Annotated in this window: 106 protein-coding genes, 4 tRNA genes and 2 pseudogenes (2 of these 112 only partly in view); 65 read left to right on the top strand and 47 right to left on the bottom strand. The window is 70.6% G+C overall.

Annotation, left to right across the window (positions count from 1 at the left end; genetic code table 11):
- Positions 1–936, top strand: partial view of a YibE/F family protein gene (locus ACFQ79_RS00795; RefSeq protein WP_383578463.1) — the 3' portion only. Its footprint begins 579 nt before the window's first position; only the last 936 of its 1,515 coding nucleotides appear in the window; its start codon lies beyond the left edge, outside the window; it ends in the stop codon at positions 934–936.
- Between the two features lie 138 nt (positions 937–1,074).
- Here the strand turns inward: ACFQ79_RS00795 and ACFQ79_RS00790 are convergent, their stop codons facing one another.
- The 4 genes from ACFQ79_RS00790 to ACFQ79_RS00775 form a co-directional block, all read right to left on the bottom strand.
- Positions 1,075–1,518: an SsgA family sporulation/cell division regulator gene (locus tag ACFQ79_RS00790; protein ID WP_055599121.1), complete on the bottom strand. Its 444-nt coding sequence runs from the start codon at positions 1,516–1,518 to the stop codon at positions 1,075–1,077.
- 138 nt (positions 1,519–1,656) lie between these two features.
- A complete protein-coding gene (locus ACFQ79_RS00785) occupies positions 1,657–2,427 on the bottom strand; it encodes an IclR family transcriptional regulator (protein WP_383578461.1) in 771 nt (256 codons plus the stop codon).
- 237 nt (positions 2,428–2,664) lie between these two features.
- Positions 2,665–2,883, bottom strand: a complete 219-nt coding sequence (locus tag ACFQ79_RS00780; protein ID WP_073908814.1) for a DUF5326 family protein — start codon at positions 2,881–2,883, stop codon at positions 2,665–2,667.
- 163 nt (positions 2,884–3,046) lie between these two features.
- Positions 3,047–3,364, bottom strand: coding sequence for a cupin domain-containing protein (locus ACFQ79_RS00775; RefSeq protein ID WP_209495886.1), 318 nt, complete (start codon positions 3,362–3,364; stop codon positions 3,047–3,049).
- Between the two features lie 51 nt (positions 3,365–3,415).
- Here ACFQ79_RS00775 and ACFQ79_RS00770 point away from each other — a divergent pair, with 51 nt between their 5' ends.
- From ACFQ79_RS00770 to ACFQ79_RS00750, 5 genes are all read left to right on the top strand, one after another.
- Positions 3,416–3,793 carry a phage holin family protein gene (locus tag ACFQ79_RS00770; protein ID WP_383578458.1) on the top strand — a complete coding sequence of 126 codons (378 nt, stop codon included), beginning with the start codon at positions 3,416–3,418 and terminating at the stop codon, positions 3,791–3,793.
- A gap of 9 nt (positions 3,794–3,802) precedes the next feature.
- Complete coding sequence (locus tag ACFQ79_RS00765; protein WP_383578456.1) at positions 3,803–4,294, top strand: low molecular weight protein-tyrosine-phosphatase; 492 nt, start codon at positions 3,803–3,805, stop codon at positions 4,292–4,294.
- The gene (locus tag ACFQ79_RS00760) at positions 4,291–5,424 is read left to right on the top strand and encodes a cystathionine gamma-lyase (RefSeq protein WP_383578454.1); all 1,134 of its coding nucleotides are present in this window, start codon (positions 4,291–4,293) and stop codon (positions 5,422–5,424) included. Before ACFQ79_RS00765 ends, ACFQ79_RS00760 begins: the two co-directional genes overlap by 4 nt.
- 286 nt (positions 5,425–5,710) lie before the next feature.
- Positions 5,711–6,607 carry a LysR family transcriptional regulator gene (locus ACFQ79_RS00755; RefSeq protein ID WP_030317981.1) on the top strand — a complete coding sequence of 299 codons (897 nt, stop codon included), beginning with the start codon at positions 5,711–5,713 and terminating at the stop codon, positions 6,605–6,607.
- A gap of 111 nt (positions 6,608–6,718) precedes the next feature.
- Positions 6,719–7,198, top strand: a complete 480-nt coding sequence (locus ACFQ79_RS00750) for an NUDIX domain-containing protein (RefSeq protein WP_383578746.1) — start codon at positions 6,719–6,721, stop codon at positions 7,196–7,198.
- Here the strand turns inward: ACFQ79_RS00750 and ACFQ79_RS00745 are convergent.
- Both ACFQ79_RS00745 and ACFQ79_RS00740 read right to left on the bottom strand, forming a co-directional pair.
- Positions 7,141–8,433, bottom strand: a complete 1,293-nt coding sequence (locus tag ACFQ79_RS00745; protein ID WP_383578452.1) for a globin domain-containing protein — start codon at positions 8,431–8,433, stop codon at positions 7,141–7,143. The genes ACFQ79_RS00750 and ACFQ79_RS00745 overlap by 58 nt on opposite strands.
- Before the next feature lie 106 nt (positions 8,434–8,539).
- Positions 8,540–9,196, bottom strand: a complete 657-nt coding sequence (locus tag ACFQ79_RS00740) for an HAD family hydrolase (protein ID WP_383578450.1) — start codon at positions 9,194–9,196, stop codon at positions 8,540–8,542.
- Between the two features lie 150 nt (positions 9,197–9,346).
- On the opposite strand from ACFQ79_RS00740, the gene ACFQ79_RS00735 reads away from it, so the two are divergent.
- The 3 genes from ACFQ79_RS00735 to ACFQ79_RS00725 all read left to right on the top strand — a co-directional run bounded on the left by ACFQ79_RS00735 (position 9,347) and on the right by ACFQ79_RS00725 (position 11,386).
- A complete protein-coding gene (locus tag ACFQ79_RS00735; protein WP_383578448.1) occupies positions 9,347–10,210 on the top strand; it encodes a GNAT family N-acetyltransferase in 864 nt (287 codons plus the stop codon).
- Positions 10,211–10,356: 146 nt separating this feature from the next.
- Positions 10,357–10,815 (top strand): MarR family winged helix-turn-helix transcriptional regulator, encoded by a 459-nt coding sequence (locus ACFQ79_RS00730; RefSeq protein WP_055599091.1) that lies wholly within the window; start codon positions 10,357–10,359, stop codon positions 10,813–10,815.
- A gap of 118 nt (positions 10,816–10,933) precedes the next feature.
- Positions 10,934–11,386, top strand: coding sequence for a GNAT family N-acetyltransferase (locus ACFQ79_RS00725; protein WP_383578446.1), 453 nt, complete (start codon positions 10,934–10,936; stop codon positions 11,384–11,386).
- A 124-nt stretch (positions 11,387–11,510) separates the two neighbouring features.
- On the opposite strand, the gene ACFQ79_RS00720 is transcribed toward ACFQ79_RS00725, so the two are convergent.
- Together ACFQ79_RS00720 and ACFQ79_RS00715 are read right to left on the bottom strand one after the other, a co-directional pair.
- Entirely contained in the window at positions 11,511–12,893 is a 1,383-nt protein-coding gene (locus tag ACFQ79_RS00720) for a serine hydrolase domain-containing protein (RefSeq protein ID WP_383578443.1), read from the bottom strand.
- Positions 12,894–12,935: 42 nt separating this feature from the next.
- On the bottom strand, positions 12,936–13,391 hold the full coding sequence (locus ACFQ79_RS00715; protein WP_383578440.1) for a MarR family winged helix-turn-helix transcriptional regulator: 456 nt from the start codon (positions 13,389–13,391) through the stop codon (positions 12,936–12,938).
- Between the two features lie 93 nt (positions 13,392–13,484).
- On the opposite strand from ACFQ79_RS00715, the gene ACFQ79_RS00710 reads away from it, so the two are divergent.
- Positions 13,485–14,351, top strand: coding sequence for an alpha/beta fold hydrolase (locus tag ACFQ79_RS00710; RefSeq protein WP_383578437.1), 867 nt, complete (start codon positions 13,485–13,487; stop codon positions 14,349–14,351).
- On the opposite strand, the gene dnaB is transcribed toward ACFQ79_RS00710, so the two are convergent.
- A complete protein-coding gene (gene dnaB, locus ACFQ79_RS00705; protein WP_079041843.1) occupies positions 14,342–15,826 on the bottom strand; it encodes a replicative DNA helicase in 1,485 nt (494 codons plus the stop codon). The two genes, ACFQ79_RS00710 and dnaB, sit on opposite strands and share 10 nt — an antisense overlap.
- Positions 15,827–16,249: 423 nt before the next feature.
- Between dnaB and ACFQ79_RS00700 the strand changes: the two genes are divergently transcribed.
- Positions 16,250–17,587, top strand: coding sequence for an MATE family efflux transporter (locus ACFQ79_RS00700; RefSeq protein WP_383578435.1), 1,338 nt, complete (start codon positions 16,250–16,252; stop codon positions 17,585–17,587).
- A 104-nt stretch (positions 17,588–17,691) separates the two neighbouring features.
- Here the strand turns inward: ACFQ79_RS00700 and rplI are convergent, their stop codons facing one another.
- The 4 genes from rplI to rpsF form a co-directional block, all read right to left on the bottom strand.
- Complete coding sequence (gene rplI, locus ACFQ79_RS00695; protein ID WP_030317964.1) at positions 17,692–18,138, bottom strand: 50S ribosomal protein L9; 447 nt, start codon at positions 18,136–18,138, stop codon at positions 17,692–17,694.
- A gap of 18 nt (positions 18,139–18,156) precedes the next feature.
- On the bottom strand, positions 18,157–18,393 hold the full coding sequence (gene rpsR / locus ACFQ79_RS00690; RefSeq protein WP_003967857.1) for a 30S ribosomal protein S18: 237 nt from the start codon (positions 18,391–18,393) through the stop codon (positions 18,157–18,159).
- Between the two features lie 56 nt (positions 18,394–18,449).
- A complete protein-coding gene (locus tag ACFQ79_RS00685; RefSeq protein ID WP_209495876.1) occupies positions 18,450–19,049 on the bottom strand; it encodes a single-stranded DNA-binding protein in 600 nt (199 codons plus the stop codon).
- Between the two features lie 74 nt (positions 19,050–19,123).
- Positions 19,124–19,414 carry a 30S ribosomal protein S6 gene (gene rpsF / locus ACFQ79_RS00680; protein WP_015034882.1) on the bottom strand — a complete coding sequence of 97 codons (291 nt, stop codon included), beginning with the start codon at positions 19,412–19,414 and terminating at the stop codon, positions 19,124–19,126.
- A gap of 283 nt (positions 19,415–19,697) precedes the next feature.
- Here rpsF and ACFQ79_RS00675 point away from each other — a divergent pair, with 283 nt between their 5' ends.
- The 3 genes from ACFQ79_RS00675 to ACFQ79_RS00665 all read left to right on the top strand — a co-directional run bounded on the left by ACFQ79_RS00675 (position 19,698) and on the right by ACFQ79_RS00665 (position 22,385).
- The gene (locus tag ACFQ79_RS00675) at positions 19,698–20,012 is read left to right on the top strand and encodes a hypothetical protein (RefSeq protein WP_383578432.1); all 315 of its coding nucleotides are present in this window, start codon (positions 19,698–19,700) and stop codon (positions 20,010–20,012) included.
- Between the two features lie 119 nt (positions 20,013–20,131).
- Complete coding sequence (locus ACFQ79_RS00670) at positions 20,132–21,250, top strand: peptidoglycan bridge formation glycyltransferase FemA/FemB family protein (RefSeq protein WP_209495874.1); 1,119 nt, start codon at positions 20,132–20,134, stop codon at positions 21,248–21,250.
- Between the two features lie 103 nt (positions 21,251–21,353).
- Entirely contained in the window at positions 21,354–22,385 is a 1,032-nt protein-coding gene (locus tag ACFQ79_RS00665; protein ID WP_383578430.1) for an alanine racemase, read from the top strand.
- A 30-nt stretch (positions 22,386–22,415) separates the two neighbouring features.
- Here ACFQ79_RS00665 and ACFQ79_RS00660 read toward each other — a convergent pair whose 3' ends face one another.
- Together ACFQ79_RS00660 and ACFQ79_RS00655 are read right to left on the bottom strand one after the other, a co-directional pair.
- Entirely contained in the window at positions 22,416–23,915 is a 1,500-nt protein-coding gene (locus ACFQ79_RS00660; RefSeq protein WP_383578428.1) for a glycosyltransferase family 87 protein, read from the bottom strand.
- A 137-nt stretch (positions 23,916–24,052) separates the two neighbouring features.
- Entirely contained in the window at positions 24,053–26,821 is a 2,769-nt protein-coding gene (locus ACFQ79_RS00655) for a transglycosylase domain-containing protein (protein ID WP_383578426.1), read from the bottom strand.
- Positions 26,822–27,193: 372 nt separating this feature from the next.
- Here ACFQ79_RS00655 and ACFQ79_RS00650 point away from each other — a divergent pair, with 372 nt between their 5' ends.
- From ACFQ79_RS00650 to ACFQ79_RS00640, 3 genes are all read left to right on the top strand, one after another.
- A complete protein-coding gene (locus tag ACFQ79_RS00650) occupies positions 27,194–27,874 on the top strand; it encodes a PadR family transcriptional regulator (protein ID WP_189833684.1) in 681 nt (226 codons plus the stop codon).
- Between the two features lie 48 nt (positions 27,875–27,922).
- On the top strand, positions 27,923–29,005 hold the full coding sequence (locus tag ACFQ79_RS00645) for an inositol-3-phosphate synthase (RefSeq protein WP_383578424.1): 1,083 nt from the start codon (positions 27,923–27,925) through the stop codon (positions 29,003–29,005).
- Positions 29,006–29,080: 75 nt separating this feature from the next.
- Positions 29,081–30,340 carry an MFS transporter gene (locus ACFQ79_RS00640; RefSeq protein WP_383578421.1) on the top strand — a complete coding sequence of 420 codons (1,260 nt, stop codon included), beginning with the start codon at positions 29,081–29,083 and terminating at the stop codon, positions 30,338–30,340.
- Between the two features lie 81 nt (positions 30,341–30,421).
- Here ACFQ79_RS00640 and ACFQ79_RS00635 read toward each other — a convergent pair whose 3' ends face one another.
- Positions 30,422–31,888, bottom strand: a complete 1,467-nt coding sequence (locus ACFQ79_RS00635; protein ID WP_383578418.1) for a CCA tRNA nucleotidyltransferase — start codon at positions 31,886–31,888, stop codon at positions 30,422–30,424.
- A 211-nt stretch (positions 31,889–32,099) separates the two neighbouring features.
- On the opposite strand from ACFQ79_RS00635, the gene ACFQ79_RS00630 reads away from it, so the two are divergent.
- The 7 genes from ACFQ79_RS00630 to trxA all read left to right on the top strand — a co-directional run bounded on the left by ACFQ79_RS00630 (position 32,100) and on the right by trxA (position 41,855).
- Positions 32,100–34,484 carry a DUF6049 family protein gene (locus tag ACFQ79_RS00630; RefSeq protein ID WP_383578416.1) on the top strand — a complete coding sequence of 795 codons (2,385 nt, stop codon included), beginning with the start codon at positions 32,100–32,102 and terminating at the stop codon, positions 34,482–34,484.
- Positions 34,485–34,529: 45 nt separating this feature from the next.
- Entirely contained in the window at positions 34,530–36,773 is a 2,244-nt protein-coding gene (gene murJ / locus ACFQ79_RS00625; protein WP_383578413.1) for a murein biosynthesis integral membrane protein MurJ, read from the top strand.
- 118 nt (positions 36,774–36,891) lie between these two features.
- Complete coding sequence (locus tag ACFQ79_RS00620; protein WP_383578411.1) at positions 36,892–38,616, top strand: protein kinase family protein; 1,725 nt, start codon at positions 36,892–36,894, stop codon at positions 38,614–38,616.
- A 109-nt stretch (positions 38,617–38,725) separates the two neighbouring features.
- Positions 38,726–39,436, top strand: a complete 711-nt coding sequence (gene sigM / locus ACFQ79_RS00615) for an RNA polymerase sigma factor SigM (RefSeq protein WP_383578409.1) — start codon at positions 38,726–38,728, stop codon at positions 39,434–39,436.
- Positions 39,433–40,371, top strand: coding sequence for a zf-HC2 domain-containing protein (locus ACFQ79_RS00610; protein ID WP_383578406.1), 939 nt, complete (start codon positions 39,433–39,435; stop codon positions 40,369–40,371). The genes sigM and ACFQ79_RS00610 overlap by 4 nt, the downstream gene beginning before the upstream one ends.
- 139 nt (positions 40,372–40,510) lie before the next feature.
- Positions 40,511–41,476 carry a thioredoxin-disulfide reductase gene (gene trxB, locus ACFQ79_RS00605; RefSeq protein ID WP_383578404.1) on the top strand — a complete coding sequence of 322 codons (966 nt, stop codon included), beginning with the start codon at positions 40,511–40,513 and terminating at the stop codon, positions 41,474–41,476.
- A gap of 46 nt (positions 41,477–41,522) precedes the next feature.
- Positions 41,523–41,855 carry a thioredoxin gene (trxA, locus tag ACFQ79_RS00600; protein ID WP_030321223.1) on the top strand — a complete coding sequence of 111 codons (333 nt, stop codon included), beginning with the start codon at positions 41,523–41,525 and terminating at the stop codon, positions 41,853–41,855.
- Between the two features lie 112 nt (positions 41,856–41,967).
- Here trxA and ACFQ79_RS00595 read toward each other — a convergent pair whose 3' ends face one another.
- From ACFQ79_RS00595 to rpmH, 9 genes are all read right to left on the bottom strand, one after another.
- Entirely contained in the window at positions 41,968–42,585 is a 618-nt protein-coding gene (locus ACFQ79_RS00595; RefSeq protein WP_383578402.1) for a GNAT family N-acetyltransferase, read from the bottom strand.
- Positions 42,586–42,744: 159 nt separating this feature from the next.
- A complete protein-coding gene (locus ACFQ79_RS00590) occupies positions 42,745–43,833 on the bottom strand; it encodes a ParB/RepB/Spo0J family partition protein (protein ID WP_383578400.1) in 1,089 nt (362 codons plus the stop codon).
- Positions 43,830–44,906, bottom strand: coding sequence for a ParA family protein (locus ACFQ79_RS00585; RefSeq protein WP_078944828.1), 1,077 nt, complete (start codon positions 44,904–44,906; stop codon positions 43,830–43,832). The genes ACFQ79_RS00590 and ACFQ79_RS00585 overlap by 4 nt, the downstream gene beginning before the upstream one ends.
- A gap of 236 nt (positions 44,907–45,142) precedes the next feature.
- Positions 45,143–45,859: a 16S rRNA (guanine(527)-N(7))-methyltransferase RsmG gene (rsmG, locus tag ACFQ79_RS00580; protein WP_383578398.1), complete on the bottom strand. Its 717-nt coding sequence runs from the start codon at positions 45,857–45,859 to the stop codon at positions 45,143–45,145.
- A 118-nt stretch (positions 45,860–45,977) separates the two neighbouring features.
- The gene (locus ACFQ79_RS00575; RefSeq protein ID WP_030321234.1) at positions 45,978–46,487 is read right to left on the bottom strand and encodes a R3H domain-containing nucleic acid-binding protein; all 510 of its coding nucleotides are present in this window, start codon (positions 46,485–46,487) and stop codon (positions 45,978–45,980) included.
- A gap of 29 nt (positions 46,488–46,516) precedes the next feature.
- Positions 46,517–47,857 carry a membrane protein insertase YidC gene (gene yidC / locus ACFQ79_RS00570; protein ID WP_383578396.1) on the bottom strand — a complete coding sequence of 447 codons (1,341 nt, stop codon included), beginning with the start codon at positions 47,855–47,857 and terminating at the stop codon, positions 46,517–46,519.
- Positions 47,858–47,860: 3 nt separating this feature from the next.
- Complete coding sequence (gene yidD, locus ACFQ79_RS00565; RefSeq protein WP_015034858.1) at positions 47,861–48,187, bottom strand: membrane protein insertion efficiency factor YidD; 327 nt, start codon at positions 48,185–48,187, stop codon at positions 47,861–47,863.
- Positions 48,184–48,555 carry a ribonuclease P protein component gene (rnpA, locus tag ACFQ79_RS00560; RefSeq protein WP_148003355.1) on the bottom strand — a complete coding sequence of 124 codons (372 nt, stop codon included), beginning with the start codon at positions 48,553–48,555 and terminating at the stop codon, positions 48,184–48,186. The genes yidD and rnpA overlap by 4 nt, the downstream gene beginning before the upstream one ends.
- Positions 48,556–48,575: 20 nt before the next feature.
- Positions 48,576–48,713 carry a 50S ribosomal protein L34 gene (gene rpmH, locus ACFQ79_RS00555; RefSeq protein ID WP_030205020.1) on the bottom strand — a complete coding sequence of 46 codons (138 nt, stop codon included), beginning with the start codon at positions 48,711–48,713 and terminating at the stop codon, positions 48,576–48,578.
- A 396-nt stretch (positions 48,714–49,109) separates the two neighbouring features.
- Here rpmH and dnaA point away from each other — a divergent pair, with 396 nt between their 5' ends.
- The 11 genes from dnaA to ACFQ79_RS00500 all read left to right on the top strand — a co-directional run bounded on the left by dnaA (position 49,110) and on the right by ACFQ79_RS00500 (position 63,354).
- On the top strand, positions 49,110–50,873 hold the full coding sequence (gene dnaA / locus ACFQ79_RS00550; protein WP_383578394.1) for a chromosomal replication initiator protein DnaA: 1,764 nt from the start codon (positions 49,110–49,112) through the stop codon (positions 50,871–50,873).
- Positions 50,874–51,812: 939 nt separating this feature from the next.
- Entirely contained in the window at positions 51,813–52,943 is a 1,131-nt protein-coding gene (dnaN, locus tag ACFQ79_RS00545) for a DNA polymerase III subunit beta (protein WP_030205035.1), read from the top strand.
- Positions 52,944–53,063: 120 nt separating this feature from the next.
- A complete protein-coding gene (gene gnd / locus ACFQ79_RS00540; protein WP_026058396.1) occupies positions 53,064–53,942 on the top strand; it encodes a phosphogluconate dehydrogenase (NAD(+)-dependent, decarboxylating) in 879 nt (292 codons plus the stop codon).
- 60 nt (positions 53,943–54,002) lie between these two features.
- A complete protein-coding gene (recF, locus tag ACFQ79_RS00535) occupies positions 54,003–55,124 on the top strand; it encodes a DNA replication/repair protein RecF (RefSeq protein WP_383578392.1) in 1,122 nt (373 codons plus the stop codon).
- Positions 55,121–55,684, top strand: coding sequence for a DUF721 domain-containing protein (locus ACFQ79_RS00530; protein ID WP_383578390.1), 564 nt, complete (start codon positions 55,121–55,123; stop codon positions 55,682–55,684). Before recF ends, ACFQ79_RS00530 begins: the two co-directional genes overlap by 4 nt.
- A 358-nt stretch (positions 55,685–56,042) precedes the next feature.
- A complete protein-coding gene (gyrB, locus tag ACFQ79_RS00525; protein WP_383578388.1) occupies positions 56,043–58,073 on the top strand; it encodes a DNA topoisomerase (ATP-hydrolyzing) subunit B in 2,031 nt (676 codons plus the stop codon).
- A 41-nt stretch (positions 58,074–58,114) separates the two neighbouring features.
- Positions 58,115–60,736, top strand: coding sequence for a DNA gyrase subunit A (gene gyrA / locus ACFQ79_RS00520; RefSeq protein WP_383578385.1), 2,622 nt, complete (start codon positions 58,115–58,117; stop codon positions 60,734–60,736).
- A 106-nt stretch (positions 60,737–60,842) separates the two neighbouring features.
- The gene (locus ACFQ79_RS00515; RefSeq protein WP_209495854.1) at positions 60,843–61,409 is read left to right on the top strand and encodes a DUF3566 domain-containing protein; all 567 of its coding nucleotides are present in this window, start codon (positions 60,843–60,845) and stop codon (positions 61,407–61,409) included.
- Positions 61,410–61,518: 109 nt separating this feature from the next.
- Positions 61,519–61,592: transfer RNA gene (locus ACFQ79_RS00510), tRNA-Ile, on the top strand.
- Between the two features lie 158 nt (positions 61,593–61,750).
- Positions 61,751–61,885, top strand: a complete 135-nt coding sequence (locus ACFQ79_RS00505) for a DLW-39 family protein (RefSeq protein WP_003958712.1) — start codon at positions 61,751–61,753, stop codon at positions 61,883–61,885.
- 104 nt (positions 61,886–61,989) lie between these two features.
- Positions 61,990–63,354: a hypothetical protein gene (locus ACFQ79_RS00500; RefSeq protein WP_383578382.1), complete on the top strand. Its 1,365-nt coding sequence runs from the start codon at positions 61,990–61,992 to the stop codon at positions 63,352–63,354.
- Positions 63,355–63,484: 130 nt separating this feature from the next.
- Here ACFQ79_RS00500 and ACFQ79_RS00495 read toward each other — a convergent pair whose 3' ends face one another.
- Positions 63,485–64,915, bottom strand: coding sequence for a serine/threonine-protein kinase (locus ACFQ79_RS00495; RefSeq protein WP_383578380.1), 1,431 nt, complete (start codon positions 64,913–64,915; stop codon positions 63,485–63,487).
- A 61-nt stretch (positions 64,916–64,976) separates the two neighbouring features.
- Entirely contained in the window at positions 64,977–65,525 is a 549-nt protein-coding gene (locus tag ACFQ79_RS00490; protein ID WP_383578378.1) for a helix-turn-helix domain-containing protein, read from the bottom strand.
- 128 nt (positions 65,526–65,653) lie between these two features.
- On the opposite strand from ACFQ79_RS00490, the gene ACFQ79_RS00485 reads away from it, so the two are divergent.
- Both ACFQ79_RS00485 and ACFQ79_RS00480 read left to right on the top strand, forming a co-directional pair.
- A tRNA-Ala gene (locus tag ACFQ79_RS00485) sits at positions 65,654–65,726 on the top strand.
- A 398-nt stretch (positions 65,727–66,124) separates the two neighbouring features.
- Positions 66,125–66,511: a DUF6344 domain-containing protein gene (locus tag ACFQ79_RS00480; protein ID WP_383578376.1), complete on the top strand. Its 387-nt coding sequence runs from the start codon at positions 66,125–66,127 to the stop codon at positions 66,509–66,511.
- 388 nt (positions 66,512–66,899) lie between these two features.
- On the opposite strand, the gene ACFQ79_RS00475 is transcribed toward ACFQ79_RS00480, so the two are convergent.
- Entirely contained in the window at positions 66,900–67,610 is a 711-nt protein-coding gene (locus tag ACFQ79_RS00475; RefSeq protein ID WP_383578374.1) for a DUF5324 family protein, read from the bottom strand.
- Between the two features lie 176 nt (positions 67,611–67,786).
- On the opposite strand from ACFQ79_RS00475, the gene ACFQ79_RS00470 reads away from it, so the two are divergent.
- The gene (locus tag ACFQ79_RS00470; RefSeq protein WP_383578372.1) at positions 67,787–68,314 is read left to right on the top strand and encodes a peptidylprolyl isomerase; all 528 of its coding nucleotides are present in this window, start codon (positions 67,787–67,789) and stop codon (positions 68,312–68,314) included.
- Positions 68,315–68,336: 22 nt separating this feature from the next.
- Positions 68,337–69,221 (top strand): rhomboid family intramembrane serine protease, encoded by an 885-nt coding sequence (locus ACFQ79_RS00465; RefSeq protein ID WP_383578370.1) that lies wholly within the window; start codon positions 68,337–68,339, stop codon positions 69,219–69,221.
- 315 nt (positions 69,222–69,536) lie between these two features.
- On the opposite strand, the gene crgA is transcribed toward ACFQ79_RS00465, so the two are convergent.
- The gene (crgA, locus tag ACFQ79_RS00460) at positions 69,537–69,791 is read right to left on the bottom strand and encodes a cell division protein CrgA (RefSeq protein WP_030321260.1); all 255 of its coding nucleotides are present in this window, start codon (positions 69,789–69,791) and stop codon (positions 69,537–69,539) included.
- A gap of 140 nt (positions 69,792–69,931) precedes the next feature.
- On the opposite strand from crgA, the gene ACFQ79_RS00455 reads away from it, so the two are divergent.
- From ACFQ79_RS00455 to ACFQ79_RS00430, 6 genes are all read left to right on the top strand, one after another.
- On the top strand, positions 69,932–70,699 hold the full coding sequence (locus ACFQ79_RS00455) for a DUF881 domain-containing protein (RefSeq protein WP_383578368.1): 768 nt from the start codon (positions 69,932–69,934) through the stop codon (positions 70,697–70,699).
- Positions 70,700–70,753: 54 nt separating this feature from the next.
- The gene (locus tag ACFQ79_RS00450; protein ID WP_383578366.1) at positions 70,754–71,422 is read left to right on the top strand and encodes a class E sortase; all 669 of its coding nucleotides are present in this window, start codon (positions 70,754–70,756) and stop codon (positions 71,420–71,422) included.
- Positions 71,423–71,486: 64 nt separating this feature from the next.
- A complete protein-coding gene (locus ACFQ79_RS00445) occupies positions 71,487–71,648 on the top strand; it encodes a hypothetical protein (RefSeq protein WP_024760376.1) in 162 nt (53 codons plus the stop codon).
- Positions 71,645–72,283, top strand: a complete 639-nt coding sequence (locus ACFQ79_RS00440) for an aminodeoxychorismate/anthranilate synthase component II (RefSeq protein ID WP_017240376.1) — start codon at positions 71,645–71,647, stop codon at positions 72,281–72,283. Before ACFQ79_RS00445 ends, ACFQ79_RS00440 begins: the two co-directional genes overlap by 4 nt.
- Positions 72,280–73,608, top strand: coding sequence for a class E sortase (locus ACFQ79_RS00435; protein WP_383578364.1), 1,329 nt, complete (start codon positions 72,280–72,282; stop codon positions 73,606–73,608). Before ACFQ79_RS00440 ends, ACFQ79_RS00435 begins: the two co-directional genes overlap by 4 nt.
- A gap of 37 nt (positions 73,609–73,645) precedes the next feature.
- Positions 73,646–74,320, top strand: coding sequence for a class E sortase (locus ACFQ79_RS00430; protein ID WP_383578362.1), 675 nt, complete (start codon positions 73,646–73,648; stop codon positions 74,318–74,320).
- A 144-nt stretch (positions 74,321–74,464) separates the two neighbouring features.
- Here ACFQ79_RS00430 and pknB read toward each other — a convergent pair whose 3' ends face one another.
- The 6 genes from pknB to ACFQ79_RS00400 all read right to left on the bottom strand — a co-directional run bounded on the left by pknB (position 74,465) and on the right by ACFQ79_RS00400 (position 82,657).
- Positions 74,465–76,489, bottom strand: a complete 2,025-nt coding sequence (pknB, locus tag ACFQ79_RS00425; RefSeq protein WP_383578360.1) for a Stk1 family PASTA domain-containing Ser/Thr kinase — start codon at positions 76,487–76,489, stop codon at positions 74,465–74,467.
- A gap of 155 nt (positions 76,490–76,644) precedes the next feature.
- Positions 76,645–78,111 carry a peptidoglycan D,D-transpeptidase FtsI family protein gene (locus ACFQ79_RS00420; RefSeq protein ID WP_383578358.1) on the bottom strand — a complete coding sequence of 489 codons (1,467 nt, stop codon included), beginning with the start codon at positions 78,109–78,111 and terminating at the stop codon, positions 76,645–76,647.
- Positions 78,108–79,550, bottom strand: a complete 1,443-nt coding sequence (locus ACFQ79_RS00415) for an FtsW/RodA/SpoVE family cell cycle protein (RefSeq protein WP_319315426.1) — start codon at positions 79,548–79,550, stop codon at positions 78,108–78,110. The genes ACFQ79_RS00420 and ACFQ79_RS00415 overlap by 4 nt, the downstream gene beginning before the upstream one ends.
- A gap of 26 nt (positions 79,551–79,576) precedes the next feature.
- Positions 79,577–81,070 (bottom strand): Stp1/IreP family PP2C-type Ser/Thr phosphatase, encoded by a 1,494-nt coding sequence (locus ACFQ79_RS00410; protein WP_383578356.1) that lies wholly within the window; start codon positions 81,068–81,070, stop codon positions 79,577–79,579.
- Between the two features lie 179 nt (positions 81,071–81,249).
- On the bottom strand, positions 81,250–81,777 hold the full coding sequence (locus tag ACFQ79_RS00405) for an FHA domain-containing protein (protein WP_073908637.1): 528 nt from the start codon (positions 81,775–81,777) through the stop codon (positions 81,250–81,252).
- A gap of 10 nt (positions 81,778–81,787) precedes the next feature.
- The gene (locus ACFQ79_RS00400) at positions 81,788–82,657 is read right to left on the bottom strand and encodes an FhaA domain-containing protein (RefSeq protein ID WP_383578353.1); all 870 of its coding nucleotides are present in this window, start codon (positions 82,655–82,657) and stop codon (positions 81,788–81,790) included.
- 618 nt (positions 82,658–83,275) lie between these two features.
- Between ACFQ79_RS00400 and ACFQ79_RS00395 the strand changes: the two genes are divergently transcribed.
- Positions 83,276–83,359 (top strand) — tRNA-Leu (locus tag ACFQ79_RS00395).
- A gap of 198 nt (positions 83,360–83,557) precedes the next feature.
- On the opposite strand, the gene ACFQ79_RS00390 is transcribed toward ACFQ79_RS00395, so the two are convergent.
- The 3 genes from ACFQ79_RS00390 to ACFQ79_RS00380 form a co-directional block, all read right to left on the bottom strand.
- Positions 83,558–83,631, bottom strand: a tRNA-Met gene (locus tag ACFQ79_RS00390).
- Between the two features lie 88 nt (positions 83,632–83,719).
- Positions 83,720–84,367 carry an MBL fold metallo-hydrolase gene (locus ACFQ79_RS00385; protein WP_383578351.1) on the bottom strand — a complete coding sequence of 216 codons (648 nt, stop codon included), beginning with the start codon at positions 84,365–84,367 and terminating at the stop codon, positions 83,720–83,722.
- Positions 84,368–84,386: 19 nt separating this feature from the next.
- Entirely contained in the window at positions 84,387–85,343 is a 957-nt protein-coding gene (locus ACFQ79_RS00380; protein WP_383578349.1) for an aldo/keto reductase, read from the bottom strand.
- 243 nt (positions 85,344–85,586) lie between these two features.
- On the opposite strand from ACFQ79_RS00380, the gene ACFQ79_RS00375 reads away from it, so the two are divergent.
- The 6 genes from ACFQ79_RS00375 to ACFQ79_RS00350 all read left to right on the top strand — a co-directional run bounded on the left by ACFQ79_RS00375 (position 85,587) and on the right by ACFQ79_RS00350 (position 92,122).
- Positions 85,587–86,036 (top strand): MarR family winged helix-turn-helix transcriptional regulator, encoded by a 450-nt coding sequence (locus ACFQ79_RS00375; protein ID WP_187621933.1) that lies wholly within the window; start codon positions 85,587–85,589, stop codon positions 86,034–86,036.
- A 205-nt stretch (positions 86,037–86,241) separates the two neighbouring features.
- Entirely contained in the window at positions 86,242–88,020 is a 1,779-nt protein-coding gene (locus tag ACFQ79_RS00370) for a sensor histidine kinase (protein WP_383578744.1), read from the top strand.
- 37 nt (positions 88,021–88,057) lie between these two features.
- Positions 88,058–88,717, top strand: coding sequence for a response regulator transcription factor (locus ACFQ79_RS00365; RefSeq protein WP_266967032.1), 660 nt, complete (start codon positions 88,058–88,060; stop codon positions 88,715–88,717).
- 321 nt (positions 88,718–89,038) lie between these two features.
- The gene (locus tag ACFQ79_RS00360; protein ID WP_383578346.1) at positions 89,039–90,538 is read left to right on the top strand and encodes a DUF2252 domain-containing protein; all 1,500 of its coding nucleotides are present in this window, start codon (positions 89,039–89,041) and stop codon (positions 90,536–90,538) included.
- Positions 90,539–90,745: 207 nt separating this feature from the next.
- Positions 90,746–91,720, top strand: coding sequence for a hypothetical protein (locus ACFQ79_RS00355; RefSeq protein WP_383578344.1), 975 nt, complete (start codon positions 90,746–90,748; stop codon positions 91,718–91,720).
- A 57-nt stretch (positions 91,721–91,777) separates the two neighbouring features.
- Positions 91,778–92,122 carry a rhodanese-like domain-containing protein gene (locus tag ACFQ79_RS00350; RefSeq protein WP_030321294.1) on the top strand — a complete coding sequence of 115 codons (345 nt, stop codon included), beginning with the start codon at positions 91,778–91,780 and terminating at the stop codon, positions 92,120–92,122.
- A gap of 36 nt (positions 92,123–92,158) precedes the next feature.
- Here ACFQ79_RS00350 and ACFQ79_RS00345 read toward each other — a convergent pair whose 3' ends face one another.
- The 6 genes from ACFQ79_RS00345 to paaA all read right to left on the bottom strand — a co-directional run bounded on the left by ACFQ79_RS00345 (position 92,159) and on the right by paaA (position 97,085).
- The gene (locus ACFQ79_RS00345) at positions 92,159–93,292 is read right to left on the bottom strand and encodes an acyl-CoA dehydrogenase family protein (RefSeq protein WP_383578342.1); all 1,134 of its coding nucleotides are present in this window, start codon (positions 93,290–93,292) and stop codon (positions 92,159–92,161) included.
- A 124-nt stretch (positions 93,293–93,416) separates the two neighbouring features.
- Positions 93,417–94,520, bottom strand: a complete 1,104-nt coding sequence (locus ACFQ79_RS00340) for a 2Fe-2S iron-sulfur cluster-binding protein (protein WP_383578340.1) — start codon at positions 94,518–94,520, stop codon at positions 93,417–93,419.
- The gene (gene paaD / locus ACFQ79_RS00335; RefSeq protein ID WP_383578338.1) at positions 94,521–95,018 is read right to left on the bottom strand and encodes a 1,2-phenylacetyl-CoA epoxidase subunit PaaD; all 498 of its coding nucleotides are present in this window, start codon (positions 95,016–95,018) and stop codon (positions 94,521–94,523) included. It lies immediately after the preceding gene.
- On the bottom strand, positions 95,012–95,752 hold the full coding sequence (gene paaC, locus ACFQ79_RS00330; protein ID WP_383578336.1) for a 1,2-phenylacetyl-CoA epoxidase subunit PaaC: 741 nt from the start codon (positions 95,750–95,752) through the stop codon (positions 95,012–95,014). The genes paaD and paaC overlap by 7 nt, the downstream gene beginning before the upstream one ends.
- On the bottom strand, positions 95,749–96,036 hold the full coding sequence (paaB, locus tag ACFQ79_RS00325) for a 1,2-phenylacetyl-CoA epoxidase subunit PaaB (RefSeq protein WP_148003385.1): 288 nt from the start codon (positions 96,034–96,036) through the stop codon (positions 95,749–95,751). The genes paaC and paaB overlap by 4 nt, the downstream gene beginning before the upstream one ends.
- Entirely contained in the window at positions 96,033–97,085 is a 1,053-nt protein-coding gene (gene paaA / locus ACFQ79_RS00320; RefSeq protein ID WP_383578333.1) for a 1,2-phenylacetyl-CoA epoxidase subunit PaaA, read from the bottom strand. Before paaA ends, paaB begins: the two co-directional genes overlap by 4 nt.
- Before the next feature lie 112 nt (positions 97,086–97,197).
- On the opposite strand from paaA, the gene ACFQ79_RS00315 reads away from it, so the two are divergent.
- The 3 genes from ACFQ79_RS00315 to ACFQ79_RS00305 are packed head-to-tail and all read left to right on the top strand — an operon-like array spanning position 97,198 to position 100,006.
- On the top strand, positions 97,198–98,010 hold the full coding sequence (locus tag ACFQ79_RS00315; protein WP_383578331.1) for a DUF5819 family protein: 813 nt from the start codon (positions 97,198–97,200) through the stop codon (positions 98,008–98,010).
- Positions 98,007–99,332, top strand: coding sequence for an HTTM domain-containing protein (locus ACFQ79_RS00310; RefSeq protein ID WP_383578329.1), 1,326 nt, complete (start codon positions 98,007–98,009; stop codon positions 99,330–99,332). The genes ACFQ79_RS00315 and ACFQ79_RS00310 overlap by 4 nt, the downstream gene beginning before the upstream one ends.
- A complete protein-coding gene (locus ACFQ79_RS00305; RefSeq protein WP_383578327.1) occupies positions 99,329–100,006 on the top strand; it encodes a TrmH family RNA methyltransferase in 678 nt (225 codons plus the stop codon). Before ACFQ79_RS00310 ends, ACFQ79_RS00305 begins: the two co-directional genes overlap by 4 nt.
- Positions 100,007–100,064: 58 nt before the next feature.
- On the opposite strand, the gene paaN is transcribed toward ACFQ79_RS00305, so the two are convergent.
- Positions 100,065–101,762 carry a phenylacetic acid degradation protein PaaN gene (gene paaN, locus ACFQ79_RS00300; protein WP_383578325.1) on the bottom strand — a complete coding sequence of 566 codons (1,698 nt, stop codon included), beginning with the start codon at positions 101,760–101,762 and terminating at the stop codon, positions 100,065–100,067.
- Between the two features lie 124 nt (positions 101,763–101,886).
- Here paaN and ACFQ79_RS00295 point away from each other — a divergent pair, with 124 nt between their 5' ends.
- A complete protein-coding gene (locus tag ACFQ79_RS00295) occupies positions 101,887–103,497 on the top strand; it encodes a 3-hydroxyacyl-CoA dehydrogenase (protein ID WP_383578323.1) in 1,611 nt (536 codons plus the stop codon).
- Positions 103,494–104,087, top strand: a complete 594-nt coding sequence (locus ACFQ79_RS00290) for a TetR/AcrR family transcriptional regulator (protein ID WP_383578321.1) — start codon at positions 103,494–103,496, stop codon at positions 104,085–104,087. Before ACFQ79_RS00295 ends, ACFQ79_RS00290 begins: the two co-directional genes overlap by 4 nt.
- 127 nt (positions 104,088–104,214) lie before the next feature.
- Here ACFQ79_RS00290 and ACFQ79_RS00285 read toward each other — a convergent pair whose 3' ends face one another.
- Positions 104,215–104,817, bottom strand: a complete 603-nt coding sequence (locus ACFQ79_RS00285; RefSeq protein WP_107097497.1) for an Lrp/AsnC family transcriptional regulator — start codon at positions 104,815–104,817, stop codon at positions 104,215–104,217.
- Positions 104,818–104,994: 177 nt separating this feature from the next.
- Here ACFQ79_RS00285 and pdhA point away from each other — a divergent pair, with 177 nt between their 5' ends.
- The 5 genes and pseudogenes from pdhA to ACFQ79_RS00260 all read left to right on the top strand — a co-directional run.
- Positions 104,995–106,155: a pyruvate dehydrogenase (acetyl-transferring) E1 component subunit alpha gene (gene pdhA, locus ACFQ79_RS00280; protein ID WP_383578319.1), complete on the top strand. Its 1,161-nt coding sequence runs from the start codon at positions 104,995–104,997 to the stop codon at positions 106,153–106,155.
- Positions 106,155–107,219, top strand: coding sequence for an alpha-ketoacid dehydrogenase subunit beta (locus ACFQ79_RS00275; RefSeq protein ID WP_383578317.1), 1,065 nt, complete (start codon positions 106,155–106,157; stop codon positions 107,217–107,219). The genes pdhA and ACFQ79_RS00275 overlap by 1 nt, the downstream gene beginning before the upstream one ends.
- Complete coding sequence (locus ACFQ79_RS00270; protein ID WP_383578315.1) at positions 107,219–108,631, top strand: dihydrolipoamide acetyltransferase family protein; 1,413 nt, start codon at positions 107,219–107,221, stop codon at positions 108,629–108,631. Before ACFQ79_RS00275 ends, ACFQ79_RS00270 begins: the two co-directional genes overlap by 1 nt.
- A gap of 428 nt (positions 108,632–109,059) precedes the next feature.
- Positions 109,060–109,947 (top strand): DUF6457 domain-containing protein, encoded by an 888-nt coding sequence (locus ACFQ79_RS00265; protein WP_383578313.1) that lies wholly within the window; start codon positions 109,060–109,062, stop codon positions 109,945–109,947.
- Positions 109,944–111,014, top strand: a pseudogene (locus ACFQ79_RS00260) (molybdopterin-binding protein); the annotation flags it as partial. The gene ACFQ79_RS00265 and the pseudogene ACFQ79_RS00260, both read left to right, overlap by 4 nt.
- On the opposite strand, the pseudogene ACFQ79_RS00255 reads toward ACFQ79_RS00260, so the two are convergent.
- Positions 110,935–111,111, bottom strand: a pseudogene (locus ACFQ79_RS00255) (hypothetical protein); the annotation flags it as partial. The pseudogenes ACFQ79_RS00260 and ACFQ79_RS00255 sit on opposite strands and share 80 nt — an antisense overlap.
- Positions 111,112–111,134: 23 nt before the next feature.
- Between ACFQ79_RS00255 and ACFQ79_RS00250 the strand changes: the two are divergent.
- The 3 genes in view from ACFQ79_RS00250 to ACFQ79_RS00240 are tightly spaced (at most 48 nt apart) and all read left to right on the top strand, a layout consistent with a single transcriptional unit that may run on beyond the window.
- The gene (locus ACFQ79_RS00250; protein WP_383578742.1) at positions 111,135–111,365 is read left to right on the top strand and encodes a hypothetical protein; all 231 of its coding nucleotides are present in this window, start codon (positions 111,135–111,137) and stop codon (positions 111,363–111,365) included.
- A complete protein-coding gene (locus tag ACFQ79_RS00245; RefSeq protein WP_383578311.1) occupies positions 111,362–112,447 on the top strand; it encodes a potassium channel family protein in 1,086 nt (361 codons plus the stop codon). Before ACFQ79_RS00250 ends, ACFQ79_RS00245 begins: the two co-directional genes overlap by 4 nt.
- A 48-nt stretch (positions 112,448–112,495) precedes the next feature.
- A protein-coding gene (locus ACFQ79_RS00240) for an NAD(P)H-quinone oxidoreductase (RefSeq protein WP_383578309.1) crosses the window boundary here: on the top strand, positions 112,496–112,699 show its beginning. The gene runs 783 nt beyond the window's last position; the window shows 204 of its 987 coding nt (coding positions 1–204); it begins with the start codon at positions 112,496–112,498; the stop codon falls past the right edge of the window.

Genomic DNA, 112,699 nt, shown 5'->3' with positions numbered 1-112,699 from the left:
GTGCAGCCGGACGCGCCGCGCCAACTGCACGAGGGTCAGGGAGTGGTGGTGGCGTACGCCCCCGACGCCCCGCGCGATCTGCAGTACTCCGTCACCGATGTGAACCGGAAGGTCCCGCTGGCGGTGCTCGCCGCGATCTTCGCCGTCGCGGTCGTGGCCGTCGGCCGGATGAAGGGGGTCATGGCCCTCATCGCGCTGGTCGTGAGCTTCCTGATCCTGACGTTCTTCATCCTGCCGGCCATCCTGCAGGGGTCGAATCCGCTGGTCGTGGCGGTGGTCGGATCGAGCGCCATCATGCTGATCGCGCTCTACATGTGCCATGGACTCTCGGCCCGCACCTCGGTCGCGGTGCTCGGGACGCTGATCTCCCTGCTGCTGACCGGTCTGTTCGGCTCGGTGTTCATCGGCTGGGCCTCACTCAGCGGCAACACCGACGACAACACCGGTCTGATCCACGGCCTGTACCCGGAGATCGACATGTCCGGCCTGCTCCTGGCCGGTGTGATCATCGGTTCGCTCGGTGTGCTCGACGACGTCACGGTCACCCAGACGTCGGCGGTCTGGGAGCTGAACCAGGCCGACCCGGGCATGGGGCCGCGCGCGCTGTACCGGGCAGGGATCCGGATCGGCCGCGACCACATCGCCTCGGTCGTGAACACTCTGATGCTCGCCTACGCGGGTGCCGCCCTCCCCCTGCTGCTGCTCTTCTCCATCGCGCAGAGCAGCATGGGGACGGTGGCCAACAGCGAGCTGGTCGCCGAGGAGATCGTCCGGACGCTCGTCGGGTCGATCGGTCTGGTCGCCGCCGTGCCGCTCACCACCGTGCTGGCGGCCCTGGTGGTCTCCGCCGACCGCAAGGACGACGGGGGCCGGCCGGGCACCGACGTCCGGAAGCCCGCGGCGGTACGAGGCGGACGGCGCCGCCGCGCGAAGTGAGGTGTGCGCCGGGCCGGTACGCGCGGATGCACGCCGAGCCGGTACGCGCGGATGCGCGCCGAGCCGATACGCGCGGAGGCGCACCGAAGCGGTACGCGCGGATGCACGCCGAGCCGGTACGCGCGGAGGCGCGTCCGCTCAGGCGGCCGGGCCCGCGTTCTCCTCGGCCAGAATCCGGCCCAGTGCGGCTTCCAGGTTGTCCTCGAAGTCGCCGAGTGTCCGCTCCTGACCGAGTGGAACCAGCTTGTCCGTCCGGTCGAGGAAGGCGACCAACGGCGGCGCGCTCGCCCGGAACAGGGCACGATCGCCGCCGACCTGGAGCCGGATGGAGACGTCCGAGAGACCCTCGGGCTCCGTCGGGGCGATGTGCACATCGCCGTCCCCGCTCGGTCGGTTGATCCCGTCGAGCAGCAGCTCCCTACCGAACGCCCAGGTCACAGGTGCGTCCCCGGGGAGGTGGAAGGTCATCCGCACCGCATAGGGATCGCGGGTCTCATATCGGAGTTCGACAGGGATCTTGAAGGAGAGCTCCTCGGAGACGAGGAAGCTCATCAGGACCTCGGCCTGAACCGACTCTCGCATCATGTACCCCGCAGTAGATGAAGCAGTTGTGTAAACACAGCTGCTGAAAGCTGTGACCGAAACGGCCAGGAATGATCCCCCGTGGCCCTCTTGACGCAATCGTGCTGTAAGCACTAGCAGATCACAAGGAGTGATTTTTCAGATACTGATAGAGAACGCGAGCGAACTGAAGAGCCTCCCGATCTCCGTGCGTAGTTGCTCGACTGCTGGGAGCAACCGTTCTTCCTGGTGAAGGGGGAGGGAAATGGCCATTGCGGCCGCCGTGGAGCCCGCGGTGATGGGGATTGCGGCACAGACCGTGCCGAGCGCATATTCCTGACGCTCTACCAGGGGCTCCATTCGCCCCAAACCGCCCAAACGCTCCAAAAGGGCACGACGGTTACGCACCGTGTACGGAGTGATGGCTTCCACCGGGTGGCGGTCGAGGTGGTCTTGACGAGATTTCAGATCGAGTTGACTCAACAGGCACTGCCCGATCGCATGGGCATGCCCGGTCTCGCGAAAGTCGGCCCATTCCTCGACCGCGGGAGCGGAAGGAGTGTCGGCGACAGCGACGAGCTCGATCTCCCCCTCGCGGTAGAGGGCGAAGTAGACCGGCACACCGATCACGTCCCGCCAGCGGGCAAGGGAGTCTTCGATCTTGATGCGACGATTCTGCACAGCTCCGCCGCCGGCCAGTCGGACCGCGGCGTCGCCCAGGACGAACACACCCTTCTCGCGGACCAGATAGCCCTCGTGCGTCAGGGTGCGGAGCAGGTGGTACGTGGTGGGCAGCGGAAGGCCCGTCTCACGGGCGAGTTGCTTGGCCGGGGCGCCTTCCGCATGGGAGGACACGGCCTCCAGAAGTCTCAGTGCGCGCTGCACCGAGCCGATCAGGGTAGGCGCTGCCGTCTGCGTAGCCGTGGCCAAAGGTCACCCCCAGGCGTGACGACGGATGCAGTGCACCCGCCCGCGGGGGCCGCCCCCGCGCGCCCGCCGGGCCTGGGAAACCGCTGGTCAGTACGGAGGTCTACGCCTGTAGTCCCCAACGCGGCGGAGGGATTCCACTCTAGTGGCAGCTCCTGGGCCCGCGCCCTGATTCGACCAGCGCGTTCCCCCGGCCGGGCTAATACCCTCCGTCGCCTTCATACCGATCGGTAGCGTGTGCTACCACTCCTCGCGCGAACGGTCGGAGGAGCTGAACTTCCGTACGACGTAGATCAGTCCGGCGACGAGGGCCACGAAGAGCAGCACCTTGAAGAGCAGTCCGACCACGAAGGCCAGGACGCTGGTGATCAGTCCGCCGAAGACAAGCAGTGCGAGCACGGGTATGGCGACCCACTTGACCCACCACGGCAGCCCCGCGAGAACCTCCTGTACGGCCATCGTCCTCTCCCTCGCTCTCGAAGATCTGTTCCGCACACTCCGCGCCGAACACCCTCAAGGCTAGGGTCCGGATGAGGCGTACGGGGGCCCTGCGGCCCCCGCTCTCCCCTGATCCGCCCCCTAGGGGCTCCCCAGGTCCGACCCTCAGGTCGCCATCGGACGATCAGGCCTCCGGCGGGGAGAAGACCACCATCACCCGCAGGTCCTCGCTGATGTGGTGGAACCTGTGCTCCACTCCGGCCGGCACATAGACCACGCTGCCGCGCGCCACCTGGGTCGTCTCCGTCCCCACCGTGATCGCCGCCCGGCCGCTCACCACGAAGTACACCTCGTCCTGGCGGTGCGGCTGCTGCGGGTCGAGCTCCCCCGCGTCCAGCGCGTACAGGCCCACCGACATGTTCCGCTCCCGCAGGAACTGGAGGTACGCGCCCTTGTTCGCGGCACGCTCCGCCTCCAGTTCATCCAGTCGGAATGCCTTCATCGCCTGTCAGCCCCTGCCCTCGGCCCGATCGTGTCTGCCACGATCAGACACATGATGAATTTCGTAGTCAAGACGCTCGCCAACGCGGGAGCCCTGGGAGTGGCCATCTGGCTGGTCCAGGACATCACCCTCACCGGTGAGAGCACCGGCAAGAAGGCCCTGACCCTTATCCTCGTCGCCCTTGTCTTCGGGCTCGTGAACTTCTTGGTCAAGCCGATCGTCCAACTGCTGACGCTCCCGCTCTTCATTCTGACGCTCGGCCTGATCACCCTCGTGGTCAACGCCCTGATGCTGCTCCTCACCTCCTGGCTGGCCGAGCAGTTCGACCTCAGCTTCCACGTGGAGGGCTTCTGGACCGCCGTCCTCGGCGGCCTGATCATCTCCGTCGTCTCGTGGGCGCTGAACATCGTGCTCCCCGACGGCGACTGAGGGGAGACCATGACCTACCGCGTCTGCTTCGTCTGCACCGGCAACATCTGCCGCTCGCCGATGGCCGAGCACGTCTTCCGCCGACACGTGGAGGACGCCGGCCTCGACACATGGGTGGAGGTCGACAGTGCCGGCACCGGAGGCTGGCACGAGGGCGACGGCGCCGACCCGCGCACGGTCGCCGTTCTCGAGGAGAACGGCTACACCTCGGCGCACACGGCCCGCCAGTTCCGCGCCTCCTGGTTCCCCGCCCTCGACCTGGTGATCGCGCTGGACGAAGGACATCTGCGAGAGCTCCGCGAGCTCGCCCGGACGCCCGAAGAGGCGGCGCGGATACGACTGCTGCGCTCCTACGACCCGGCCGCCGGGGACGGACTCGACGTCCCCGACCCGTACTACGGGGGCCGCGAGGGCTTCGAGGAGTGCCTGGAGATGGTGGAGGCCGCGAGCGAGGGACTGCTCGCGGCCGTACGCCGTGAACTGGAGGAACGGACACCGTGACCGACAAGCACTACGGCGACGGCACACGCGCGGTCCGGGCAGGACTGCCCGACCCCGTGAAGTACGAACCGACCCTGCCGGGGCCGGTCTTCGCCGCACACTTCCATCTGCCGGGCGAGCCGACCGGCGGATACGCGTACGGCCGCGACGAGAACCCGACGTGGACCCATCTGGAGCGGGCGATCGGCGAGCTGGAGGCGCCGGGGGAGGAGGGCGTCGAGACGCTGGTCTTCGCCTCGGGCATGGCCGCGATCTCCGCCGTCCTCCTCTCGCAGCTGAGGACGGGCGACGTCGTGGTGGTGCCGAGCGACGGCTACCAGGCGCTGCCCCTGCTGCACGAGCAGCTGAGGGCGTACGGCATCGAGGTCCGCACCGCGCCCACCGGCGGCGACGGCCAGCTCGCCGTCCTCGAAGGGGCCCGGCTGCTGTGGATCGAGACCCCCTCCAACCCCGGGCTCGACGTCTGCGACATCCGGCGGCTGGTGCGCGAGGCGCATGCCGCAGGGGCGCTCGTGGCCGTCGACAACACGCTCGCCACCCCGCTCGGCCAGCGCCCGCTCGAACTGGGCGCGGACTTCTCCGTCGCCAGCGACACCAAGGGCCTGACCGGGCACGGCGACATCCTGCTCGGTCATGTCAGCTGCCGTGATCCCGAGCGGGCGGCGGAGGTGCGGCGCTGGCGCAAGGTCGTCGGCGCCATCCCCGGCCCCATGGAGGCCTGGCTCGCCCACCGTTCGCTCGCCACGCTGCAGCTGCGGATCGACCGCCAGTGCTCCACCGCGCTCGCGCTCGCGCAGACGCTCGCGGGGCGCGCGGACGTGACCGGACTGCGCTACCCGGGGCTGCCCGACGACCCCTCGCACACGGTGGCCGCCCGGCAGATGCGGCGCTTCGGGTCCGTGGTCTCCTTCGAGCTGGCGGACCGCAAGCGGGCCGATCGGTTCCTCGAGGAGCTGAGGATCGTGGACGACGCGACCAGTTTCGGCGGCGTGCGCTCCACGGCGGAGCGGCGCGGGCGCTGGGGCGGGGACGCGGTCGCGGAGGGCTTCATCCGGTTCTCGGTCGGCGCCGAGGACCCGGAGGACCTGATCGCCGATGTGCTGCGGGCTCTCGACGAGGCCGGGGCGTAGACCCCCGGTGGGCCGCGCCCCCGCCGAACCGCCGGGGGCGGGGGCCGGCGGCCGGTCCCGGACATGGTCCTCGCACGGAACGAGGCGCTCCGAGCCTCCCCCCTCGTGGCTCGGAACGCCTCGGTTCCACGCGCGGAGACCGCCTGAACAAGGCTAGTTGACTGTGCGTCAGTGTCCAATCACGGTAGCGACAGAGACCTATCGACTTATTTATAGTTGGACGGTCCTGAGGCGCAGTCAGCCGACCGCCTGAGTCGAACGGCCGCACGGCCGGGAGGGGGCGGACATGGATCTGGCCCTGCTGCGCACGTTCGTCACGGTGCACCGGGCCGGCTCCTTCACCCGCGCCGCCGCGCTCCTCGGGCTCTCCCAGCCGGCCGTCACCAGCCAGATCCGGACACTCGAACGACAGCTCGGACGCCCCCTCTTCCTCAGACAGGCCCGCGGCGTCACGCCGACCACCATCGGCGACGAGCTCGCCCACCGCGCCGCTCCCCATCTGGACGCCCTCGTCGAGATCGCGGAGACCGGCCTCGACGAGGAGAGCGGCGTCCGCACCCTCCATGTCGCCGGTCCCCCGGAGTTCACCGCGCTCCGGGTCCTGCCGGCCCTCACCCCGCTGGTCGGCCAGGGCCTCGCCGTACGGGCGTCGTTCCTGGGCAACACCGAGGAGATCCTCGACGGGCTCGCCGCGGGCCACCACGATCTGGCCGTCGCCACCGCGCGCCCGCGGGGCGGCCTGATCGTCTCCACCCCGCTCTGCGACGAGGAGTACGTGCTGGTCGCGGCCCCGCGCTGGGCGGCCAGGCTCTCCCCCGACGTCCTTCTCCGCAAGGGCGCGGTGGTCCTGGAGCAGCTGCCGGTCGTCGAGGTCCACGAGTCGCTGCCGTTCGTGGCCCGCTACTGGGCGAGCGTCTTCGAGACCAAACCGGCGGTCGCCGCCACCGTGATCGCCCCCGACCTGCGCGCCGTCCGGGAGTCCGCGGCCTCCGGCGCCGGGCTCGCGGTCCTGCCCCGCTATCTGTGCGAGGAGGCCCTGGAGCAGGGCCGGCTCGTGGCGCTGCTCGATCCTCCGGTCCCTCCGCTGCGGACCTACTTCCTGGTCGTGCGGACGGGCACGCTCGCGCTGTCGCCCATCGCCCGCGCGCACGAGGAGCTGCTGCGGGCCGCGGGGGACTGGTGAGTCTCCGTGGGGGAGCCTCGACCCTTCGCGAGGACTGATGGGTTTCCGCCGGGGACGGCGAGTTTCAGGACACCCCGGACGGGCCATTTTCTTCCCATGAACGAACGGCCCATGAACGAACGGCCCGTGATCAAGCGCACCGCACGCGCCATCCTGCTCGACGGGGGCGACCTCGTCCTCATCAAGCGCACCAAGCCGGGGATGGACCCCTACTGGGTCACGCCCGGTGGCGGCGTGGAACCCACCGACGCCACCGTCGTCGAGGCCCTCCACCGCGAGGTCCACGAGGAGCTCGGCGCCAAGATCGTCGATGTGGTGCCCTGCTTCGTCGACACCGTCGAGCACATCGTCGACGGCGGGGTCTCCGGGGTGAAGGTCCAGCACTTCTTCGTGTGCCGCCTCGACTCCATGGACACCGCGCTGCGGCACGGCCCCGAGATGGACGAACCCGTCGGCGAGTACGAGATCGTCAGGGTGCCCTTCAGCCGGGTCGGCATCGCCGCCGTGCACCTCGTCCCGCTCTCGCTGCGCCACTACCTCGACGGCAACATCGAGGGCGTCCGCGCGATGCACGCCCCCGACCTGGGCTGATCTTCGGCCGTCGGGGCCAGTTCGGCGAGGAAGTCGTGCCGGATGCGCTCCGCGGGGACCCCCGCTCCCCGCAGCGCGTCCACCCCGCAACGGACCATGCCGAGCGGCCCCGAGAGATAGGCGTCGCGTTCGCTCCAGGAGCCGTAGCGGCAGACGGCCTCCGGGAGCCGTCCCTGCTCCTCGGTGACCGCGTGGACGGAGAGCCAGGGGAACGTCCTCTGGAGCCGCAGCATCGTGTCGATGTCATAGAGGTCGTGGCCCCTGCGGGCCCCGTAGAAGACATCGACCGGACGCCGGTCCCCATGCTCGGCGACGTCCTCCACCAGGGCCTTGATGGGCGCTATCCCGGTGCCGCCGCCCACACAGAGCAGGCCCGTGTCCGTGTCGTGGTCGACGGTCATGGAACCGGCCGGCGGGCCGATGCGCAGGACGTCCCCGGGGCGCGCCCGGTGGACCAGCGCGTTGGACACCCAGCCCGCCGGGACCGCCTTCACGTGCAGGGAGAGCAGTCCATCGGGCCGGGGCGCCGAGGCGAACGAGTAGTGACGCCATATCCGCGGCCACCACGGGGTCTCCAACGTCGTGTACTGCCCCGCGAGGAACGGGTACGGCTGGTCGGGCCGGAGGGTGACGACGGCGATGTCCGGGGTCCGCAGGTCGTGGGAGACCACCTCGGCCTGCCACCAGGCGGGCGCAGTGCGCTCGTCCTCCGCCGCCGCGTCGATCATGATCTGGGAGATCGTCGTGTACGTACGGACCCAGGCCGCCTGGGTCTCCTCGTCCCAGGTCGTCGTCGCGTACCGCGTGAGCGCGCCGATGAGGGCCTCGCCGACCGCGGGGTAGTGGGCGGAGTGGGTGCCGTACTTGCGGTGGCCCCTGCCGAGGTTCTGCAGATACGCGGTGAGCACCGGGGCGTTGTCCATGTGCTCCGCCGCGGTGAGCAGGGCCTTCAGGAGCCGGTCCCGCTGGGTGTCCATGGCCGCGGGGAACATCTCGCGCAGCCCCGGGTTCCCGATGAACAGCAGGGCGTAGAAGTACGAGGTCACCCGGTCGGCGACCGGCGCGATCTCCGCGAGGGTGCGACGGACGAGTACCGCGTCGGCGGAGGCTTCCGCGGGTATTCGGGGCTCGTTCCCGTCATCCACCGGGCGGCGGGGCTCGTTGCCGCCCCCCGCCGGGCGCTCCGGCCCGTCCCCGTCCTCCGCTGCCCTCGTGGTGGTCGGAGCATCCATCATGTGCCTCGCCCTATCGCTGGCCGGCTTCCGTGGACGCAGCATGACCCCGTGGAACAACGCTTCGGAGGGAAAGCGGCGTTCTCGGGCCAAAGGGCAGGGTTTCTGACTAAGCTGCGCTGTTTCGGACGAGGGCGTAGGCCTCGCGCAGATCCCCTCCGGTGTAGCTGTGGCGGGCGAGCCCGGCGAGATGGTGGTCCGCGTTCACCGCCACGGTGTGCGGCACGACCGCGAAGAGCTCCGCGTCGGACATCGAGTCTCCGTAGGCGACACAGTGGGCGGGGTCCACCCCGTACTCCTCGCAGAGTTCCCGTGCGATCCGCACCTTCGCCCGCGCGTCGAGGATGCCGGGCCGATGGATCGGCTCCGTGAAGGGGACGGTCGGCCAGTGGGACCCGTGCACCGCGTCGACACCCCAGTCGAGAAGCCGCTCGACGAAGAAGTCAGGAGAGAGCGAGATGACCGCACAGCGGTCGCCCCGGTCCCGGATGTCGGCCCAGACCTCGCGAATGCCCAGCAGCCAGGGCGCCCCTTCGAAGGCCGCCGCGACCTGGTCCACGGTGAGCGCGGACCACAGCTCGCGGGCCCGGACGGCGAACTCGTCCGGGGTGAGCCCCTGGAGAAGGAAGCTCTTCTCCAGAGCGGCGATCTCCTCGTCCACGCCCAGCTGCCGGGAGATCTCCACCGCCGCGGCCGAACCCCGGATCAGGGTGCCGTCGAGGTCGAAGAAGTGCAGGCGCCGCTGTCGTGGTTTCACGTGAAACATCGTCTCTGTCCCACGACGTGGAATCAACGCCCCCTTCCGGCCGCGCGCCGACCCGGCACCGACTCCCTCCTGCCCCGCGCCGCGCACACGTATCGGCCAGATCCGCTAAAGCGGTGGACGGAAGATCACCGCGTGGGCCAGCCTGACACCATGCCGATCAGCCCCTCCTCGCTCGCACAGCTCCCCATCCGGCGCCTCACCGTGGACGACCTCCTCGCCTGCGCCGACCTCTCCGAGAACCGGGGCTGGCCGCGTGAGGAGCACAAGTGGGGCCTGCTGCTCGCCGCGGGCACCGGCTACGGCATCGACGACCCGTCCGGAGCCGGGCTGATCACCTGCTCCGTGGTCACCTCGTACGGCCCGGGGCTCGCCGCGATCGGCATGGTGCTCGTCGCCGAGCGGTACGCACGCCAAGGCGTGGGACGCCGGCTCATGGAGCACGTCCTGGCGGAAGCCGGGGACACCCCGCTCACCCTGCACGCCACACCGTACGGACAGCCCCTCTACGAGCAGCTGGGCTTCACGGAGACGGGCCGCGCGGAGATGGTGCGCGGGCGCTTCACGTTCACGGCACCCGCCCCGGCCGTTCCGGTCCGCCCGGCGACGGCGGAGGACCTCCAGGCGATCCTGCGCCTGGACCACGAGGTCTTCGGTCTCGACCGCACCCATCTGATCACCCGGCTGCCGGCCTTCGCCGACCATCTCCGGGTGGCGGAGGAGAACGGCGAGATCACCGGCTTCGCGGCGGCCTGGCCCAACATGGACACCCATGTCGTCGGACCGCTGATCGCCCGGGACCCCGGCACGGCCCAGGCCCTGATCGCCTCGCTCGCGGCCGCCACCGACCGACCGCTGCGCACGGACATCGACGTGCGGCACTCGGCCCTGCTGAGCTGGGTGAAGGAGAACGGCCTCGACGCGATCGCCTCCAACGCGGTGATGGTCCGCTCCCTCCCCGACCTCCCCGGCGACTGGCGCCGCCGCTTCGCTCCCCTGACCGTCGCGGCCGGCTAGGCGGGCAGGGCGGCCCGCTCGCCGCGAGGCGGGGTGAGGCGGGGGGTCCCCCCCTCAGATTTACTTGCACACGCGCATTATTGCGGCGCATCGTCTACCCTGGGTCGAGAACCACCGTGGTGCCGAGGAGAGACCGAGGAGAGACCATGACCGCGACGGACCCCGCACTCACCGCGCTCTCCCAGCGCTGGTGCGCCCTCTCCCTGCTGCACGGCAGGATCGAGTCGCACATCGAGCGCGCCCTGGAGTCGCGACACGGCCTGAGCGTGCGGGAGTACTCGCTCCTCGACGTCCTCAGCCGCCAGCACAGCGGACCGGGCGGGCACCTCCAGATGAAGCAGGTCGCCGACGCGGTCGTCCTCAGCCAGAGCGCCACCACCCGGCTGGTCACCCGGCTCGAGGACCGGGGTCTGCTCACCCGGTACCTCTGCGCCACCGACCGGCGCGGCATCTACACCGATGTCACCGAGGCCGGCCAGAAGCTCCTTGCAGAGGCCCGCCCCACCAACGACAGCGCTCTGCGCGAGGCGCTCGACGAGGCCGCCAAGAACCCGGAGCTGGCCCCGCTGGTCCAGGTCGTCGAAGGCGTGGGCGTTCCCGCCTGAGGACCGGCCCGACCCGCGCGGCACTCCGTCCGAGACGTCCGCGCAGCACGCCGTCAGAGACGCCCGCGCGGCACGCCGTCAGAGGTGTGGTGACACTCCCCGGCGTACCCTGCGGGGCATGAGCGATCTTGAGATACGTCCCGCCACCGCGGAGGACCTCGAAGCCATCGTCGCGATGCTCGCCGACGACCCGCTGGGCGCGCAGCGCGAATCCCCGGACGACCTCGCCCCGTACCTGGTGGCCTTCGAGCGCCTGGCGAACGACCCCCAGCAGCACCTCGTCGTGGCCGTCCGCGAGAACAGGGTCGTCGGCACCCTCCAGCTGACGATCATCCCCGGCCTCTCCCGCCGGGGCGCCACCCGCTCGATCATCGAGGGCGTCCGCATCCACGCCGAGGAGCGCGGCAGCGGCCTGGGCACCCTGCTCATCGAGTGGGCCGTCGAGGAGTCGGGACGCCAGGGCTGCCGACTCGTCCAGCTGACCTCCGACGTCACCCGCACCGATGCCCACCGCTTCTACGAGCGGCTCGGCTTCGAGGCCTCCCACCTGGGCTTCAAGAAGAGCCTCTGAGGCGAGGGGCACTCGATCGGCATGACGGGACACCTCTCGGGCCACCTCCCTCGCACGTCGATCGGCTTGTTCCACGTGAAGCAAGCGGATCGGGCTTGTTTCACGTGAAACATCGCAGAACGGCTCAGAGGCCGCGCCAGCCCGCCTCGTCCACGCCGCCCGGCACCACGTCCGCCGGCGCGTACGGCTCCCGCGTGAAGACGAAGGAGCCGAGGTCGAGATGGCTCACGCTGCCGTCGGCGCGCCGCACCGCCCGGAGCGTCTCCCCCTCGTAGTAGCCGTTCAGCCCGACCCAGCCGCCCTCGGGGAGCGCCCGGAATCGGGCCCGCCGCCCGGCTCCCCGCAGGGGCTCGAGCACCACGCTCCGCTCGGGGCCGATCCGGAGCCCGTAGGCGTAGGTGCCCCAGTACCAGGGCCCCGTCAGGGCCAGCAGCTCCTCGTCGGCCTCGGCCTCCGGAAGGGGGCGCCAGGGCTCCGGGAACCTCGGCTCCGCCTCCGCCACGATCCGTACGAGATCGGCGGCCACGGCCCCCGCCAGCGGCCCCGAGGTGGCATTGGAGAGGGCGATCGCCGCCAGCCCGTCCTCGACGCTCACCCAGAGGGCGGCGACGAACCCGGGGAGCGACCCGGTGTGGCCGATCAGGGTCCGGCCGCCGTTGCGGACCAGCTGGAGACCGAGTCCGTACCCTCCTTCCCACTCCCCCTCACCGACCGGGGCGGCAGGGGCCCGCATCTCCGCCACGGAGGAGGCGACGAGCACCCGCTCGTCGCCTGCCGCGAGGAAGGCGGCGAAGCGGGCGAGGTCCGCCGCCGTCGACCAGAGCTGCCCGGCCGGCGCCATCAGCCCGAGGTCCTCCGACGGTTCCGGCAGCATCACATCGGCCCAGGGGTGCACCGCCCAGCCGCCCGCGTGCGGGGCGACCGGACCGAGCGTCGTACGGCCCATCCCGAGCGGCTCCAGGATCTCGCGCCGCAGCGCCGCCTCCCAGGTCACTCCCCGCACGGCCTCGACCAGTGAACCGAGCAGCGTGTAACCGGGGTTGGAGTAGTGGTGACGGCGGCCGGGCGCCTGGAGGAAGGGCTCCTCCCCCAGGACGTCGGAGAGCTCGGGCCGCAGCCCCGCGGCCGAGCGCTCCCACCACTGACCGGGAGTCTCGGCCGCGAGACCGCCGCTGTGCCCGAGGAGCTGAGCGATCGTCACCTCTCCGACGCCCGTGCCCTTGAGGTGCCGCTCCAGCGGATCGTCGAGGCCCAGGAGCCCCTCCTCCCGCAGTCGCATCACCAGCACGGCGGTGAACACCTTGGTGATCGACCCGATCCTGAACTGGGTGTCGGCGTCCGGCGCGTGCCCGTCCACGCAACTGCGCGAACCGCTCCACACCAGCGCCCCGTCGCGCACCACGGCCCCCACGAAGGAAGGCGTCCGACCCTCGGACTGGGCCACCGCGACGCGATGCAGCAGAGCCCGTTCGGTACCGGGCAGAAGGGCTTCGAAAGTTGTCGTCATGGGCCCCATCCAACGTGATCTCCCGAACGACAGCCTCCGGATTTAGCGGTGCGCCGCGACGGCCTCCTCGATGCCGGTCAGGACGGCGAGCTGCTCCCGGGAGAGCCGCGCGGCGAAGTGCCTCTGGACGGAGGCCTGATAGACCGGCGCCGCCTCGTCGTACGCAGATCGCCCGGCCGGGGTCAGGAGGACATCGTCGCCGCGCCCGTCCCGCTCGCACGGTTCGCGGGCGACGAGCCCACGCCGCTCCATGCGCCCGAGATGGCGCGACAACCGGCTGTGGGCCCAGCGCAGATGGGCCGCGAGACCGCTGACACGGATGCAGGTGTCGTCGGACGTCAGCGCCGCCACCGCGGCCAGCACGTCGTAGTCGGCCATGGACAGGCCCGTGTCCTGCTCCAGGTCGCGGGCGACCTCCGCGTCGATGAGCAGGGGCAGTGCGCGATACGCGTGCCAGGCGGCCAGCGCGGCGGCGTCAGGCCGGTGATGGGGGGACATGAGCCCAGTCTACAAAAAGGTCCGTGACATGTAACGAATGATTGGCTAGCATCTTCGTTACAGGTAACGAAAAAGACGGGAAGGCGGCACCCCATGCGAGGCACCGAGCACGTCATTCGGACCAACGGCGTCGAACTGAGCGCGGAGTCCTTCGGCGACCCCGCCGACACGCCCCTGCTCCTCATCCACGGCGCGGGCCACTCGATGCTCGCGTGGGACGAGGAGTTCGTCCGCCGCCTCGTCGCCGGCGGCAGGTACGTGATCCGCTACGACAGCCGGGACGCGGGCCGCTCCACCGGGTACCCCGCGGGCGAGCCGCCGTACGACCTGCGCGACCTGGTCACCGATGCCGCCGGGCTGCTCGACGCGCTCCACCTGCCGTCCGCGGAGATCGTCGGCATGTCCCAGGGCGCGGCCGTCGCCCAGCTGCTCGCCCTCGACCACCCGGACCGGGTGGCCACCCTCGCCCTCGCGTCCTCGACCCCCGGAGGACCGGGCCACGACCAGTCCGATCTGCCGCCGATGTCCGAGGACCTGCTGGCGGTCTTCGCCGAGGACGCCCCGGCGCCCGACTGGAAGGACCGGGACGCCGTCGTCGACTGGCTCGTCGAGGGCGAGCGCCCCTTCGCCGCCCCGTCCCGCCCGTTCGACACCGACGCCATGCGCGCCTGGGCGGCACGGGTCGTCGACCGTGCGCGCGACATCGCCGCACAGGTCACCAACCCGTTCATGATCGACGCCGGAGCACCCTGGCGGGACCGCCTCGGTGCGATCACGGCTCCGACGGTCGTCCTGCACGGCACCGAGGACCCGCTGTTCCCCCTGGAGCACGGTCGCGCCCTCGCCGCCGAGATCCCCGGCGCCCGCTTCCTGGCCATGGAGCGGACCGGCCACGAGGTGTTCCCCCGCGAGGTCTGGGACGAGGTCGTGCCCGCGCTCCTCGGCCGGGATCAGGTCTGAGCCATGTCCACGAAGCGGGAGTAGTGGCCCTGGAAGGCCACGGTGATCGTGGCCGTCGGGCCGTTACGGTGCTTGCCGACGATGATGTCGGCCTCGCCCGCTCGCGGTGACTCCTTCTCGTACGCGTCCTCGCGGTGCAGCAGGATGACCATGTCCGCGTCCTGCTCGATCGAGCCGGATTCACGCAGGTCGGAGACCATCGGCTTCTTGTCGGTGCGCTGCTCGGGGCCACGGTTCAGCTGGGAGAGCGCGATCACCGGCAGCTCCAGCTCCTTGGCGAGGAGCTTCAGGTTTCGCGACATGTCGGAGACCTCTTGCTGACGGCTCTCCTGCCGCTTCGAACCACCGGACTGCATCAGCTGCAGGTAGTCGATGATGACCAGCTTGAGCCCGTTGCGCTGCTTGAGCCGGCGGCATTTCGCCCGGATCTCCATCATCGACAGGTTCGGGGAGTCGTCGATGTAGAGCGGGGCCTGGGAGACGTCCGGCATCCGGCGGGCGAGCCGGGTCCAGTCCTCGTCGGTCATCGTGCCGGAGCGCATGTGGTGCAGCGCGACCCGGGCCTCCGCCGAGAGCAGACGCATCGCGATCTCGTTGCGGCCCATTTCGAGGGAGAAGATGACGCTGGGCAGGTTGTGCTTGATGGACGCCGCCCGCGCGAAGTCCAGCGCGAGGGTCGACTTACCCATGGCGGGACGCGCCGCGATGATGATCATCTGACCGGGGTGCAGACCGTTGGTGAGCGAGTCCAGGTCGGTGAAGCCGGTGGGGACACCGGTCATCTCACCGCTGCGGGAGCCGATCGCCTCGATCTCGTCGAGCGCCCCCTCCATGATGTCGCCGAGCGGCAGATAGTCCTCGGTGGTCCGCTGCTCGGTGACGGCGTAGATCTCGGCCTGGGCCGAGTTCACGATCTCGTCGACGTCTCCGTCGGCCGCGTAGCCCATCTGCGTGATCTTGGTGCCGGCCTCGACGAGGCGGCGCAGGACGGCCCGCTCGTGGACGATCTCCGCGTAGTACGAGGCGTTGGCCGCCGTCGGGACCGACTGGACGAGGGTGTGCAGATAGGAGGCGCCGCCGACGCGGGTGATCTCGCCGCGTTTCGTGAGCTCGGCGCCGACCGTGATCGGGTCGGCGGGCTCGCCCTTGGCATAGAGGTCGAGGATCGCGGCATAGACGGTCTCGTGGGCGGGCTTGTAGAAGTCGTTGCCCTTGATGATCTCCACGACGTCCGCGATGGCGTCCTTGGAGAGCAGCATGCCGCCGAGGACGGACTGCTCGGCGTCGAGGTCCTGCGGGGGCACCCGCTCGAAGCCGGAGAGCCCGCCGTCCCAGGGCCCGCCTTCACCGCCCCGCTCGTGCTGGTCGTCCCGCCCGCGGCCGCGGCCGCGGCCCTCGCCTCGGGTACGGGTGGGCAGTCGGTCGCTCGGTCCGCTGTCGGCCCAAGGGTCGTCCATGGGCTCGGGAATGCTCACCAAGCACCTCCTCCCGTCCGCTCAGCGGACCTCGCCATGCCACTCTTTCTTACGCCACGGGCTTGATCAACGAGTGGCTTTGCGACCGCTTCTGGCGCGTCGGGCGCCGGACCACGGTAGGCCCGCGAGAGGCGTCAGCCAATCTGGTTATCCACAGGCCCTGTGGGTGAAGGGCCTCAGCCTGTGGAGAACTCGCCGGAACCTGTGCACGGACCGGGGGACAGTCATGTGGACAAACTCATAGGCACCCCAGCTCCACGGGCCTGACCTGCAGTTTTCCCATCCACGGGCTGTGGGGGAGAAAAACTTTTCCCCCTGGACCAAGATCAGAACAAACGACCCACACCCGAAGCACCTTGCCCCCAGCAAGTAAGGACCGGTGATGCATTGCATCTCTTACCTGTGGAAGATTAGATTGACCCCATGACCCAGGCCCCCGCGACGCCCAAAGCCGTCCGCCGACAGCACGACCGCGAGATCGTCTCCCTCGCCCTGCCGGCCTTCGGCGCGCTTGTCGCCGAGCCGCTCTTCCTCATGGTCGACAGCGCCATCGTCGGCCATCTCGGCACCCCCCAGCTCGCGGGGCTCGCGATCGCCGCCGCCCTGCTGTCCACCGCCGTCAGCGTCTTCGTCTTCCTCGCCTACGCCACCACGGCCGCCGTCTCCCGCCGCGTAGGCGCCGGGGACCTTCAGGCCGCGATCCGGCAGGGCATGGACGGCATCTGGCTCGCCCTCCTCCTCGGAGCAGCCGTCGTCGTGCTGACCCTGCCCGCGGCGCCCTGGCTCATCGGCCTCTTCGGGGCCTCCGACACCGCCGCACCCTACGCCGTCACGTACCTCAGGATCTCCAGCCTCGGCATCCCAGCCATGCTGGTGGTCCTGGCCGCCACCGGCGTCCTGCGCGGCCTCCAGGACACCCGTACACCGCTCTACGTGGCCATCGGCGGCTTCGCGGCCAACGGTGCGCTCAACATCGGCCTGGTCTACGGCGCCGGACTGGGAATCGCCGGCTCGGCCTGGGGCACCGTGATCGCCCAGTGCGGCATGGCCGTGGCCTACCTCGTCGTGGTCGTACGGGGTGCCCGGCGCCACGGAGCCTCCCTCCGCCCCGACGCGGCCGGCATACGCGCCTCCGCGCAGGCCGGAGTACCGCTCCTGGTCCGTACGCTCTCGCTCCGCGCGGTCCTGATGATCGCCACGGCCGTCGCGGCCCGGATGGGCGACGCGGAGGTCGCGGCCCACCAGATCATCCTGTCCCTCTGGAGCCTCATGGCCTTCGCCCTCGACGCGATCGCGATCGCGGGCCAGGCCATCATCGGCCGCTATCTCGGCGCGGACGACGCCGAGGGCGCCCGTCAGGTCTGCCGCCGCATGGTCCAGTGGGGCGTGCTCTCCGGCGTGGTGCTCGGCGCGCTGCTCATCGTCGCCCGTCCCCTGTTCATCCCGCTCTTCACCGGCGACACGGTCGTCCAGGACACCCTGCTCCCGGCCCTGCTGGTGGTCGCGATCTCACAGCCGATCTCCGGGGTCGTCTTCGTTCTCGACGGCGTTCTGATGGGCGCGGGGGACGGCCCCTACCTGGCCTGGGCCATGCTGCTGACGCTCGCCGTCTTCGCCCCGGTGGCCCTGCTGGTCCCTGCGCTCGGCGGCGGTCTGACGGCCCTCTGGTGGGCGATGACGCTGATGATGTCCGTCCGGATGGCGACGCTCTGGTTCCGCTCACGCTCGGGCCGCTGGCTCGTCACCGGCGCCACACGGTGAATGTTTCACGTGAAACGCCCTGTTTCACGTGAAACAGCGGAAGGGCCGCACCCCGAGGGGTGCGGCCCTTCCTCACTGCTCAGCGCAGAGCGCCGGCGGCAGCGTTACGCGGCGACGATCTCGACGCCGAGCTTCGCGGCAACGTCGGCGTGCAGACGCACGGACACCTGGTGCGAGCCCAGGGTCTTGATCGGCGAGCCGAGCTCGACGCGACGCTTGTCGACGTCGGGGCCACCCGCGGCCTTGATCGCCGAGGCGATGTCGGCCGGGGTCACGGAGCCGAAGAGACGGCCGGCGTCGCCGGAGCGAACGGCCAGGCGCACCTTCGTGCCCTCGAGCTTGGCCTTGATCTCGTTGGCCTGCTCGATGGTCGCGATCTCGTGGATCTTGCGGGCGCGGCGGATCTGCGCCACGTCCTGCTCGCCACCCTTGGTCCAGCGGATGGCGAAGCCACGCGGGACCAGGTAGTTGCGGGCGTAGCCGTCCTTGACGTCGACGACGTCGCCGGCGGTGCCGAGGCCGGAGACCTCGTGGGTCAGGATGATCTTCATTATTCGGTCACCCTTTCCTTATCGCGCGGTGGACGTGTAGGGCAGCAGCGCCATCTCACGGCTGTTCTTGACGGCCGTGGCGACGTCACGCTGGTGCTGCGTGCAGTTGCCGGTCACGCGGCGGGCACGGATCTTGCCGCGGTCGGAAATGAACTTCCGCAGCATGTTCGTGTCCTTGTAGTCCACGTACTGGGTCTTGTCCTTGCAGAACGCGCAGACCTTCTTCTTAGGCTTGCGCACAGGCGGCTTCGCCATGGTGTTTCTCCTGTGTGATCAAGAATGGGGGTACGAGCTGCTTCCGGGGCGTGGCCCTAGAAGGGGGGCTCGTCCGAGTAGCCGCCGCCGCTGGAGTTTCCACCCCAGCCGCCTCCGCCGCCCTGCTGCTGGCCGCCGCCGGAGGAGGAGGGACCGCCGGTAGCCCACGGGTCGTCGGCGGGAGCACCGCCACCACCCTGCTGGCCACCGCCGGAGTTTCCACCCCAGCTGCCACCGCCGCCGGCCTGCTGGCCGCCGCCGCCCCCGCCGTAACCACCCTGGCCGCCTCGACCGGTGGTCTTGGTGACCTTGGCCGTGGCGTTCTTGAGGCTGGGGCCGACTTCCTCGACATCCAGCTCGTAGACCGTGCGCTTGACGCCCTCACGGTCCTCGTAGGACCGCTGCTTCAGCCGGCCCTGCACGACGACGCGCATGCCTCGCTGAAGCGACTCGGCGACGTTCTCCGCCGCCTGACGCCAGACCGAGCAGGTGAGGAAGAGGCTTTCGCCGTCCTTCCACTCGTTGGTCTGACGGTCGAAGGTGCGGGGGGTGGACGCGATACGGAACTTCGCGACCGCCGCACCGGACGGGGTGAAGCGCAGCTCGGGGTCGTCGACAAGATTGCCGACGACCGTGATGACGGTCTCGCCTGCCATGGGGGAACCTCTCGGCGGGATTGCTTCTGGCTGCTTTGCTGCTACTCGGATCCGAAGACCACTGAGCTAGTCGCTCAGTGGGTCTCGGGACGGAGGACCTTGGTCCGGAGGACCGACTCGTTCAGGTTGAGCTGTCGGTCGAGCTCCTTGACGACCGCAGGCTCGGCCTGCAGGTCGATGACCGAGTAGATGCCCTCGGGCTTCTTCTTGATCTCGTAGGCGAGACGACGACGGCCCCAGGTGTCGACCTTCTCGACCTTTCCGTTGCCCTCACGGACGACGGAAAGGAAGTTCTCGATCAGCGGGGAGACAGCGCGCTCCTCGAGATCGGGGTCGAGGATGACCATCACTTCGTAGTGACGCATGTGGAACCCACCTCCTTTGGACTCAGCGGCCACGGTCGTTCCGTGGCAGGAGGGTCGTGATGCGTAAGCAACGGTATCCGCCACCACTGACAGTCCCCCTCGCGGACGAGGGGCACTGCCGGGATCCAGACGGACCAGGGCAGACACCGGTGCAGACCGTACAGAGTACCCGCTCACCGCCCTGCGGTTGAAATTCACTGGTGAGGGGACGCAATCTGTACACAACGGATGTCGGCGGCGCTACGATGCGCCGCCTTCCGGCAGCTACGCCAGGAGGTGCCCCATGGCACAGGCAATGCGACCCGACCCCGGCCACTCCCTCTTCGCCACCGACGGCAAACCGCACCCCATCCAGGACGCCCTGGTCGGAGTGACGCTGGTCCTCGGCGTCATCGCCTTCGTCACGGCGCAGTTCCACAGCCTGCACCTGCTGAGCTCCTGGACGGGGCTCATCGGCATCCTGACCGGCGGCTACGGACAGTTCATCTCCGTGACGACACGCGAACGCTTCCTGCTGATCCTCGGACTCGGCGCGTCGGCGTTCGGCTTCTACCTCGGCATGGCCCACGGCGGGCTCTTCGGCGGGGTCGTCAGCTGAGTCCAGGGCCACGTCAGGACGCACACACCCATTCGGGGCGCTCCCCGGTCACAGTAGGCTTCGGCGCGAGAGCCGGAGCCCCTGACCGATGGGGACACACCTGCCGAGGAGCGCCCCGCATGAGCCTGACCCTGAGGACCATCAGCCGTGAGCAGCATCTGGCGTACATCCAGAGCCAGCCCGCGGCGAGCCACTGCCAGGTCCCGGCGTGGGCTGATGTGAAGACCGAGTGGCGCTCGGAGAACCTGGGCTGGTTCGACAAGAGCGGCGAGCTCGTCGGTGTCGGCCTGGTGCTCTACCGCCAGCTCCCGAAGATCAAGCGCTACCTGGCCTATCTGCCCGAGGGCCCGGTCATCAACTGGCACGCGCCCAACCTCGACGACTGGCTGACGCCGATGCTGGCGCACCTCAAGCAGCAGGGCGCCTTCTCGGTGAAGATGGGCCCGCCGGTCGTCATCCGGCGCTGGGACTCGGCCGCCATCAAGTCCGGCATCCAGGACCCGGACGTCAAGCGCCTCAAGGACGTCGAGGCCACCCACATCGAGCCGCGTGCCTTCGAAGTCGCGGACCGGCTGCGGAAGATGGGCTGGCAGCAGGCCGAGGACGGCGGCGCCGGCTTCGGCGACGTGCAGCCCCGCTACGTCTTCCAGGTCCCGCTCGCGAACCGCTCGCTCGACGATGTCCTCAAGGGCTTCAACCAGCTGTGGCGCCGCAACATCAAGAAGGCCGAGAAGGCCGGTGTCGAGGTCGTCCAGGGCGGCTACGAGGACCTCGCCGAGTGGCAGCGGCTGTACGAGATCACGGCCGTCCGTGACCACTTCCGGCCGCGCCCGCTCTCGTACTTCCAGCGCATGTGGACCGTCCTCAACAGCGAGGACCCCAACCGCATGCGGCTCTACTTCGCCCGCCACAACGGCGTGAACCTCTCCGCGGCGACGATGCTCGTCGTCGGCGGCCACGTCTGGTACTCCTACGGCGCCTCCGACAACATCGGCCGCGAGGTCCGGCCCTCGAACGCGATGCAGTGGCGCATGCTGCGCGACGCCTACGCGATGGGCGCGACCGTCTACGACCTGCGCGGCATCTCGGACTCGCTCGACGAGACCGACCACCTCTTCGGGCTCATCCAGTTCAAGGTGGGCACGGGCGGCGAGGCCGTCGAGTACGTCGGCGAGTGGGACTTCCCGCTGAACAAGCTGCTGCACAAGGCGCTCGACATCTACATGTCGCGCCGCTGATCCACGACGTCGCGCCGGTGACCCGTGCCGTGTCGCTGACGTTTCCGTAGTCTCGTACATACCTTTGACACACCGCTGCCATCAGAAAGGTTCCGGGCCGGCCATGGCGCTCTCCCTCTACGTCGACACCGCTCGCTGGCGCGCGCACCAGAAGACCGTCATCGACCAGTTCCCCGGTGTCATCCCGGTCTGCAAGGGCAACGGTTACGGCTTCGGCCACGAACGCCTCGCGGACGAGGCGGCCCGGTTCGGCGCCGACATGCTCGCCGTGGGCACCACGTACGAGGCCGCTCGGATCAAGGACTGGTTCAGCGGCGACCTGCTGGTCCTCACCCCCTTCCGCCGGGGTGAGGAACCGGTTCCGCTGCCCGACCGGGTCATCCGTTCCGTGTCGTCCGTGGACGGCGTGCACGCCCTCGTGGGGGCCCGGGTCGTCATCGAGTGCATGAGCTCGATGAAGCGGCACGGCGTCCGCGAGGAGGAGCTCCCGCAGCTCCACTCCGCCATCGAGGACGTGCGCCTGGAGGGCTTCGCGCTCCACCTGCCGCTGGACCGCCCGGACGGCACCGACGCCGTCGAGGAGGTCATCGCCTGGATGGACCGTCTGCGGGCCGCCCGGCTGCCGCTGCACACCATGTTCGTCAGCCACCTGCGGGCCCAGGAGCAGGCACGGCTCCAGCAGCAGTTCCCGCAGACCCGGTTCCGCGCCCGCATCGGCACCCGGCTCTGGCTGGGCGACCACGAGGCCACGGAGTACCGGGGCGCGGTCCTCGACGTGACCCGGGTCTCCAAGGGCGACCGGTTCGGCTACCGCCAGCAGAAGGCCGCGTCGGACGGCTGGCTGGTCGTCGTCGCCGGCGGTACCTCGCACGGTGTGGGCCTGGAGGCCCCCAAGGCCATGCACGGCGTCATGCCGCGCGCCAAGGGCGTCGCACGGGCCGGTCTCGCCACCGTCAACCGGAACCTTTCGCCTTTCGTCTGGGCCGGGAAGCAGCGCTGGTTCGCCGAGCCGCCGCACATGCAGGTGTCGATCCTGTTCGTGCCGGCCGACGCCCAGGAGCCCCGGGTGGGCGACGAGCTCGTGGCGCATCTGCGCCACACCACGACGCAGTTCGACCGGCTCGTGGAGCGCTGAGCCGGCCGATCGCGCCTCACCCCCGGGAGCTCAGCTCCTGGGGGTTCCCCATTCCACCAGCAGCGCGTCCTCGGCGGCCGGTGCCGCGTGCCGGGCGGGACGGGCGGCCCTGCCCGTCACGAAGACGTCCTCCGCGCCGTCCAGGACGCCTCCGGAGGGGTCGTCCGCGCCGTCCTGCCGGACCGGGTCCTTCTCGGGCGTCAGGATGTCCCGTACGACCATCACGCACAGGTACAGGGTGCCGAGCAGGTGCAGCACGATCGCGAACTGGTAGCCGTCCACCGGCAGGCCCTGCTTGTTGCCGCTGGTCGTGAACGCCAGGTACATCCAGACGCCGACGAAGTACATGACCTCGCACGCCTGCCAGATGAGGAAGTCGCGCCAGCGCGGCCGTGCGAGCGCCGCCAGCGGCACCAGCCAGAGCACGTACTGCGGTGAGTAGACCTTGTTGGTCAGGACGAACGCGGCGACGATCAGGAACGCCAGCTGGACGAAGCGCGGCCTGCGGGGCGCCGTGAGCGTGAGGTAGGCGAGCCCGCCGATCGCCGCCAGCATCAGCAGCAGCGCGTACAGGTTGGCCTGGCCCGGCGTTATGGCGTCGCCCGTCCGCTGGCTGACCAGCAGCCAGATCGAACCGAAGTCGACGTTCCGGTCCCGGCTGAAGAGGTAGAACTGCTTCCAGCCCTCGGGTGCGAGCAGCATCACGGGCAGGTTCACCACCAGCCAGGCGCCGCCCGCGGCCAGCACCGCCGTCCCGTACTCGCGCCACTTCCCGGCCCGCCAGCAGAGCAGCAGCAGCGGGCAGAGGAGCAGTATCGGGTAGAACTTGGCGGCGGTGGCAAGGCCGAGCAGGATCCCGAAGGCCAGCGGCCGTTCGCGCGACCACATCAGGACCGCGGCGGCCGTCAGCGCGACGGCCAGTATGTCCCAGTTGATCGTCGCGGTCAGCGCGATCGAGGGCGCCAGGGCGACGAGCAGACCGTCCCAGGGCCGCAGCCGGTGCGTCCGGGCCACACAGACCGCGAGGACGGCCGCGCAGACCATCAGCAGCCCCGCGTTGGCCAGCCAGTACGACTGCTCGCGCTGCATCGTGTCGCCGCCGCCCGGCGTCAGCCAGGCCGCGACCTCCATGAAGAGCCCGGTCAGGACCGGGTACTCGAGGAACGGTATGTCGCCGCCCAGCCGGTCGAAGTAGGGCACCAGGCCCTCGGCGAAGCCCCGCCCCGTGAAGAGGTGCGGGATGTCCGAGTAGCAGGCGTGGGTGTACTGGGAGGTCGTGCCCCGGAACCAGGCCCAGTTGTAGCAGGGCAGCTTCTGCACCATGCCGAGGGCGAACATGCCGATGGCCACGAGGGCGATCACCCGCACCGGCGTGAACTGCCCGGTGCCGGTCTTCGCCCGGCGGCCGTAGGGGCCGCCGATCAGTTCGCTGCCCGCGGCGGCCACCTTGTCCCGGTGGGTGGGGATGACCGTCTGCGAGCGGCCCTGGGGCCGGTCCTGCGGCGCGCTCGTCTTCTGGAGGCTCGGCATGGGGGACATCCTGCCGTACGGCTCCGGGAAAACGGCGAGGGCCGCCGCGGCCGGCCCGTACGGGAAGTACGGATCGGACGCGACGGCCCTCGTGTCCCACGTGTCGGTGGGGGCCGGGGGAGTGCCCCGGCGGCGGATCAGGGGACGAAGTTCCCGCTGCCGGGTTTGCCGTTCCCTCCGCCCGGACCGTTTCCGTCGTCGGTCGGCGTGCCGGTCCCCGTCGGTGTGCCGGTGGTGGGCGGCGTGGTGGTGGGCTCCCCGGTGTTGCCGCCGGGGTCGCCCGGTTCCTCCGTGCAGCCCCAGCCCCAGACACCACAGGTCGTCTTGCCCGGCTTCGGCGTCCGCGTCGGCGTCGGGGCGGTCGTCGTGGGCGGCGGCGTCGTGGTCGGCGCGCTCGTCGTCGGCGTGGCCGAGGTCTCGGTGGGCGTCGGCGTGGCCGTCGGGCTCGGCGTCGGGCTGGCGGCGCCACCGCCGAAGACGGCCTCGGCGCCTTCCAGCTTCTCCGGCTCCGGGAAGGACTTGGCCGGGTAGCTCTCCACGGCCTCGGTCATGTAGTCCTGCCAGATCCGCGACGGGAACGACGAACCGTGGATCTTCGGCTGGTCACCCGTGCCGAACATCTCCTGGAACTCGCGGTTCTTCTTCGTCTCGTCGTCGTCGAACCGGTACATGTCGATCGCGGTCGACAGCTGCGGGGTGTATCCCACGAACCAGGCCGACTTGTTGCCGTCGGTGGTACCGGTCTTGCCGGCCACGTCGCGACCCGGGATGCGGGCCTTCCGGCCGGTGCCCTCTTCGTCCTCCACGACGGAGCGGAGGACGTCGGTGACGTTGCCGGCGACGGCCGGGCTGAAGGGGTTCTTGGTCTCCGTCTTGTGCTGATGGATGACGACGCCCTCCTTCTTCACGGACTCCACCGAGTAGGGGTCGTTCTGCTTGCCCTCGTTGGCGAAGGTCGCGTAGGCGCCGGCCATGCGGATGGCGCTCGGGCTGGAGATGCCGAGGGAGAACGAGGGCACCTCGCCCCCGACGAGCGAGTCGGGGCGCAGGCCCGCGTCGATGGCGGCCTTGCGGACCTTGTCGATGCCGATGTCCATGCCGAGCTGCACGTACGGCGAGTTCGCCGACTTGACCATGGCGCGACGCAGGGTCATGTCCTTGTAGCTCGCGTCGTCGTCATTGGTCTGCAGCCACTCCTCGCCCTTCTCGTTGTGCCAGATCTCGCCGTTGTACTTGCGGATCTTCAGCTCGTTCTTGCCGGAGTAGCGGCTCTTGTCCGGGTCCACGATCCTGCGGGTGGAGGCGTCCTGGACCTCCCCCAGGTCCTTCTGCCGGACCCCGTCCCTCATCGCGGAGGCGAGGACGAACGGCTTGAACGTCGAGCCGACCTGCGCGCCGGTGTTGTCGGCGTTGCTCCGGAAGTGCTTGGTCGCGTCGACACCGCCGTAGAGCGCGACGATCTTCCCGGTCGCCGTGTCGACGGAGGCGCCGCCGAACTGCACGTTCGTGTCCGTCTTGGGGCGCTTCTTCGGGTCGATGTACTCCTTGAGGATCTTCGTTACCGAGTCCTCCATGGCGTCCACCTTCTTCTTCTCGAAGGTGGTGTAGATCTCGTAGCCGCCACGCTCCAGATCCTGTTCGGTGATACCGAACTGGGCCTTGATGTTGGCCTTCGCGGTGCTGACCAGGTAGCCGATCTGACCGCTCAGGTTGGCGCTCTTCTTGGGCTTCTCGACCTTGGGGAACGTCGTGTACTTCGCGCGCTCCGCGGCCGGGAGGTGCCCGTCCTTCTGCATCTCGTCGAGGATCCACGACCACCGGAGCGTGGCCCGCTCGGTGTTCTTCTCGGGCGTGGCCTCGGAGTCGATCTCGGGGTAGCCGGCGGGGTCGTAGTACGTCGCGCCCTTGAGGACCGCGGCGAGCAGAGCCGACTGGCTGGGGTTGAGCTTCTCGGCGTCGACGTTGAAGTACGCGCGGGCCGCCGCCTGGACACCGTAGGCACCACGTCCGTAGTACGCGGTGTTCAGGTAGCCGGCGAGGATCTCCGGCTTGTCGACCTCGCCGCCCACCTTCATGGAGATGAAGAGTTCCTTCACCTTCCGGCTGAGGGTCTGCGACTGGTCGTCGAGGCGGTTGTTCTTCACGTACTGCTGGGTGATCGTCGAGCCACCCTGGGTCTCGCCGCCCTTGGCCATGTTCCACACGGCGCGGCCGATGCCCATGGGGTCGATTCCGGAGTCGTCCCAGAACGTCTTGTTCTCCGCTGAGATCACGGCGTTCTGCATGGACTTCGGGATCTTGTCGAACGGGACGATCTGGCGGTTGGTACCGCTGCCCGTCGCGACCATCCGGGTCTTGTCCGACCAGTAGTAGATGTTGTTCTGCGACTTCGCGGTCAGCGCCTCGTTGGGGATCTCCACCTGCGTGTACGCGATCGCGCCCGCGCCCATCAGGCTGGCCGCGAAGAACAGGAACGTCCCCGTCACGAGCTTCCACGACGGCATCCAGCGACGCCAGCCGTACTTTCCGTAGCGGGGGTAGTCGATGATCCGCTTCTTGCCCGGCGGACGTCCGCCGGCGCCACGGCCGGGACCGCTGCCGCGGCCGCCACCACCGCCGCCACGCCGTCCGCCCCCGGGACCACCGGGGCCTCCGGGGCCGGCCTCGGCTCCCCTCCGGCGGCCGCCGCGCTGGGCGGCCCTGCGGGCCTCCGCGCGACCTCCGTAGGGCCGCTGCTCCTCCCCGGGGGAGGAAGCGGACCCGTACGAGGCCGACGGGGCCCCCGTACCGACGTCATGGGCCGGGGCCGACCTGCGGCCCACCGGCTGCTGGGCAGCGCGCCGTGCCGCCGCGCGACCGCCCGTCGGCGGCTGCTGCGGCGGCATTTTGCGACGATGCTCGCTCATCGAACGACTACTCCTCGGGCAGGCGTGAACGCCTGGAAGCGGCAGTTGAGTTCCGGTCCCCCCGAAATGCGCACGGCCGGAACCCCATCGGAGGCCCCTCCGTATCGCAGCCGGTCACCCGGAGCACTGACGCCCCTCGGCAGCGCTCGGTTCCCGGTGTTCTGCATGCCGCACAGCCTACGCACGGCCAAAACCCACCTAGGGCCGGAGTTCACCCCAAATCAGGCAAGTCGAACGCTGTGAATTGACGATGTGACGCCGGTCACGGCGGGCCCACTTGTCGGGACCTCCGGGCCGTTCTATCGTGCTGATGTATCGAGTCGATACATCAGCACGGCATAAGGGCCCCGAAGGCGGAGGAGGAGGCGACGCATGAGCAGACGCTCCGGCATCCTCGAGTTCGCCGTCCTCGGCCTGCTGCGCGAGGCTCCGATGCACGGGTACGAGCTGCGAAAGCGCCTCAACACCTCGCTGGGCGTCTTCCGGGCCTTCAGCTACGGAACGCTGTATCCCTGCCTCAAGACGCTGGTCGCCAACGGCTGGTTGATCGAGGAACCGGGCAGCGCTCCCGAGGAGGCCCTCGCCGCTTCACTCGCAGGACGCCGAGCCAAGATCGTCTACCGGTTGACGGCCGCGGGTAAGGAGCACTTCGAGGAGCTCCTGTCCCACACCGGCCCGGACGCCTGGGAGGACGAGCACTTCGCCGCACGCTTCGCCTTCTTCGGGCAGACCGAGCGCGAGGTGCGGATGCGGGTCCTCGAGGGCCGCCGCAGCCGGCTGGAGGAGCGTCTGGAGAAGATGCGCGCCTCCCTGGCCCGGACCCGGGAACGCCTCGACGACTACACGCTTGAGCTGCAGCGCCACGGTATGGAGTCCGTGGAGCGCGAAGTGCGCTGGCTGAACGAGCTCATCGAGAGCGAGCGGGCAGGGCGGGATCAGCGATCCGGCCCCGACGCCCCCGCTCTGCACGACAACGATTCTGGAGAAACGGGCGGCCTGCCCCGGCACGGGGGCAGTACCCGGCCGGATCCGTCCGACGACACCGCAAAGTGAAACCCTGCGCACAGCAGGGCTTCCACGATCACACAGGGAGCAACCGGAATGGGTTCGGTTCGCGTAGCCATCGTCGGCGTGGGCAACTGCGCCGCCTCGCTGGTTCAGGGCGTCGAGTACTACAAGGACGCCGACCCGGCGGCCAAGGTCCCCGGCCTGATGCACGTTCAGTTCGGCGACTACCACGTCCGTGACATCGACTTCGTCGCGGCCTTCGACGTCGACGCGAAGAAGGTCGGCCTCGACCTCTCGGACGCCATCGGCGCCAGCGAGAACAACACCATCAAGATCTGCGACGTCCCGAACACGGGCGTCACGGTCCAGCGCGGTCACACGCTCGACGGTCTCGGCAAGTACTACCGCCTGACCATCGAGGAGTCCGCCGAGGAGCCGGTGGACGTCGTCCAGATCCTCAAGGACCGCGAGGTCGACGTTCTCATCTGCTACCTGCCGGTGGGTTCCGAGGACGCCGCGAAGTTCTACGCCCAGTGCGCCATCGACGCCAAGGTCGCCTTCGTCAACGCCCTTCCGGTCTTCATCGCCGGCACCAAGGAGTGGGCTGACAAGTTCACCGAGGCGGGCGTCCCGATCGTCGGCGACGACATCAAGTCGCAGGTCGGCGCGACCATCACGCACCGCGTGATGGCGAAGCTGTTCGAGGACCGCGGTGTCCGTCTTGAGCGCACGATGCAGCTCAACGTCGGCGGCAACATGGACTTCAAGAACATGCTCGAGCGCGACCGCCTCGAGTCGAAGAAGATCTCGAAGACGCAGGCCGTCACCTCGCAGATCCCCGACCGCGAGCTGGGCGAGAAGAACGTCCACATCGGTCCGTCGGACTACGTGGCCTGGCTGGACGACCGCAAGTGGGCGTACGTACGCCTCGAGGGCCGCGCCTTCGGTGACGTTCCGCTGAACCTCGAGTACAAGCTCGAGGTGTGGGACTCCCCGAACTCGGCGGGTGTCATCATCGACGCCCTGCGCGCCGCGAAGATCGCCAAGGACCGCGGCATCGGCGGCCCCATCCTCTCCGCGTCGAGCTACTTCATGAAGAGCCCGCCGGTGCAGTACTTCGACGACGAGGCCCTGGCCAACGTCGAGAAGTTCATCAAGGGTGAGGTCGAGCGCTAAAGCGCCGCACGCTTGTCGATCGAGGGTCCCCGCGGCACTGCCCGGGGGCCCTCTTCGTATGTGAGTCTTGCTGCCATGTCCGTCGTACGTGATCTGCGCGTACTCCTGCGCCTGACGAACTTCCGCCGCCTGCTCGCCGTCCGGCTGCTCTCCCAGTGCGCCGACGGCGTCTACCAGGTGGCCCTTGCCACGTACGTCGTGTTCTCCCCCGAGAAGCAGACCTCCCCCGCCGCGATCGCCTCCGCCATGGCGGTCCTCCTGCTGCCGTACTCGCTCGTCGGGCCCTTCGCCGGTGTGCTCCTCGACCGCTGGCAGCGCCGCCAGGTCTTCCTGTACGGCAACCTCCTGCGGGCCCTCCTCGCCGGCGGGACCGCCGTGCTCGTCCTCACCGCCGTCCCCGAATGGCTCTTCTACGCCTCCGCGCTCTCCGTCACGGCCGTCAACCGCTTCGTCCTCGCGGGGCTCTCGGCCTCCCTCCCGCGGGTCGTCGACGACGAACGACTCGTGGTGGCGAACTCGCTCTCGCCCACCGCCGGCACTCTCGCCGCGACCGTGGGCGGCGGACTCGCCTTCGGCATCCAGCTGATCGCCGACAGGTCCGACGCGGCCGTGGTGGCCTTCGGCGCCGTCCTGTACCTCTGCGCGGCCCTCGCCTCGCTACGGATGTCCCGGGAGCTCCTGGGCCCCGATCCGGCCCTCGTGCCCGAGCGGCTCAGCTCGGCCCTGGCCTCCACGGCCCGAGGACTGGGCGAGGGACTGCGCCATCTCTCGGAGCGACGGCCCGCCGCACGCGCCCTCATCGCGGTGGGACTCATGCGCTTCTGTTACGGCGCTCTGCTCGTCACCGTGCTCATGCTCTGCCGCTACGAGTGGGGCTCCACGGAGTCCGAAGGGCTCGGGCTCCTCGGCATCGCCGTCGGCGCCTCGGGCGCGGGATTCTTCGCGGCGGCCCTGCTCTCCCCATGGGCGGTGGGACGGCTCGGGCCCTTCGGCTGGATGACGGTGTGCGCCGCGACGGCCGCCGTGCTCGTACCGGTGCTGGGGCTGACCTTCGCCCCGATGCCCTTCTTCGCCGCCGCCTTCGTCCTCGGCCTCACCACTCAGGGATCCAAGATCGCGACGGACACGGTGGTGCAGACATCCGTGGACGATGCCTACCGAGGGCGGGTCTTCGCGCTGTACGACGTGCTGTTCAACGTGGCCTTCGTGGCCGCGGCAGGGATCGCGGCGCTGATGCTGCCGCCCGACGGCCGTTCCGCACCGCTGGTCGGACTGGTGGCCGTGATCTACGCGGGGATCGCCCTGGCCCTGCGAGGAGGACGCACGGAGGGGTGATGTTTCACGTGAAACACCACCCCTCACGGCTGTCGCGCGGGCCGATGTTTCACGTGAAACATCGCCGCACGCGGTCGACACTCAGGCCTGCGCGGCCCACCACTCCTTGAGCGCGGCCACGGCCCGGTCGTGCTCCATCGGCCCGTTCTCCAGCCGGAGCTCCAGCAGGAACTTGTACGCCTGCCCGATGGCGGGACCGGGACCGATCCCCAGGATCTCCTGGATCTGGTTGCCGTCGAGGTCGGGACGGATCGAGTCGAGCTCCTCCTGCTCCTGGAGCTGGGCGATGCGGTCCTCCAGGCCGTCGTAGGCACGGGAGAGCGCGCCGGCCTTGCGCTTGTTGCGGGTGGTACAGTCCGAGCGGGTCAGCTTGTGCAGACGCGAGAGCATCGGCCCGGCGTCCCGGACGTAGCGGCGCACGGCCGAGTCGGTCCACTCGCCGGTCCCGTAGCCGTGGAAGCGGAGATGCAGCTCCACGAGCCGCGAGACGTCCCTGATCATCTCGTTGGAGTACTTGAGCGCGGTCATGCGCTTCTGGGTCATCTTCGCGCCCACCACCTCGTGGTGGTGGAAGGAGACCCGGCCGTCCTTCTCGAAACGGCGGGTGCGCGGCTTGCCGATGTCATGGAGCAGGGCCGCGATGCGCAGCACCAGGTCGGGACCGTCCTCCTCCAGGTCGATGGCCTGGTCGAGCACGGTCAGCGAGTGCTCGTAGACGTCCTTGTGGCGGTGGTGCTCATCGCTCTCCAGCCGCAGCGCCGGCAGCTCGGGGAGCACATGGTCGGCGAGACCCGTGTCCACGAGGAGCCCGAGGCCCTTCCTGGGGTGGGAGGAGAGCAGCAGCTTGTTGAGCTCGTCACGGACCCGCTCGGCGGAGACGATCTCGATCCGGCCGGACATCTCCTTCATCGCCGTGACGACCTCGGGGGCCACCTCGAAGTCCAGCTGAGCGGCGAACCGCGCGGCCCGCATCATGCGCAGCGGGTCGTCGGAGAAGGACGCCTCGGGCGTACCGGGCGTGCGCAGCACACGGGCGGCGAGGTCCTCAAGGCCGCCGTACGGGTCGATGAACTCCTTCTCCGGGAGCGCCACGGCCATGGCGTTGACGGTGAAGTCACGCCGGACGAGGTCCTCGTCGATGGAGTCGCCGTAGGAGACCTCGGGCTTGCGCGAGGTCCGGTCGTACGCCTCCGAGCGGTACGTGGTGACCTCGATCTGGTAGCTCTGATCGACGTCTCCGACGCGGGCCTCCTTCTGGCAGCCGACGGTGCCGAAGGCGATGCCGACCTCCCACACCGCGTCGGCCCACGGGCGGACGATCTTCAGTACGTCCTCGGGGCGGGCGTCGGTGGTGAAGTCCAGGTCGTTGCCGAGCCGGCCGAGCAACGCGTCCCGTACCGAGCCGCCGACCAGCGCGAGGCTGAACCCGGCCTCCTGGAAACGGCGGGCGAGGTCGTCGGCGACGGGGGACACACGGAGCAGTTCACTGACCGCGCGGCGTTGCACCTGGCTCAGTGCAGTCGGGGTGTCTTCGTTGGCGTTCGGCACAACAGAAAAGGGTACGTGCCCCGGCCCGCGCCGACGTCCTCGTTTTCCCGTGGCCGGTGCACCGGGAGCCTTCGGACGGGACCTGTCGAAGATCGCCTGGAGCAGTCCCCGGCACTTGCTCCCGGCGTGCCTCGTTACCATGCCTGGACACAGCAACCGGGAACCATCCACACCACTGACACCAGAGACAACGACGAGGACGGGCGAACGCGTGGCCGAGGCGGCAGACATCCAGGGGACCGGTCCCTCACCTGCCCGCCGATGGCTGCGGCGCACGATCACCGTCGCCTTCGGGGCGCCGCTCCTCGCAGGCCTCCTCCAGGCCCCGGCCACGTCCTCCCCGGCCGCCGCCGCCGAGGACGCCGTCTCGAAGACCGTCGATGTGTCTCTCGACACCCTGGCGCCGAGCGCGCCCGTCGAGGGGGACACGGTCACCATCAGCGGCACGGTGACCAACCGTGGCAAGAAGGCGGTGACCGACGCGACCGTGGACCTGCGCGTCGGGCCGCAGATGACGAGCCGCAGCGAGATCGAGCAGGTGACGGGGCGCACCGGCTACCGGCCCTACAGCGATCCCGCCCCCCTCGACGACGCGCCCACCGTCAAGATCCCCCGGCTGAACCCCGGCCTCAGCGCCGACTTCTCCCTCTCCGTGCCGGTCTCCGACCTCGGACTCGACGAGGCGGGCGTCTACCAGCTGGGCGTCTCGCTGACCGGGCAGACCTCGGACCATCGCTACGACCGGGTCCTCGGCATCGAGCGGACCTTCGTCCCGTACCAGCCCGAGGCCACCGAGAAGAAGACCCAGCTCACCTACCTCTGGCCGCTGATCTCCTCGGCCCACGTGTCGGCCGAGACGGCCACGGACGACCAGCAGACCCCGGTGTTCGAGGACGACACCCTGGCGGCCGAGCTGAAGCCGGGCGGGCGGCTCGACGAGCTCGTCTCGCTGGGCAAGGACCTCCCGGTCACCTGGGTGGTCGACCCGGATCTCCTGGCCTCCGTCGACGCCATGGCGAACGGCTACCGCGTCAAGGACGGCACTCTGCACGTCCCCGGCAAGCACAAGGCCCTCGCCGAGCGGTGGCTGGGCGCCCTGGAGAAGGCCGTCCAGGGCCACAAGGTCGTCGCGCTGCCCTTCGCCGACCCCGACCTCGCCTCCCTCGCCCACCGCGGCAAGGACGTCCCCGGCTCGCTGGGGCACCTCCAGTCGGCGACCGACCTCGCCGGGACGACGGTCGAGACGATCCTCCACGTCCAGCCCGCCACCGACTTCGCCTGGCCCGTCGACGGGGCGGTCGATCCCTCCATCGTGTCGGTGGCGACCTCGGCCGGCGCCGACAAGGTGATCGCCCGCAGCGACAGCGTCCGCGACGACCTCCCCTACACGCCCACCGCGGCCCGCCCCTTCAGCAACGGCACCACCGCCGTGGTGAGCGACGCGCTCCTGTCCACGACCTTCGAGGGGGACATGGTCCGGACGGAGAACTCGACGCTCGCCGTCCAGGAGTTCCTCGCCCAGTCCCTCGCGATCACCCTGGAGCAGCCGGAGGACCAGCGCAGCGTCGTGGTCGCCCCGCAGCGGGTGCCGACCGTCGCGCAGGCGCAGACCATGGCGACCGCCCTGCGCGGGCTCTCCGCCAAGCGGTGGAGCCAGCCCAGCGACCTCCTGGCGGCCGCCGCGGCCAAGCCGGACCCCGACGCCTCCACCGCGGTGCCCTCCGGCTCCCGGTACCCGAAGAAGCTGCGCGACCGCGAGCTTCCCGTCCAGGCCTTCCGCGACATGAAGACCACGCGCGACGAGCTGGACGACTTCAAGGTCATCCTCACCGCCCAGTACCGCGTCGTGCCCCCCTTCACCAACGCGATCAACCGCGAGATGTCGACCTCGTGGCGCGGACAGGCCCGGGCCGCCGCGCTCTACCGGATCAACGTCCTGGAGTACCTGCAGACCCTCACCGAGGGGGTCCAGCTGGTCGACAAGTCCGACCTCACGCTCTCCGGCCGCAGCGCGACGATCCCCGTGACCGTCCAGAACAAGCTGCTGCAGGACGTGCACCTCGTGCTGCGCCTCACCTCCGGCAGCAAGAACCGCCTCAACCTGAACGGCGAGCGGTACAAAGAACTGCCCGTGAAGATCAGCGGCGGCCACAGCCAGTCGGTGAAGTTCTCCGCCTCCGCCAACGTCAACGGCCAGGTGCCGATGACGGCCCAGCTCTACACCGAGGACGGCACGCCCTACGGGCAGCCGATGACGTTCACCGTGAAGGTCTCCGAGATCACCGCCACGGTGATGCTGGTGATCGCCGGCGGCGTCCTCCTCCTCGTCCTGGCCGGCGTCCGGATGTACAGCCAGCGCAAGCGGGTGGCCGCGCGGAACGCCGAGGCCGAGGCGGCGGAGACGGCCACCATCCCGGAGGAGCCGGAGCCGCAGCCGGAATCCGGGGCGGACCCCGAGGCGGACACGCCGCGGAGTCCGGAAGCCCCTGCGGAGGAACCCGACGCGGACGAACCCGAGCAGCCGAGTGACCCGACACCGGACACCGGGCCCGAAAGCGGCGACCCGTCGGGCACGGGTGAGAAAGTGGACCGTTGAGCGATGTCGTGGCCGGTCGGCCGGGGACGATGAGGTGGGGTAACCATGAACGCGCCGTACGACGGTGACCGCGGCCAGGGCGCGGGCGGCACCCCGCCGTCCGGTGGGACGCCCGCGGCACCCCCCGGCTCCGGCCACCCGCCGGTGCCGCCCGGTGCCCCCGGCCCGCAGGGGCACGCCCCCTACGTGCCGGACGGCTACGCACAGGACGGCTACCAGCAGAACCCGTACGCCCAGGATCCCTACGTCCAGGACGCCTTCACCCACGACCCGTACCGGGCCCAGGACCTGTCCGCGCAGGACCCGGTGACCGAGGCGCTCTACGACCGCGCCGCGCACCCGCCGCCCCCGCCCGGCACGTACCCGGAGCCGCAGCCGCTCTACCAGCAGCCGGCGGCACCCCACCACGCTCCCGACCCCCGGGTGTGGGCCCAGACCCCGGCGCCGGAGCCCGAGGGCCCCTCCCGCCACCTGCCGTACGGCGACGACGCGCGCACCGTCCAGTTCACCGGCGTCGACGACCTGGTGACCCGGGCCGGCGAGGAGGATCCCGAGCCTGACGCCTTCGCGCACCTCTACCGGGACCAGCAGACGCCCGGCCAGGTGCCCCCGCCCGCCCCGGAGCCGGATCCCATGCCCGCGCCCGCCCCCAAGAAGTCCGGCCGCGCCTCGGGGCTGCTCAAGTCGAGCGCGGTGATGGCCGCCGGCACCCTGGTCTCCCGGCTCACCGGATTCGTCCGCAGCCTGGTGATCACCGGTGCACTCGGCGCCGCCCTGCTCGGTGACACCTTCACCATCGCCTACACCCTGCCGACGATGATCTACATCCTCACCGTCGGCGGCGGCCTCAACTCGGTCTTCGTCCCGCAGCTCGTCCGCTCGATGAAGAACGACGAGGACGGCGGCGAGGCCTACGCCAACCGCCTGCTCACCCTGGTGATGGTGGCGCTCGGCGCGATCGTGGTCCTGGCCGTCTTCGCGGCGCCACTGCTCATCCGGCTGATGTCGAACACCATCGCCGACGACGCCGCGGCCAACAGCGTGGCCGTGACCTTCGCCCGCTACTGCCTGCCCACGATCTTCTTCATGGGCGTGCACGTGGTGATGGGTCAGATCCTCAACGCCCGTGGCAAGTTCGGCGCGATGATGTGGACCCCGGTCCTCAACAACATCGTCATGATCGTCACCTTCGGCCTGTTCATCTGGGTCTACGGCACCTCCGCCGAGTCCCACATGGGTGTGCAGACCATCCCCGACGACGGCATCCGCCTGCTCGGCATCGGCACCCTGCTCGGACTCGTCGTCCAGGCCCTGGCGATGATCCCGTACCTCCGGGAGACCGGCTTCCGCTTCCGGCCCCGCTTCGACTGGAAGGGCCACGGACTCGGCAAGACGGTCAAGCTCGCCAAGTGGACCGTGCTCTTCGTCCTCGCCAACCAGGCGGGCGTCCTGGTCGTCACCCAGCTCGCCACGGCGGCCGGTGAGGAGTCCGGGAAGAACGGTGCCGGCTTCCTCGCCTACTCCAACGCCCAGCTGATCTGGGGCATGCCGCAGGCCATCATCACGGTCTCCGTCATGGCCGCGCTGCTGCCGCGGATCTCCCGCGCCGCCCACGACAACGACCCGGGCGCCGTCCGGGACGACATCTCGCAGGGGCTGCGCAACTCGGCCGTCGCGATCGTCCCGGTCTCCTTCGCCTTCCTGGCGCTGGGCGTCCCGATGTGCACGCTGCTCTACGCCTCCAGCGGCGTCGAGGCGGCCCAGGGCATGGGCTTCATCCTGATGGCCTTCGGCCTCGGTCTGATCCCCTACTCCGTCCAGTACGTCGTGCTCCGGGGCTTCTACGCCTACGAGGACACCCGGACGCCCTTCTACAACACGGTCATCGTCGCCGCCGTCAACGCGGCCGCGTCCGCGATCTGTTACGTCGTCCTGCCCGCCCAGTGGGCCGTCGTCGGCATGGCCGCCTCGTACGGCCTCGCCTACGCCGTCGGTGTCGGCATCGCCTGGCGCCGCCTGCGCAAGCGGCTGGGCGGCGACCTGGACGGCACCCACGTCCTGCGGACCTACGCCCGTCTGTGCATGGCCTCCGTGCCCGCAGCCATCGTCTCCGGCGCCGTCGGCTTCGGCCTGCTGAAGCTCCTCGGCGAGGGGGCGTTGGGCTCGCTCGTCGCTCTGATCGTCGGCGGAGCGGTGCTCCTCGGCGTCTTCTTCGTCGCGGCCAAGCGCATGCGGATCGCGGAGCTGAACACCCTGGTCGGAATGGTGCGCGGACGTCTGGGACGCTGAGTCGGCGGCTCCCGCACAACCATCGGGGGGAACCGCGTGTCGTGCATAGCGTCCGACTGTGGGCACAATTGGCTTGGCTGTTGGATGTGGCGCAACGGATGGGGAGGCAGGAACGACGGTGGCGGAACGTAGCACGGCTGCCGTCGACGTGGCCGACAACAGCGGTGACGACCCGCTGACCGCCAAGGCGGACACGGCCGCGACCGACGGGGTGGCGGACAAGAAGAAGACGGCGGAACAGCCCGCCGAGGCCACGGACAAGAAGGCGGTCGAACGACAGAGCGGCGAACAGCCCTCCATCACGGCTCCGGAACTGCACAGCGGCCACAAACTGGCCCGGCGCTACCGGCTGGAGGAGTGCGTCACCCGTCTGGACGGCTTCAGCAGTTGGCGTGCCGTCGACGAGAAACTCAGGCGTGCCGTCGGGGTCCACCTGCTGCCCGCCGACCACCCCCGGGCCCGTTCGGTCCTGGCCGCGGCGCGTTCCTCGGCCCTCCTCGGCGACCCCCGCTTCGTGCAGGTCCTCGACGCCGTCGAGGAGAACGACCTCGTGTACGTCGTGCACGAGTGGCTGCCCGACTCCACCGAGCTGACCACGCTGCTCGCGGCCGGCCCCCTGGAGCCCCACGACGCCTACCAGCTCGTCAGCCAGGTCTCCCAGGCCATGGCCGCCGCCCACCGCGAAGGCCTCGCCCACCTCCGGCTCACGCCGAGTGCCGTCCTGCGCAGCTCCACCGGCCAGTACCGGATCCGCGGCCTGGCCGTGAACGCCGCCCTGCGCGGCATCACCGCCGAACGTCCGCAGCGCAGCGACACCGAGGCCATCGGCGCGCTCCTGTACGCCGCGCTCACCCAGCGCTGGCCGTACGACAGCGACGCCTACGGGCTCTCCGGCCTGCCCAAGGGCGTCGGCCTGCTCCCGCCCGACCAGGTCCGCGCCGGTGTCCACCGGGGTCTCTCCGAGATCGCCATGCGCGCCCTGGCCAACGACGGGGCCACCGCCTCGCGCCAGGAGCCGCCCTGCACCACTCCGGACGAGCTGGCCAGGGCCGTGGCCGCCATGCCGCGTGTGAAGCCCCCGGAGCCCGAGTTCACCGCCCCGCCCGAGTACCAGCGCACGACGTACCAGCAGGGCACGTACGGGCGTCCTCAGGCGCGTCCGGCGCCCACCCAGCCGGTGGTCGTCCCGCCGCCCCCGCTGCAGAGCCGTACCGGCAGGGCCCTGAAGTGGGCCGTCTCGGCCCTCCTGATCGCCGCCCTGGGCCTCGGCAGCTGGCAGATCGCGGACCGGCTCCTCGGCCAGGACAGCACGCCCAAGCAGCCGAACATCGCACCGACGGTCGACGACGAGAAGCCCCAGCCGCCCAAGCCGCTCACGATCCGTTCCGCCGAGGAGTACGCCCCCGACGGTCTGCCGCAGAACCCCGACGGTGTCGGCAACACCTACGACAGCGACAGCTCCTCGTACTGGCGCACCAAGACCTTCGTCGGCGGCCCCGTCCTGGCGCCGTACAAGCAGGGCGTCGGGATCGTCTACGACCTCGGGAGCGAACAGAACGTCTCGTCCGCGTCCATAGGGCTCCGCTACAGCGGTCCGAAGACCGCGATCACCCTGTACGCGGCGGACTCGTTGTCGCCCTCGGGCACCGTGGACTCCATGAAGCAGATCGCCACGGTCGAGACCTCCGACTCGACGGCGAAGCCGGAGACCAAGACCCCGGTCAAGACCCGCTACGTGCTCCTCTGGATGACCGCGGTGCCGTACTCCAGCGGTGACCAGTACTTCGGGGCCGGCTACAAGCAGGCCATCACCAACCTGCAGTTCCAGGGGACCACCCCCTAGCCACCGCGACACGCCCCACCGATGAGCGCCGAGCCCAGTCGGCGCTCATTTACTTCCGGGCACGGACCGGATTGAATGCCTGCACGGCTGCCGAGCGAGGAGGGGAACCGTGGCACCAGCGGCTGACGATCCCCGGACCGCGACGGACGACGACCTTCTGGCCCGTCATGTCGCCGGGGACCCGGACGCCTTCGGTGAGCTCGTACGGCGCCACCGCGACCGGCTCTGGGCGGTGGCCCTGCGCACCCTGGGGGACCGCGAGGAGGCCGCTGACGCCGTCCAGGACGCCCTGTTGTCGGCCTTCCGGGCCGCCCACACCTTCCGCGGTCAGTCGGCCGTCACAACGTGGCTCCATCGCATCACGGTGAACGCATGCCTCGACCGTCTCCGCAAGACGGCCTCGCGCAGGACCTCACCGGTCGATGACAACGACCGCTTCGAGCAGCTCCTCGAACCCCACGAGTCCGCCGAGGCCCCTGTGGAGCGCCAGGACGTCCACCGTGAAGTCCTCGCCGCACTGGCTTCGATCCCCGCCGACCAGCGCGCCGCCCTCGTCCTGGTCGACATGCAGGGATACCCGGTCGCGGAGGCGGCCCGTATCCTCGGCGTTCCCACCGGCACGGTGAAGAGCCGCTGCGCGCGCGGGCGGGCACGGCTGCTTCCGATGGTCACTCATCTGCGCGTCGACACCGTGGGTAACGAAGCCCCTGATGGGGGAAGGAACCGGACGCCGGGGACATCCGTCCCACCGGTGCCGGGGTCGACGGACACCGGACCGACTGATCCAGCTGCTGTGAAGGGCGGAGGTGGGCGCACGTGACTTCCACGGCCGGCAGGGCCAACACCACACAGCACCCGGACGTCTCGGAGATCTCCGATCTGACCGAGGGGCTCCTCTCACCGACCCGCTCGGCCGCCGTCCGGCGGCACCTGGACGGCTGCCCCCTCTGCGCTGATGTACGCACCTCCCTGGAGGAGATCCGAGGACTGCTCGGCACCCTTCCCGGGCCGCCCCGCATGCCCGCGGACATCGCCGGACGGATCGATGCCGCCCTCGCCGCCGAAGCCCTCCTCAACGCCACCACGCCGGGCAGCGACACCGCCGTTTCACGTGAAACATCGCCCGCCACCGCCGCGGCGGCTCCCACGGACGCTCCCGGCCCCGTCACGGACCGCCCCGCCGGCCGCTCCGGTGCCGCCACCGGCCCCGGGCGGACCGGGAAGCCCCGCCGCCGGCGCATCGCCCTGCTCTCGACGCTCGGCGCCGCCTTCGGCGCCGTGGTCCTCGGCACGAGCCTCTATCTCAGCCAGGCGGGCAACCTCACCGCCGGCGGCGAGGCGGGCGACACCAAGAAGGCCGACGCCGTCGCCGGGGCCGCCCTGAGCCCCTTCTCGGGCTCACCGGTCGAGGACCGGGTCCGCGCCCTCCTGACCGAGGACCGCTCCGCCGGGACACCCCGCGGAATCGGACCGGAATCGATGTCCGCCGAGGCCGAGACCGAGGCACCCCAGCGGAACAGGGACACCGCGATCCCCGGTTGTGTCCTGGCCGGCACCGGCCGCTCCGACGCGGTCCTGGAACACGAGCAGGGCGAGTACCAGGGGAAGCCCGCCTATCTGCTGGTGCTCACCGATCCCGCGGACAGCAGCCGGGTCCAGGCCTATGTGGTCGACGCCACCTGCGCGGAACAGACCGCCGGCAGCGGAAGCGCGGACGCTGAACTGCTGTTCAGCGAGACGTACCCGCGGTCCTGACCTCTCTCCGCGTCCGACGGCGGTGCCGCGCGGCGGTTTCGGGAATGTACGCCCCTTAGGATCCGTTGGGTGGGGTGAGAGTGACCGAGACAACCGCCCCCGTAGGCAGTGCCAGTCTGCAGAGACGAGGAAGAAACCCGTGAGCGACGTCCGTAACGTGATCATTATCGGCTCCGGGCCCGCGGGTTACACCGCTGCGCTCTACACCGCCCGAGCGTCGCTGAACCCCCTGGTCTTCGAAGGTGCCGTCACCGCCGGTGGCGCGCTCATGAACACGACCGAGGTCGAGAACTTCCCCGGCTTCCGCGACGGCATCATGGGCCCGGACCTGATGGACAACATGCGGGCCCAGGCCGAGCGCTTCGGCGCCGAGCTCATCCCCGACGACATCATCGCCGTGGACCTGTCGGGCGAGATCAAGACCGTCACCGACACCGCCGGCACCGTGCACCGCGCCAAGGCCGTCATCGTCACCACCGGCTCGCAGCACCGCAAGCTCGGCCTCCCGAACGAGGACGCTCTCTCCGGCCGCGGTGTCTCCTGGTGCGCCACCTGCGACGGGTTCTTCTTCAAGGACCAGGACATCGCCGTCGTCGGCGGCGGCGACACCGCGATCGAGGAGGCCACCTTCCTCTCGCGCTTCGCCAAGACGGTCACCATCGTCCACCGCCGGGACACTCTCCGTGCCTCGAAGGCCATGCAGGAGCGCGCCTTCGCCGACCCGAAGATTTCCTTCGCCTGGGACAGCGAGGTCACCGAGATCCACGGCGAGCAGAAGCTCAGCGGCCTGACCCTGCGCGACACGAAGACCGGCGAGACCCGCCAGCTGCCCGTCACCGGCCTCTTCATCGCCGTGGGCCACGACCCGCGGACCGAGCTCTTCAAGGGCCAGCTGGACCTCGACGAGGAGGGCTACCTCAAGGTCGCCGCCCCGTCGACGCGCACCAACCTCACGGGTGTCTTCGGCGCCGGCGACGTCGTCGACCACACCTACCGTCAGGCCATCACGGCCGCCGGCACCGGCTGCTCCGCCGCGCTGGACGCCGAGCGCTTCCTGGCCGCCCTCGCCGACAGCGAGAAGCTGGCCGAGACCCCCGCGGTCTGACCCCGTCTCTCCTCACCCCACACCCCGCGAGATCAAGGAGGCCGCTGTGGCCCTGAAGACTGTGACCGACGCTTCCTTCGAAGAGGACGTCCTCAAGAGCGACAAGCCCGTCCTGGTGGACTTCTGGGCCGAGTGGTGCGGCCCGTGCCGCCAGATCGCCCCGTCGCTGGAGGCCATCGCCGCCGAGCACGGCGAGATCGAGATCGTGAAGCTCAACATCGACCAGAACCCGGCCACGGCCGCCAAGTACGGCGTCATGTCCATCCCGACGCTGAACGTCTACCAGGGCGGCGAGGTCGTGAAGACGATCGTCGGTGCCAAGCCGAAGGCCGCCATCCTGCGCGACCTCGAGGGCTTCGTCGAGCCGACCAAGGCCTGACACCCACTTCCCGCTGCTGTTTCACCGTTTCACGTGAAACAGCAGCAGCGTTTCACGTGAAACAGAGACGGCCCGCCCCCTTCCGGGGGCGGGCCGTTCTCGTGTCCCGACGCTACAGAGGCCGCAGTACGGGTTCCTTCTGGACCACCCCGAGGAGCCGGTCGAGCGCCATCTCGACGTCCTCCTTCCAGGAGAGCGTCGTCCGAAGTTCCAGCCGCAGCCTGGGGAAGGCCGGATGCGGCCGCACCGTCTTGAAGCCGACCGCCAGGAGATGATCGGCCGGCAGCACACAGGCCGGCTCCTTCCAGCGGGCGTCCCCGAACGCCTCGATGGCCTTGAAGCCCCTCCGCAGCAGATCCTTGGCCACGGTCTGTACGACCATTCGGCCGAGCCCCTGCCCCTGATAGCCGGGCATGATCCAGGCCGTCATCAACTGCGCGGCATCGGCCGCCACAGGGCTCGTGGGAAAGGCCGTGGAACGCGGCACATAGGCCGGGGGAGCGTAGAGGACGTAGCCGACCGGCACGTCGTCGACATAGACCACCCGGCCGCAGGAGCCCCACTCCAGGAGGACCCCCGAGATCCAGGCCTCCTTCTCCGCCTCCGAACGCCCCGCCTTCACCGCGGCTTCTCCGCTGACCGGGTCGAGCTCCCAGAAGACACAGGAGCGACACCGCTTGGGCAGATCCGGAAGGTTGTCCAGCGTGAGCGGTACGAGCCGACGCCCCACGGCCGCGCCTCACTTCCCTCGCGATCGAGCACGGATACGCCTCCTGGAATCGTATCGATCAGCTGATCGGGACGACACCGCTCCATGGCAAAGGGCGGGCCGTGTTCCGGAGAAACCGGAGCACGGCCCGCCCTCAGCGGCCTTGGACGGCGGAAGGCCTCAGCCCTCCGCTCCCTTCTCGGCGTTCTTCTGGTCCATGACCCGCCCCTCGCCGGGAGCCAGGGTCGCCAGGATGCGGTCCAGATCCTCCACCGAGGCGAACTCGACGACGATCTTTCCCTTCTTCTGACCGAGGTCGACCTTCACCCGGGTCTCGAAGCGGTCCGAAAGACGGGAAGCGAGATCCGTCAGCGCGGGCGAGACCCGGCCACCGGCACGCGGCTTCGTCGGCTTGACCGCATCGCCGGGCTCCTCGGAGCCCATGAGGCTGACCATCTCCTCGACGGTGCGCACCGAGAGACCCTCGGAGACGATCCGGTACGCCAGCTTGTCCTGGGCCTCCGGGTCCTCGACACCGAGCAGCGCCCGCGCGTGGCCGGCGGAGAGCACTCCGGCGGCGACCCGGCGCTGCACCGGCGGGGAGAGCCGCAGCAGTCGCAGCGTGTTGGAGATCTGCGGGCGGGAGCGCCCGATCCGCTCCGCGAGCTGGTCGTGGGTGCAGCCGAAGTCCTTGAGCAGCTGCTCGTAGGCGTGAGCCTCTTCGATCGCGTTCAGCTGGGCGCGGTGGAGGTTCTCCAGGAGCGCGTCCAGGAGCATCTTCTCGTCGTCGGTGTCCCGGACGATCGCGGGGATCCGCTCGAGTCCGGCTTCCTTGGACGCCCGAAGACGCCGCTCACCCATGACCAGCTCATAGCTCTCGTCATCGGTCTTGCGCACGACCACGGGCTGGAGGAGGCCGACCTCCTTGATGGAGACGACGAGCTCCGCCAGCGCGTCCTCGTCGAAGACCTCACGGGGCTGGTGCCGGTTGGGAACGATGGAGTCGAGCGGAAGCTCGGTGAAGTAGGCCCCCGCCGGAGGCTCCGGCCGGACGACCGGCTCGGCCTCGTTCCACGACGGAGCCGACTCCGGGGACTGCGCGCTCTGCGGGAGGGACGCCAGCTTCGCGGCCGCCACCCCACGGCCCGAGGGCATGGCCGGGGCCACACCCTGCGAGGCCACGCCACCCGACGGCGACTGCCGTTCCTGGGGAGCAGCGGGGATCAGCGCACCGAGCCCACGCCCCAATCCCCTACGTCGCTCACTCACTGGATCCCCTCCGACATGCTGCGCTGGTGGTTCTGGTGCCCGACATGGGCGTGCTGCGGGTCATAGTGCACGGCGGCCCCCCGCAGGGCGATCTCACGGGCCGCTTCGAGATACGACAGGGCACCGCTGGAGCCCGGGTCGTAGGTGAGGACCGTCTGCCCGTAGCTCGGTGCCTCCGAGATACGGACGGACCTCGGAATGCTGGTCCGCAGCACCTCCTCGGCGAAGTGGGTGCGCACCTCGTCGGCGACCTGGGAGGCGAGCCTCGTCCGGCCGTCGTACATGGTGAGCAGGATCGTCGAGACATGGAGCGCCGGGTTGAGGTGCCCCCGGACCAGGTCGACGTTCCGCAGGAGCTGGCCGAGCCCCTCCAGTGCGTAGTACTCGCACTGGATCGGGATCAGCACCTCGGCTCCGGCCACCATGGCGTTGACCGTGAGGAGACCGAGCGAGGGCGGGCAGTCGATCAGGATGTAATCGAGCGGCTGCTCGTAGGCCTGGATCGCCCGCTGCAGGCGGCTCTCACGGGCCACGAGCGAGACCAGCTCGATCTCCGCGCCGGCGAGGTCGATGGTCGCGGGGGCGCAGAACAGGCCCTCGACATCCATGACCGGCTGCACGACTTCGGAGAGCGGCCTGCTGTCCACAAGAACGTCGTAGATCGAGGGGACCTCGGCGTGGTGATCGATGCCAAGGGCCGTGGAGGCGTTGCCCTGAGGGTCGAGGTCGATGACCAGGACCCGGGCCCCGTGCAGGGCGAGGGACGCGGCAAGGTTGACCGTCGTGGTCGTCTTGCCCACGCCGCCCTTCTGATTGGCGACCACCATCACGCGGGTCTGCGCCGGGCGGGGAAGTCCCTCGCCGGCACGACCCAGCGCCTCTACTGCCAGCTGGGCAGCACGACCAATGGGGGTGTCGTCCATCGGGGGCGGTGTTTCACGTGAAACATCCTCCCCCACCGATTCGGTTCGGGGACCGGGGACCGGATCGGTCATCGGTCCCGCGATGTTGGCGTCGGACCGCAAGGATTCACTCTCCTCGGCTTCAGGCTCGCGATGGGGAGAGCCTGCCATGCTTTCGGGGTCGTGAACCAGCGAGGCCGGTGGTTCTGTGGGTGAATCCACCTCTGTGGACATCTCCGTAACCCTCGCGGGTGGGTTCACGCGGGGTCGACGGTCCCGGGGCGTGGCAGCCGCGCGACCGCGGCTGATGATCCCCTGCAGCAGTGAGCGATGTTTCACGTGAAACACCATGCCCCCGCTGCCCGGCCGGGACCGCTCGACACTCCGAAATGGTACGAATGCGACGCTCAGCGCCGCCGGCGGGTCTTGCTCGTCCGGGCGGCCTTGGCGCGCTTGGCCGCGAACCGCACACCGCCCGGGCTCTCGCCGACCTCCACCCGCACGACCGTGGACAGCGGATCGACGATCCCCTCGCCCACCTGTACCACCGAGGTCTCCACCACACCGAGACGGGAGAGCGCGGCGCGTGCTCCGTTGATCTCCTCCTCCGCGGTGTCGCCCTTGAGTGCCAGCATCTCCCCGTACGGACGCAGCAGGGGAACTCCCCAGCCGGCCAGCCGGTCGAGCGGCGCCACCGCGCGGGCCGTCACCACGTGCACCGGCGTGATCTTGCCCAGCATCTCCTCCGCGCGCCCCCGGACCACGGTCACATGGTCCAGGCCGAGCAGCTCGACGACCTCCTGGAGGAAGTTCGTCCGGCGGAGAAGCGGCTCCAGGAGCGTGATCTTCAGGTCGCGCCGGACCAGAGCCAGCGGGATGCCGGGAAGCCCGGCGCCCGAGCCCACGTCGCAGACGGTGACGCCCTCGGGAACGACCTCGGAGAGAACCGCACAGTTCAGCAGGTGCCGTTCCCACAGCCGCGGGACCTCACGCGGGCCGATCAGACCGCGCTTCACACCCGCGTCCGCGAGGAGCTCCGCGTACCGCACGGCCTCCGGGAAGTACTCACCGAAGACTGTCCGCGCCTGCTCCGGAGCCTCGGGGAGCTCCGCTTCCTCCGTCACGGGAACCGTCCTTCCGTACCGCACGCATCAGGTGCGGGCGCACTGTGGTGGCTGACTATCAAGGCTGACAAAGATCGGCCCCGCCTGCGAACAGACGGGGCCGACACTACGTGAGGCTTCAGGCCGGGAGTACAACGACGAAGCGCTGCGGCTCCTCGCCCTCGGACTCGCTGCGCAGACCGGCGGCGGCGATCGCGTCGTGCACGACCTTGCGCTCGAACGGCGTCATCGGGTCCAGCTTGACCGGCTGGCCGGTGGACTTGACCTCGCCCGCGGCCTTGGCGCCCAGCTCGGCGAGCTCGGCACGCTTCTTGGCCCGGAATCCGGCGATGTCGAGCATCAGACGGCTGCGGTCGCCGGTCTCCCGGTGGACGGCCAGCCGGGTCAGCTCCTGGAGCGCCTCCAGGACCTCGCCGTCGCGGCCCACGAGCTTCTGCAGCTCACGAGCCGAGTCGCTGATGATCGAGACCGCGGCCCGGTCCGCCTCGACGTCCATGTCGATGTCGCCGTCGAGATCGGCGATGTCGAGCAGGCCCTCGAGGTAGTCGGCCGCGATCTCACCCTCCTGCTCCAGGCGGGTCAGGGTGTCGCCACCCTCGGCGGCGGCGGAGGTGGTGCCTTCCGTCACGGATGGACTCCTTCTTGCTTCGGCGAGGCTTACTTCTTGGAGGACGGGTGCTTGGGCCGCTGCTGGCCCTTGCGCTGACCGGACTTGCCCTGCTGACGGGACCCTCCGGAGTTGGCGCGGGGACGCGCGGGCTTGTCGCCCTGCGCCTCGCCCTGGGCCTCGCCCTTGGGCTCTTCCTTGGCGGCGGCCTTGGCCGAGTCCTGGGGCTTCTTCTCGAGCGAGGTGGTCGGCGCCTCTTCGGCGGCCGGCTCGGAAGCTTCCTCGGTGTCCTTGGCCGTGGCGTGCTGGGCCGCGGCGGCCTGGCGCTGGGCCTTGCTCTGACGCTTGGGCTGCTGGCGCTTGGCGACGGAGCCGCCCTCGGCCTCGGCCTCGATGGTGTCGCTCTTGATCACGGTGCCGTCGGCCTGGGCGGCGAAGCCGGCCTTGGTCAGACCCGAGAAGAAGCGTCGCTCGTTCTCGTTGCGGTCGCTGGTGCTCTTGGCGACGATCACCTTGACGATGGCCTTGCGCCGACGGCCGCGGACCTCTTCGTGCTGCGTGATGCTCTTCAGCAGACGCTGCAGGTAGGAGTCCTGCGCCTTGCTGCCCGGGGTCGGGTTCTGGTTGATCACGTACATCTGCTGGCCCATGGTCCACACGTTGGTGGTCAGCCAGTAGACGAGGACACCGACGGGGAAGTTGATGCCCATGACGGCGAAGATCACCGGGAAGATGTACATGAGCATCTTCTGCTGCTGCATGTACGGGGTCTTCACCGAGAGGTCGACGTTCTTCATCATCAGCTGGCGCTGGGTGAAGAACTGCGAGGCCGACATCATGACGATCATGACCGCGGTGACGATGCGGACCGAGACCAGCGAGGCGTCGAGCGCGGCGACCTCGGCGGCGGAGTCGGTGAACTTCGACGCCAGCGGGGCACCGAAGATGTGGGCCTGACGGGCGCTGGCCAGCAGCGTGTCGTCGATGACACCGATGGTCTTGCCCGAGGCGATGCTGGAGAGCACGTGGTACAGGGCGAAGAAGAACGGCGACTGCGCCAGGATGGGAAGGCACGAGGAGAGCGGGTTGGTACCCGTCTCCTTGTACAGCTTCATCATCTCTTCGGACTGACGCTGCTTGTCGCTCTTGTAGCGCTCCTGGATCGCCTTCATCTTCGGCTGGAGCGCCTGCATGTTCCGCGTCGACTTGATCTGCTTGACGAACAGCGGGATCAGACAGATACGGATCAGCACCACGAGGGACACGATGGACAGGCCCCAGGCCCAGCCCGTGTCAGGGCCGAAGATCGCCCCGTACACCTTGTGGAACTGGACGATCACCCATGAGACAGGTGTGGTGATGAAGCTGAACAGACTGGCAATCGTGTCCACTAATCAGGCTCCTTGAGCATTGGGCGAGGTCTCTGCGGCCGGGCTCGTCTCGGCGGTGGACCCGCCCTTGTCGCCGCGCAGCGCGTTCCTCAGCATTTCGTGCCAGCGCGGGCGCTTACGCGGGGGGACATGGTCCACGCCGCCGGGCGACCACGGGTTGCACCGCAGGATGCGCCAGGCGGTCAGGGCTGTGCCCTTGATCGCGCCATGCCGGTCGATGGCCGTGAATCCGTAGTGGGAACACGACGGGTAGTACCGGCAGACGGGCCCGAGAAGCGGGCTGATCGTCCACTGGTACAGCTTGATGAGAGCCAGCAGCGGGTACTTCATCGCGCGCCCCCTCCCAGCAGCCGCTGAAGAGCGGCGTCCAGGTCTCGGGACAGCTGTGCGTGTTCGGCGTCGCCGGCTCCGGGCAACGCCCGTACGACCACCAGGCTACCGGGGGGCAGCTCGGAGAGCCGGTCGCGGACGAGGTGGCGCAGACGACGCTTCACTTGGTTGCGTACGACCGCACCGCCCACGGCCTTGCTCACGACGAAACCCGCACGTGCCGGGGGAGCGCTCTCCCCAGGCGCGTGCGGGTTCGTTGCACCGCTGCGTAGGTGGACGACAAGGAGCGGGCGACCGGCCCGGCGACCTCGGCGTACCGCGGTTGCGAAGTCCTCGCGCCGCCTCAGCCGATTCTCGGTAGGCAGCACGTCATGACCTGTTAAGCAGATCAGGCGGACAGCTCAGAGCGACCCTTGGAACGGCGGTTCGCAAGGATGGCTCGGCCGGCACGCGTACGCATCCGCAGGCGGAAGCCGTGGGTCTTGGCGCGACGACGGTTGTTCGGCTGGAAGGTGCGCTTGCTCACTCGGGGGCTCCAGAAATGATTCGTAGATGGCGGGACATCGCCTGGCTGTCACCGTGCGCCCACGAGTAGCTCGCAATACGCCCGAGTGCACCGCTACACGTTCACAGACCGTGATCTTTGCCCATCGGAGGCAGGCGGCAGCAGCCATCGACAACTCGACCTGGTCACGGTACGCGCGGCTACGCCATCCGGTCAAACCGACCTGTCGCCACCTCCCATTGTGCACAGGCTGTGGACAACAACTTGAACCACGTCAGCCGCCGCGACTACCGTGGTTGGACTCCACAATCTTTTCCGTTCTGTCCAAACCTGTCCTCATGGATCTGTCCTCACGGACATCGACCCACCGTCCCCCGAGAACCACACCATCGTGGGACCTGCGAGAAAGCGTGCCCTGTGGCTGACGTTCCTGCTGATCTTGCCGCAGTGTGGCCACGTGTCCTCGAGCATCTCCTCGCAGAGGGCCAGCAGGGAATCGAGCCCAAGGACAAGCAGTGGATCGAGCGCTGCCAGCCCCTCGCCCTGGTCGCCGACACGGCGCTCCTCGCCGTACCCAACGAGTGGGGCAAGCGCGTCCTCGAAGGCCGGCTCGCCCCGCTGATCAGCGAGACCCTCAGCCGTGAGTGCGGCCGCCCGATCCGGATCGCGATCACCGTCGACGACTCCGTCGGCGAGCCGACCCCGCCGGCGCCCCCGCTGCAGCAGTCGCAGCAGCCGCGCTACGACGAGCGCCAGCAGCCCGAGCCGTACGACAAGTACGACGGCGGCTACGGTCACCGGCCGATGCCCGACGACGGGCTGCCCACCGCCCGCCCGGCCTACCCGGACTACTCGCAGCAGCGCCCCGACCCCGGCGCCTGGCCGCGCACCCAGGAGGACCTGTCCTGGCAGCAGCCCCGGCTGGGCGGCTACCAGGAGCGGGCTCCGTACACCGGCCCGACCGGCCCCGAGCAGTCCCGGCCGTCGCGGTACGACGAGCCGCCCCGCGGCTACGAGCAGCAGCGGCCCGAGCGCGCCGAGCTGCCCGACCCGCAGAACCACGGGGTCCGTCCCGGTCCCAGGCCCGGCGGCCCGGGCGGCGGCCACGGTTCCTCCGCCGCGCAGGGCGCCGGCGCGCCCGGTGAGCAGCACGCGCGGCTGAACCCCAAGTACCTCTTCGACACCTTCGTCATCGGTTCCTCGAACCGCTTCGCGCACGCTGCCGCGGTCGCGGTGGCCGAGGCGCCGGCGAAGGCGTACAACCCGCTCTTCATCTACGGGGAGTCGGGCCTCGGCAAGACCCATCTGCTGCACGCGATCGGACACTACGCGCGGAGCCTCTACCCGGGCACGCGCGTGCGGTACGTGAGCTCGGAGGAGTTCACGAACGAGTTCATCAACTCGATCCGCGACGGCAAGGGCGACGCCTTCCGGAAGCGCTACCGCGATGTGGACATCCTGCTCGTCGACGACATCCAGTTCCTCGCGAGCAAGGAGTCGACGCAGGAGGAGTTCTTCCACACCTTCAACACCCTCCACAACGCGAACAAGCAGATCGTGCTCTCCTCCGACCGGCCGCCCCGGCAGCTGGTGACCCTGGAGGACCGGCTCCGCAACCGTTTCGAGTGGGGCCTCACCACCGATGTGCAGCCGCCGGAACTGGAGACGCGTATCGCGATCCTCCGCAAGAAGGCGGTGCAGGACCAGCTCAACGCCCCGCCGGAGGTGCTGGAGTTCATCGCGTCGCGGATCTCCCGGAACATCCGTGAGCTGGAGGGCGCGCTGATCCGGGTGACGGCCTTCGCGAGCCTCAACCGGCAGCCGGTGGACCTCGGGCTCACCGAGATCGTCCTCAAGGACCTGATCCCGGGCGGCGAGGACTCGTCGCCGGAGATCACGGCGCCGGCCATCATGGCGGCCACCGCCGACTACTTCGGTCTGACGGTGGAGGACCTCTGCGGATCCTCGCGCAGCCGTGTCCTGGTGACGGCGCGGCAGATCGCCATGTATCTGTGCCGCGAGCTCACGGACCTGTCGCTGCCGAAGATCGGCGCGCAGTTCGGCGGCCGTGACCATACGACGGTGATGCACGCGGACCGGAAGATCCGCGCGCTGATGGCGGAGCGGCGCTCCATCTACAACCAGGTCACCGAGCTCACCAACCGCATCAAGAACGGCTGACGGCCGCCTCCCTCGCCGACCGGCCTCCGAAGGGCGCCCCGGGACACCTCCCGGGGCGCCCTTCGGCATTCCCGGAGCGGCTTCCACACAGCCCTCCCCACAGACCTCCACGCACCCCTCCACCCCGCTCTCGACGGCCCCGCCGGGGCATCGCCAGGGCGCTCATGGGGCACTCATGGGGCGCTTCTGTTCGCTGTGCACAGCTGTGTACGAGCCCGGGCTGTTCGATTACTCCGTTCCGGTGGCGGGTTCTCCACAGATTGCGGGATGATCTCCCGTCCACAGGGTGGGGACTGTCGAGTTATCCGGATTGTGTCCACAGGCCGGCCTGGTGACAGAGCATCACTCCAGGTCAGGCCCCTGTGGAATTGTGAGCAAACGATCTCCACAGGCTGTGGATGAATCTTTCGTCCACAGGGGGCCCGCAAAGTTGTCCACTGGCTGCCCACAGGCGGAGCTCGGTTGCCCACAGCTTCTCCACACCCCTGTCCACTGTTCGGCAACGAAACACCCCCGCTCACTGGGCCGAGTGAAAGCCGTCACACCAAGGGAGACGTTTGGGCTGTGGGGAACCTGGGGAAAGCTGGGGACAGCGCTGGGGAGAACTCCCCGTGGCCTGTGTATCGGGTGTGCAGAACTTTCGGGTGTCCACAGAGAACCCCAGTTGTCCACCGACGTCACCCACAGGACCAGTGGACAAAAAACCGGGCCTGACCTGCGAAAACGACGTTATCCACCGTTTCCACAGGCCCTACTACTACTCCCACTCAGAGTTAGCTAGGAATCCGCTTCGAAGTGGGACCTGTGCACAACTCGGCGCCGGAGCTCCGACGCGCCCTCGTCGCGACTTGACCCCGAGCAGCACCGAGTGTCGGCGGCGTACGTCAGACTGGTTCCCGCAGTCGACGAAGAGCCAGCAACAAGCAGGAGGCGGTTCCGGTGAAGATCCGGGTGGAGCGCGACGTACTTGCCGAGGCGGTGGCCTGGGTGGCCCGCAGCCTCCCGGCCCGTCCGCCGGCCCCCGTTCTCGCGGGCCTTCTGCTGAAGGCCGAGGACGGCGCGCTGAGCTTCTCGAGCTTCGACTACGAGGTCTCGGCCCGTGTCTCCGTCGAGGCCGAGGTGGAGGAGGACGGCACCGTCCTCGTCTCCGGCCGGCTGCTCGCCGACATCTGCCGCGCTCTCCCCAACCGGCCGGTGGAGATCTCCACAGACGGTGTACGGGCGACCGTGGTCTGCGGCTCCTCCCGCTTCACCCTCCACACCCTGCCTGTGGAGGAGTACCCCGCCCTCCCCGAGATGCCCACCGCGACCGGCACCGTCCCCGGTGAGGTCTTCGCCTCCGCCGCCGCGCAGGTGGCCATCGCCGCCGGCCGCGACGACACGCTGCCCGTGCTCACCGGTGTGCGCATCGAGATCGAGGGCGACACGGTCACCCTGGCCTCCACCGACCGCTACCGCTTCGCGGTCCGCGAGTTCCTGTGGAAGCCGGAGTCCCCGGACGCCTCCGCGGTCGCCCTGGTGCCCGCGAAGACCCTCCTGGACACCGCCAAGGCGCTCACGAGCGGCGACACGGTCACCCTGGCGCTCTCGGGCTCCGGCAAGGGCGAGGGCCTCATCGGCTTCGAGGGCGCGGGCCGCCGCACCACCACCCGTCTCCTCGAGGGCGACCTGCCGAAGTACCGGACGCTCTTCCCCACCGAGTTCAACTCGGTCGCGGTCATCGAGACCGCCCCGTTCGTCGAGGCCGTCAAGCGTGTGGCCCTGGTGGCCGAGCGCAACACCCCGGTCCGGCTGAGCTTCGAGCAGGGCGTGCTGATCCTGGAGGCCGGCTCCAGCGACGACGCACAGGCTGTGGAGCGCGTCGACGCGCAGCTCGAGGGCGACGACATCTCGATCGCCTTCAACCCGACCTTCCTGCTGGACGGCCTGAGCGCGATCGACTCCCCGGTCGCCCAGCTCTCCTTCACGACCTCCACCAAGCCGGCGCTGCTGAGCGGCAAGCCGGCCGTGGACGCCGAGGCGGACGAGGCGTACAAGTACCTGATCATGCCGGTGCGCCTCAGCGGCTGAGCCGGCTGACGTCGGTCTCTTCGGGGAATCGCCTGAGCGGCTGACCCCACAGGTGTGCACCCGGGTCCGGGCGTAGGCTCGGATCCGGGTAAACCGCACACGACGCTTAAGGAATCTCTGATGGAGCTCGGTCTCGTCGGTCTCGGCAAGATGGGCGGCAACATGCGTGAGCGCATCCGCCGCGCAGGCCACACCGTCATCGGATACGACCGCAATCCGGACCTCGCCGATGTCCACAGCCTCGAGGAGCTTGTGGGCAAGCTCAAGGGGCCCCGCGTCGTGTGGGTCATGGTTCCGGCCGGTGCCGCGACCCAGTCCACCATCGACGAGCTGGCCGACCTGCTCTCCCCCGGCGACATCGTCGTGGACGGCGGCAACTCCCGCTGGACGGACGACGAGAAGCACGCCGAGGAGCTGGCGGCCAAGGGCATCGGCTTCGTCGACTGCGGCGTCTCCGGTGGCGTCTGGGGCCTGGAGAACGGCTACGCGCTGATGTACGGCGGCTCCGCCGAGGACGTCGCGAGGGTCCAGCCGATCTTCGACGCGCTCAAGCCCGAGGGCGAGTTCGGCTCCGTGCACGCCGGCAAGGTCGGCGCCGGCCACTTCGCCAAGATGGTCCACAACGGCATCGAGTACGCGATGATGCAGGCCTACGCCGAGGGCTGGGAGCTCCTGGAGAAGGTCGACTCCGTCACCGACGTGCGCGAGGTCTTCCGCTCCTGGCAGGAGGGCACGGTCATCCGTTCCTGGCTGCTGGACCTCGCGGTCAACGCCCTGGACGAGGACGAGCACCTGGACAAGCTGCGCGGCTACGCGTCGGACTCCGGCGAGGGCCGCTGGACGGTCGAGGCCGCCATCGACAACGCGGTGCCGCTGCCGGCGATCACCGCCTCGCTGTTCGCGCGGTTCGCCTCCCGCCAGGACGACTCCCCGCAGATGAAGATGATCGCCGCGCTGCGCAACCAGTTCGGTGGCCACGCGGTCGAGACGAAGAAGTAATCCACAGGCTGTGCACCCCGCGGTGCACAGCCGCCGGGGGAAGAAGGTCGGCGCCCAACCATGCACGTCACGCATCTCTCGCTGGCCGACTTCCGCTCCTACGCCCGGGTCGAGGTCCCGCTCGACCCGGGCGTCACGGCGTTCGTGGGCGCGAACGGCCAGGGCAAGACCAATCTGGTCGAGGCCGTCGGCTATCTCGCGACCCTCTCCAGCCATCGCGTGGCCTCGGACGCCCCGCTCGTCCGGATGGGGGCGGAGCGCGCGGTGATCCGCGCCGCCGTCACCCAGGGCGAGCGCTCCCAGCTGATCGAGCTCGAACTCAACCCGGGCCGGGCCAACCGTGCCCGTATCAACAGGTCCTCGCAGGTCAGACCGCGTGATGTGCTCGGAATCGTACGGACCGTGCTGTTCGCGCCCGAGGACCTCGCCCTGGTGAAGGGCGACCCCGGCGAGCGCCGGCGCTTCCTCGACGAGCTGATCACGGCGCGCACGCCGCGCATGGCGGGCGTGCGCTCCGACTACGAGCGCGTGCTCAAGCAGCGCAACACGCTTCTGAAGTCCGCGGCGATGGCCCGCCGGCACGGCGGCCGCGGCATGGACCTGTCCACCCTCGACGTCTGGGACCAGCACCTGGCGCGGGCCGGGGCCGAGCTGCTCGCCCAGCGGCTCGACCTGATCGCCGTACTGCAGCCGCTCGCGGACAAGGCGTACGAGCAGCTCGCACCCGGCGGCGGGCCGGTTCTCCTGGAGTACCGGCCCTCCGCGCCGGGCACCGGGCACACCCGCGAGGAGCTGTACGAACAGCTGACCGCCGCGCTCGCCGACGTACGCAAGCAGGAGATCGAGCGGGGCGTCACCCTCGTCGGACCCCACCGCGACGAGCTGCTCCTCAAGCTCGGCGAGCTGCCCGCGAAGGGGTACGCCAGTCACGGCGAGTCCTGGTCGTACGCGCTGGCGCTCCGGCTCGCCTCGTACGACCTGCTGCGGTCCGAGGGCAACGAGCCCGTCCTCGTCCTCGACGACGTCTTCGCCGAGCTGGACGCCCGGCGGCGCGAGCGCCTCGCGGAGCTGGTGGCCGGCGGCGAGCAGGTCCTGGTGACGGCCGCCGTGGACGACGACGTACCGGGGGTCCTCGCGGGGACGCGGTACCAGGTGGCCGGAGGGACGGTGGAGCGCGAATGAGCGAGGAGAAGCTTCCCCAGCCTGTGGATACGCCTCCGGTGCCGTCCGTTCCCGAACCCTCGGGCGTGGATCTCGCGCGGGTCGCGCTCCGCGCCGCCAAGGAGCAGGCGAAGGCCAAGGGCGCCGCCGCCCAGCAGAAGAAGCAGGCCCGGCGCGGGGGCGGACTACGCTCCGGCGCGCGCGCCGACGGGCGCGACCCGATGGCGCTCGGCGCCGCGATCAACCGGCTGATCACCGAGCGGGGCTGGGAGACGCCGGCCGCGGTCGGCGGGGTCATGGGCCGCTGGCCGCAGATCGTCGGCGAGGACCTGGCCAAGCACTGCGTACCCGTGAAGTTCGACGACGAGCCGGACGCGCGGGTGCTGACCGTGCAGTGCGACTCGACGGCGTGGGCCACGCAGCTGCGGCTGCTCGCGCCGACGCTGGTGGCGCGGCTCAACGAGGACCTCGGGCACGGGACCGTGCGGTTGATCAAGGTGCTGGGGCCGGGCGGCCCCCGGCGGGGGTACGGGCCGCTCAGGGCGCCCGGCAGCGTCGGACCCGGGGACACCTACGGGTAGCAGCGGTACGGGGCGGGCCCCGGGGCGCGGGTCCGAGCAGCGGGCGCCGCGCCGGCGGCGTGGTGCCCACCCTCCCCGGACTGCTTCCGGAGGGACCCCGCGCCCCGGCGGAACCCATGCCCGCGGCCGGTGCCACTCGCCGTCACAGCTCGAAGCGCTGGGTGGCCGTCAGAGGGCTCTGAAGCCCCTGTCCGGATATGGGGAGTCGTTTGGCTCCCGCTCAGGGCGGCACATGAGGACTCAGGCACCGGCAAACCCCCATGAGTGTCAGCGCTACCGGTAGACTGGGAGACAATCCCGCCACCCTGCGGAACAAGTCGAACGACGCAGCCGCTCCCGTATGCCCGGAGAACGGCCTGTGCTGTGCCAGAAAGGGCGCTTCGTGGCCGATTCCGGCGACCCCAACGAGAACAACCAGTACACCGCCAGCAACATCCAGGTCCTCGAAGGCCTGGATGCCGTGCGCAAGCGCCCTGGCATGTACATCGGCTCGACCGGCGAGCGCGGTCTGCACCACATGGTGCAGGAGGTCGTCGACAACTCGGTCGACGAAGCCCTGGCCGGCCACGCCGACACCATCGACGTGACGATCCTGGCCGACGGCGCCGTGCGCGTCGTCGACAACGGCCGTGGCATCCCCGTGGGCATCGTGGCCTCCGAGGGCAAGCCGGCCGTCGAGGTCGTGCTGACCGTGCTCCACGCGGGCGGAAAGTTCGGCGGCGGCGGCTACGCCGTCTCCGGCGGTCTGCACGGTGTCGGTGTGTCGGTCGTGAACGCCCTGTCCACCAAGGTCTCCGTCGAGATCAAGACGGACGGCCACCGCTGGACGCAGGACTACAAGATGGGCGCCCCGACCGCGCCCCTCGCGCAGCACGAGCAGACCGACGAGACCGGCACCTCGGTCACGTTCTGGGCCGACCCGGACATCTTCGAGACGACCGAGTACTCCTTCGAGACGCTCTCGCGCCGCTTCCAGGAGATGGCCTTCCTCAACAAGGGCCTGACGATCACGCTCACCGACGAGCGCGATTCCGCCAAGGCCACGGTCGGCGCCGACGACCCGGACGCCGAGGCGGCCGCCGAGCAGGCCGCGCGCACGGTGAAGTACCACTACGAGGGCGGCATCGTCGACTTCGTGAAGTACCTCAACTCGCGCAAGGGCGAGCTGGTCCACCCCACCGTGATCGACCTGGAGGCGGAGGACAAGGACAAGGCCCTGTCCCTCGAGGTCGCGATGCAGTGGAACAGCGGCTACAGCGAGGGCGTGTACTCCTTCGCCAACATCATCCACACCCACGAGGGCGGCACGCACGAGGAGGGCTTCCGTGCGGCGCTGACCTCGCTGATCAACAAGTACGCGCGCGACAAGAAGCTGCTCCGCGAGAAGGACGACAACCTCACGGGCGACGACATCCGCGAGGGTCTGACCGCGATCATCTCGGTCAAGCTGAGCGAGCCGCAGTTCGAGGGCCAGACCAAGACCAAGCTGGGCAACACGGAGGTCAAGACCTTCGTCCAGCGGGCGGTCTACGAGCACCTCAACGACTGGCTCGACCGCAACCCGCTCGAGGCCGCGGACATCATCCGCAAGTCGATCCAGGCCGCCACCGCGCGCGTGGCCGCGCGCAAGGCGCGCGATCTGACCCGTCGCAAGGGCCTGCTCGAGTCGGCGTCGCTGCCGGGCAAGCTGTCCGACTGCCAGTCGAACGACCCGGCCAAGTGCGAGATCTTCATCGTCGAGGGTGACTCCGCCGGCGGCTCGGCCAAGTCCGGCCGCAACCCGATGTACCAGGCCATCCTGCCGATCCGCGGCAAGATCCTGAACGTCGAGAAGGCCCGGATCGACAAGATCCTGCAGAACACCGAGGTCCAGGCGCTCATCTCGGCCTTCGGCACCGGTGTGCACGAGGACTTCGACATCGAGAAGCTCCGCTATCACAAGATCATTCTGATGGCGGACGCCGACGTCGACGGCCAGCACATCAACACCCTGCTGCTGACCTTCCTCTTCCGCTTCATGCGGCCGCTGGTCGAGGCCGGGCACGTCTACCTCTCCCGTCCCCCGCTCTACAAGATCAAGTGGGGTCGGGACGACTTCGAGTACGCGTACTCGGACCGGGAGCGGGACGCGCTCGTCGAGCTGGGCAAGCAGAGCGGCAAGCGGATCAAGGAAGACTCGATCCAGCGCTTCAAGGGTCTCGGCGAGATGAACGCCGAGGAGCTGCGCGTCACCACCATGGACGTCGAGCACCGCGTGCTCGGCCAGGTCACCCTGGACGACGCCGCGCAGGCCGACGACCTGTTCTCGGTGCTGATGGGCGAGGACGTCGAGGCACGCCGCTCGTTCATCCAGCGCAACGCCAAGGACGTTCGCTTCCTCGACATCTGAGTCGGTCTCAGCTGACCGTACGAAAGGACTGACGACCAGCAATGGCCGACGAAACCACCCCGACCGGGACCACCGAAGAAGAGCCCGTGCTGCGGATCGAGCCCGTCGGGCTCGAGACCGAGATGCAGCGCTCGTACCTCGACTACGCGATGTCCGTCATCGTGTCCCGCGCGCTGCCCGACGTGCGCGACGGCCTCAAGCCCGTCCACCGTCGCGTGCTGTACGCGATGTACGACGGCGGCTACCGGCCCGAGAAGGGCTTCTACAAGTGCGCCCGCGTCGTCGGTGACGTCATGGGTACGTACCACCCGCACGGCGACTCCTCGATCTACGACGCGCTCGTCCGCCTCGCCCAGCCCTGGTCGATGCGCATGCCGCTCGTCGACTCCAACGGCAACTTCGGCTCCCCGGGCAACGACCCGGCCGCCGCCATGCGTTACACCGAGTGCAAGCTCATGACGCTGTCGATGGAGATGCTCCGGGACATCGACGAGGAGACCGTCGACTTCCAGGACAACTACGACGGCCGCAACCAGGAGCCGACGGTCCTGCCGTCCCGCTTCCCGAACCTGCTGATCAACGGCAGCGCCGGCATCGCCGTCGGCATGGCCACCAACATCCCGCCGCACAACCTCCGCGAGGTCGCGGCCGGTGCGCAGTGGGCGCTCGAGCACCCCGAGGCCAGCCACGAGGAGCTCCTCGACGCCCTCATCGAGCGGATCAAGGGCCCGGACTTCCCCACCGGCGCGCTCGTCGTCGGCCGCAAGGGCATCGAGGAGGCGTACCGCACCGGCCGTGGCTCGATCACGATGCGCGCGGTCGTCGAGGTGGAGGAGATCCACAACCGCCAGTGCCTGGTGGTCACGGAACTCCCGTACCAGACCAACCCCGACAACCTCGCGCAGAAGATCGCCGACCTGGTCAAGGACGGCAAGATCGGCGGCATCGCCGACGTCCGCGACGAGACCTCGTCCCGGACCGGTCAGCGCCTCGTCATCGTGCTCAAGCGCGACGCCGTCGCCAAGGTCGTCCTCAACAACCTGTACAAGCACACCGACCTGCAGACGAACTTCGGCGCGAACATGCTGGCGCTCGTCGACGGCGTGCCGCGCACCCTCTCGCTGGACGCGTTCATCCGCCACTGGGTGACGCACCAGATCGAGGTCATCGTGCGCCGGACCCGCTTCCGGCTGCGCAAGGCCGAGGAGCGCGCCCACATCCTGCGCGGTCTCCTCAAGGCGCTCGACGCGATCGACGAGGTCATCGCGCTCATCCGGCGCAGCGACACGGTCGAGGTCGCCCGCGGCGGCCTGATGGACCTGCTCCAGATCGACGAGATCCAGGCCAACGCGATCCTGGAGATGCAGCTCCGCAGGCTCGCCGCCCTGGAGCGCCAGAAGATCGTCGCCGAGCACGACGAGCTCCAGGCCAAGATCAACGAGTACAACGCGATCCTGGCCTCGCCCGAGCGCCAGCGTGCGATCGTCAGCGAGGAGCTGGCCGCGCTCGTCGAGAAGTTCGGCGACGACCGCCGGTCCAAGCTCGTGCCCTTCGACGGTGACATGTCCATCGAGGACCTGATCGCCGAGGAGGACATCGTCGTCACCATCTCGCGCGGTGGCTACGTGAAGCGGACGAAGACCGAGGACTACCGCTCGCAGAAGCGCGGCGGCAAGGGCGTGCGGGGCACGAAGCTGAAGCAGGACGACATCGTCGACCACTTCTTCGTCTCCACCACCCACCACTGGCTGCTCTTCTTCACCAACAAGGGCCGGGTCTACCGGGTCAAGGCGTACGAGCTGCCCGACGCCGGCCGGGACGCGCGCGGCCAGCACGTGGCCAACCTGCTGGCCTTCCAGCCGGACGAGCAGATCGCCCAGATCCTGGCGATCCGCGACTACGAGGCCGCGCCGTACCTGGTGCTCGCCACCAAGGCCGGCCTGGTCAAGAAGACCGCGCTGAAGGACTACGACTCGCCGCGTTCCGGCGGTGTCATCGCGATCAACCTCCGCGAGGCGGAGGACGGCAGCGACGACGAGCTGATCGGGGCCGAGCTGGTCTCGGCCGAGGACGATCTGCTGCTCATCAGCAAGAAGGCGCAGTCGATCCGCTTCACCGCCACCGACGACGCGCTGCGTCCGATGGGACGTGCCACCTCGGGCGTCAAGGGGATGAGTTTCCGCGCCGACGACCAGCTGCTCTCGATGAATGTCGTCCGGCCCGGTACGTTCGTCTTCACCGCGACCGACGGCGGGTACGCGAAGCGCACCCCCGTCGACGAGTACCGCGTCCAGGGCCGTGGCGGCCTCGGTATCAAGGCCGCCAAGATCGTGGAGGACCGCGGCTCGCTCGTGGGCGCGCTGGTGGTCGAGGAGACGGATGAGATCCTCGCCATCACGCTGTCCGGCGGTGTGATTCGTACGCGAGTCAACGAAGTCAGGGAGACCGGCCGTGACACCATGGGCGTCCAGCTGATCAACCTGGGCAAGCGCGATGCCGTCGTCGGCATCGCACGGAACGCCGAGGCCGGTGGCGAGGACGAGGACATCGACGACGCCGAGGGCGCCGTGGAGGCGTCCGAGGCGGCGGTGGTCGAGACCGTCGTGGTCGAGACCGAGGCAGTCGAGGGCACGGAGCCCTCGGCCGGGGAGCACGAGGAGTAAGAGCGTGAGTGGAGCCACGGGCGCCGGATCGGCGGCTGCCGGAGCTTCTGCTGGTGCTGGAGCGAACGGCGCCCGTGGCCCCGCCACGGACTCCCAGGGGGTTGCGGTGACGGACACTCGGGGGCAGCAGCCCTCGTACGAGACCTACAACGGGCCGCTGCCCGGCGAGCGCACGGGTGCGCAGCAGCCGGGCGCGCCCTACCACCCGCCGCAGGCGTACGGCGCTCCGGCGTCGGGCGGTACGGCGGGCGGACAGACAGGTGCCGTGCGCCGGCCGCGTACGGGGGCCCGCACGACGCCCCGTACGCGCAAGGCGCGGCTGCGGGTGGCCAAGGCCGACCCGTGGTCGGTGATGAAGGTGAGCTTCCTGCTCTCCATCGCGCTGGGCATCTGCACGATCGTCGCGGCGGCGGTGCTGTGGATGGTCATGGACGCCATGGGCGTCTTCTCGACGGTCGGCGGCACGATCAGCGAGGCCACGGGCTCGAACGAGTCCAACGGCTTCGATCTGCAGTCGTTCCTCTCGCTGCCGCGGGTGCTGATGTTCACCTCGGTGATCGCCGTGATCGACGTGGTCCTGATGACCGCGCTGGCGACGCTGGGCGCGTTCATCTACAACCTGTCGGCCGGCTTCGTGGGCGGCGTGGAGCTCACGCTCGCCGAGGACGAGTGACGGGCGAGTGACCTGCGAGGGGGCCGGTCGGTTACCGATTTTGGGACTGGCCCCCCTGTGCGCTAATGTTCAGGAGTCAGCGCGCGGGACACACACCGCAGAGCGCGGCGGGGCTATAGCTCAGTTGGTTAGAGCGCATCCCTGATAAGGATGAGGCCACAGGTTCAAATCCTGTTAGCCCCACAGTGTCGATCGACCCGGACGGTTCCTCCGTCCGGGTCGATTTGTCTGTCCGGGGGCCTTGGAAGGTTTGAACCTCGCACAGGTCACCGATCGGTATCGGTCGATGTGTAGAGTGGGCGTCAGAAGTCTCCTACGTCAACGAAGGACGAGGTCGCGCGGTGAAGAAGCTTCTCCTGGTCGCACTGGCCGCCATCGGCGGGCTCCTCGTGTACCGCCAGATCCAGGCGGATCGCGCCGAGCAGGACCTGTGGACGGAGGCGACCGACTCCGTGCCCGCAGGTTCCGGTGTCTGAGCCGAAAACCATCTGTGGGTGAAGCCCCGGCCGCGCGAGAGCGGGCCGGGGCTTCGCTTTGCCTGAGCAAACTTTCGACTTGCTTAAGTGAAGAGGAGCAGCGCGTGAAGACGCAGGCCGGCATCGGTCGGAGGGCGGGGGCCCTGATCACGGCGGCCGCGGCGGTGGGAGCGGTCGTGGTGCTTCCCGGGCAGACGGCGGTCGCGTCCGCCGCGGACACGGCTTCCGGGAGTACGGCCGCCACGGGTACGGGCGCCGGGCATGCGGCGGCCGCCGGTACGGCCGCCGGGGGCGCGATCCCGCCGTACACCTTCGACAGCGCGGCCCGGCGCGTCCAGGGCGCCGCCTCCAGCTCGGACGCCGTGGAGCTCAAGACCGGGCAGACCTACCGCGACACGCTCAAGAGGAACGGCAAGGTCTACTACCGGGTCAACCTCGATCGGGAGAACGCGTACGTCTCCGTCGTCGCGGTGCCCAAGGCCGGCGGCAAGGCCGAGTACGGCGACGGCTTCAAGGTGAGCATGCAGGACGGCTCCGGCACCGAATGCGGGTACCAGCAGGCGAACTTCTCCTCCAGCGAGTACACCCGGCCGCTCGCCGCCTACGCCCGCCGCATCGTCGACGCCGACAGCTCCACCTGCCAGCGTGCCGGCGCCTACTACGTGCTCGTCGAGCGCGAGTCGAAGGCGAGCACGGACGACTGGGAGCTGGAGATCCGCTACGCGTCCGAGCCCGTGCTGAAGAAGGCCGGCCCGACCGAGCTCCCCGAGGTCTGGGCCTCCGGCACGCCGGGGCCGCCCGCGGGCGACCCGCAGCCCCGCCGGGGAGGCTCCGGCGTCCACGACGCCACCTCGCTGACCCAGGGCGAGTGGCGGTCCGACATCCTGCCCGGCCAGACGCTCTTCTTCCGGGTGCCGGTCGACTGGGGACAGCAGCTCTTCGCCACCGCCGAACTCGGCAGCAGCGCGACCGGCGACGAGTACATCGGCCACGCGCTGGTGCTCTCCCTGGAGAACCCCGCGCTCGGCCACGTCGACGAGAACACCGTCAGCTACAGCGGCAAGCCCGCGACGCTCGCGCTCGACGCGCTGCGCCCGGTGGCCCACGAGAACCGCAGCTCCTACGACGAGGCGACCAGCGGGATGCGCTTCGCGGGCTGGTACTACCTGTCGGCCACGCTCAACCCGGCGATGGCCGCGGAGTACGGGGACAGGACGGTGCCGCTGACCCTGCGGGTCTCGCTGCGGGGCGACGCGAAGCCGGGGCCCGGGTACGACGGTGACCCCGGGCGGTTCGCCGTGACCGCCGACGACAAGGAGGCGGCGGAGAAGGGCGCCTCGGGGGCGCAGGCGGCCTCGGGGAGCGACTCCATGCGGGTCGTCGCGGCGGCCGGGATCGGCAGCGGGACGCTGCTGCTGCTCGGACTCGGCGGGTGGACGCTGGTGGCACGGAGGCGGGCGGCGGCGTAGGAGCGGCGGCTGCCGTGGGCCCGGGCCCTTTTCCGCCCGTCCCTGGGGAGGACGGGCCGGGCGGAGCGGCAGGGGCGACAGGGCGGCAGGGCGCCAGGACGGCCAGGGTGGCCGGGGCGGCAGGAGCGGCTCAGGTCTGGGCGAGGGCCCAGAAGCCGACCGCGAAGCAGACCAGCGCGAGCAGCAGGACCGGGATCGCCACCTTCGGGGGCGGTCCCGGTCGGCGTACCGGGGCGGGGGCCGAGGGCGCCGTCGCTGCCCCGACGGGGGCCGCGTACTGCGCGGGAACCTGAACGGGTCGAGCGGTGTATGGATGAGTAGGGGCTTGTCCGTACGGCACCGCCGAGGTCGGTGCCCGGTCGAAGGAGGGGGTCGGGTGGCCGACCGGCGGGGGCAGGTGGAAGCTGCCCGTCTCGGAGGGCCCGGGCAGTGGCGCGGGAGCCGCGGCCGGGGCGGCGAGGGGGGCCGTCGCGGGGCTGGCCGGGTGCTGGGGCTGGTAGTGCGGCTGTGGGGGCAGCTGAGGCTGTTGGGGCGGTACGGGCGTGGCGGCGGGCATCGGGACGGCCCCGGGGGCCACGGCGGGTGCGGCGGACGGAGCGCTCGTGGAGGCGCCCCGGGCGGCCGTGGCCGCCTCGCCGACCGGCCCGGTGGGCGAGGCGGGTGCGGCGGCGCCGGCCGGGCCCGTCGGGCCCTGGGGGCCGAAGCCGGACGGCAGGGGGCCGAGTTGGTCGAAGATCTCGACCGGCTCCTCGTCGGGGCGCGGCTCGGGAAGCATGTCGACGGCGGCGGTCAGGGCCTTGCGCGCGCCCGTGGCCGTCCGGAAGCGGGCCTGCGGATCGGGCTGCAGCAGACCGGCGAGGACCTGCCACAGGGGCTCCGGGACGCCCTCGGGGGCGCCGGGAGTGCCGTGCGTGAGGAAATGCCCGACCAGGGCCTGGGAGTCCGGCTTGCGGCCCTGGAGCAGATAGAGGGCGACCAGGCCGACGGCGAAGAGGTCGGCGGTGAAGTCGGGTTCGGCACCGAGGAGCTGCTCGGGCGCGAAGTAACCGGGCGTGCCCACCACGTAGTTGGTCTCGGTGAGGCGGGGCTCGCCCTTGCGCATGGAGATGCCGAAGTCGGACAGCCGCAGATGCGGCCGCCCGGTCCCGGTGACGTCCATCAGGATGTTCGCGGGCTTGATGTCGCGGTGCACGACCCCCTCGGCGTGCACCGTGGCCAGGCCCGAGAGCAGCTGGTCGAGCAGGATGCAGACGAACCGGGGCGGCAGCGGGCCGTAGTCGCCGATGACGTGCGCCAGAGAACCGCCGGCGACCAGGTCCATGGTGAACAGGACCTTGTCGTCGTCGGCGGCCCAGCTGGCCGGAGCGAGGACGTGCGGATGGTCGATCCGCAGCGCCTGCTCGCGGACGAAGCGGAGCAGCGTGTGCGCGTCGCTCTGCAGGAGCACCTTGGCCGCCACATAGCGGCGGCGCCGGTGGTCCCAGGCGCGCCACACGGCGCCCGCCCCGCCCCGTCCGATCGGGTCGACCAGCTCGTACCGACCAGCGAATACCTCACCCATCGTGCTGTGTCCGCTCCCCGTTGCCTCGTTCGTCGGCGATGCGGGCCGGCTGCCGGCCGCGTCAGTTCTGGTGCGACTCGTAGTGCGCGACCGCGTCCGCGGTGCGCCCCGCGCCGTACACCCGGAGGAACTCTGCCAGTTCCGGGTGGGCCGGGGCGAGCGAGTCGGCGGCGTCGATGATGTCGCCCGCCGCGGCTACGGAGCGCATCAGCGACTGGATCTCGCGGACCACCCGGCGGACGGTCGGCGCGCCCGAGCCGGTGGCGGGCTGACCGGTGCTGGTGAGGACGGAGCCGCCCTGCGACTTCTTGACCTCGTCCATCCGGTCGGTGGCCTCGGCGGCGCTGACGGTGCCGTCGGCGACCTGCACGGCGAGTTCCTGGAGCGCCTGGACGCGCTGGACGACGGCCGGGTTGCCGATCTTGGCCCGCTGGCCGCTCATCAGCTGGGACAGCATGGGCGCTGACAATCCGAGTACGGCCGCGAGCCTGGCCTGATTGAGCCCGAGATCGTCGATCAGCCGACGGAAGAGCGCCCCCAGCGGCTCTCCGTACCAACTGCGCTGAAGCTCTCTGGCTCGCGCCGTGGCTTCCTGCTGCGCTGCGTCCATTTCTTCTCCCCATCCCTAGGTTCGCCACTGCGAACCTCGCTCAGCATCTTACGGAGAGTGGTCGCGCACCGGGAGTCCCAATCCTTTTGCCGGGCATGGGGGGTGACCCGGTACGCTGTTCTCGTTCCGGGGCCTTAGCTCAGTTGGTAGAGCGCTGTCTTTGCATGGCAGATGTCAGGGGTTCGACTCCCCTAGGCTCCACGACAAACACCCCCTGTGAACTGCGGAAACGCAGGTCACAGGGGGTGTTTCGCGTGGCGGCGCCGGAGACGTACGGGGTCGGCGGTCGGGATTCCTGCCCGCCGCGACCTCCTCGCCGCGGCCGATCTGGATCTTCGACGCGTACTCCAGGCCCTTGGCTTCCGTCTCGGACGTGAAGCGGGCGAACTCGACGCGCGTCCCGTTCGGAGGACCTGCGCCGGGTTCCAGATCGCCGGTCACCAGGGTCCGCTGCTCCGGACGGGTGGTGTTCATCGGAAGAACTGCGCGACGGCGGCGACGTTCCGTGGAAATCGGGAGCGCATCCACATCATGAGGAAAGTACGTAAAGCGCGCAAACCGAAATGAACCATTCGAGAACGTCACGAAAGTGAGGGGCCATGGCCACCGCCAAGGTCAAGCAGTTCTGGACCGCCTTCATCTCCGTCCTCTTCGCCCTGCTCGCCTCCGTCGGCCTGGCGGGCACCGCCGCCGCGACCCAGCAGCCCGCCGTCCAGCAGCCCGAGGAGCCCGCCGGCCCCACCACGGCCGCACCCGCCGCCGGGGAGAAGCGGGCCGCGCCCGCCTCCGTACCGGCGCAGAGGGCTCACCGGTGGCCGCTCGTCGGTGACCGTTCCCTGCCGCCCACGATCAAGCAGCGCATCGCCGCCGAGGCCCACGGCTCCTCTCCCGCCTCCCGGAACCGCTCCGTCGCCGGCGTGACCGCCGCGGCCGAGACCGACGAGCCGGCCGCGCTGACCGAGCTGGCGCTCGCCGCGTCGGCGTAGGGCGCGGGGAGACGACGATGCGCACTCCCCACACCCGTACCCGCACCTCCTCGCACGGCTCCGTCTCGCACGGCTCCTTCTGGTACGGCTCCGCTTCGCAGCACTCCGCTTCGCAGCACTCGGCTCCGTACCGCCCGGCAGGACCCGGCAGGACTCCCGCGACAGCAGGACCCGGCAGGACCCGCCCTGTGGACGGAACCAGCGGAACCCGCAGGACCCGCGGAACCAGCGGAACCAGCGGAACCAGCGGAACCCTCAGGACCAGCAGGACCCGTGGAACCCGCAGAACCCGGCAGGGCCCCGCGGGAACCAGGACCCCGGCGGCATGCGGCAGGGCCCTGGTGGAAACCGGCAGGACCTCGGCAGCACCCAGCGGTACCCCGGTCGGTCAGCGGCGCTCGTCGCGCTTGGCGGCCTCCTCGGCTGCGGCAGCCGCCTCGGCCTCGGTCTCCTTGGCCTCCACCTCCGGGTCGAGGACGTCCTCACCCTCGTCGTAGGACGTCAGTACGGAACCCTCCTCCACCTCGGTGGCAGCGGGCGGCTCGACCAGCCAGTCGGGGTTGGCCTGCTTGTCCCACCACTTCCAGGCGGCGAACGCGCCGCCGACGAGTACGCCCAGGACCAAGAGGCCCTTGGCGAGGCGTCCGGCCCGTGCCCGACGCTCGTGCTTCTTCACGATCTTCTGGATTTCCCTCGGTGTCACCTGACCGCGCAGCGCGGCCCAGGCGGCAGTCGAACGCGACCCGGCCTCCTCAAGGACGGGACCGGTCGCGGCGACCGCGTGCTCGACACGTGGAACGGTGTAGTCGGCCGCCTGACGGCAGGCCCAGCGGGTCTTGACCGCCGCACGCTGTGCGGCCGCGTCGACCCGCGGCGGGACATGCGGTGCGACGTACGAGTCGTACTGCGCACGAGCCTGCTCCCGAGCCTGTTGAGCGGCCTTCGAGACTTTCGGCGCGATCAGCACACGCGCCTCGTGGGCGTAGTGCGCGGCCTGGTCCTTGGCCGTGCCGGCGTACGGCGCCACCACTTCCGCGGCGTGCAGGACGCTCTCCTTCGCCGAATCTGACGCGGCGCGCACGCTCTCCATGCGGGTCACGGGATTCCTCCTCCTCGGTGGCGACGATGTCGGTTTTTCACCTTTCCATCCTTTTCGGAATCATGCCCCCCGGAGCCAGGTCCGGCATGTGGGGTGGGCATCCGGGGCATGCGAGGATCGGACACGCCAGAGACAGACGTGGGCATGACGCGACATGACGTGGACGGAAGGCGACCGTGGCCGAGCAGCTGTACGCGATCCTCAAGACCAGCCTGGGTGACATCGAGGTGCGGCTGATGCCGTTCCACGCCCCGAAGACGGTCAGGAACTTCGTCGAGCTCGCCGGCGGTGAGCGCGAGTGGACGCACCCCGCGACAGGCACGGTCTCCTCGGAGCCGCTCTACGACGGCACGGTCTTCCACCGGGTCATCAAGGGCTTCATGATCCAGGCCGGTGACCCGCTGGGGAACGGCACGGGCGGCCCCGGCTACGAGTTCGCCGACGAGTTCCACCCGGAGCTCTTCTTCGACCGTCCCTATCTGCTGGCCATGGCCAACGCCGGCCCGGGCACCAACGGCTCGCAGTTCTTCGTCACCGTCGCTCCCGCGACCTGGCTGAACCGCAAGCACACCATCTTCGGCGAGGTCGCCGACAAGGAGAGCCGGAAGGTCGTGGACGCGATCGCGGCCACCGCGACCGACCCGCACACCGAGCGACCGCTGCAGGACGTGGTCATCGAGTCCGTGGTGATCGAGAAGCGCTGAGGCGGAAGGGACGGCACCTCTCATGGAACCGAAACCCTCCGAGAACGCGCGCGCCGGTCTGCCGCGCTGCTACCGGCACCCCGAGGTGGAGACCGGCGTCCGCTGCACGCGCTGCGAGAAGCCGATCTGCCCGGCGTGCATGGTCTCCGCCTCGGTCGGCTTCCAGTGCCCGGACTGCGTGCGCAACGGTTCGGGGACCGGCCACGCCGCCGACGCCAACCAGCCGCGGACGCTCGCGGGCGGCCGGGTCGCGGCGGACGACCGCCTCGTCACCAAGATCCTCATCGGGATCAACCTCGCGGTCTACCTGGCCGTCCTGGTGTTCGGCGACCGGCTCGTCGACGAGCTCGTGCTCATCGGCTACGCCTACAGCCCGGCGCTCGGCGAGCTCGTCGGGGTCGCCGACGGCGAGTGGTACCGGCTGCTGACCTCGACCGTCCTCCACCAGGAGGTCTGGCACATCCTCTTCAACGTGCTGGGTCTTTGGGTGATCGGCGGGATCGTCGAACCCGAGCTGGGCCGGATCCGGTACGCGGCCCTGTGTCTGCTCTCCGGTCTCTCCGGCTCCGTGCTGGCCTATCTCGTGGCCGCGCAGAACCAGCCCTCGCTCGGCGCCTCCGGCGTGGTCTACGGCCTCATCGGCGCCTGGGTGGTGCTCGCCCGCCGGCGCCGTCACGACATGCGGCCGGTGATCCTCTTCGTGGCCCTGTCGCTGCTCATGACATTCACCCGACCGGGGATCTCCTGGGAGGCCCATGTCGGTGGTCTGGTCGCGGGCGTCGTGGTGACGTACGCGCTCGTGCACGCGCCGAGGGCCCGCCGGGACCTGGTGCAGTACGGGGCGCTGGCCCTGGTGCTGCTGCTCGACGTGGGGATCGTGCTGGCCCGCACGGCGACGCTCACCTGAGCGCACAGGGCTGTGGACGAGCTTCTCTGTGAGCTTTCCCCAGAGTTATCCACAGTGCGTGGCGGTCTCTCCCCACTCTGTGGGGAAAGACCGCGCCCCTCGCCACTGACCTGGTGTTTCTCCAGGGAGGCGAGGGGCGTCGTGGTCTCCGGCGAGAGTGATTCCGGTCATACCGGCGTCAACCTCGTGCGAGTTATCCACAGATCTTCGTAAGTTATCCAGTGCTGTGCACAACGCTGTGGATAAGTTCAGGGGAGAGCTTGACGGGCAACGGGTACGAACGCTAGACGGCCGCCGTACCCCTGCTGTTCGCCGCTACTTCCACTGCGTGGAGACACCGAAGCCGGCCGCGATGAAGCCGAAGCCCACCACGATGTTCCAGTTCCGGATCGACTCGATCGGCATCGAGCCGTCGGTGACGTAGAAGACCACGATCCACACCAGACCGATGGCGAACAGCGCGAGCATCACAGGCGCCACCCAGCTGCGGTTGGTCAGCTTGATCGAGGTGGCCTGCTTCGCCGGCGGGGGCGTGAAGTCGGCCTTCTTGCGGATCCGTGACTTCGGCACGAGGGACTCTCCTGTCGATGCGCTGCGTGACCGCGCAGGGAACTGTGGCTGGCGCCGGGATGTGACGAAGGAGGACGACTGCGTCCCCCAGGCGTCCGTTAGCGTAGTGGTTCCGCGGCACCGAAGGGGATCAGGGTACGTTGAGCAATTCCGCCGGCACTCCCGAAGGACCTGGCCGCACCGCGAGGTGGCGCCCCGTCCAGGTGCTCACCCTTGCCGTTTTCGCCCTCGCGGGACTGATCTTCGTCACGAGCTTCAACACCGCCAAGGGCACCAACATCCGCACCGACGCCTCACTCCTGCGGCTCTCCGACCTCATCGAGGAGCGCAGCCACAAGAACGCGGGCCTCGACGAGTCCACCTCCGCCCTCCGCGCCCAGGTCGACTCCCTCGCCGCCCGCGACGACGGCTCCACGCGTGCGGAGGACGCGAGACTCGACGCGCTTGAGGCCGCGGCGGGCACCACGGAGGTCTCCGGCTCCGGCCTCACCGTCACCCTCAACGACGCCCCGCCGAACGCCCAGGCCGCCCCCGGCTACCCCGAGCCGCAGGCCAACGACCTGGTCATCCACCAGCAGGACCTCCAGGCCGTCGTCAACGCGCTGTGGCAGGGCGGCGCCGAGGGCATCCGGGTCATGGACCAGCGGCTCATCTCCACCAGCGCCGTGCGCTGCGTCGGCAACACCCTGATCCTCCAGGGCCGCGTCTACTCGCCCCCGTACAAGATCACCGCGGTCGGCGACCGGGGGAAGCTGAACAGGGCGCTCGCGGGCTCCCCGGCGATCCAGAACTACCAGCTGTACGTGAAGGCGTACGGGCTCGGCTGGAAAGTCGACGAGCACAGGGCGGTGACTCTTCCCGGGTACTCGGGCACAGTGGACCTCCACCAAGCGAAGCCGGTGAGCTGACACCACCCGCGTGGCCGGGGTGACGCCGCCGGGAGCCGACTGCGGGAGGGGCGCTTGCGTCTCGTCGTGAGGACCTTCAGCGAGCTGTGCATCACCGTCGGCGCCCTGATCGTCCTCTTCGTCGTGTACGTCCTGTACTGGACCGGGGTCCAGGCCGCGAGCGCGAGCGCCGGCCAGATCGACACCCTCCAGCGCGAGTGGACCGGCACCCCGGTCCGGACCGCCGCTCCCGCCGCCCAAGCCGTGCCGTACGCCCCCGGCAGAGGCATCGCCGTCATGTACGTCCCCCGGCTCGGCAAGGACTGGAAGTGGCCCGTCCTCCAGGGCACCGGGGTCGCCACCCTGAAGAAGGGGCTCGGCCACTACGCAGGCACCGCCCGCCTCGGCGCGACCGGCAACTTCGCCGTCGCCGGCCACCGCCGCACCTACGGCGACCCCTTCAAGGACTTCCCCCGGCTGCGCGAGGGCGACGCGATCGTCCTCACCGACGGGACGACCTGGTTCACGTACCGCGTCGGCCGCGCCCCCTACCGGACTGTGCCCACCGATGTCGGCGTCATCGACCCCGTACCCGCGAAGTCCGGATTCGACGGTCCCGGCCGCTATCTGACCCTCACCACCTGCGAACCCGAGTGGGGCAGCAGCCACCGGCTCGTCGTCTGGGCGCACCTCGACGCCACCCGGCCGGTCGCCGATGGCCGTCCACAGGCTTTGGACAGCTGACCCCCCACGGCCCCCTCGCCCCGTACTCTGGTCCCCGTAACGAACGGAAGGGGCGGTCGACGTCATGTACGGCTGGATCTGGCGGCATCTGCCGGGCAACGCGTGGGTGCGGGCGTTGATCTCGATCGTGCTGGTCCTCGCGGTCGTGTACGCCCTCTTCCAGTACGTGTTCCCCTGGGCGGAGCCGCTGCTTCCGTTCAACGATGTGACGGTGGACGGCCAGTGAGCGCGCGAATTCTCGTCGTCGACAACTACGACAGCTTCGTCTTCAACCTCGTTCAGTACCTCTACCAGCTCGGCGCGGAGTGCGAAGTCCTCCGCAACGACGAGGTCGAGCTGAGCCACGCCCAGGACGGCTTCGACGGCGTCCTGCTCTCGCCCGGCCCCGGCGCGCCCGAACAGGCCGGGGTCTGCATCGACATGGTCCGGCACTGCGCGGCCACCGGCGTGCCCGTCTTCGGCGTCTGCCTCGGCATGCAGTCGATGGCCGTGGCGTACGGCGGAGTCGTCGACCGGGCACCCGAGCTGCTGCACGGCAAGACCTCCCTCGTCACCCACGAGGGGCAGGGCGTCTTCGCCGGGCTGCCGTCGCCGTTCACCGCGACCCGCTACCACTCGCTCGCCGCCGAGCCCGCCGCCCTGCCGGCCGAGCTCGAGGTCACCGCGCGGACCGAGGACGGCATCATCATGGGCCTGCGCCACCGCGAACTGCCCGTCGAGGGAGTTCAGTTCCACCCCGAGTCGGTCCTCACCGAGCACGGACACCTGATGCTCGCCAACTGGCTGGAGCAGTGCGGCGACAAGGGGGCGGTCGGACGGTCGGCGGGGCTCGCGCCGGTGGTGGGCAAGGCCGTCGCGTGACGACGGGCTCTCCCTGGTTCCGGGCGACGAACGAGCCGGAGCCCGAGCCGATACCCGCGGACCCCTACGGGGTCCCCTCGCCGTACCAGGAACCGGCTCCGGCCCCGGCCGCGTACCCGTACACCGAGCAGGCCTACCAGCAGCCCCAGCAGCCCTACCAGGACCCGCCGCAGGCGTACCGGGACCCCGCGCAGGCGCACGGGCAGCCCGCGCAGACGTACCGGGAGCCCGCGCAGGCGTACCAGGAACCGCCGCAGGCGCACGGGCAGCCTGGGCAGACGTACCCGGAGCCCGCGCAGGCGTACCCGGAGCCCGAGGCCGGCTACGAGGCCGCCCGCGGGGCCGCCTACGACGCCGCCCCCGAGGCTCCCCGCGAAGACGCCTACACGCCCCCGTACGAGCCGTACGAGGCGCCTGAGGCCCCGCGGCCCTCCCCGGGCGACACGACCGTTCTGGAGGCCGTGGAGCCCCTTCCCGGGCCCGGCCGGGCAGAACGCCGCCGCGCGGCCAAGGGCGGCAGCCGGGGCAAGGGCCGCCGGGGCGGCCCGTCCGCCGGCACGGCCGGCGCCGCGGCCGGCGAGAAGCCGTCCGCACCGCTCTCCCGCGTCGAGGCCCGGCGCGCCGCCCGTGCCGCCAAGGACAGCGTCGGCGTCATCGCCAGCCGCGCCGTCGGGGAAATCTTCATCACCTTCGGCGTCGTCATGCTGCTCTTCGTCACCTACCAGCTGTGGTGGACGAACGTCCTCGCCGGCCAGGAGACCGACCGGGCCAAGGAACAGATCGAGGACACCTGGGCCAAGGGCGACGCCGACAAGGACGACAGCAAGCCGGGGGCGTTCGAGCCCGGCGAGGGCTTCGCCATCATGTACATCCCCAAGCTGGACGTCGTCGTCCCCGTCGCCGAGGGCATCAACAAGGCGAAGGTCCTCGACAAGGGCATGGTCGGCCACTACGCAGAGGGCAAGCTCAAGACGGCCATGCCCTCCGACAAGCAGGGCAACTTCGCCGTCGCCGGCCACCGCAACACCCACGGCGAACCGTTCCGCTACATCAACCGGCTCCAGCCCGGCGACCCCATCGTCGTCGAGACCCGGAACGCGTACTACACCTACGAGATGGCGAGCATCCTGCCGCAGACCGCGCCCTCGAACGTCTCCGTGATCGAGCCGGTGCCGAAGGGCTCCGGCTTCACCGAGCCCGGCCGGTTCATCACGCTGACCACCTGCACACCCGAGTTCACCAGCACGTACCGCATGATCGTGTGGGGCCGGCTGGTCGAGGAACGCCCGCGCAGCCAGGGAAAGCCGAAAGCGCTCGTAGGCTGAGACCCCACACCTCCGGACGGGACGACGGGACGACCTAGTGGCACGCGTGCGAAATCGGATCGCCGGAGTCATCAGCTTCTTCGGCGAACTCCTCATCACGGCGGGCCTGGTGCTCGGCCTCTTCGTCGTCTACTCCCTGTGGTGGACCAACGTCCTCGCCGACCGCGCCGCCGACCAGGACGGCGCCCAGGTCCGCGACCGCTGGGCCGACGGGCCAGGAGCGCTCGACACCAAGGACGGCATCGGCTTCCTCCACGTGCCGGCGATGAACAACGGCGAGATCCTCGTCAAGCAGGGCACCGAGAGCGCCATCCTCAACAACGGCGTCGCCGGCTACTACACCGACCCGATCAAGTCCGCGCTCCCGCAGGACAAGCAGGGCAACTTCACGCTCGCCGCGCACCGGGACGGACACGGAGCCAAGTTCCACAACATCCACAAGTTGAAGAACGGCGACCCGATCGTCTTCGAGTCCAAGGACACCTGGTACGTCTACAAGGTCTACAAGACCCTGCCGGAGACCACGAAGTACAACGTGGACGTCCTCCAGCCCGTCCCCGAGGAGTCGGGGAAGACGAAGCCCGGCCGCTTCATCACCCTGACCACCTGCACCCCCATGTACACCTCCGACTACCGGTACATCGTCTGGGGCGAACTGGTGCGCACGGAGAAGGTCGACCGCGACCGGACGCCCCCGGCGGAACTCCGCTGAGGCGACCGGCGCGCGCAAGCGTGCGGCGAACGGCGCGGGCACGGCCGCGGCGACCGGCGCGAACAAGGGGAGAGCCCCGGCATCCACTGGATGCCGGGGCTCTCCCCTTCGAACGGTCCGACCGTCCGCACGGTCGCCGGGGCGTCAGTCGAAGATGCCGCCGATGCCACCGTTGTTGTCTCCGCCACCCTGATTGCCGCCCTGGCCGCCGCCGCCCACCGTGAAGACGGTGACGCTGTCCCCGGTCTTCACCGGCGTACCCGCGGGCGGGTTCGTGCCGAAGACCATGGCGTCCTCCTTGTCCGAACCCTGCTGGACGACCACCAGGCCGAGCGCCTCGAGCTGCGCCTTGACGTCCTTGAAGGGCCGGTTGTTCAGGTCGCCCGGGATCGGAACCTGGGTCTGCTGCGGGCCCTTGGAGACCTTCAGCGTGATCTGGGTCTCCTTGGACTGGTCCGAGGGACCACCGGGGGTCTGGTCGACGACGATGCCCGCGGGCTGGTCGGAGTCGACGTCCTCCTTGGTGATGTTCGTGAAGCCGACCCCGTTCAGCTGCTGAACGGCCTGGTCGTAGCTCCGCGTCTTCACATCGGGGAGCTGCAGCAGCTTCTGCTTCGCGACGGTGATCGTCACCACGGAGTTCGTCTCCGCCTTGGTGCCGCCGTCCGGGTTCTGCTGCAGGACCGTGCCGGGGTCCTCGTCGGACTCCTGCTGCTCGACCTTGACCTTGAAGCCCTTGTCCTTCAGGGACTGCTCGGCGCGCTCCTGGGACTGCTCCTGGACGTCAGGAACCTCCACGAGCGGCGCGCCCTCGGAGACGAACACCTGGACCGTGGCGCCGGTGTCCATCTTCGTGGTGCCGTCCGCGGCCGGGCTCTGGCGGCAGATGGTGCCCTTGGGCTGGTCGCAGCGCTCGGTGCCGGCCTCCTGCACCTTCACCTCCGCGTTGGTCGCCCGCTCCGTCGCCACCGCGACGGTCTGGCCGACCAGCTGCGGCACGGGGACCTGCCGGGTGCCGTCCTTCTTGTCGAACAGCGAGACGCCGATGAAGATCGCGCCGACGAGCACCAGGATGCCCGCGAGGGCCAGCAGGATCGTCGAGGTGTTCGACTTCTTCTGGCCGCCGCGGCGGCGGTCCGGACGGTCGTCGTAGCCGTAGCCGCCGTCGTCACCGTTGACCGGGGGCATCATCGAGGTCTGGCCCGCAGGGTCGGCCTGGCGGAGCGCCGTCGTCGGCTGGTCCTCCGGGTACCCGCCGTAGCCCCCGCCGTACGCGGGGGCACCCGCCATGCCCATCCCCATGCCCATCGCGGCGGCGGCCGCGACCGGCTGACCGTCGAGGCACGCCTCGATGTCCGCGCGCATCTCGTCGGCGGACTGGTACCGGTAGTCGGGGTCCTTGACCAGCGCCTTGAGGACGATGGCGTCCATCTCGGGCGTGATCTCGTGGTCGAAGTTGCTCGGCGGCTGCGGCTCCTCGCGGACGTGCTGGTACGCGACCGCGACCGGGGAGTCACCGATGAACGGGGGACGGACGGTGAGGAGCTCGTAGAGCAGGCAGCCCGTGGAGTACAGGTCGGAGCGGGCGTCGACCTGCTCGCCCTTGGCCTGCTCGGGGGAGAGGTACTGGGCCGTGCCGATCACCGCGGCGGTCTGCGTCATGGTCATGCCGGCGTCGCCCATGGCGCGCGCGATGCCGAAGTCCATGACCTTGACCTGGCCGGTGCGCGTCAGCATGACGTTCGCCGGCTTGATGTCACGGTGCACGATCCCGGCGCGGTGCGAGTACTCCAGCGCCTGGAGGATGCCGACCGTCATCTCGAGGGTGCGCTCGGGCAGCAGCTTGCGCCCGGAGTGCAGCAGCTCACGCAGGGTCGACCCGTCGACGTACTCCATCACGATGTACGGGATGGAGACGTTGTCGACGTAGTCCTCGCCGGTGTCGTAGACGGCGACGATCGCCGGATGGTTCAGCGAGGCGGCGGACTGTGCCTCACGGCGGAACCGGGCCTGGAAGGACGGATCGCGGGCCAGGTCGGCCCGCAGCGTCTTCACGGCGACGGTGCGGCCGAGCCGGGTGTCCTGGGCGAGGTACACCTCGGCCATGCCACCACGGCCGAGCACCGAGCCCAGCTCGTACCGGCCGCCGAGGCGACGCGGCTCTTCCATAGCTAATCCAGCCCTCTCCGTCTGTCCCGACCGCACCCATGGGTGGTCCGGCGGTGTGTGCTGTTCGCGGATACGGTACCGGCCCCGGGAAGACGATCCGTCCGGGGCCGGTAGCTGATACCTGACCGGTACCTGGCACGAACGGGGCCGAGACGTCAGCCCCGGGTCTTCAGGACCGCCTTCATCACGGCCTTCGCGATCGGGGCGGCGAGACCACCACCGCTGATGTCCTCACGCGAGGTGCCCGCCGAGTCCTCGACGATCACGGCGACCGCGACCGGGGAGCCCTCGGCGGTCTTCGCGTACGAGATGAACCAGGCGTAGGGGCGCTTGGCGTTCTTGTCGCCGTGCTGGGCCGTACCGGTCTTGCCGCCGACCTTGACGCCGTCCATCTTCACGTCGGCGTTGCCGCCGGTGCCGTTGGTGACGACGCTCTCCATCATCTGCTGGAGCAGCTGCGCGTTCTCCTGCGAGACCGGGCGGCTCATCTCCTCCGGCTCGGTCTTCTTGAGCAGGTCGACGTTGGGGGCGCGCAGCTCGTCGATCATGTACGGCTTCATCAGCTTGCCGTCGTTGGCGATCGCCGCCGTGACCATCGCCATCTGGAGCGGGGTGGTCGCGGTGTTGAACTGGCCGATGGAGGAGAGCGCGTTGCCACCGCGGTCGGCCGTCTTGTCGTAGACCGAGGCGGAGGAACGGACCGGGGTGAACTGCTCGGCGTTGAAGCCGAACTTCTCGGCCATCTCGACCATCTTGTCGCGGCCGACGTCGTCGCCGAGCTTCGCGAACACCGAGTTGCAGGAGATGTCGAGGGCACGCTTCAGGCTGGCGTTGGCGCAGCCCCGGGCGTGGTTGATCATCTCCCGGTTGGAGAGGGGGATCTTCCAGCCCTCGGGGGTGTCGGTCGCCGCGTTGATGTCCTTGACCTTGCCGTTCTCCAGCGCGGCGGCGGCGGTCACGACCTTGAAGACGGAACCGGGCGGGTAGATCTCACGGATCGCGCGGTTCTGCTTCGGCTTGTTCTTGTCCTTCTCCAGCGCCACCCAGGCCTTCTCGTCCTTCGCGGAGTAGCCGGCGAAGGAGGAGGGGTCGTACGAGGGGGTGGACGCGAGCGCCAGGATCTTGCCGGTCGACGGCTCGATGGCCACGACGGCGCCGGTCTTCTTGCCGAGGCCCTCGAAGGCGGCCTTCTGCGCGGCGCCGTTGAGGGTGGTGACGACGTCGCCGCCCTTCTTCTTCTCGCCGGTGAACATGGCGAGCGTGCGGTCGAAGAAGAGCCGGTCGTCGTTGCCGGTGAGGATGCCGTCCTCGATCTTCTCGATCTGGTTGGCGTCGTAGGCCTGCGAGGCGTAACCGGTGACCGGGGCCCACATGGGGCCGTCGAGGTAGGTGCGCTTGAACTTGAAGTACTCGTCCCCGGAGTCGACCGAGCCGGTGATCGGCTTCCCGTCGACGATGATGTTGCCGCGCTCGTTCGCGTAGCGCTCGATCTGCACCCGGCGGTTCTTGGGGTGGGCGTTCAGCTCGTCGGCACGGACGAACTGGAGCCAGTTGTCGCGCACGAGCAGGGCGAGGATGAGCAGGCCGCAGAAGATCGCGACCCGGCGCAGCGGCTTGTTCACGGACGGACCACCTGGGTCATCTCGGCATCGGGGGACGGGGCGGGCGCGGGCGCGGGGCGCCGCGCGGTGTCGCTGATCCGGATCAGGATGCCGATCAGAGCCCAGTTGGCGATCACGGAGGATCCGCCGTACGCGAGGAACGGCATCGTCATACCGGTGAGCGGGATGAGACCCATCACACCGCCGGCGACGACGAAGATCTGGAGCGCGAACGCCCCGGAGAGACCCATCGCGAGCAGCTTGCCGAAGGGGTCGCGGGCGGCCAGCGAGGTGCGGATACCGCGCTCGACGATCAGCCCGTAGAAGAGCAGGAACACCATCACACCGGCGAGCCCGAGCTCCTCGCCGACCGTGGCGAAGATGAAGTCGGAGTTGGCGGCGAACTGGATCAGGTCGGAGTTGCCCTGACCGAGACCGGTGCCGAGGATGCCGCCGGAGCCGAAGGACATCAGCACCTGGGTCATCTGGTCACAGGCGTACGCCATGTTGGTGCCGGGGGGCGCCGTCTTCAGGCACTCGAACGGGTCGAGCCAGGCCGCCACACGGGACTGCACGTGGCTTGCCGTGGAGCCGACGACCACCGCACCGGCGACGGCCATCAGCAGACCCATGACGATCCAGCTGGTCCGCTCGGTCGCCACGTACAGCATGATCACGAACATGCCGAAGAACAGCAGCGACGTACCCAGGTCGTTCTCGAAGACCAGGATGAGGAGGCTGACCGCCCAGATCGTCAGGATCGGACCCAGGTCACGGCCGCGCGGCAGGTAGAGCCCCATGAAGCGACGGCTGGCCAGGGCGAGCGCGTCCCGCTTCACCATCAGGTATCCGGAGAAGAACACCGCCAGGACGAGCTTCGCGAACTCGCCGGGCTGGATGGAGAAGCCGCCGACACGGATCCAGATCTTGGCACCGAAGACGTCCGCGCCGAGGCCGGGAACGAGCGGCAGCAGCAGCAGTACGAGCGCCACGACCATGGAGATGTACGTGTACCGCTGGAGGACACGGTGGTCCTTCAGGAGCAGCAGCACGCCCACGAACATGGCGATGCCGATGGCGGAGTACATCATCTGGTTCGGTGCGGACGCGCTGAACGCGCCGTACTGGCGCTTCGCCAGGGCGATCAGCCGCGGCGACTGGTCCAGCCGCCAGATCAGCACCAGGCCCATGCCGTTGAGCAGGGTGGCCAGGGGCAGCAGCAGCGGGTCCGAGTACGGGGCCCACTTCCGCACCACGAGGTGGGCGACGCCCGCGAGCAGCGCGAGCCCGAGCCCGTACCCGAGCATGCCGGCCGGGACCTTGCCGTCGATGGCCAGGCCCACGTTGAGGTAGGCGAACACCGGGATGATGACGGCGAACGCCAGCAGCGCCAGCTCGGTGTTGCGGCGGCTCGGCGCCTCGATCGCGCCGATGGTGGTCGTGTTGGTGACAACGCTCATGGTGGTGAAAGGCCCCCTACGGGTGCTTACTGCTTGCCGCAGTTCGAGGCCAGCTTCTGCTCCTCCGCGGTGAGGGTGGGACCCGGGGTCGGAGCGGCTGTGGTGGGCTTGGAGTCAGGGGTGGCGGTGCCGTCCGGCGTCTCGGCCGGCGGCTTGCTCGCCTGGTCGGCCGCCTTCTCGGCGGCCGCGCGGCGCTCCGCGGTCTTCTTGCAGGCCGAGGCCTGCACGGCCAGCTCGGCGATCTTCGTCTCGGCCTTGGCGAGGCTGCCGCCCGTGATCGTGTCCTCGACCTGCTTCTGCTGGTACGCGGGGAGGTACTTGAGTTCGATCTCGGGGTGGTCCTTCTCGACCTTCGACAGCGAGACCCAGGCCAGGTCCTGGCTGATGCCCTGGTACAGCGCCACGTGCTGGTCCTTGGACCCGACGAAGTACTGGGTCTGCGTCCAGCGCCAGCCGCCGTACAGCCCGCCGCCGATGATCGCGAGGACCAGGATCAGGAAGAAGGAGCGCTTGAGCCACTTGCGGCCCTTGCGCGGCTTCACGAAGTCGTCGTCGGTGTACGACTCGAAGGAGCCCTGCGGGGGCATTCCGCCGTAGCCGTGGCCGTCGCCGCTTCCGGGCGGGCCGAACCCGCCGGCGGGCGGCTGCTGGTGCGGGGCCGGGCGGCCGAGTCCGGAGGCACGGCCCGCCGGGGTCTGCATCGCCCCGCCGTCGTTCAGCTGGGCGGCCTGGTTCTCGGCGACCGCGCCCACGATGACCGGGGTGTCGCTGAGGTGACCGGCGAGGGTGTCGCCGCCGTCGACGTCCAGGACGTCGGCGACGATCACCGTGATGTTGTCGGGGCCCCCGCCGCGCAGGGCGAGCTGGATCAGCTCCTGCACGGTCTCCTGCGGGCCCTGGTAGCTGGCGAGGGTGTCCTCGAGCGTCTGGTGCGAGACCACGCCGGACAGGCCGTCGGAGCAGATCAGGTAGCGGTCGCCGGCCCGGACCTCACGGATGGAGAGATCGGGTTCGACGTGGTCGCCACTGCCGAGCGCGCGCATGAGGAGCGAACGCTGCGGGTGGGTGGTGGCCTCTTCCTCGGTGATCCGGCCCTCGTCGACGAGCCGCTGGACCCAGGTGTGGTCCTGGGTGATCTGGGTCAGCACACCGTCGCGCAGCAGATAGGCGCGCGAGTCTCCGACGTGCACCAGACCGAGCCGCTGGCCGGTCCACAGCAGGGCCGTGAGCGTGGTGCCCATGCCCTCGAGCTGCGGGTCCTCCTCGACCATCATCCGGAGCTGGTCGTTGGCGCGCTGCACCGCCGTACCGAGCGAGGTGAGGATGTCGGAGCCGGGGACGTCGTCGTCGAGCGTGACGAGGGTGGAGATCACCTCGGAGGAGGCGACCTCACCGGCGGCCTGGCCGCCCATGCCGTCGGCGATGGCGAGCAGCCGGGGGCCGGCGTAGCCGGAGTCCTCGTTGCCCTCGCGGATCATGCCCTTGTGCGAGCCCGCGGCGAATCGCAGGGACAGAGTCATGCGCACCTGCCCTGTCGACGCTGCATCGGGGTACAGCCGGTCTCGACCCACACTGCCCACCCTCCGGTCGCTCCGGTCACGCCGGTCGCTCCAGTCGCTCCGGTCGGGAGCCCGGCACGGCCTGTGGCGGGGACCGTCCCGACTCGCTCGCTCCGCTCGCGCCTATTCATGATGTAGCACTACTTCCGCAGCTCGATGACGGTCTTGCCGATGCGGATCGGCGCGCCCAGCGGAATCGGTGTGGCGGTGGTGAGGCGGGTCCGGTCGAGGTACGTGCCGTTCGTGGACCCGAGATCCTCGACGATCCACTGGCCGTCCCGGTCCGGGTAGATCCTGGCGTGCCTGCTGGACGCGTAGTCGTCGTCCAGCACGATCGTCGAATCATGGGCCCGGCCCAGCGTGATCGTCTGCCCCTGGAGGGCGACGGTCGTGCCGGTGAGGGTGCCCTCGGACACGACCAGCTTGGTCGGGGCGCCGCGGCGCTGCCGCCCACCGCCCGCGGTCTGCTGGCCGCGCTGCTGCGGAGGCGCGGCGGCCTGCCGCGCCTGCTGTTGCTGCTGCGGTCGCGCCTCCTGGCGCCGTGAACCGCGCTGGGTGACCCGCGTACCGAAGAGGTCGCTGCGGATGACCTGGACGGCCACGATGACGAACAGCCACAGAACGGCCAGGAAACCCAACCGCATGACCGTCAGGGTCAGCTCTGACATTGCCCCCGCTTCACCCTTCGGCTTGCCGGTAAACGATGGTGGTGCTGCCCACGACGATCCGCGAGCCGTCGCGGAGCGTAGCGCGGGTGGTGTGCTGCCCGTCCACCACGATGCCGTTGGTGGAACCCAGATCCTGGATCGTCGAGGGCGTTCCGGTCCGGATCTCGCAGTGCCGGCGGGAGACGCCGGGATCGTCGATCCTCACGTCCGCGTCGGTGCTGCGGCCGAGGACCAGGGTCGGGCGGGAGATCTGATGGCGGGTGCCGTTGATCTCGATCCAGCGGCGCACCTGGGTGCCCGCTCCCCCGTGCGTACCGGGGCCGGGGGCCGCGGGACGGCCCGCCGCGGCAGCCGCCGGCCGGTGGCCGGGAGCGCCCGGAGGCGGGGAGGCGGGCATGGGCGGGGCGCCGGCCGGGGGGTACCCGTATCCGCCGCGGCCCTGTCCCTGGCCCTGCTGCTGGTGAGGCTGCTGCTGGCCGCCCGAGGGCGGCTGAGACTGTGACGTACTCGACGCCAGGGTGCGGCTGCGGACGCGGTACAGACCGGTGTCGAGATCCTCGGCCTTCTCCAGGTGGACCTTGATCGGTCCCATGAAGGTGTACCGCTGCTGCTTCGCGTAGTCCCTGACCAGGCCGGCGAGCTCGTCGCCGAGCTGACCCGAGTAGGGGCTGAGGCGCTCGTAGTCCGGCGCGCTCAGCTCCACGATGAAGTCGTTGGGGACGACAGTCCGCTCGCGGTTCCAGATCTGCGCGTTGTTGTCGCACTCGCGCTGGAGTGCGCCCGCGATCTCGACCGGCTGGACCTCGGACTTGAAGACCTTGGCGAAGGTGCCGTTGACCAGACCTTCGAGACGCTGCTCGAAACGCTTCATGACTCCCATGGGGCACCTCCTCCGTCGTTGTCGTCCTGGTACTGCTTACTGATCGTATCCACGCGTCGGGAAATCGGCTGGTTCCCCTTCTCTGCCCTGTGGACGAGTGTCACCTCTCACAGGCTTTCCCCACGGATCGTAGAGGCGGCCTGTGGACAGTGTCCCGCACCCGGCTGTGGGAGCGGGGGCTCGGTCGAGGTCTGGGGGTGGATCGGGAGTGGTTCGAGGGTGGTTCGGGGGTGGTTCGGGGCGATCCGGGGGCTGTTCGAGAGCGATCCCGTGCCGGATCGGGCCGGTTCGGGGGCGGTTCGGGCCCGATCGGGGCCGGTCCCGGACGGTCGAGGGTGATGCATCCCTCTTCCTGTGCCTCCTCCCTCTCCTCCCTTTCCTCCCTCTTCTCCCCGTTCCTCCTCTTCATCCCTCCGCCTTCCCCCTCGTCTTCTCCCGCTCCTCCGGAGCCCTTCCCCCACCCTCCTTCCCCCCTCCACGCATCTGTCCCTCCCTCACCTTGGTCTGCCTGAGCGGAGGCCAAACAACGGATGTGAATCCACGGTCTGCGACGTGCTAATCTTCTGATGTCGCCAGGCGCTCGCACCGCAAAGTGAGAGAGTCCGGAGCACACCCAATGCGCGGGTGGCGGAATAGGCAGACGCGCTGGATTCAGGTTCCAGTGCCCGAAAGGGCGTGGGGGTTCAACTCCCCCCTCGCGCACAAGTAAGAAACGGTCGGCATCGTGATCACGATGTCGACCGTTTCGTTTATCCCCCGAGCATGCGGGTGAGGTGTGAGGTAGCTCGCATCCCTGGAGTCCAGGGTGCTCGGGCCGGCGGGCCACCGGCCCGAGGGCGGAGGGCGGAGGGCGGAGGAACGCGAAAGGGGCCCGGCTGATGCCGGGCCCCTTCCTTCTCGTAGCGGGGACAGGATTTGAACCTGCGACCTCTGGGTTATGAGCCCAGCGAGCTACCGAGCTGCTCCACCCCGCGTCGGTAATGCCACTCTACACAAGTCCCGGCCCGCTCTTTCCCGCTCGCCATGACCAACGTCACACCGGACGCCCGGGGATGGCGTGCGTCATCGGATTCCCGCCCGGCCGAGCGAGGACGTGGGGCCGTGCCCGGTCAGCAGCCGGGTGTCCTCCGGACAGAGGCCGGCGACCAGACGGAGCGAGTCCTCCATGCGCGTCGGGCTCGCGGTCGGCGCGTCCGCGCGTCCCGGGCCGCTCGCGAGCAGGGTGTCGCCGGTGGCGAGCAGGGGCTCGTCTCCGCCGTCGAAGCGGAACATCACGGAGCCGCTGGTGTGGCCGGGTGTGTGCAGCACCGTGACCGCGCCGGCGGCGAAGGCCAGCCCGCCACCCCGCTCGGGGAGTTCGCGCACCTCGTCGGGCTCCCGGTCCGGGTGGCCGACGAGCAGGTCGCGGGGGAACGAGTCGGGCAGCCCCTTGGCGGGAGCACCGAGTTGGTAGCGGTCCGCCGGGTGGATCCAGGCCGGGACGCCGTAGTGCCGGGCGAGCGGAACGGCGTCCCAGGTGTGGTCCATATGGCCGTGGGTGATGAGGATGGCCTCGGGTTCGAGACGGTGGGCACGGACGGCCCGCAGGACCGTCTCGCGGGAGTCGTGCCCGGGATCGACGACGAGGCAGGGACTTCCCGGTCCCGTGGCGACGATGTGGACGTTCGTTCCGAAGACGCCGGTGGCGGCGGACAGGACGAGCAGGCGCATGGCTGGGGTCCTCGTACGTTCAGCGCGCGCCGACCGGTTCCGGCAGGGCGGCGAGTTCGGCCAGGGCCTCCGGCGGAAGGGTCAGGGAACCGGCCTTCACGTTGTCCTCCAGGTAGCGGCGGGTCTTGGTGCCCGGGATGACGCCCACGTGCTCGCCCTGGGCCAGCACCCATGCGATCGCCACCTGGGCGACGGTCGCGCCGAGGCCGTCGGCCAGGGTCCGTACCCGGTCGACGATCGCCTGGTTGGCGGTGATCGCCTCGGGCTGGAACCGCGGGATCCGATGCCGCGCGTCCGCCGTCGGCAGGTCCTGCGGGCTGCCGATCAGGCCGGACAGGAACCCCCGGCCGAGCGGGGCGAACGCGATGAACGCGATGCCCTCGCGCCCGCAGTACTCCACCACGCCCTCCTCCAGGGCGTCCCGGGTCCCCAGCGAGAGCTCGCTCTGCACGGACGCCACCGGGTGGATCGCGTGGGCCCGGCCGATCTCCGCGACCGAGGCCTCGGAGAGTCCGATCGCGCCGAGCTTGCCCTCCTCCACCAGCTCCGCGAGCGCGCCCCAGCTCTCCTCGACCGGCACGTCGGGGTCGATGCGGTGCAGCTGGTAGAGGTCGATGTGGTCGACGTCGAGCCGTCGCAGGCTCGCGTCGACGGCGGCACGCAGATGCGTGGGCCGGCCGTCGCGGTGGCTCTTGTACGTGGCCGGGTCGTCGACGACGAGGCCGCCCTTGGTGGCGAGCAGGGCCTTCTCGCGACGGCCTTTGAGGGCCTTGCCGACCAGCAGCTCGTTGGTGAACGGACCGTACTGGTCCGCCGTGTCGATCAGGTCGACGCCGAGTTCGACGGCGTGCCGTACGACCGCGACGGACTCGCGTTCGTCCCGGCCCCGCTCGTCGTACCCCCACGACATGCCCATGCAGCCGATGCCGACCGACGCGAAGGTCCTTCGCGAGCCGCCCAGTTGGATTCTGCGCATGGTCGTGCGCACCGCCTCTCCCGTTGTGCCCCCGTGGAGCCCCGCCCGCTTGCTTTGCGTGGCAGACGCCCCGTCATGTGCAGGCAGGACTCTGCCATACGGCATGGATCATGGCTAGAGGCAGATGTCTCCTCTATGACAGTGCTCTGTGATGGTTGGTCTGCTGGTGGAGCGGTGGGCGGGCGGCCGGCGGCGGTGACGCGGCCCCCTGGTTCGTGCTCTGTCCTGTGGGAGACTCCTGACATGGCGAAGACGACGACGGAGACGGTCGCCGCAGGTCGGCTGGGGCACACGATCAAGAGGGCCGAGCAGGCTCTGATCGGGCGCAAGACGGAGGCGCTGCGGGAGTTCGGTCTGACGGTGCCGCAGTACGCGGTCCTGATGCTGTTGTCGGTCTCGGACGGCATGTCCGCGGCGCAGCTGGCACGCGAGTGCATGGTCACGCCGCAGACGATGGCCACGGTTCTGACCAATCTGGAGAAGGCCGACCTGGTGGTCCGGGAGCCCTCGGAGCTGCACCAGAAGGTCGTCGTGAACCGGGCGACCCGGGCCGGCCGGGCCGTCGTGAAGAAGGCCGACAAGGCCGCGCTGCGCGTCGAGGGGGCGCTGGGCGCCGAGTTCACGCCCGAGGAGAGGGCGCGGTTCGAGGAGTACCTGGAGCGGGCGGTCGCCGTCCTGGGATCGCTCGAATAGATCGTTCAGATCGTTTAGATCGTTCAGAACGTTCCGCGACGGGTCGCGTGCTGAGCGCCCCGGGCTGAGGGCTGTGGGCTGAGCGCTCCTGGCCTCGGGCTGCGGGTGGGTGTCGTCCCGGGGAGCGACTTTTGTCGACGGGGGATGCGACGAAAGAGGGACGACCCCGGACCGGGCTGCCGCCTACGGTGCGAGCGTGGACGTTATGTCGAAGTCGGGGACCCGAGGTTCGTACGGGATCGGGGCCGCGCTCGCCGCAGGGTGGGCGTGGTTCGCGGTGCCGGGGCAGTGGTCGGGGCGCAGGACCACCGGTGAGGTGGCACTCGCCGCGGTCGTCGCGCTGCTCGGCGCCGGGACCGAGGACCTCCTGGGCGGCGAGGGCTGGGTGCTGGGCGCCGTCGCCGCGGGATCGGCCCTGCTGTCCCTCGTGAGGCGCAGACTTCCCGCGAGCGTGCTCGTCCTGACCGCGGGACTCACACCCTTCGTGCCCGGCTTCGGGCCCCTGCTGCTGGTCGTCGGCTGGTCCTCCGGCCGGTACATCGCGGGGGCGGGCCGCGCGCTCGCCGCGTTCATCGCGGCCTTCGTCCTGAACGTCGGCGGGAGCCTCGTCGGGCCCTGGGAGGCGGGGCGGCTGCTCACCATCGCCTTCACGGCGACCCTCTACTACCTGGGCACCACCCTGGCCCCCGGGCTCGCCCACCGCTACTGGACCCAGCGCCGGACCCTGCTGCACGCCCTCCAGGAGCGCAACGCCCAGCTGCTGCGGGAGCGGACCATGGTGGTCGGGCAGGCGCGGCTGCGGGAGCGGCAGCGGATCGCCCAGGACATGCACGACAGCCTCGGACACCAACTGGCCCTGATCGCCGTCCACACCGGCGCCCTGGAGGTGGACCGGGAGCTGAGCGAGCGCCAGCGCGAGGTCGTCGGCGTCCTGCGGAACGCGTCGGTGACCGCGATGCACGAGCTGCGTGAGGTCGTCGGGATCCTGCGCGACGGGATCGAGGCCCCCGACGGTTCGGCGGCGGCGCCCGGCCGGTCCGGGGACGAGACGGGCCGCGCGGCGCGGGGGATCGCCGGCATCGAAGGGCTCGTCGAGGCGGCGCGCACGGCCGGCACCTCGGTCGGCCTGAGACGGTCGGGGGAGGAACGGTCACTGGCTCCGGCCGCCGACCACGCCGCGTACCGGATCGTGCAGGAGGCCCTCACCAACGCCTACAAGTACGCGCCGGGGGCGGTGATCGGCGTCGACCTGCGGTACGAGCCGGACACCTTCGTTGTCGAGGTCCTCAACGAGAAGCCCACGGACGAGCCGGCGAAGGACGTGGTGAGCGGCGGGCAGGGACTCACCGGTCTCGCCGAGCGGGCCCGGCTGGTGGGCGGCATGTGTCATGCGGGCCCGGCCGACGGCGGCGGGTTCCGGGTGGCCGGGATGCTGCCCTACGGGGCGGCGCCCCTCGCGGAGGCAGCGCCTTTGGTCGATGAGGCCGACGACTTCCGGCAGCAGACCACGAAACCGCTGGTGGGTGATGGTCGTCCGGTCGTGGTCGGACCGGCCGACTGGACATTCACGGAGCGGGAGCTGGCCATGGCGGTGCGTGGGGGAAGAGGCAGAAGCACGGGCGGTTCGATCGCGCTGGGCTGCGGGATCGCGTTCGCGGCGCTCGTCCTGCTGGTGGTGGCGGCGGGCCTCGGTCTCTACTTCCTGATGGGATCGGTGAAGGAGGGCATGATCGAGCCCGCGCAGTACGACGCGGTGAAGGTCGGGGCGTCGGAGAAGGAGGTACGCGGCCAGCTCCCGTCCGGCGACACGATCGCCACCGCCGGCCTCAGCGGCAAGGGACCGGCGCAGCCGGAGGGCGCCGACTGTCTGGTGCTGATGTCCTCCGAGTTCAGCGAGACCTTCGAGAAGGAGCCTGTTTTCCGGTTCTGCTTCAAGGACGGCAAGCTGATCGAGAAGAAGTCGTACGAGGTCGAGGCGCGCTAGCGCCGACCCGCCCGTACCGGAGCCGTGGGGAGAAGCTGTGGCAGGGCAGCCCATCAGGGTCGTGATCGCCGATGACGAGCCGCTGATCAGGGCCGGGATCCGGATGATCCTCACCTCCGACCCGGAGATCGAGGTCGTCGCCGAGGCCGCCAACGGCCGGGAGGCGGTCGAGGCGACACGGGCGCACGCCGCCGACGTGGTGCTGCTCGACATCCAGATGCCGGTGCTCGACGGCCTCTCCGCACTGCCGGAGCTGCGCCGGGCGGCGCCGGCGGCCCGGGTGATCGTCCTGACGACCTTCGGGGAGCGGGACAACGTCCTGCGGACCCTGGAGCACGGGGGCGCCGGGTTCCTGCTGAAGGACACGGCACCCGCGGAGCTGATCCGCGCGGTACGGGCTGCCGCGGCGGGCGACGCGTATCTGTCACCGGCGGCGACCCGGCACGTCGTGGAGCGGCTCGCCACGGGCCGGGAGGCGGCCCGCGCCGAGGAGGCGCGGGGACGGGTCGCGGGCCTGAGCGAGAAGGAGCGCGATGTGCTGGCGCTGCTCGGCGAAGGGCTCTCCAACGCGGACGCGGGGAAGCGGCTGCACATGAGCGAGGCCACGGTGAAGACCTATGTGAGCCGGATCCTCGCCAAGCTGCACTGCGAGAACCGGGTCCAGGCGGCACTGCTCGCACGGGACGCGGGCCTGTAGCGGGGCCGAAGCGGGCTGCGGGAGCCGGCTGCGGGAGGGGCCGCGGGAGGGGGCTGCAGGAGCCGGCTGCAGGAGCCGGCTGCGGGAGGGGGCTGCAGGAGCCGGCTGCGGGAGGGGGCTGTGGGAGCCCCGCCGTGGCGTGCCCGCTCCCAGGGGGCAAACGGCGAGGCGGCGAAGGGCCTGGAGGAGGAGACGGCGGAGGCCGTCGCCGTCCGAGGAGTTATCCACAGGCCCTTGTCCACAGGGGGAGACGACCGCTCGGCTCCGGCGGTACCGTCAGGCCGAATGATGTTGGACTTTCGCATCGGGGGAGGGCAGGCCATGGACGACAACCAGGTCGCCGTGCCGGAACAGCGCGGCACGGACGAAGCGACGGCTGGTGGGTCGGACAGCGGCTCGGACGGCGTGCGCGTGCCGCACGTGCCGGGCTTCGCCCGCCGCGCCGCCGTCGACGGCGGGACCGCCGGGGCCACGGCCTCCCCCAAGGAGCGCGGCAAGGCACTGCGCGAGCGCGTCCCGCGCTCCGCCCACCGGCAGCCCGCCCTCGCCGCCGACCGGCCCGACGCCGTGCGGGCCGTCGAGGAGTCGAACCGGGACCGCGTCCCCGAACTCACACCGATACGGGTCGGCAGGATGGCCGCCAGCCCCTTCACCTTCCTGCGCGGAGCCGCCGGGCTCATGGCCCAGGACCTCGCCGGCACCCCCGTCACCGGGATCGCCGCCCAGCTGTGCGGCGACGCCCACGCGGCCAACTTCGGGCTCTACGGAGACGCGCGCGGCCGGCTCGTCATGGACCTCAACGACTTCGACGAGACCGTCGTCGGCCCCTGGGAATGGGACCTCAAGCGGCTCGCCACCTCCCTCGTCCTCGTCGGCAGGGAAGTGGGAGCGAGCGAGGACGTGTGCCGGGCCGCCGCCTTCGACACCGTCGGCGCCTACCGGCGCACCATGCGGCTGCTCGCCCGCCTCCCCGCCCTCGACGCGTGGAACGCCATCGCCGACGAGGAGCTCGTCTCCCACACCGACGCCCGTGACCTCCTCGGCACCCTGGAACGGGTCTCAGCCAAGGCCCGCAACAACACCAGCGCCCGGTTCGCCGCCCGCTCCACCGAGGCCGTCACCGACGCCGAGGGCGGCGGCCGCCGCTTCGTGGACGCTCCCCCGGTCCTGCGCAGGGTCCCCGACGCCGAGGCGGCCGCCGTCGCCGCCTCCCTCGGCCCCTACCTGGAGACCGTGTCCGAGGACCGGCTGCCGCTCCTCGCGCGGTACGCCGTCCACGACGTCGCCTTCCGGGTCGTCGGCACCGGCAGCGTCGGCACCCGTTCCTATGTCGTGCTGCTCCTCGACCACCGGGGCGAGGCACTCGTCCTCCAGGTGAAGGAGGCCCGTCCGTCCGCGCTCCTGCCTCATCTGCCGACCGCCGGATTCACTGTGGCGGAGCCCGGCCACGAAGGGCGGCGCGTGGTGCTCGGGCAGAAGCGCATCCAGGTCGTGAGCGACATCCTGCTCGGCTGGACCACGGTGGAGGGCCGCCCCTTCCAGGTGCGCCAGTTCCGCAACCGCAAGGGCAGCGTCGATCCCGCCGCACTCACCGTGGACCAGGTCGACGACTACGGCCGGATGACCGGAGCCCTGCTCGCCCGCGCCCACGCCCACAGTGCCGACCCGCGCCTGATAGCCGGGTACTGCGGGAAGAACGAGGAGTTCGACGAGGCCGTCGCCGCGTTCGCCGTGTCCTACGCGGACCGCACCACCGCCGACCACGCCGACCTGCTCACCGCCGTCCGAGCGGGCCGCATCGCGGCGGAACTGGGCGTCTGACCGACGCCCCGAGAAGACCGGAGGCCGCGCCGACGCGACGCCGCGGCCCGGGGAGCACATGCGCGGCGGCTTGCTGCCCCTGCGCGGGGCACGAGGGGGAGGGTGGGGAGGGGGAGGGGAGGGGGGAGGGGGGAGGGGGGAGGCCCCCTCGGAAGGACCGTAGGCTGGGTGGGACGAGCCGGAACGAGGACGTGGGCGGGCGTAGACGTGAGCGTGCACCAGGGTGCGAACGAGGGCCCCGAGAGCGAGCGGTCTCAGGACGAGCCGTCCCGGAGCGAGTCGCCGCAGCAGGAGCCGGGCCGGGACGAGGCGTCCGCGGGCGGTGCGGGCCGGGACGAGGCGCTCGCGGGTGGCGCGAGCCGGGACGAGGCGTCCGCGGGCGGAGCGCCGGGGGCCGGGCAGCGGGACGAGCGGCCCGAGGCGCGACTTGAGCGGGCCGTGCGGGTGGCCGAGCAGGCGTTGATCGAGTTCGAGATCGCCGTCGAGACCTTCCGCGTCGAGGTGGACAACTTCTCGCGGCTGCACCACCAGAAGCTCGGCCCGATGTACGCGCGGCTCGACGAGCTCGACGCCCGGATCGCCGAGGCGCGGGCCGCGCGGAGCGGCGACCCCGAGGATCTGCGGCGTGCGCAGGAGGCGCGGGCCGCGGTCATGCCGATGCCCGGGGTGGACGAGCTGTTCCACGACTGGATCGACTCCGACGGCTTCTCCCCCGAGGCCGAGGCCATGCTCACCGACCGTCCGGTGCGGCCGCCGAAGCGGGTCCGTCCCAACGAGGAGGTCCGCAGGCTCTACCGGGAGCTGGCCCGGAAGGCCCACCCCGACCTGGCCCGCGAGGAGGACGAGCGGAAGCGGCGCGAGGAGTTCATCACGCGGGTGAACGCCGCCTACGCGCGCGGCGACGAGGCCGTCCTTCGCGAGCTGTCCGCCGAGTGGGAGGCCGGTCCCGTGCCGGCCGAGGAGCGGCTCAGCGAGAGCGAGGAGCTGTACGCGCGCCTCGAGTGGCTGGCGCAGCGCAAGGACATGCTGTCGACGCTGGCGCGGGAGCTGGAGGAGAGCGCGATCGGCGCGATGCTGCGGATGGCGCCCGAGGACCCGGACCGCCTCCTGGAGGAGATCGCGGAGCAGCTGCTCGCTCAGGTCTCCGAGCGGGAGAGTGAGCTGGCCGGGCTGGTGCAGTAGGTTTTTCCGTGCGCTCGAGACCCTTCGGGCGGTACTGATCGAGAGAAGGCCGGTCCCATGAATTTCTCCCCTCTGCCCTCGGTGGACGCGGCTTCCGTGCCGGCCGATGCCCTGGTGCTGGACGTCAGGGAGGACGACGAGTGGGCGGCCGGGCATGTCGAGGGTGCGCTGCACGTGCCGATGAGCGACTTCGTGGCCCGCTTCGGTGAGGTGACCGAGGCGGTGGCCGAGCGCGGTCGCGCGTATGTGATGTGCCGGGTGGGTGGCCGGTCGGCGCAGGTCACGCAGTATCTGGTGCAGCAGGGCTTCGACGCGGTGAACGTCGAGGGCGGCATGCTGGCCTGGGACGGTGCCGGGCGCCCGATGGTGGCGGGTACCGGAAGCCCGGCTTTCGTCCTCTGACGTTCTCCGGCTGTCCCGGCCGGTTCCCGCGGGTCCTCAGTCGAGGGGGTGGGCGGCCAGGAGGTTGCCCAGGGCGTCCTCGTGGGCCGCGGCGGGGCCGAGGGACAGCTCGAGGTGTTTGGCCCAGGCGTGGTAGCGGTGCAGCGGGTAGTCGGTGTCGGCGCCGAAGCCGCCGTGCAGGTGCTGGGCGGTCTGCACCACCCGTCGTACGCCTTCGGAGGCCCAGATCTTCGCGACGGCGATGTCCCCTTCGGCGGGGAGTGCCGCTTGGGCTCCGCTGGACAGCCGCCATGCCGCCTGCCAGAGGGTGACCTCCATGGCGCGCAGGTCGATGTAGCGGTCGGCGGTCTGGACGGCGACGGCCTGGAAGGTGGCGACGGGGTGGCCGAACTGTTCGCGTTTTCCGGTGTATTGGCTCGTCATGGTGAGGACGGCCTCGCCGAGTCCGAGGGCGAGCGCGCAGGTGCCGGTGGTGAGGAGTCCGCGCAGCCCCTCCCAGGCGCCTTCGGTTTCGATGACGTCGGTGCCGTCGAGGCAGACGGCGTCGAGCCGTAGTTCCGCGAGGAGTTCGCCGCTGGTGGAGTACTGCGCGGTGAGGGTCAGTCCGTCGTGGGTGCGGGGCAGCAGGGCGAGGACGGTGGCGCCGTCGGGGGTGTGGGCCGGTACGGCGACGATGTCGGCGCCGTGGGCCCAGGGGACGGCGGTCTGCAGACCGTCGAGGATCCAGTCGGTGCCGTCGCGGCGGGCGGTGACGGCGCGTTCGGCGGGGTCGTGGCCGGTGCGTCCCTGGGAGGCGGCGGTGAGGACGAGTTCGCCGCGGCTCACGCGGGGGAGCAGTTCGGCGGCCTTCTTCGGGGGTGCGTACCGCTGGACGGTCAGGGCGACGGCGCTGGTCTCCAGGAGGGGGACGCGGGCCAGGACGCGGGCCGATTCGCGCAGGACGAGGCAGAGGGCGACGGGGTCGAGTCCGCCGCCGCCGTGTTCCGGGGAGATCACGAGGCCGAGGAGGTCGGCGGCGGCGAGGCGGGACCAGAGCGGTCGGTCGAGGTCCTCGGAGACGGCGCCCGGGGTGAGGGCGGGGCTCGGTACCGCGTCGGGCGTGACGCCCGAGAAGACCGCCTTGGCGGCCTCGACGGCCGCCTGCTGCTCTTCGGTGAAGGTGAAGTCCACTGCCCTGCCCTCCCGTTGTGCCCCTGCTGGTCCTGACGGATCGTCAAGATAGAACAGGTTCTAGTGGAAGGGAATGGGGGCGCCACAGTTGGGCCGGAGGGCTGTGGCGCCGGTTCCTCCTGCGTCAGCGGTCGAAGTCCAGCTCCACGTCCGGGGTGACCGGGTGGGACTGGCAGGCGAGGACGTATCCGGCTTCGGTCTCCTCCGGTTCCAGTGCGAAGTTGCGGTCCATCCGCACCTCTCCGCCGACGAGGAAGGCGCGGCAGGTGCCGCACACTCCGCCCTTGCAGGCGTACGGGGCGTCGGCGCGGGAGCGGAGCACCGTGTCGAGGAGGGTCTCGCCGCGGTCCACCGGCCAGGTGCCGGACCGGCCGTGCAGGGTCGCGGTCAGCGTGGCGTGGGCGGGGGTGTCGGCGGTGGGGACCGGGGCGGGCGCGGAGCCGTCGTCGACGTGGAAGATCTCCTGGTGGATCCGGCCGCGGTCGACCCCGAGGCCGCGCAGGGCCTGCTCGGCGCCCTGGACGAGCCCGAAGGGGCCGCAGAGGAACCAGCCGTCGATGGCGTCGACAGGCAGCAGTGAGGGCAGGAGCGTGGCGATCCGCTCGCGGTCGAGCCGGCCGGACGGCAGACCGGCCTGCTGCTCCTCCCGGGAGAGGACGGTGACCAGCTGGAAGCGGTCGGGGTGGCGGTCCTTCAGGTCGGCGACCTCGTCGAGGAACATCGTGGACGCGGCGGTGCGGTCGCTGCGGATCAGGCAGAACCGGGCCTCGGGCTCGCGGGCGAGCAGGGTGGCCGCGATCGACAGGACCGGGGTGATGCCGCTGCCGCCGACGACGGCCGCGAAGTGGCCGGGGCGCGGGGTGAGCGTGAAGCGGCCCATCGGTTCCATGACCTCGACGAGGTCGCCGGCGGCCAGCTCCTTGAGGGCGTACGTCGAGAAGGCGCCGCCGTCGACGAGCCGGATGCCGACGCGCAGGACGGGGGCCTCGCCGGCCGGGGTGGCGGGGGCGCAGATCGAGTACGTGCGGCGGATCTCCTCCCCGTGCTCGCCGGTGCGGCGCAGGGCGAGGTGCTGGCCGGGAAGGTGGCGGTAGGTGTCGTGGAGCTCGGGCGGGACGGCGAAGGTGACCGCCACGGAGTCGTCCGTGAGCTGTTCGACCTCGCTCACCCTGAGGGGATGGAACCCGGCCCGTCCGCCGGCCCGGGCGCCCACGCCTGAGGACTCCATCTACAGCTCCTTGAAGTGGTCGAACGGTTCGAGGCAGGCGGTGCAGCGGCGCAGGGCCTTGCACGCGGTGGAGGAGAAGCGGCTGAGGAGTTCGGTGTCGGTGGAGCCGCAGTTGGGGCAGCGGATCGCCAGGGTCAGCGGTATCGGGCCGCCGGCCGGGCCCTGGGGGCGTGGGGGTGCGACGCCGAACTCGGCGAGCTTGCGCTGGCCTTCCTCGCTGATGTCGTCGGTGGACCAGGCGGGGGCGAGGACCGTGATGACGGAGACCTCCGGCACTCCGTGCTCGTGGAGTGCGCGCTCGATGTCCGAGGACATGGTCTCGACGGCGGGGCAGCCCGTGTAGGTCGGGGTGAGGGCGACCTCGACCCGGCCGGGTCCGGTGACGTGGACGCCGCGCAGGACGCCGAGCTCCGCCAGGGTGAGGACGGGCAGTTCGGGGTCGAGGACGGCGCCGGCGATCCGGCTCAGCTCCTCCTCCAGGGCGGTCATGGTCACCATGTCGCCCCCGGGTGGCTGCGGTGCAGGTGCTGCATCTCCGCGAGCATCCGTCCGAACGATTCGGTGTGGAGTCCCTGCCGGCCCGCGCCCGCGGCCCAGGCGCCGGTGCGCGGTCCCTCGGGCACGGTGAGGGTGGCCCTGCCGAGGACGTCGGTGACCGAGGCAAGCCAGGCGCTCTCCATGGCCGTGTGGTCGACGTCGATTCCTTCGACGGGCTGGAACAGTTCGCCCGTGTACCGCCAGAGGGTGTCGCAGGCCCGCTGCATGCGGTGGTGGCTCTCGTCGGTGCCGTCGCCGAGGCGAAGCGTCCAGTGCTCGGCGTGGTCCTGGTGGTAGGCGACCTCCTTGACGGCCTTGGCCGCGAGGCCGGCGAAGGGTCCGTCGCCGGAGGCCAGCTGCCCGTACAGGAGTCGCTGGTAGGTGGAGAAGTAGAGCTGCCGGGCGATGGTGTGGGCGAAGTCGCCGTTCGGCTGCTCGACCAGCTGGGCGTTCCGGAAGGAGCGCTCCTCGCGGAGGTAGGCCAGTTCGTCCTCGTCGCCGACGAGGGAGAGGAGGACGCGGGCCTGGCCGAGGAGGTCGAGCGCGATGTTGGCCAGGGCGACCTCCTCCTCCAGGACGGGGGCGGAGCCCGCCCACTCGCCCAGGCGGTGGGAGAGGACGAGGGCGTCGTCGCCGAGGGCGAGGGCGGCGCCGGTGATCACGGCGGCCTCGCTCGGGGCCGGGGTGGTGCTCACAGGTGCTTCACCCCCTCCGGGATCTCGTAGAACGTCGGGTGGCGGTAGGGCTTGTCCGCGGCCGGTTCGAAGAACGGGTCCTTCTCGTCGGGCGAGGAGGCGGTGATGTCCGCGGAGGGCACGACCCAGATCGACACGCCTTCGCTCCTGCGGGTGTACAGGTCACGGGCGTTGCGCAGGGCCATCTCCGCGTCGGGTGCGTGGAGACTGCCCGCGTGGGTGTGGGACAGTCCGCGGCGGGAGCGCACGAACACCTCCCACAGCGGCCAACCGTCGCTCGTCATGCCTGTGCCTCCCCGTGCTTGCCGGTGTGCTGGTGCTGCTCGGCGTGGTGCTTGTCCACGCGGTGCTTCTCGGCGTGGGCCGCCGCGGCGTCTCTGACCCAGGCGCCGTCCTCGTGGGCCTTGCGCCGGCGGCTGATCCGCTCCTCGTTGCAGGGGCCGTTGCCCTTGAGGACGTCCCAGAACTCGGTCCAGTCGATGGCGCCGAAGTCGTAGTGCCCGCGCTCCTCGTTCCACCGGAGGTCGGGGTCGGGGAGGGTGAGTCCGAGGGCCTCGGCCTGGGGCACGGCGATGTCGACGAAGCGCTGCCGCAGCTCGTCGTTGGTGTGCCGCTTGATCTTCCAGGCCATCGCCTGGGCGGTGTGGGTGGACTCGTCGTCCGGCGGGCCGAACATCATCAGCGAGGGCCACCACCAGCGGTCCACGGCGTCCTGCGCCATGGCGTGCTGGGCCTCGGTGCCGCGGGAGAGGGCGAGCAGTGCCTCGTACCCCTGGCGCTGGTGGAAGGACTCCTCCTTGCAGACCCTGACCATCGCGCGGGCGTACGGCCCGTAGGAGCAGCGGCACAGCGGGACCTGGTTGGTGATCGCGGCGCCGTCGACCAGCCAGCCGATGGCGCCGACGTCGGCCCAGGTCAGCGTGGGGTAGTTGAAGATCGAGGAGTACTTCTGGCGGCCCGAGTGGAGCTTGTCGAGCAGCTCGTCGCGGCTGGTACCGAGGGTCTCGGCGGCGCTGTACAGGTACAGGCCGTGGCCGGCCTCGTCCTGGACCTTGGCCATGAGGATCGCCTTGCGGCGCAGCGAGGGCGCGCGGGTGATCCAGTTCGCCTCCGGCTGCATGCCGATGATCTCGGAGTGGGCGTGCTGCGCGATCTGCCGGACGAGCGAGGCGCGGTAGGCCTCGGGCATCCAGTCGCGCGGCTCGATCCGCTCGTCGGCGGCCACTGCGGCGTCGAACACGGCCTCGTAGGCGGCCTGCTCCGCCGCCACGGCCGCGTCCGACCCGCGGGGCGCGCCCGTGGTCTCTGCCGTCCCTGCCGTCACTGCGGTCATCGGACTCCCTACCGACCGATCGTTCGGTTGAATAGCTTCAATGGTGAGTCGGCGGCCCGTATGGTGTCAACCCTGTGGATAACCGAGGTGGGCCGATCGGGATCGGGGCGGGATGGACGCGTACGTCGAAAAGGGCGCCGCTGACGCGGACGACGGCCGTCCGACGCCCCCGGCGGACACCGGGCGCGAGGCCTCGTCGGGCCCCGTGGCACAGCCCCCGGGCCGCCCCGGCGACGGCCTCGACACGCCGCCCGCGGCGGAACGCGCGGGCGGCGGGATCATGGCCCTGTCGATGCCCTACCAGGTCGTCCTCGCCGTGGCGCTCGCCGTCGCCGGGGTCTTCGCCTGCGTCCATCTGGCGATGGTGTTCCTGCACGTCGCGCCGTCCAACACGCTGACCAAGAGGCACGGCCAGGCGGTCGACGACTGGATCTATCCCGAGTTCGAACAGAACTGGAAGCTCTTCGCGCCGAACCCGCTCCAGCAGAACGTCTCCGTCGAGGTCCGGGCCGAACTCGTCGCCGCCGACGGCAGCCGCCGCACCACCGGCTGGATCGACCTCACCGCCCAGGACGCCGAGGCGATCCGGCACAACCCGATGCCCAGCCACGCCCAGCAGAACGAGCTGCGGCGGGCCGTGGACTTCTATCTCAACTCGCACTCCGAGGACCACACCCCCAACGGGACGCGTGGCCGTCTCTCGGAGGAGTACATGCGCCGGATCGCCATGCTGCGCCTCGCGGACCGGTCCGGTGACGTGGAGCGCGTCCAGCTGCGTACGGTCACCCGGGCGGTCCCCGCCCCCGCGTGGAGCACGGAGAAGACCGACACCGCTCCCTCCTACCGCGACTTCCCGTGGTGGCCGGTCACCGACGCCGACCGGCCCGCCGGGGCCGACAGAAGCCGCACGGAGGCGGGCCGATGAGCACTCCCACCCCCGGCTCCACGCCCACCCCCGGCCCCACGCCGGGCTTCACACCCGCCGCCGGCCCCGCCCCTGCCTCCCCCTTCGCTCCCACGCGCGCGCGTGGCCGGGCCCCCGAGCCCTTCGACCGGCGGCTCGCACGCGCCGTCCAGAACGTCACGGGCCGCGCCCTCGGGCCGTACCAGACCGCGATCGTACGGATCGGCTTCTCGCTGACCTGGCTGGTCTTCCTGCTGCGCGAGCTGCCGTTCCGGCACGAGCTGTACGGCCCCGACGGCCCCTGGTCCTGGGAGATGGCCCGCCGGCTGATCGCCGACAACCGGTCCTTCAGCGTGCTCATGTGGTCGGACGGCCGGCTCTGGTTCGAGCTCGTCTACGGGCTCGCCGTGCTCTCGGCCGTGCTGCTCCTGCTCGGCTGGCGCACCCGCGCCGTGTCGGTGGTCTTCATGGCGGGCGTGCTCTCGCTGCAGAACCGGTCCGTCTTCGTCGGCGACGGCGGCGACAACGTCCTCCACCTCGCCGCGATCTATCTCGTGCTGACCCGCTGCGCCCAGGTGTGGTCCCTCGACGCCCGGCGGGCCGCCCGCGAGGCCCGCGCCGCGGAAGCCGGTGAACCCGCGCGCCACGATCGCGTCGGCCCCCTCCTGTGGACGGTGCTCGGCGGCTTCCTCCTCGCCACCACCTGGTTCAGCCCGGTCACCGGCGAGTGGTGGCTGCCGGTGCTGCTGTGGGTCCTGTGGCTGGGGAACGGCCTGTGGTGGCTGGTGTGCCGGTTTGCGCCCGGGGAGCCGCGCACCCTGCTCGACGCCCTCGCGAACCTCGCGCACAACGCCGCCCTCTTCGTGATCATGGCGGAGGTCTGTCTGATCTACGCCACGGCCGGCTGGTACAAGATCCAGGGCTCGCGCTGGCAGGACGGCACCGCGCTGTTCTACCCGCTCAACCTCGACTACTTCACGCCCTGGCCCGCCCTCTCCGAGCTGCTCGGGACCAGCGGGGTCATGGTGATGCTGCTGACCTACGGCACCGTGATCGTGCAGGTCGCCTTCCCGTTCACGCTCTTCCACCGCAAGGTCAAGAACGTCCTGCTCGTCGCGATGATGCTGGAGCACGCCGGGATCGCCGTACTCCTCGGACTGCCGGTCTTCTCGCTCGCGATGATCTCCGCGGACGCCGTCTTCCTGCCGACGGCGTTCCTGGTGGCGCTCGGCGCCCGGGTCGCACGGGGCGGGGACAGGCTGCGGCGGCGGGCATCCGCCGGGACGGTGCCCGAGCAGCGCCGTACGGGTGAGGAGCACGGTCCCCGTACCCTCGTCGGGTGAGCACCACCGAAGAGACGGCAGCGCCCGAGGCGTCGGAGCCGGTCCAGTACGACGAGGGTTTCGCCCCCGAGGTCGGCGTCGGCCCGCACCCCGAGCCGTGGCCCGAGGACGAGCGGTACGACCCCGAGCTGCTCGCCGACGGCGACCGGCGCAATGTCGTCGACCGCTACCGGTACTGGACGCGGGAGGCGGTCGTCGCCGACCTGGACACCCGGCGGCACGACTTCCACGTGGCCGTGGAGAACTGGGGCCACGACTTCAACATCGGTTCGGTGGTACGGACGGCCAACGCGTTCCTGGCGAAGGAGGTCCACATCGTGGGCCGGCGGCGCTGGAACCGGCGCGGCGCCATGGTCACCGACCGCTACCAGCACGTCCGGCACCACCCGGACACCGAGTCGCTGACCTCGTGGGCAGCGGCCGAGGGCATCCCGGTCATCGGCATCGACAACCTGCCGGGCGCCGTACCGCTGGAGCGGACCGTGCTGCCCCGCCGCTGCGTGCTGCTCTTCGGGCAGGAGGGCCCGGGGCTCACCGAGGAGGCCCGCGCCCACGTCGAGATGGTCTGCTCGATCGCCCAGTTCGGCTCGACCCGCTCGATCAACGCGGGAGCGGCCGCCGCCATCGCCATGCACGCGTGGGTCCAGCGCTACGCGGAGATCGAGACCCCCTAGACGGGAGACGCCCGGGGGGCCGCGTGGAGGCCCCTGGGAGCCTCCACGCGGGGGTGCCTCAGGCCTGGCGGCGGACCTCCACCACCCGGAAGCGGTTGGAGACGAAGGCGCCGTCGCACAGGGCGGCGTTCGCCGCCGGGTTGCCGCCGGAGCCGTGGAAGTCGGAGAACGCGGCGGTCTGGTTCACGTAGACGCCGCCCGTGAGGTTCAGCGACAGCTGCGCCGACTCCTCCAGACAGACCTCCTCCACCGCGCGCTCGACGTCCGCCGAGGTCGTGTAGGCCCCGACCGTCATCGCGCCCTTCTCGCGGACCGTGCGCCGCAGCAGCTCCAGGGCGCCGTCGGTGGACTCCACCGCGACGGCGAAGGAGACCGGGCCGAAGCACTCCGAGAAGTACGCGGCCTGGGCGTCCGGCTTCGAGCCGTCCAGCTTCACGACGACCGGCGTGCGGACCACCGCGTCCGGGTACTCCGGGTTGACGACCTCGCGGGAGGCGAGCGCCACCTCGCCGAGGCCGGCGGCGGCCTCGAGCCGCGCCTTCACGTCCGGGTTGACCAGGGCGCCCAGCAGACCGTTCGCCCGGGCGTCGTCGCCGAGCAGACCGCCGACCGCCGCGGCGAGGTCGGCGACGACCTCGTCGTACGACTTGGGGCCCTGGTCGGTGGTGATGCCGTCGCGGGGGATCAGCAGGTTCTGCGGGGTGGTGCACATCTGGCCGCTGTACAGGGACAGCGAGAAGGCCAGGTTGGCGAGCATCCCCTTGTAGTCGTCGGTGGAGTCGACCACCACCGTGTTGACGCCGGCCTTCTCGGTGTAGACCTGCGCCTGGCGGGCGTTGGCCTCCAGCCAGTCGCCGAAGGCGGTCGAGCCGGTGTAGTCGATGATCCGGATCTCGGGGCGCACGGCCAGGGTCTTGGCGATGCCCTCGCCCGGGCGCTCGACGGCGAGCGCGACCAGGTTCGGGTCGAAGCCGGACTCGGCGAGCACCTCACGGGCGACGCGCACGGTCAGCGCGAGCGGGAGCACCGCGCGCGGGTGCGGCTTGACCAGGACCGGGTTGCCGGTGGCGAGGGAGGCGAACAGGCCCGGGTAGCCGTTCCACGTGGGGAAGGTGTTGCAGCCGATCACCAGGGCGATGCCGCGGCCGACCGGGGTGAACTCCTTGCTCAGCTCCAGGGGGTCGCGCTTGCCCTGCGGCTTGGACCAGTCGGCCCGGCCGGCGGGGGTGCGGGTCTGCTCCGCGTACGCGTACGCCACGGCCTCGAGGCCGCGGTCCTGGGCGTGCGGGCCGCCGGCCTGGAACGCCATCATGAACGCCTGGCCGCTGGTGTGCATGACGGCGTGGGCGAACTCGTGGGTGCGGGCGGAGATCCGGGCGAGGATCTCCAGGCAGACCAGGGCGCGGGTCTCGGCCCCGGCGTCGCGCCAGGCGCCCATGCCCGCGCGCATCGCGGGGAGCAGGACGTCGATGTCGGCGTGCGGGTACTCGATGCCGAGCTCGGGGCCGTACGGCGAGGTCTCGCCGCCGGTCCAGCCGTCCGTGCCGGGCTGGTCGAGCTCGAAGCGGGTGTTGAGCAGGGCCTGGTGGGCGGCGAGACCGGCCGCCGCGTCGAGCGAGCCGTCCTCCCCGTACGCCTTCGGGTGCTCGGGATACGGCGACCAGTAGGCGCGGGTCCGGATGGTGTCGAGCGCCTGGTCGAGCGTGGACCGGTGCTTCTCGGCCAGACGGTCGGTGGTCGGCAGAGCGGTGGCCATGGGTGGACCAACTCCTCGTCGAGCTGGGCAGGGAGACACGTACGGAGTTAGAGTAACCGAACGATCGGTCGGGACAAGGGGGCCTGTCGATCCTGTGGAAAACCCATCGGGGAGGATCACTCCTATGAGCGCCAACGTGACCGTCAGGGGGAGCGACGACGTGACCGCCAGTGAGCCTGCCGCCGCCGTGGAAGCATCCGAAGCCGCAGCCGGAGGGCCCCTGGGCCCCGTCGGGCGGGACCGGACCGTCGCCGTCGTCGGCACCGGCACCATGGGCCAGGGCATCGCCCAGGTCGCCCTGGTCGCCGGCCACCCCGTGCGGCTCTACGACAGCGCACCCGGCCGCGCCGAGGAGGCCGTGGCCGCCCTCACCGCCCGCCTCGACCGCCTCGTCGAGAAGGGGCGTCTCGACGCCACCGCGCGCGAGGCGGCCGTCGGACGCCTGTACGCCGCCCGGGACCTCGCGGAGCTCGCCGACGCGGCCCTCGTCGTCGAGGCGATCGTCGAGCTGCTCCCCGTCAAGCAGCAGCTCTTCGCCGACCTGGAGAAGGTCGTCGGCGACGACGCCGTCCTCGCCACCAACACCTCCTCGCTCTCCGTCACCGCCATCGCGGGAGGCCTGCGCCTGCCCGGCCGGTTCGTCGGACTGCACTTCTTCAACCCGGCGCCGCTGCTCCCCCTCGTCGAGGTCGTCAGCGGCTTCGCCACCGAGCCGGACGTCGCCACGCGCGCGTACGACACGGTGAAGGGCTGGGGCAAGACCCCGGTGCGCTGCGCGGACACCCCCGGTTTCATCGTGAACCGGGTCGCCCGCCCCTTCTACGCGGAGGCGCTGCGGGTCTTCGAGGAGGGCGCGGCCGACCCGGCCACCATCGACGCGGCCCTGCGGGAGTGCGGCGGCTTCAGGATGGGCCCGTTCGAGCTGACCGACCTCATCGGCCAGGACGTGAACGAGGCCGTCACCCGGTCCGTCTGGGAGTCCTTCCACCAGGACCCGAAGTTCACGCCCTCGCTCGCGCAGCGGCGGCTCGTGGAGTCGGGGCGCCTCGGCCGCAAGACGGGCCAGGGGTGGTTCTCGTACGCGGAGGGCGCCGAGCGGCCCGAGCCGCACACGGCGGGGCCGGCGGAGGCGCCCGAGCGGATCGTCGTCCGGGGCGATCTCGGGCCGGCGGAGCCACTGGTGGCTCTCTTCGAGGCGGCCGGGATCACGGTCCGGCGCAAGAAGGGGGACGGCGGGTACATCCAGCTGCCGTCCGGCGGCGAGCTGAGCCTCGCGGACGGTGAGTCCTCCTTCGAGTACCACAAGGAGGAGATCCTCTACTTCGACCTCGCGCTCGACTACGCCGCCGCGAGCCGGATCGTGCTCTCGGCCCGCGAGGGCGTCGACGCCGGGGTCCTCGCGGAGGCGGTGGGGCTCTTCCAGGCGCTCGGCAAGCAGGTCTCCGTCATCGGGGACGTGCCCGGCATGATCGTCGCCCGTACGGTCGCCATGCTGGCCGATGTCGCGGCCGACGCGGTCGACCGGGGGGTCGCGACGGCGGAGGACGTGGACACGGCGATGCGGCTCGGGGTCAACTATCCCGCCGGACCGCTGGAGTGGGCCGGGAAGGTCGGCTACCGACGCACGTGCGGTCTGCTCAAGGAGCTGCACTCGCGGTACGCGAACGGCCGCTACGCGCCAGGTCTCGGTCTCATGCGCCGCGGCTACGCCGAGGAAGCGGAGGGCTCCCGATGACCACCGCCAAGCGCGACACCTACACCCCCGAGACGCTGCTCTCGGTCGCCGTGCGGGTCTTCAACGAGCGGGGTTACGACGGCACGTCCATGGAGCACCTCTCCAAGGCGGCCGGGATCTCCAAGTCGTCGATCTACCACCACGTGTCCGGCAAGGAGGAGCTGCTGCGGCGGGCGGTCAGCCGGGCGCTCGACGGGCTCTTCGCGATCCTCGACGAGCCGGACGCGGGACGCGGCCGGGCCGTCGAGCGGGTCGAGTACGTCACGCGCCGCACGGTCGAGGTGCTGATCGCGGAGCTGCCGTACGTGACGCTGCTGCTGCGGGTGCGCGGCAACACCGGCACCGAGCGGTGGGCCATGGAGCGGCGGCGCGAGTTCGACCACAAGGTGGCCGATCTGCTCAAGGCGGCGGCCGAGGAGGGCGATCTGCGGGCCGATGTGGACATCCGGCTCGCGACCCGGCTGCTCTTCGGAATGATCAACTCGCTGGTGGAGTGGTACCGGCCGCACGCGGACGGGACGGTGGAGCGCGAGCAGCTCGCCGAGACCGTCGCGCACCTGGCGTTCGACGGGCTCAGGACGGCCCGCTGAAGGAACGAGTGAGCCCGCTGAGGGTCCGCCGAGCAGGCCCGTGGGCCCGGAGCGGCCCCAGGGGCCTGTGTGGCGAGAGGGCGGCCCCTGCGGGGGCCGCCCTCTCGTTCTTGGGGGGCGGGTGGCGTCAGGCGTGCGGGTCCGTGTTGAGGTCCGTCTCCTCGAAGACCAGCAGCGTGCGGGTGGACAGCACCTCGGGGATCGCCTGGATCCGGGTGAGCACCAGCTCGCGCAGCGTCCGGTTGTCCGGCGTGTGCACCAGCAGCAGGACGTCGAAGTCGCCGCTGACCAGCGCGATGTGTGTGGCCCCCGGCAGCGCGCCGAGCTGCTCGCGGACCGTTCGCCAGGAGTTCTGGACGATCTTGAGCGTGATGTAGGCGGAGGCGCCGTGGCCCGCCCGCTCGTGGTTGACCCGGGCGCTGAAGCCGCGGATCACCCCGTCGTCGATGAGCCGGTTGATGCGCGCGTAGGCGTTGGCCCGGGAGACGTGCACCCGCTCGGCGACGGAGCGTACGGAGGCCCGGCCGTCCGTTTGCAGCAGTCGCAGGATGTCCCGGTCGATCGCGTCCAGCGGGCGTGCCGGAAGGGCGCCCGTCGGTGTGCCGATCGGGGCGCTCAGGGCCTCGCCGGGCACCTCGCTCCCGGTCCCGCGGAGCGCGCCGCCCGGGTCGCCGCCAGTGTCGTCGTCCGGAGCGCCGCTCCGGTCGACGGCCATTTGTTCATCCGCCATGTGCCCCCGCCTCTCTCCGGTGGACGACCTGTACTCATCCCAGGCTGTGGAGAACCGTTTGTCCACAGGCTGCAGGTGCCTGTAGCCAAAATGCCTCCACGACCGAACAATCGGTAGGTGAGGCGCGCCACACTCGCGCCACCCGCCTTCGGGTCTTATGCCCGCTCCCACGAGGAGGTGGACTCGTTGCAACAGCGCAGTTCGACAGTCCAAGAGCCGCCCGGTGCCGTTCCCGCCTACCGGCCGACCCCGCCGCCGGCGTGGCAGCCGCGTACCGACCCCGCCCCGCTGCTGCCCGACGCCGAGCCGCTGCGCGTGCTCGGCACGGACGCCGTGGCCGACGCCGACCCCGCGCTGCTGCTCCGGCTCTACGCGGAGCTGATCCGCGGCCGCCGGTACAACACGCAGGCCACCGCCCTCACCAAGCAGGGCCGGCTCGCCGTGTACCCGTCCACCCACGGCCAGGAGGCGTGCGAGATCGCCGCCGCCCTCGCCCTGGAGGAGCGGGACTGGCTCTTCCCCTCGTACCGGGACACCCTGGCCGCGGTCGCCCGCGGCCTCGACCCCGTTCAGGCCCTGACCCTGCTGCGCGGCGACTGGCACACCGGGTACGACCCGCACGAGCACCGCATCGCGCCGCTCTCCACGCCGCTGGCCACCCAGCTCCCGCACGCGGTGGGCCTCGCCCACGCCGCCCGGCTCAAGGGCGACGACGTCGTCGCGCTCGCCATGGTCGGCGACGGAGGCACCAGCGAGGGCGACTTCCACGAGGCGCTGAACTTCGCGGCCGTCTGGCAGGCCCCCGTGGTCTTCCTCGTGCAGAACAACGGCTTCGCGATCTCCGTACCCCTCGCCAAGCAGACCGCCGCCCCGTCCCTGGCCCACAAGGCCGTCGGATACGGGATGCCCGGCCGGCTCGTCGACGGCAACGACGCGATCGCCGTCCACCAGGTGCTCACCGAGGCCGTGGCCCGCGCGCGGCGCGGCGGCGGCCCCACCCTCGTCGAGGCGATCACCTACCGGATCGACGCCCACACCAACGCCGACGACGCCACCCGCTACCGCGCGGCCGGCGAGGTCGAGACCTGGCGTGCGCACGACCCGATCCTGATCCTCGAACGGGAACTGACGGAGCGCGGCCTGCTCGACGAGGACGGCAGGCGCGCGGCGGCCGAGGCCGCCGAGACGATGGCAGCGGAGCTGCGCGAGCGGATGAACGCCGACCCGGTGCTGAACCCGATGGACCTCTTCTCGCACGTGTACGCGGAGCAGACCACGCAGCTGCGGGAACAGGCGGCGCAGCTGCGCGCCGAGCTCGAAGCCGAGGGTGAGGCGTGATGACGACGGCGACGACCGGATCCACGGCGGACAAGACCGCCGGGAAGGCCGGTAAGGGGGGCGGGGCCGGGAAGGCCAAGCCCGCCACGATGGCGCAGGCGCTCCAGCGCGCCATGCGTGACGCGATGGCGGAGGACCCGACCGTCCATGTGATGGGTGAGGACGTCGGCACCCTCGGCGGGGTCTTCCGGGTCACCGACGGGCTCGCGAAGGAGTTCGGCGAGGACCGCTGCACGGACACGCCGCTGGCCGAGGCCGGCATCCTCGGCGCGGCCGTCGGCATGGCGATGTACGGGCTGCGGCCGGTCGTCGAGATGCAGTTCGACGCGTTCGCCTACCCGGCGTTCGAGCAGCTGCTCTCCCACGTGGCGAAGATGCGGAACCGGACGCGCGGCGCGATGCCGATGCCGATCGTCATCCGCGTCCCGTACGGCGGCGGGATCGGCGGCGTCGAGCACCACAGCGACTCCTCCGAGGCTTACTACATGGCCACCCCGGGACTCCACGTCGTCACCCCGGCCACCGTCGAGGACGCCTACGGGCTGCTGCGCGCGGCCATCGCCTCCGACGACCCGGTGGTCTTCCTGGAGCCCAAGCGGCTCTACTGGTCCAAGTCCGACTGGTCCCCCGAGGCGCCCGCGGCCGTGGAGCCGATCGGCAAGGCCGTGGTGCGACGACGGGGCACCGGTGCCACGCTGATCACCTACGGCCCCTCCGTGCCCGTCTGTCTGGAGGCGGCCGAGGCCGCGCAGGCCGAGGGCTGGGACCTGGAGGTCGTCGACCTGCGCTCGCTCGTCCCCTTCGACGACGAGACGGTCTGCGCCTCGGTGCGACGCACCGGCCGCGCGGTCGTCGTCCACGAGTCGACGGGATTCGGCGGCCCGGGTGCGGAGATCGCCGCGCGCGTGACCGAGCGCTGCTTCCACCACCTGGAGGCGCCGGTGCTGCGGGTCGCGGGCTTCGACATCCCGTACCCGCCGCCGATGCTGGAACGGCACCATCTGCCGGGCGTCGACCGGGTCCTGGACGCGGTGGCGCGACTGCAGTGGGAGGCGGGAATCTGATGGCGCAGGTGCTCGAGTTCAAGCTGCCCGACCTCGGTGAGGGACTCACCGAGGCGGAGATCGTCCGCTGGCTCGTCGCTGTCGGCGACGTCGTCGCCATCGACCAGCCGGTCGTCGAGGTCGAGACGGCCAAGGCCATGGTCGAGGTGCCCTGCCCGTACGGCGGTGTCGTGACCGCCCGGTACGGCGAGGAGGGCACCGAACTGCCCGTCGGCGCGCCGCTTCTGACGGTCGCGGTGGGTGGTACGGGCGCGCCGGAGGAGCTCGCGGAGGCGGCTCCCGGAGCCGCCCCCACGGTGGGGGAGACCGCCGCCGAGTCCGCCGTGTCGTCCGAGTACTCGGGCAATGTGCTCGTCGGGTACGGCACGGCCGGGCCCGCCGCCCGGCGCCGCCGGGTACGGCACGAGAGCCACGCCGTCGCGAAGGCTCCCGCATCCGCCCCGGCCGCGGTGGCCGCCCCGGCTCCCGCGCCCGTCCCGGCCGCGGTGGCCGCTCCGGCTCCCGCCGCCGTGGGCGTCCCGGGCCATGAGGGCCCGGTGCCGGTCATCTCGCCGCTCGTGCGGAAGCTGGCCAGGGACCGGGGGCTCGATCTGCGCGAGGTGCGCGGATCGGGGCCCGAGGGTCTGATCCTGCGGGCCGATGTGGAGCTGGCCATCGCGGCCCTGGAGCGGCCCGTCGCCGCGCCGGCGGCCGCCCCGGCGCACTCCCCCGCCGTCGCCCCGGCGGGTGAGCGGGTGCCGCTGCGCGGGGTCCGCGGCGCCGTGGCGGACAAGCTGTCGCGCAGCCGTACGGAGATCCCGGACGCGACCTGCTGGGTGGACGCCGACGCGACCGAGCTGATGGCCGCACGGGCGGCGATGAACGCGGCGGGCGGACCGAAGATCTCCCTGCTCGCGCTCCTCGCCCGGATCTGCGTCCACGCCCTGGCGCGGTTCCCCGAGCTCAACTCCACCGTGGACACGGCGGCCCGGGAGATCGTCCGGCTGCCGGCCGTGCATCTCGGCTTCGCCGCCCAGACCCCGCGCGGCCTGGTCGTTCCCGTGGTGAAGGACGCGGGGACCCGGACGACCGAGTCGCTGACGGCGGAGTTCGCCCGGCTGACGGAGGCCGCACGGGAGTCGGCGCTCACCCCGGCCGATCTGACCGGGGGCACGTTCACCCTGAACAACTACGGGGTGTTCGGGGTCGACGGTTCCACGCCGATCATCAACCACCCCGAGGCCGCGATGCTCGGCGTCGGCCGGATCATCCCCAAGCCCTGGGTGCACCAGGGCGAACTGGCCGTACGTCAGGTGGTGCAGCTCTCCCTCACCTTCGACCACCGCGTCTGCGACGGCGGCACGGCGGGCGGGTTCCTGCGGTACGTGGCGGACTGCGTCGAGCAGCCCGCGGTCCTGCTCCGCACGCTCTGACGTCGGCCGGTCCGGGACGTCGGGCGGTCCGGGGCCTCGGCCGGTCAGGCACATAGGCCGGCCGGTCCGGCACGTAGGCCGGTCGGTCAGGCACGTAGGCCGGTCCGGCACGTCGGGACGCCCGGTGCGTCGGACGGTCCGTCCGGCGGGACCTGATCCGTCCGGCGGTCCGGAGGGACCTGCTCGGGTCCGGCGGGTCCTGCTCGGGCCGATGGACCTGCTCGGTCCGGCGGGTCCTGCTCGGGCCGATGGACCCGCTCGGTTCGGCGGCGTCCGCCCGGGTCCGGCGGACGGTCTCCCGGACGGGCCTTCGGGACCCTCCGCAGACCCGTCCGCACATCCGTCCGCCGTCCGTTCCGCCACCCGTGCCGTCCCACGGAGGGAGACGTGCCCGACGGCGGGAAGGGGCGGCGGACCATACTGCTGGGGTGACCACCCCACATGACGCCGTCGTGCTCGCCGGAGGCGCCGCCCGGCGACTCGGCGGTGCCGACAAGCCCGGCGTACGGGTCGGCGGCCGGGCGCTCCTCGACCGGGTCCTCGCCGCGTGCCGCGGCGCGGGCCGGACCGTGGTCGTCGGCGATCCCCGCCCGACCGTCCACGCCGTCCGCTGGACCAGGGAGGACCCGCCCGGCGGAGGGCCGCTCGCCGCCCTCGACGCGGGAGTACGGGAGATCGGTGCGGGCGCGGGAGGCGGAGCCGGGGAGACCGGGGCCGGCGTTCTGCTCGTCCTCTCCGCCGACCTGCCCTTCCTCGACGAGGACACCGTCCACCGACTGCTCGGGGCACTCGCCGACGCCCCCGACGCCGAGGCCGCGCTCCTCACCGACGCCGGGGGACGGGACCAGCCGCTCGTCGCCGCCTATCGGGCGGCCCCGCTCCGCCGGGAGTTGGCGCGGATCGCCGCGGAGCGCGGCACCCTCGCCGGCGGACCGCTGCGGCAGCTCACCTCCGCACTGCGCCTCACCCGGGTCGCCGCCGGGCCCCTCGCCTCCTTCGACTGCGACACCTGGGAGGACATCGCCACGGCCCGGGCCCGTATCAGGGAGCATGGGACCGTGCTGGATGAATGGATCACCGCAGTCAAGGACGAACTGGGCATCGAGCTGGACGTCGACACCGGCGTCCTGCTCGATCTGGCCCGTGACGCCGCTCATGGAGTGGCCCGCCCCGCCGCACCCCTGACCACCTTCCTGGTCGGCTACGCGGCGGCGCGCGCGGGCAGCGAGGGCGGTCCCGAGGCGGTCGCCGAGGCTGCCCGGAAGGCCGCCGCGCTGGCCCAGCGCTGGGCCGCCGAGCAGGACGAGGCCGGATGACCCTGAAGGAGCCCCTCCCGGTGGCCCCCGGAACCGACGACGCGCGGGCCGGGCAGCCGCACCGGGCCACCGCCTGGCCCGAGGCCCGCGCCGCGGCCGTCCGCGCCGGGTCCTCCGCGCGGGCCGGCCGGGTACCCCTCGGCGTACCCCTCGGGCAGGCACTCGGCCGCGTCCTAGCCGAGCCGCTGCTCGCCCTCACCGACCTGCCGCCCTTCGACACCTCCGCCATGGACGGCTGGGCGGTCGCGGGTCCCGGCCCCTGGACGGTGCGCGCGGAGGGCGCCGTCCTCGCCGGACAGGCCGCCGCGGCCGTGGCGGCCGACGGCGAGGCGGTACGGATCGCCACCGGCGCCCGTGTCCCCGCCGGGACGACCGCCGTCGTCCGCACCGAGCACGCACGCACCGAGCACGCACGCACCGAGCACGCACGCACCGAGGACGCGCTGCTGCACGCCCTGCGCGAGGTCGTGCCGGGTCAGGACATCCGGCCCCGGGGCCAGGAGTGCCGGGCCGGCGACGAGCTGCTGCCCGCCGGCACCGTCGTGACCCCCGCCGTACTCGGGCTCGCCGCGGCCGCCGGCTACGACGAGCTCCCCCTGCCGCCGCGCCCCCGGGTCGAGGTCCTGGTCCTCGGCGACGAGCTGCTCACGACGGGTCTCCCCCACGACGGTCTGATCCGCGACGCCCTCGGCCCGATGCTCGGCCCGTGGCTGACGGCGCTCGGAGCCGACGTCCTCGCCACCCGCAGGATCGGTGACGACGCCGAGGAGCTGTTCGCGGCCGTCACGGGTTCCCACGCGGACCTGGTCCTGACGACCGGCGGGACGGCCGCCGGGCCCGTGGACCACGTCCACGGAGTGCTGGACAAGGCCGGCGCGACCCTCCTGGTCGACGGGGTGAAGGTCCGGCCCGGTCACCCGATGCTGCTCGCCCGCCTCGCCGCCGAGACCCCTCGAACCGAGACCCCTCGAACCGAGACCCCTCGAACCGAGACCCCTCGAACCGAGCCCGCTCGAACCGAGACCCCTCGAACCGAGCCCCCGCGCGTCCGTCATCTCGTCGGGCTTCCCGGCAACCCGCTCGCGGCCGTCTCCGGGCTTCTGACCTTGGCGCAGCCGCTCCTGGCCGCTCTGACCGGGGCCGCGGCAGCGGCGCCCGTACCACCCCGCGTTCCCGTTCAGGACGAGGTGCACGGGCATCCGTACGACACCCGGCTCGTCCCGGTCGTCCGCCGTGAGGGCCGCGCCGTGCCCCTGCGCTACAACGGGCCGGCCATGCTCCGCGGCATCGCCGCCGCCGACGGCCTGGCCGTCGTCCCGCCCGGCGGCGCCCGCCCCGGCCAAGAGTTGGATGTCCTCGACCTTCCCTGGCCGGCGGCCGAGGGGGCCGTACCGGCCCAAGGAGCGTGTTTCACGTGAAACTTCCCAGTCGTGACGCGATGGCCCGCCACGCGGACGAGCGGATCTCCGGCCCGCAGATCAGGCTGCCGCGCCGCGAGGTCGAGCGGCCCCTGCGCCAGGTCGGCAAGCGGCTCCTGATGGCCCTCGGCGTGCTGGTCGTGACGGTCCTCATCGTCTACGTCGACCGCGAGGGCTACCACGACAACGCCAACGAGACGCTCGACTTCCTCGACTGCGCCTACTACGCGACCGTCACGCTCTCCACCACCGGATACGGCGACATCGTCCCGTACAGCGACTCGGCGCGGCTCGCCAACATCCTGCTGGTCACGCCCCTGCGCGTGCTGTTTCTGATCATCCTGGTCGGCACCACCCTCGAGGTCCTCACGGAGCGGACCCGCGAGGAGTTCCGCCTGAACCGCTGGAGGTCCACCTTGCGCGACCACACCGTCATCGTCGGCTTCGGCACCAAGGGGCGGTCCGCGATCCAGACGCTCTGCGCGACGGGCCTCAGCAAGGAGCAGATCGTCATCGTCGATCCCTCCAACAAGGTGATCGAGACGGCGAACGCGGACGGATTCGTCGGTGTGGTCGGCGACGCGACCCGCAGCGACGTCCTGCTCCGCGCCGAGGTGCAGCGGGCCCGGCAGATCGTCATCGCCACCCAGCGCGACGACACGGCCGTCCTGGTCACCCTCACGGCCCGGCAGCTCAACCGGGGCGCGAAGATCGTCGCTGCGGTCCGCGAGGAGGAGAACGCGCCGCTGCTGCGCCAGTCCGGTGCGGACGCGGTCATCACCAGCGCCAGTGCCGCCGGGCGCCTGCTCGGCCTCTCCGTGCTGAGCCCCAGCGCCGGCACGGTGATGGAGGACCTCATCCAGCAGGGCTCCGGCCTCGACCTGGTCGAGCGCCCGGTGACCAAGAGCGAGGTCGGGAAGAGCGTGCGGGAGACCGGTGACCTGGTCGTGAGCGTGCTCCGCGGTCACCGGCTGCTCGGTTACGACGACCCCGCGGCCAGCCCGCTCCAGCTCACCGACCGGGTGATCACCATCGTGCGCGCCGCGCCGGTCACCCCGCTCAGGACGCCGCCGGAGGACTGAGCCCGGAGCACCGTGCCACCGGCCGGTGCCGGGAGTAGCCTCGCCGCCATGTATGCGATCACGATTCCGGAACCCGGTGGTCCCGAGGCCCTCGTCTGGGCCGAGGTGCCCGATCCCGTACCCGGCGAGGGCGAGGTCCTCGTCGAGGTGGTGGCGAGCGCCGTCAACCGCGCCGATCTGCTCCAGCGCCAGGGCTTCTACGACCCGCCGCCGGGCAGCTCGCCGTACCCCGGACTGGAGTGTTCGGGCCGG

The organism is Streptomyces sp. NPDC056480 (assembly GCF_042795405.1).
In the GTDB taxonomy this organism is placed as follows: domain Bacteria; phylum Actinomycetota; class Actinomycetes; order Streptomycetales; family Streptomycetaceae; genus Streptomyces.
Note: the sequence above shows the minus strand (reverse complement) of the source record. Positions and strands in the feature narration are given on the sequence as shown.

Coding starts and splice junctions, on each gene's coding strand:
- ACFQ79_RS00740 (WP_383578450.1), bottom strand. CDS start 9,196: ATGTTTCACGTGAAACCACGACAGCGGCGCCTGCACTTCTTCGACCTC.
- paaB (WP_148003385.1), bottom strand. CDS start 96,036: ATGACGAGCGACGGTTGGCCGCTGTGGGAGGTGTTCGTGCGCTCCCGC.
- ACFQ79_RS00410 (WP_383578356.1), bottom strand. CDS start 81,070: ATGACTCTGTCCCTGCGATTCGCCGCGGGCTCGCACAAGGGCATGATC.
- ACFQ79_RS00725 (WP_383578446.1), top strand. CDS start 10,934: ATGAGCGATCTTGAGATACGTCCCGCCACCGCGGAGGACCTCGAAGCC.
- ACFQ79_RS00310 (WP_383578329.1), top strand. CDS start 98,007: ATGAGCACTCCCACCCCCGGCTCCACGCCCACCCCCGGCCCCACGCCG.
- ACFQ79_RS00415 (WP_319315426.1), bottom strand. CDS start 79,550: ATGAGCGTTGTCACCAACACGACCACCATCGGCGCGATCGAGGCGCCG.
- ACFQ79_RS00385 (WP_383578351.1), bottom strand. CDS start 84,367: ATGCGCCTGCTCGTCCTGTCCGCCGCCACCGGCGTCTTCGGAACGAAC.
- rpsF (WP_015034882.1), bottom strand. CDS start 19,414: ATGCGTCACTACGAAGTGATGGTCATCCTCGACCCCGATCTCGAGGAG.
- ACFQ79_RS00780 (WP_073908814.1), bottom strand. CDS start 2,883: ATGGCCGTACAGGAGGTTCTCGCGGGGCTGCCGTGGTGGGTCAAGTGG.
- ACFQ79_RS00375 (WP_187621933.1), top strand. CDS start 85,587: ATGGCGAAGACGACGACGGAGACGGTCGCCGCAGGTCGGCTGGGGCAC.
- ACFQ79_RS00270 (WP_383578315.1), top strand. CDS start 107,219: ATGGCGCAGGTGCTCGAGTTCAAGCTGCCCGACCTCGGTGAGGGACTC.
- ACFQ79_RS00670 (WP_209495874.1), top strand. CDS start 20,132: ATGAGCCTGACCCTGAGGACCATCAGCCGTGAGCAGCATCTGGCGTAC.
- ACFQ79_RS00645 (WP_383578424.1), top strand. CDS start 27,923: ATGGGTTCGGTTCGCGTAGCCATCGTCGGCGTGGGCAACTGCGCCGCC.
- ACFQ79_RS00285 (WP_107097497.1), bottom strand. CDS start 104,817: ATGGCGGATGAACAAATGGCCGTCGACCGGAGCGGCGCTCCGGACGAC.
- ACFQ79_RS00660 (WP_383578428.1), bottom strand. CDS start 23,915: ATGCCGAGCCTCCAGAAGACGAGCGCGCCGCAGGACCGGCCCCAGGGC.
- ACFQ79_RS00585 (WP_078944828.1), bottom strand. CDS start 44,906: ATGGCAGGCTCTCCCCATCGCGAGCCTGAAGCCGAGGAGAGTGAATCC.
- ACFQ79_RS00360 (WP_383578346.1), top strand. CDS start 89,039: ATGGACGACAACCAGGTCGCCGTGCCGGAACAGCGCGGCACGGACGAA.
- paaA (WP_383578333.1), bottom strand. CDS start 97,085: ATGACCGCAGTGACGGCAGGGACGGCAGAGACCACGGGCGCGCCCCGC.
- ACFQ79_RS00495 (WP_383578380.1), bottom strand. CDS start 64,915: ATGGGTGAGGTATTCGCTGGTCGGTACGAGCTGGTCGACCCGATCGGA.
- ACFQ79_RS00745 (WP_383578452.1), bottom strand. CDS start 8,433: ATGATGGATGCTCCGACCACCACGAGGGCAGCGGAGGACGGGGACGGG.
- ACFQ79_RS00490 (WP_383578378.1), bottom strand. CDS start 65,525: ATGGACGCAGCGCAGCAGGAAGCCACGGCGCGAGCCAGAGAGCTTCAG.
- paaN (WP_383578325.1), bottom strand. CDS start 101,762: ATGGCCACCGCTCTGCCGACCACCGACCGTCTGGCCGAGAAGCACCGG.
- yidD (WP_015034858.1), bottom strand. CDS start 48,187: ATGAAGTACCCGCTGCTGGCTCTCATCAAGCTGTACCAGTGGACGATC.
- ACFQ79_RS00350 (WP_030321294.1), top strand. CDS start 91,778: ATGAATTTCTCCCCTCTGCCCTCGGTGGACGCGGCTTCCGTGCCGGCC.
- murJ (WP_383578413.1), top strand. CDS start 34,530: ATGAACGCGCCGTACGACGGTGACCGCGGCCAGGGCGCGGGCGGCACC.
- ACFQ79_RS00675 (WP_383578432.1), top strand. CDS start 19,698: ATGGCACAGGCAATGCGACCCGACCCCGGCCACTCCCTCTTCGCCACC.
- gnd (WP_026058396.1), top strand. CDS start 53,064: ATGGAGCTCGGTCTCGTCGGTCTCGGCAAGATGGGCGGCAACATGCGT.
- ACFQ79_RS00685 (WP_209495876.1), bottom strand. CDS start 19,049: ATGGCAGGCGAGACCGTCATCACGGTCGTCGGCAATCTTGTCGACGAC.
- ACFQ79_RS00665 (WP_383578430.1), top strand. CDS start 21,354: ATGGCGCTCTCCCTCTACGTCGACACCGCTCGCTGGCGCGCGCACCAG.
- ACFQ79_RS00715 (WP_383578440.1), bottom strand. CDS start 13,391: ATGTCCCCCCATCACCGGCCTGACGCCGCCGCGCTGGCCGCCTGGCAC.
- ACFQ79_RS00340 (WP_383578340.1), bottom strand. CDS start 94,520: ATGGAGTCCTCAGGCGTGGGCGCCCGGGCCGGCGGACGGGCCGGGTTC.
- ACFQ79_RS00290 (WP_383578321.1), top strand. CDS start 103,494: ATGACCACCGCCAAGCGCGACACCTACACCCCCGAGACGCTGCTCTCG.
- ACFQ79_RS00530 (WP_383578390.1), top strand. CDS start 55,121: ATGAGCGAGGAGAAGCTTCCCCAGCCTGTGGATACGCCTCCGGTGCCG.
- ACFQ79_RS00370 (WP_383578744.1), top strand. CDS start 86,242: ATGTCGAAGTCGGGGACCCGAGGTTCGTACGGGATCGGGGCCGCGCTC.
- ACFQ79_RS00295 (WP_383578323.1), top strand. CDS start 101,887: ATGAGCGCCAACGTGACCGTCAGGGGGAGCGACGACGTGACCGCCAGT.
- ACFQ79_RS00790 (WP_055599121.1), bottom strand. CDS start 1,518: ATGCGAGAGTCGGTTCAGGCCGAGGTCCTGATGAGCTTCCTCGTCTCC.
- ACFQ79_RS00730 (WP_055599091.1), top strand. CDS start 10,357: ATGACCGCGACGGACCCCGCACTCACCGCGCTCTCCCAGCGCTGGTGC.
- rpsR (WP_003967857.1), bottom strand. CDS start 18,393: ATGGCGAAGCCGCCTGTGCGCAAGCCTAAGAAGAAGGTCTGCGCGTTC.
- ACFQ79_RS00380 (WP_383578349.1), bottom strand. CDS start 85,343: ATGCGCAGAATCCAACTGGGCGGCTCGCGAAGGACCTTCGCGTCGGTC.
- pknB (WP_383578360.1), bottom strand. CDS start 76,489: ATGGAAGAGCCGCGTCGCCTCGGCGGCCGGTACGAGCTGGGCTCGGTG.
- ACFQ79_RS00750 (WP_383578746.1), top strand. CDS start 6,719: ATGAACGAACGGCCCGTGATCAAGCGCACCGCACGCGCCATCCTGCTC.
- ACFQ79_RS00775 (WP_209495886.1), bottom strand. CDS start 3,364: ATGAAGGCATTCCGACTGGATGAACTGGAGGCGGAGCGTGCCGCGAAC.
- ACFQ79_RS00480 (WP_383578376.1), top strand. CDS start 66,125: ATGGCCACCGCCAAGGTCAAGCAGTTCTGGACCGCCTTCATCTCCGTC.
- ACFQ79_RS00700 (WP_383578435.1), top strand. CDS start 16,250: ATGACCCAGGCCCCCGCGACGCCCAAAGCCGTCCGCCGACAGCACGAC.
- ACFQ79_RS00275 (WP_383578317.1), top strand. CDS start 106,155: ATGACGACGGCGACGACCGGATCCACGGCGGACAAGACCGCCGGGAAG.
- gyrA (WP_383578385.1), top strand. CDS start 58,115: ATGGCCGACGAAACCACCCCGACCGGGACCACCGAAGAAGAGCCCGTG.
- ACFQ79_RS00770 (WP_383578458.1), top strand. CDS start 3,416: ATGATGAATTTCGTAGTCAAGACGCTCGCCAACGCGGGAGCCCTGGGA.
- ACFQ79_RS00765 (WP_383578456.1), top strand. CDS start 3,803: ATGACCTACCGCGTCTGCTTCGTCTGCACCGGCAACATCTGCCGCTCG.
- ACFQ79_RS00465 (WP_383578370.1), top strand. CDS start 68,337: ATGGAACCGAAACCCTCCGAGAACGCGCGCGCCGGTCTGCCGCGCTGC.
- recF (WP_383578392.1), top strand. CDS start 54,003: ATGCACGTCACGCATCTCTCGCTGGCCGACTTCCGCTCCTACGCCCGG.
- ACFQ79_RS00650 (WP_189833684.1), top strand. CDS start 27,194: ATGAGCAGACGCTCCGGCATCCTCGAGTTCGCCGTCCTCGGCCTGCTG.
- ACFQ79_RS00755 (WP_030317981.1), top strand. CDS start 5,711: ATGGATCTGGCCCTGCTGCGCACGTTCGTCACGGTGCACCGGGCCGGC.
- ACFQ79_RS00315 (WP_383578331.1), top strand. CDS start 97,198: ATGGACGCGTACGTCGAAAAGGGCGCCGCTGACGCGGACGACGGCCGT.
- ACFQ79_RS00710 (WP_383578437.1), top strand. CDS start 13,485: ATGCGAGGCACCGAGCACGTCATTCGGACCAACGGCGTCGAACTGAGC.
- ACFQ79_RS00445 (WP_024760376.1), top strand. CDS start 71,487: ATGTACGGCTGGATCTGGCGGCATCTGCCGGGCAACGCGTGGGTGCGG.
- ACFQ79_RS00400 (WP_383578353.1), bottom strand. CDS start 82,657: ATGGGAGTCATGAAGCGTTTCGAGCAGCGTCTCGAAGGTCTGGTCAAC.
- paaD (WP_383578338.1), bottom strand. CDS start 95,018: ATGGTGACCATGACCGCCCTGGAGGAGGAGCTGAGCCGGATCGCCGGC.
- rplI (WP_030317964.1), bottom strand. CDS start 18,138: ATGAAGATCATCCTGACCCACGAGGTCTCCGGCCTCGGCACCGCCGGC.
- ACFQ79_RS00655 (WP_383578426.1), bottom strand. CDS start 26,821: ATGAGCGAGCATCGTCGCAAAATGCCGCCGCAGCAGCCGCCGACGGGC.
- ACFQ79_RS00640 (WP_383578421.1), top strand. CDS start 29,081: ATGTCCGTCGTACGTGATCTGCGCGTACTCCTGCGCCTGACGAACTTC.
- ACFQ79_RS00405 (WP_073908637.1), bottom strand. CDS start 81,777: ATGTCAGAGCTGACCCTGACGGTCATGCGGTTGGGTTTCCTGGCCGTT.
- ACFQ79_RS00735 (WP_383578448.1), top strand. CDS start 9,347: ATGCCGATCAGCCCCTCCTCGCTCGCACAGCTCCCCATCCGGCGCCTC.
- ACFQ79_RS00720 (WP_383578443.1), bottom strand. CDS start 12,893: ATGACGACAACTTTCGAAGCCCTTCTGCCCGGTACCGAACGGGCTCTG.